The 114,451-nt window shown below is 71.0% G+C and carries 94 protein-coding genes, 2 tRNA genes and 1 pseudogene (2 of these 97 running past the window's edge); 38 read left to right on the forward strand and 59 right to left on the reverse strand.

Translation table 11 applies throughout. From position 1 onward, the window contains the following. Positions 1-152, reverse strand: partial view of a 16S rRNA (cytidine(1402)-2'-O)-methyltransferase gene (rsmI, locus tag ACH4VO_RS20990; protein ID WP_360987153.1) — the 5' portion only. 745 nt of this gene lie to the left of the window's left edge; 152 of the gene's 897 nt are visible here — the first part of the coding sequence; the start codon lies at positions 150-152; its stop codon lies off the left edge, out of view. 53 nt (positions 153-205) lie between these two features. Here rsmI and ACH4VO_RS20995 point away from each other — a divergent pair, with 53 nt between their 5' ends. Then, positions 206-1,972, forward strand: a complete 1,767-nt coding sequence (locus ACH4VO_RS20995) for a phospholipid carrier-dependent glycosyltransferase (RefSeq protein WP_360987151.1) — start codon at positions 206-208, stop codon at positions 1,970-1,972. Positions 1,973-2,136: 164 nt separating this feature from the next. Beyond that, positions 2,137-3,780, forward strand: coding sequence for a penicillin-binding transpeptidase domain-containing protein (locus ACH4VO_RS21000; protein ID WP_360987149.1), 1,644 nt, complete (start codon positions 2,137-2,139; stop codon positions 3,778-3,780). A 238-nt stretch (positions 3,781-4,018) separates the two neighbouring features. Here ACH4VO_RS21000 and ACH4VO_RS21005 read toward each other — a convergent pair whose 3' ends face one another. The 5 genes from ACH4VO_RS21005 to ACH4VO_RS21025 all read right to left on the reverse strand — a co-directional run bounded on the left by ACH4VO_RS21005 (position 4,019) and on the right by ACH4VO_RS21025 (position 8,648). Beyond that, entirely contained in the window at positions 4,019-4,825 is an 807-nt protein-coding gene (locus tag ACH4VO_RS21005; protein ID WP_360987147.1) for an SDR family NAD(P)-dependent oxidoreductase, read from the reverse strand. Continuing rightward, a complete protein-coding gene (locus tag ACH4VO_RS21010) occupies positions 4,822-5,982 on the reverse strand; it encodes a serine hydrolase domain-containing protein (RefSeq protein WP_360987145.1) in 1,161 nt (386 codons plus the stop codon). Before ACH4VO_RS21010 ends, ACH4VO_RS21005 begins: the two co-directional genes overlap by 4 nt. Before the next feature lie 77 nt (positions 5,983-6,059). Then, a complete protein-coding gene (locus ACH4VO_RS21015) occupies positions 6,060-6,830 on the reverse strand; it encodes an ABC transporter ATP-binding protein (RefSeq protein ID WP_360987143.1) in 771 nt (256 codons plus the stop codon). Next, positions 6,827-7,588: a cobalt ECF transporter T component CbiQ gene (gene cbiQ / locus ACH4VO_RS21020; RefSeq protein WP_360987141.1), complete on the reverse strand. Its 762-nt coding sequence runs from the start codon at positions 7,586-7,588 to the stop codon at positions 6,827-6,829. Before cbiQ ends, ACH4VO_RS21015 begins: the two co-directional genes overlap by 4 nt. Before the next feature lies 1 nt (position 7,589). Continuing rightward, entirely contained in the window at positions 7,590-8,648 is a 1,059-nt protein-coding gene (locus tag ACH4VO_RS21025; RefSeq protein ID WP_360987139.1) for an energy-coupling factor ABC transporter permease, read from the reverse strand. A gap of 201 nt (positions 8,649-8,849) precedes the next feature. Between ACH4VO_RS21025 and ACH4VO_RS21030 the strand changes: the two genes are divergently transcribed. Beyond that, positions 8,850-9,233, forward strand: coding sequence for an SsgA family sporulation/cell division regulator (locus tag ACH4VO_RS21030; RefSeq protein WP_360987137.1), 384 nt, complete (start codon positions 8,850-8,852; stop codon positions 9,231-9,233). Positions 9,234-9,315: 82 nt separating this feature from the next. Here the strand turns inward: ACH4VO_RS21030 and ACH4VO_RS21035 are convergent, their stop codons facing one another. The 3 genes from ACH4VO_RS21035 to ACH4VO_RS21045 all read right to left on the reverse strand — a co-directional run bounded on the left by ACH4VO_RS21035 (position 9,316) and on the right by ACH4VO_RS21045 (position 13,927). Next, positions 9,316-10,362 carry an IS30 family transposase gene (locus ACH4VO_RS21035; protein ID WP_360987384.1) on the reverse strand — a complete coding sequence of 349 codons (1,047 nt, stop codon included), beginning with the start codon at positions 10,360-10,362 and terminating at the stop codon, positions 9,316-9,318. Between the two features lie 668 nt (positions 10,363-11,030). Beyond that, on the reverse strand, positions 11,031-13,241 hold the full coding sequence (locus ACH4VO_RS21040; protein ID WP_360987135.1) for an MMPL family transporter: 2,211 nt from the start codon (positions 13,239-13,241) through the stop codon (positions 11,031-11,033). 113 nt (positions 13,242-13,354) lie between these two features. Then, positions 13,355-13,927: a TetR/AcrR family transcriptional regulator gene (locus ACH4VO_RS21045; protein ID WP_360987133.1), complete on the reverse strand. Its 573-nt coding sequence runs from the start codon at positions 13,925-13,927 to the stop codon at positions 13,355-13,357. Positions 13,928-14,106: 179 nt separating this feature from the next. Here ACH4VO_RS21045 and ACH4VO_RS21050 point away from each other — a divergent pair, with 179 nt between their 5' ends. Beyond that, complete coding sequence (locus ACH4VO_RS21050; protein WP_360987131.1) at positions 14,107-17,472, forward strand: S41 family peptidase; 3,366 nt, start codon at positions 14,107-14,109, stop codon at positions 17,470-17,472. Positions 17,473-17,979: 507 nt separating this feature from the next. Here ACH4VO_RS21050 and ACH4VO_RS21055 read toward each other — a convergent pair. The 4 genes from ACH4VO_RS21055 to ACH4VO_RS21070 all read right to left on the reverse strand — a co-directional run bounded on the left by ACH4VO_RS21055 (position 17,980) and on the right by ACH4VO_RS21070 (position 21,630). Then, the gene (locus ACH4VO_RS21055; RefSeq protein ID WP_360987129.1) at positions 17,980-18,204 is read right to left on the reverse strand and encodes a hypothetical protein; all 225 of its coding nucleotides are present in this window, start codon (positions 18,202-18,204) and stop codon (positions 17,980-17,982) included. An 86-nt stretch (positions 18,205-18,290) separates the two neighbouring features. Further along, positions 18,291-19,175: an SDR family oxidoreductase gene (locus ACH4VO_RS21060; RefSeq protein ID WP_360987127.1), complete on the reverse strand. Its 885-nt coding sequence runs from the start codon at positions 19,173-19,175 to the stop codon at positions 18,291-18,293. Then, on the reverse strand, positions 19,172-20,113 hold the full coding sequence (locus tag ACH4VO_RS21065) for an alpha/beta hydrolase (RefSeq protein ID WP_360987125.1): 942 nt from the start codon (positions 20,111-20,113) through the stop codon (positions 19,172-19,174). The genes ACH4VO_RS21060 and ACH4VO_RS21065 overlap by 4 nt, the downstream gene beginning before the upstream one ends. Continuing rightward, complete coding sequence (locus ACH4VO_RS21070) at positions 20,110-21,630, reverse strand: NAD(P)/FAD-dependent oxidoreductase (protein WP_360987123.1); 1,521 nt, start codon at positions 21,628-21,630, stop codon at positions 20,110-20,112. The genes ACH4VO_RS21065 and ACH4VO_RS21070 overlap by 4 nt, the downstream gene beginning before the upstream one ends. Before the next feature lie 169 nt (positions 21,631-21,799). On the opposite strand from ACH4VO_RS21070, the gene ACH4VO_RS21075 reads away from it, so the two are divergent. Further along, entirely contained in the window at positions 21,800-22,537 is a 738-nt protein-coding gene (locus tag ACH4VO_RS21075) for a MerR family transcriptional regulator (RefSeq protein ID WP_360987382.1), read from the forward strand. 83 nt (positions 22,538-22,620) lie between these two features. On the opposite strand, the gene ACH4VO_RS21080 is transcribed toward ACH4VO_RS21075, so the two are convergent. After that, positions 22,621-23,436 (reverse strand): exodeoxyribonuclease III, encoded by an 816-nt coding sequence (locus ACH4VO_RS21080; protein ID WP_360987121.1) that lies wholly within the window; start codon positions 23,434-23,436, stop codon positions 22,621-22,623. Between the two features lie 50 nt (positions 23,437-23,486). Here ACH4VO_RS21080 and ACH4VO_RS21085 point away from each other — a divergent pair, with 50 nt between their 5' ends. After that, on the forward strand, positions 23,487-23,963 hold the full coding sequence (locus tag ACH4VO_RS21085; protein ID WP_360987119.1) for a GNAT family N-acetyltransferase: 477 nt from the start codon (positions 23,487-23,489) through the stop codon (positions 23,961-23,963). Positions 23,964-24,004: 41 nt separating this feature from the next. Here the strand turns inward: ACH4VO_RS21085 and ACH4VO_RS21090 are convergent, their stop codons facing one another. Together ACH4VO_RS21090 and ACH4VO_RS21095 are read right to left on the reverse strand one after the other, a co-directional pair. Next, the gene (locus ACH4VO_RS21090) at positions 24,005-24,790 is read right to left on the reverse strand and encodes an SAM-dependent methyltransferase (protein WP_360987117.1); all 786 of its coding nucleotides are present in this window, start codon (positions 24,788-24,790) and stop codon (positions 24,005-24,007) included. 654 nt (positions 24,791-25,444) lie between these two features. Beyond that, positions 25,445-28,279, reverse strand: a complete 2,835-nt coding sequence (locus ACH4VO_RS21095; RefSeq protein ID WP_360987115.1) for a TIR domain-containing protein — start codon at positions 28,277-28,279, stop codon at positions 25,445-25,447. 789 nt (positions 28,280-29,068) lie between these two features. Between ACH4VO_RS21095 and ACH4VO_RS21100 the strand changes: the two genes are divergently transcribed. The 3 genes from ACH4VO_RS21100 to ACH4VO_RS21110 all read left to right on the forward strand — a co-directional run bounded on the left by ACH4VO_RS21100 (position 29,069) and on the right by ACH4VO_RS21110 (position 31,405). Continuing rightward, on the forward strand, positions 29,069-29,776 hold the full coding sequence (locus tag ACH4VO_RS21100; RefSeq protein ID WP_360987113.1) for a YwqG family protein: 708 nt from the start codon (positions 29,069-29,071) through the stop codon (positions 29,774-29,776). A gap of 26 nt (positions 29,777-29,802) precedes the next feature. Beyond that, on the forward strand, positions 29,803-31,011 hold the full coding sequence (locus ACH4VO_RS21105; RefSeq protein ID WP_360987111.1) for a hypothetical protein: 1,209 nt from the start codon (positions 29,803-29,805) through the stop codon (positions 31,009-31,011). Between the two features lie 157 nt (positions 31,012-31,168). Further along, positions 31,169-31,405 carry a hypothetical protein gene (locus tag ACH4VO_RS21110; protein WP_360987109.1) on the forward strand — a complete coding sequence of 79 codons (237 nt, stop codon included), beginning with the start codon at positions 31,169-31,171 and terminating at the stop codon, positions 31,403-31,405. A 234-nt stretch (positions 31,406-31,639) separates the two neighbouring features. On the opposite strand, the gene ACH4VO_RS21115 is transcribed toward ACH4VO_RS21110, so the two are convergent. The 7 genes from ACH4VO_RS21115 to galU all read right to left on the reverse strand — a co-directional run bounded on the left by ACH4VO_RS21115 (position 31,640) and on the right by galU (position 37,071). Beyond that, a tRNA-Ala gene (locus ACH4VO_RS21115) sits at positions 31,640-31,713 on the reverse strand. Between the two features lie 86 nt (positions 31,714-31,799). Further along, the gene (glpR, locus tag ACH4VO_RS21120) at positions 31,800-32,948 is read right to left on the reverse strand and encodes a gephyrin-like molybdotransferase receptor GlpR (protein ID WP_360987107.1); all 1,149 of its coding nucleotides are present in this window, start codon (positions 32,946-32,948) and stop codon (positions 31,800-31,802) included. A gap of 123 nt (positions 32,949-33,071) precedes the next feature. Then, complete coding sequence (locus ACH4VO_RS21125; RefSeq protein ID WP_360987105.1) at positions 33,072-33,692, reverse strand: GNAT family protein; 621 nt, start codon at positions 33,690-33,692, stop codon at positions 33,072-33,074. A gap of 17 nt (positions 33,693-33,709) precedes the next feature. Further along, positions 33,710-34,234, reverse strand: a complete 525-nt coding sequence (locus tag ACH4VO_RS21130; protein WP_360987103.1) for a MogA/MoaB family molybdenum cofactor biosynthesis protein — start codon at positions 34,232-34,234, stop codon at positions 33,710-33,712. After that, positions 34,231-34,731, reverse strand: a complete 501-nt coding sequence (gene moaC, locus ACH4VO_RS21135) for a cyclic pyranopterin monophosphate synthase MoaC (RefSeq protein WP_360987101.1) — start codon at positions 34,729-34,731, stop codon at positions 34,231-34,233. Before moaC ends, ACH4VO_RS21130 begins: the two co-directional genes overlap by 4 nt. A 122-nt stretch (positions 34,732-34,853) precedes the next feature. Beyond that, positions 34,854-36,164 carry a gephyrin-like molybdotransferase Glp gene (gene glp / locus ACH4VO_RS21140; RefSeq protein WP_360987099.1) on the reverse strand — a complete coding sequence of 437 codons (1,311 nt, stop codon included), beginning with the start codon at positions 36,162-36,164 and terminating at the stop codon, positions 34,854-34,856. 4 nt (positions 36,165-36,168) lie between these two features. Beyond that, a complete protein-coding gene (gene galU / locus ACH4VO_RS21145) occupies positions 36,169-37,071 on the reverse strand; it encodes a UTP--glucose-1-phosphate uridylyltransferase GalU (protein WP_360987097.1) in 903 nt (300 codons plus the stop codon). A gap of 105 nt (positions 37,072-37,176) precedes the next feature. On the opposite strand from galU, the gene ACH4VO_RS21150 reads away from it, so the two are divergent. Next, positions 37,177-37,758 carry a 5-formyltetrahydrofolate cyclo-ligase gene (locus tag ACH4VO_RS21150; protein ID WP_360987094.1) on the forward strand — a complete coding sequence of 194 codons (582 nt, stop codon included), beginning with the start codon at positions 37,177-37,179 and terminating at the stop codon, positions 37,756-37,758. A 24-nt stretch (positions 37,759-37,782) separates the two neighbouring features. On the opposite strand, the gene ACH4VO_RS21155 is transcribed toward ACH4VO_RS21150, so the two are convergent. Further along, positions 37,783-40,533, reverse strand: a complete 2,751-nt coding sequence (locus ACH4VO_RS21155) for a penicillin acylase family protein (protein WP_360987091.1) — start codon at positions 40,531-40,533, stop codon at positions 37,783-37,785. A 275-nt stretch (positions 40,534-40,808) separates the two neighbouring features. Between ACH4VO_RS21155 and ACH4VO_RS21160 the strand changes: the two genes are divergently transcribed. From ACH4VO_RS21160 to ACH4VO_RS21180, 5 genes are all read left to right on the forward strand, one after another. Further along, positions 40,809-42,461, forward strand: a complete 1,653-nt coding sequence (locus tag ACH4VO_RS21160; RefSeq protein WP_360987088.1) for a potassium/proton antiporter — start codon at positions 40,809-40,811, stop codon at positions 42,459-42,461. A 308-nt stretch (positions 42,462-42,769) separates the two neighbouring features. Beyond that, positions 42,770-44,050: an MFS transporter gene (locus ACH4VO_RS21165; protein WP_360987380.1), complete on the forward strand. Its 1,281-nt coding sequence runs from the start codon at positions 42,770-42,772 to the stop codon at positions 44,048-44,050. 66 nt (positions 44,051-44,116) lie between these two features. Next, positions 44,117-44,455: an FmdB family zinc ribbon protein gene (locus ACH4VO_RS21170; protein ID WP_360987085.1), complete on the forward strand. Its 339-nt coding sequence runs from the start codon at positions 44,117-44,119 to the stop codon at positions 44,453-44,455. A gap of 149 nt (positions 44,456-44,604) precedes the next feature. Next, entirely contained in the window at positions 44,605-45,453 is an 849-nt protein-coding gene (locus ACH4VO_RS21175; RefSeq protein WP_360987082.1) for an S-methyl-5'-thioadenosine phosphorylase, read from the forward strand. 352 nt (positions 45,454-45,805) lie between these two features. Beyond that, complete coding sequence (locus ACH4VO_RS21180; protein WP_360987079.1) at positions 45,806-46,411, forward strand: RcpC/CpaB family pilus assembly protein; 606 nt, start codon at positions 45,806-45,808, stop codon at positions 46,409-46,411. Positions 46,412-46,444: 33 nt separating this feature from the next. Here the strand turns inward: ACH4VO_RS21180 and ACH4VO_RS21185 are convergent, their stop codons facing one another. Genes ACH4VO_RS21185 through ACH4VO_RS21210 form a run of 6 tightly spaced genes read right to left on the reverse strand, consistent with a single transcriptional unit; the run spans position 46,445 to position 51,886 of the window. Then, positions 46,445-46,663: a hypothetical protein gene (locus ACH4VO_RS21185; protein WP_360987076.1), complete on the reverse strand. Its 219-nt coding sequence runs from the start codon at positions 46,661-46,663 to the stop codon at positions 46,445-46,447. Positions 46,664-46,704: 41 nt separating this feature from the next. Further along, on the reverse strand, positions 46,705-47,109 hold the full coding sequence (locus ACH4VO_RS21190) for a hypothetical protein (RefSeq protein WP_360987073.1): 405 nt from the start codon (positions 47,107-47,109) through the stop codon (positions 46,705-46,707). After that, complete coding sequence (locus ACH4VO_RS21195; RefSeq protein ID WP_360987070.1) at positions 47,106-47,798, reverse strand: Rieske (2Fe-2S) protein; 693 nt, start codon at positions 47,796-47,798, stop codon at positions 47,106-47,108. The genes ACH4VO_RS21190 and ACH4VO_RS21195 overlap by 4 nt, the downstream gene beginning before the upstream one ends. Continuing rightward, entirely contained in the window at positions 47,795-48,397 is a 603-nt protein-coding gene (locus ACH4VO_RS21200) for a 4Fe-4S dicluster domain-containing protein (RefSeq protein WP_360987067.1), read from the reverse strand. Before ACH4VO_RS21200 ends, ACH4VO_RS21195 begins: the two co-directional genes overlap by 4 nt. A gap of 7 nt (positions 48,398-48,404) precedes the next feature. Beyond that, entirely contained in the window at positions 48,405-50,729 is a 2,325-nt protein-coding gene (locus ACH4VO_RS21205; protein ID WP_360987064.1) for a molybdopterin oxidoreductase family protein, read from the reverse strand. Next, positions 50,726-51,886 (reverse strand): MFS transporter, encoded by a 1,161-nt coding sequence (locus ACH4VO_RS21210; protein WP_360987061.1) that lies wholly within the window; start codon positions 51,884-51,886, stop codon positions 50,726-50,728. Before ACH4VO_RS21210 ends, ACH4VO_RS21205 begins: the two co-directional genes overlap by 4 nt. Positions 51,887-52,156: 270 nt before the next feature. Here ACH4VO_RS21210 and ACH4VO_RS21215 point away from each other — a divergent pair, with 270 nt between their 5' ends. Next, positions 52,157-53,251 carry a P1 family peptidase gene (locus tag ACH4VO_RS21215; protein WP_360987058.1) on the forward strand — a complete coding sequence of 365 codons (1,095 nt, stop codon included), beginning with the start codon at positions 52,157-52,159 and terminating at the stop codon, positions 53,249-53,251. A gap of 121 nt (positions 53,252-53,372) precedes the next feature. Beyond that, positions 53,373-54,119, forward strand: a complete 747-nt coding sequence (locus ACH4VO_RS21220; RefSeq protein WP_360987055.1) for a DUF6227 family protein — start codon at positions 53,373-53,375, stop codon at positions 54,117-54,119. Between the two features lie 120 nt (positions 54,120-54,239). On the opposite strand, the gene ACH4VO_RS21225 is transcribed toward ACH4VO_RS21220, so the two are convergent. Next, complete coding sequence (locus tag ACH4VO_RS21225; RefSeq protein WP_398441148.1) at positions 54,240-55,805, reverse strand: MFS transporter; 1,566 nt, start codon at positions 55,803-55,805, stop codon at positions 54,240-54,242. Positions 55,806-55,866: 61 nt separating this feature from the next. Between ACH4VO_RS21225 and ACH4VO_RS21230 the strand changes: the two genes are divergently transcribed. Beyond that, positions 55,867-56,886: a YafY family protein gene (locus ACH4VO_RS21230; protein WP_360987052.1), complete on the forward strand. Its 1,020-nt coding sequence runs from the start codon at positions 55,867-55,869 to the stop codon at positions 56,884-56,886. Positions 56,887-57,001: 115 nt separating this feature from the next. Here the strand turns inward: ACH4VO_RS21230 and ACH4VO_RS21235 are convergent, their stop codons facing one another. Both ACH4VO_RS21235 and ACH4VO_RS21240 read right to left on the reverse strand, forming a co-directional pair. Then, on the reverse strand, positions 57,002-58,003 hold the full coding sequence (locus ACH4VO_RS21235) for a sigma-70 family RNA polymerase sigma factor (protein ID WP_360987049.1): 1,002 nt from the start codon (positions 58,001-58,003) through the stop codon (positions 57,002-57,004). A gap of 667 nt (positions 58,004-58,670) precedes the next feature. Further along, positions 58,671-59,453 carry a class III extradiol ring-cleavage dioxygenase gene (locus ACH4VO_RS21240; RefSeq protein ID WP_360987046.1) on the reverse strand — a complete coding sequence of 261 codons (783 nt, stop codon included), beginning with the start codon at positions 59,451-59,453 and terminating at the stop codon, positions 58,671-58,673. A gap of 168 nt (positions 59,454-59,621) precedes the next feature. Here ACH4VO_RS21240 and ACH4VO_RS21245 point away from each other — a divergent pair, with 168 nt between their 5' ends. Beyond that, positions 59,622-60,134, forward strand: a complete 513-nt coding sequence (locus ACH4VO_RS21245; protein WP_360987043.1) for a MarR family transcriptional regulator — start codon at positions 59,622-59,624, stop codon at positions 60,132-60,134. A 102-nt stretch (positions 60,135-60,236) separates the two neighbouring features. On the opposite strand, the gene ACH4VO_RS21250 is transcribed toward ACH4VO_RS21245, so the two are convergent. Further along, positions 60,237-61,769 (reverse strand): MFS transporter, encoded by a 1,533-nt coding sequence (locus tag ACH4VO_RS21250; RefSeq protein ID WP_360987040.1) that lies wholly within the window; start codon positions 61,767-61,769, stop codon positions 60,237-60,239. A gap of 338 nt (positions 61,770-62,107) precedes the next feature. Further along, on the reverse strand, positions 62,108-62,770 hold the full coding sequence (locus ACH4VO_RS21255) for a TetR/AcrR family transcriptional regulator (protein WP_360987037.1): 663 nt from the start codon (positions 62,768-62,770) through the stop codon (positions 62,108-62,110). A 266-nt stretch (positions 62,771-63,036) separates the two neighbouring features. On the opposite strand from ACH4VO_RS21255, the gene ACH4VO_RS21260 reads away from it, so the two are divergent. Next, on the forward strand, positions 63,037-64,314 hold the full coding sequence (locus ACH4VO_RS21260) for a M6 family metalloprotease domain-containing protein (protein ID WP_360987034.1): 1,278 nt from the start codon (positions 63,037-63,039) through the stop codon (positions 64,312-64,314). Between the two features lie 126 nt (positions 64,315-64,440). Here the strand turns inward: ACH4VO_RS21260 and ACH4VO_RS21265 are convergent, their stop codons facing one another. Further along, positions 64,441-66,165 carry a class I adenylate-forming enzyme family protein gene (locus ACH4VO_RS21265; RefSeq protein WP_360987376.1) on the reverse strand — a complete coding sequence of 575 codons (1,725 nt, stop codon included), beginning with the start codon at positions 66,163-66,165 and terminating at the stop codon, positions 64,441-64,443. 409 nt (positions 66,166-66,574) lie between these two features. Here ACH4VO_RS21265 and ACH4VO_RS21270 point away from each other — a divergent pair, with 409 nt between their 5' ends. Next, positions 66,575-67,018, forward strand: coding sequence for a helix-turn-helix domain-containing protein (locus tag ACH4VO_RS21270; protein WP_360987031.1), 444 nt, complete (start codon positions 66,575-66,577; stop codon positions 67,016-67,018). Between the two features lie 145 nt (positions 67,019-67,163). Here the strand turns inward: ACH4VO_RS21270 and ACH4VO_RS21275 are convergent, their stop codons facing one another. Then, complete coding sequence (locus ACH4VO_RS21275; RefSeq protein ID WP_398441189.1) at positions 67,164-68,030, reverse strand: aldo/keto reductase family oxidoreductase; 867 nt, start codon at positions 68,028-68,030, stop codon at positions 67,164-67,166. Between the two features lie 388 nt (positions 68,031-68,418). On the opposite strand from ACH4VO_RS21275, the gene ACH4VO_RS21280 reads away from it, so the two are divergent. Beyond that, positions 68,419-68,491: transfer RNA gene (locus ACH4VO_RS21280), tRNA-Arg, on the forward strand. 305 nt (positions 68,492-68,796) lie between these two features. Here ACH4VO_RS21280 and ACH4VO_RS21285 read toward each other — a convergent pair. Then, a complete protein-coding gene (locus ACH4VO_RS21285) occupies positions 68,797-69,213 on the reverse strand; it encodes an ester cyclase (RefSeq protein ID WP_360987025.1) in 417 nt (138 codons plus the stop codon). A gap of 134 nt (positions 69,214-69,347) precedes the next feature. After that, positions 69,348-70,139 (reverse strand): MBL fold metallo-hydrolase, encoded by a 792-nt coding sequence (locus ACH4VO_RS21290; protein ID WP_360987022.1) that lies wholly within the window; start codon positions 70,137-70,139, stop codon positions 69,348-69,350. Between the two features lie 93 nt (positions 70,140-70,232). On the opposite strand from ACH4VO_RS21290, the gene ACH4VO_RS21295 reads away from it, so the two are divergent. After that, a complete protein-coding gene (locus tag ACH4VO_RS21295) occupies positions 70,233-70,841 on the forward strand; it encodes an ABATE domain-containing protein (protein ID WP_360987019.1) in 609 nt (202 codons plus the stop codon). Positions 70,842-71,037: 196 nt separating this feature from the next. Here ACH4VO_RS21295 and ACH4VO_RS21300 read toward each other — a convergent pair. Beyond that, positions 71,038-71,850, reverse strand: a pseudogene (locus tag ACH4VO_RS21300) (IS5 family transposase). A gap of 208 nt (positions 71,851-72,058) precedes the next feature. Between ACH4VO_RS21300 and ACH4VO_RS21305 the strand changes: the two are divergent. The 5 genes from ACH4VO_RS21305 (at position 72,059) to ACH4VO_RS21325 (ending at position 77,518) form a co-directional block, all read left to right on the forward strand. Further along, positions 72,059-73,417, forward strand: a complete 1,359-nt coding sequence (locus ACH4VO_RS21305) for a cation:proton antiporter (protein WP_360987016.1) — start codon at positions 72,059-72,061, stop codon at positions 73,415-73,417. Positions 73,418-74,176: 759 nt separating this feature from the next. After that, positions 74,177-74,707, forward strand: a complete 531-nt coding sequence (locus ACH4VO_RS21310; RefSeq protein WP_360987013.1) for a toxin-antitoxin system HicB family antitoxin — start codon at positions 74,177-74,179, stop codon at positions 74,705-74,707. 84 nt (positions 74,708-74,791) lie between these two features. Then, positions 74,792-75,634: a DUF4097 family beta strand repeat-containing protein gene (locus tag ACH4VO_RS21315; RefSeq protein ID WP_360987010.1), complete on the forward strand. Its 843-nt coding sequence runs from the start codon at positions 74,792-74,794 to the stop codon at positions 75,632-75,634. Between the two features lie 94 nt (positions 75,635-75,728). Next, a complete protein-coding gene (locus ACH4VO_RS21320) occupies positions 75,729-76,730 on the forward strand; it encodes an ATP-binding cassette domain-containing protein (RefSeq protein WP_398441155.1) in 1,002 nt (333 codons plus the stop codon). Further along, positions 76,727-77,518: an ABC transporter permease gene (locus tag ACH4VO_RS21325; protein WP_360987007.1), complete on the forward strand. Its 792-nt coding sequence runs from the start codon at positions 76,727-76,729 to the stop codon at positions 77,516-77,518. Before ACH4VO_RS21320 ends, ACH4VO_RS21325 begins: the two co-directional genes overlap by 4 nt. 374 nt (positions 77,519-77,892) lie before the next feature. On the opposite strand, the gene ACH4VO_RS21330 is transcribed toward ACH4VO_RS21325, so the two are convergent. Both ACH4VO_RS21330 and ACH4VO_RS21335 read right to left on the reverse strand, forming a co-directional pair. Beyond that, positions 77,893-79,683, reverse strand: a complete 1,791-nt coding sequence (locus ACH4VO_RS21330) for an MFS transporter (protein WP_398441190.1) — start codon at positions 79,681-79,683, stop codon at positions 77,893-77,895. A 358-nt stretch (positions 79,684-80,041) separates the two neighbouring features. Continuing rightward, positions 80,042-83,002, reverse strand: a complete 2,961-nt coding sequence (locus ACH4VO_RS21335; protein WP_360987001.1) for a hypothetical protein — start codon at positions 83,000-83,002, stop codon at positions 80,042-80,044. A gap of 164 nt (positions 83,003-83,166) precedes the next feature. Here ACH4VO_RS21335 and ACH4VO_RS21340 point away from each other — a divergent pair, with 164 nt between their 5' ends. The 4 genes from ACH4VO_RS21340 (at position 83,167) to ACH4VO_RS21355 (ending at position 87,638) form a co-directional block, all read left to right on the forward strand. Continuing rightward, positions 83,167-83,886, forward strand: coding sequence for a GPP34 family phosphoprotein (locus tag ACH4VO_RS21340; protein WP_069174481.1), 720 nt, complete (start codon positions 83,167-83,169; stop codon positions 83,884-83,886). Positions 83,887-84,103: 217 nt separating this feature from the next. Next, entirely contained in the window at positions 84,104-84,961 is an 858-nt protein-coding gene (locus ACH4VO_RS21345) for a helix-turn-helix transcriptional regulator (RefSeq protein WP_360986997.1), read from the forward strand. Between the two features lie 377 nt (positions 84,962-85,338). Then, on the forward strand, positions 85,339-85,545 hold the full coding sequence (locus tag ACH4VO_RS21350; RefSeq protein ID WP_360986994.1) for a DUF397 domain-containing protein: 207 nt from the start codon (positions 85,339-85,341) through the stop codon (positions 85,543-85,545). A 512-nt stretch (positions 85,546-86,057) separates the two neighbouring features. Further along, a complete protein-coding gene (locus ACH4VO_RS21355; RefSeq protein ID WP_360986991.1) occupies positions 86,058-87,638 on the forward strand; it encodes a sodium:solute symporter family protein in 1,581 nt (526 codons plus the stop codon). A 362-nt stretch (positions 87,639-88,000) separates the two neighbouring features. Here the strand turns inward: ACH4VO_RS21355 and ACH4VO_RS21360 are convergent, their stop codons facing one another. The 3 genes from ACH4VO_RS21360 to ACH4VO_RS21370 form a co-directional block, all read right to left on the reverse strand. Beyond that, the gene (locus ACH4VO_RS21360; RefSeq protein WP_360986988.1) at positions 88,001-89,125 is read right to left on the reverse strand and encodes an ADP-ribosylglycohydrolase family protein; all 1,125 of its coding nucleotides are present in this window, start codon (positions 89,123-89,125) and stop codon (positions 88,001-88,003) included. Between the two features lie 268 nt (positions 89,126-89,393). Beyond that, positions 89,394-89,867: a carboxymuconolactone decarboxylase family protein gene (locus ACH4VO_RS21365; protein ID WP_360986985.1), complete on the reverse strand. Its 474-nt coding sequence runs from the start codon at positions 89,865-89,867 to the stop codon at positions 89,394-89,396. 318 nt (positions 89,868-90,185) lie between these two features. Beyond that, complete coding sequence (locus ACH4VO_RS21370) at positions 90,186-92,768, reverse strand: bifunctional FO biosynthesis protein CofGH (protein ID WP_360986982.1); 2,583 nt, start codon at positions 92,766-92,768, stop codon at positions 90,186-90,188. Between the two features lie 119 nt (positions 92,769-92,887). Between ACH4VO_RS21370 and ACH4VO_RS21375 the strand changes: the two genes are divergently transcribed. Then, entirely contained in the window at positions 92,888-93,556 is a 669-nt protein-coding gene (locus tag ACH4VO_RS21375) for an HAD family hydrolase (protein WP_360987372.1), read from the forward strand. 75 nt (positions 93,557-93,631) lie between these two features. Here the strand turns inward: ACH4VO_RS21375 and ACH4VO_RS21380 are convergent, their stop codons facing one another. From ACH4VO_RS21380 to ACH4VO_RS21400, 5 genes are all read right to left on the reverse strand, one after another. After that, entirely contained in the window at positions 93,632-95,116 is a 1,485-nt protein-coding gene (locus ACH4VO_RS21380) for a penicillin-binding protein 2 (protein ID WP_360986979.1), read from the reverse strand. 134 nt (positions 95,117-95,250) lie between these two features. Continuing rightward, the gene (locus ACH4VO_RS21385) at positions 95,251-96,096 is read right to left on the reverse strand and encodes an LLM class F420-dependent oxidoreductase (RefSeq protein WP_360986976.1); all 846 of its coding nucleotides are present in this window, start codon (positions 96,094-96,096) and stop codon (positions 95,251-95,253) included. A 100-nt stretch (positions 96,097-96,196) separates the two neighbouring features. After that, positions 96,197-97,765: an APC family permease gene (locus ACH4VO_RS21390; protein WP_360986973.1), complete on the reverse strand. Its 1,569-nt coding sequence runs from the start codon at positions 97,763-97,765 to the stop codon at positions 96,197-96,199. Positions 97,766-98,049: 284 nt separating this feature from the next. Beyond that, entirely contained in the window at positions 98,050-99,960 is a 1,911-nt protein-coding gene (locus ACH4VO_RS21395) for an AMP-dependent synthetase/ligase (protein WP_360986970.1), read from the reverse strand. A gap of 256 nt (positions 99,961-100,216) precedes the next feature. Then, a complete protein-coding gene (locus ACH4VO_RS21400; protein ID WP_360986967.1) occupies positions 100,217-101,494 on the reverse strand; it encodes an acetyl-CoA C-acetyltransferase in 1,278 nt (425 codons plus the stop codon). A gap of 75 nt (positions 101,495-101,569) precedes the next feature. Between ACH4VO_RS21400 and ACH4VO_RS21405 the strand changes: the two genes are divergently transcribed. After that, a complete protein-coding gene (locus ACH4VO_RS21405; protein ID WP_360986964.1) occupies positions 101,570-102,889 on the forward strand; it encodes a 3-oxoacyl-ACP reductase in 1,320 nt (439 codons plus the stop codon). A gap of 4 nt (positions 102,890-102,893) precedes the next feature. Next, positions 102,894-103,847: a MaoC/PaaZ C-terminal domain-containing protein gene (locus tag ACH4VO_RS21410; RefSeq protein ID WP_360986961.1), complete on the forward strand. Its 954-nt coding sequence runs from the start codon at positions 102,894-102,896 to the stop codon at positions 103,845-103,847. Between the two features lie 20 nt (positions 103,848-103,867). Here ACH4VO_RS21410 and ACH4VO_RS21415 read toward each other — a convergent pair whose 3' ends face one another. Beyond that, entirely contained in the window at positions 103,868-104,488 is a 621-nt protein-coding gene (locus ACH4VO_RS21415; RefSeq protein ID WP_360987370.1) for a TetR/AcrR family transcriptional regulator, read from the reverse strand. A gap of 240 nt (positions 104,489-104,728) precedes the next feature. Between ACH4VO_RS21415 and ACH4VO_RS21420 the strand changes: the two genes are divergently transcribed. Then, the gene (locus ACH4VO_RS21420; RefSeq protein ID WP_360986958.1) at positions 104,729-105,937 is read left to right on the forward strand and encodes an alpha/beta hydrolase; all 1,209 of its coding nucleotides are present in this window, start codon (positions 104,729-104,731) and stop codon (positions 105,935-105,937) included. 119 nt (positions 105,938-106,056) lie between these two features. On the opposite strand, the gene ACH4VO_RS21425 is transcribed toward ACH4VO_RS21420, so the two are convergent. The 5 genes from ACH4VO_RS21425 to ACH4VO_RS21445 form a co-directional block, all read right to left on the reverse strand. Further along, on the reverse strand, positions 106,057-107,412 hold the full coding sequence (locus tag ACH4VO_RS21425) for a dicarboxylate/amino acid:cation symporter (protein WP_360986955.1): 1,356 nt from the start codon (positions 107,410-107,412) through the stop codon (positions 106,057-106,059). Between the two features lie 405 nt (positions 107,413-107,817). Further along, complete coding sequence (locus ACH4VO_RS21430) at positions 107,818-108,114, reverse strand: DUF4229 domain-containing protein (RefSeq protein WP_360986952.1); 297 nt, start codon at positions 108,112-108,114, stop codon at positions 107,818-107,820. An 85-nt stretch (positions 108,115-108,199) separates the two neighbouring features. Further along, positions 108,200-108,766 (reverse strand): GNAT family N-acetyltransferase, encoded by a 567-nt coding sequence (locus ACH4VO_RS21435; RefSeq protein ID WP_360986949.1) that lies wholly within the window; start codon positions 108,764-108,766, stop codon positions 108,200-108,202. Positions 108,767-108,892: 126 nt separating this feature from the next. Next, positions 108,893-110,056, reverse strand: coding sequence for an aminofutalosine synthase MqnE (gene mqnE, locus ACH4VO_RS21440; protein WP_360986946.1), 1,164 nt, complete (start codon positions 110,054-110,056; stop codon positions 108,893-108,895). Between the two features lie 83 nt (positions 110,057-110,139). Next, complete coding sequence (locus ACH4VO_RS21445) at positions 110,140-110,598, reverse strand: Lrp/AsnC family transcriptional regulator (RefSeq protein ID WP_360986943.1); 459 nt, start codon at positions 110,596-110,598, stop codon at positions 110,140-110,142. A 122-nt stretch (positions 110,599-110,720) separates the two neighbouring features. On the opposite strand from ACH4VO_RS21445, the gene ACH4VO_RS21450 reads away from it, so the two are divergent. Next, positions 110,721-110,873 (forward strand): hypothetical protein, encoded by a 153-nt coding sequence (locus ACH4VO_RS21450; protein WP_360987411.1) that lies wholly within the window; start codon positions 110,721-110,723, stop codon positions 110,871-110,873. Positions 110,874-110,883: 10 nt separating this feature from the next. On the opposite strand, the gene ACH4VO_RS21455 is transcribed toward ACH4VO_RS21450, so the two are convergent. Next, on the reverse strand, positions 110,884-111,549 hold the full coding sequence (locus ACH4VO_RS21455; RefSeq protein WP_360987368.1) for a UbiX family flavin prenyltransferase: 666 nt from the start codon (positions 111,547-111,549) through the stop codon (positions 110,884-110,886). 113 nt (positions 111,550-111,662) lie between these two features. Here ACH4VO_RS21455 and ACH4VO_RS21460 point away from each other — a divergent pair, with 113 nt between their 5' ends. Next, the gene (locus tag ACH4VO_RS21460) at positions 111,663-112,268 is read left to right on the forward strand and encodes a rhomboid family intramembrane serine protease (protein WP_360986940.1); all 606 of its coding nucleotides are present in this window, start codon (positions 111,663-111,665) and stop codon (positions 112,266-112,268) included. Positions 112,269-112,300: 32 nt separating this feature from the next. On the opposite strand, the gene mqnP is transcribed toward ACH4VO_RS21460, so the two are convergent. Together mqnP and ACH4VO_RS21470 are read right to left on the reverse strand one after the other, a co-directional pair. Continuing rightward, positions 112,301-113,209 carry a menaquinone biosynthesis prenyltransferase MqnP gene (gene mqnP / locus ACH4VO_RS21465; protein WP_360986937.1) on the reverse strand — a complete coding sequence of 303 codons (909 nt, stop codon included), beginning with the start codon at positions 113,207-113,209 and terminating at the stop codon, positions 112,301-112,303. After that, positions 113,206-114,451, reverse strand: the 3' portion of a protein-coding gene (locus ACH4VO_RS21470; protein WP_360986934.1) for a menaquinone biosynthesis decarboxylase. 212 nt of this gene lie beyond the right edge of the window; only the last 1,246 of its 1,458 coding nucleotides appear in the window; its start codon lies off the right edge, out of view — the gene reads right to left on this strand; it ends in the stop codon at positions 113,206-113,208. Before ACH4VO_RS21470 ends, mqnP begins: the two co-directional genes overlap by 4 nt.

A 114,451-nucleotide genomic window follows, 5' to 3' on the forward strand; every position in this document is an offset into this window, starting at 1 on the left:
TGGGTGAGCCGGCGCAGCCGCCGGGTGTCCTCGGCCGCGACGACGTCGGCCGTCTCCAGCTCGGCGGCGAGGCGCGGCGGGGCGTCCGCCACGTCGCCGATGGGGGTCCCTGCGAGTACGAGCGTTCCAGTCGTTCCAGTCACATCGCCCATCCTCCCAGCCCGGGCGGCGCCCTTCGCACAGAAGCGTTCCCTACGATGGCGCGGTGACGAGTACTGCGCCCGAGGCCCAGCAGGGCAACGACGCCGGGGATCACACCGGCGACCAGCCGCCTTCCTGGCAGCAGCGGCTGCGCCGCTTCGGCCATTCCCCACGGCCGGAGACGGGGCTGCGCGAGCGCCTGGATCCGCCGTACACCCGCCCGGGACGCCAGTTCTGGGAGGTGCTCGCCGTGCCGCCGGCCCTCGCGCAGCACGTGGTGCGCTGGTCCGCCTGGGGCGGGCCGCTCCTGGTGGCGCTGGTCGCCGGTGTGCTGCGCTTCTGGAACCTGGGCAGCCCGAAGGCGGTGATATTCGACGAGACGTACTACGCCAAGGACGCCTGGGCGCTGATCAACCAGGGGTACGAGGGTTCCTGGCCCAAGGACGTCGACAGGCTGATCCTCAAGGACCCGTCCGCGGTGGACGTCCCGGTGGACCCGGGTTACGTCGTCCATCCGCCGGTCGGCAAGTGGGTCATCGGGCTCGGCGAGCAGCTCTTCGGGTTCACCCCGTTCGGCTGGCGCTTCATGGTGGCGCTGCTGGGCACGGTCTCCGTGCTGATGCTGTGCCGGATCGGCCGGCGGCTCTTCCGCTCGACGTTCCTCGGCTGCCTGGCGGGCACGCTGCTGGCCGTGGACGGGCTGCACTTCGTGATGAGCCGCACCGCCCTGCTCGACCTGGTGCTCATGTTCTTCGTCCTGGCCGCCTTCGGCTGCCTGCTCATCGACCGGGACCGTTCCCGCCGCAGGCTTGCCGCCGCGCTGCCGGTCGACGAGGAGGGTGTGCTGCGCCCCGACGCGTACGTCGCCGAGGAGCTCCGCCTGGGGCTGCGCCCCTGGCGGATCGCCGCGGGCCTGATGCTCGGCCTGGCCTTCGCGACGAAGTGGAACGGGCTGTACATCCTGGCGGCGTTCGGCGTGATGTCGGTGCTCTGGGACGTGGGCGCGCGGCGTACGGCGGGGGCGGTGCGGCCCTACCGCGCCGTGGTGCTGCGGGACCTGCTGCCCGCCTTCGTCTCGACGGTGCCGGTCGCGATCGGCACGTACCTCGTCTCGTGGACCGGCTGGATCGTCACGGGCAAGGGCTACTACCGCACCTGGGCGGCCACCGAGGGCAAGGGCGGCAGCTGGACCTGGCTGCCCGACTGGCTGCGCAGCCTGTGGCACTACGAGAACCAGGTGTACGAGTTCCACGTCGGCCTGACCTCCGGGCACACCTACCAGTCGAATCCGTGGAGCTGGATCGTGCTGGGCCGCCCCGTCTCGTACTTCTACGAGGAGAAGGCGGGCTGCACCACGTCGGTGACCGGAAAGTGCGCGCGTGAGGTGCTGGCCATCGGTACCCCGCTGCTGTGGTGGGCTGGGTGCGTGGCGCTGCTGTACGTGCTGTGGCGCTGGTTCTTCCGACGCGACTGGCGGGCGGGCGCAATCGCCTGCGGTGTCGCGGCGGGCTGGGTGCCGTGGTTCTTCTACCAGGAGCGGACGATCTTCCTCTTCTACGCGGTCGTGTTCGTGCCGTTCCTGTGCCTGGCGGTGACGATGATGATCGGCGCCCTGCTGGGCCCCGCGGCCGGTGCGGGCACCCGGCTCCGCGTGGGTCTGGGTACGGCCGACCCCACGGGCGAGCGCAGACGCACCCTGGGGGCGATCGCGGCGGGGGTGCTGGTGCTGCTGATCGTCTGGAACTTCGTGTACTTCTGGCCGCTCTACACGGGGACCTCCCTCCCGGAGAACTCCTGGCGCGACCGGATGTGGCTGGACAGCTGGGTATGACCCGGGAGGGGGAGGAAAGCGCTCTCACGGCGCGCGTTCCGTTCCGGTAACGAACGTTTCACCGGTCTCTGCCGTCCCGTACAGTCCCCCAGGAATCCCCTTGGCCTACACACGTACACACACGTACCGAAACAGGTTCAAGGGGCTACGGGGAGGGGTGTCCGATGCGAAGCGGAACGAAGATCGCCGTGGTCGGCGGTGTGTTCGTGCTCGCGGCCGGGGGGATCGGTTACGGCGCGTACAGCGTGGTCGGGGGCGGTGGGAGCGGCGGTGCCGGTACGGGCACCCAGGCGGCCTCCACCGAGGTACGGACCGGGCCGCCCACCGGCAAGGAGATCGAGGAGACCGCGAAGGGCTTCCTCACGGCATGGGCGTCCGGCGACGCGACGGCCGCCGCCCTGCTCACGAACAACGAGGCCGCCGCCGAGCCGCTGCTGACCGGCTACACCGAAGAGGCCCACGTCACCGAGGCGGTGATCACCCCGGGCCCCGCGGTCGGCGCGAAGGTGCCGTTCACGGTGAAGGCGACCGTGTCGTACGAGGGAAGGACGAAACCCTGGTCGTACGCCTCCGAACTGACCGTGGTGCGCGGCCTGACCACCGGCAAGGCGCTCGTCGACTGGCAGCCCGCGGTGGTCCACCCGCGGCTGACCGAGGGCGCGACGCTGAGGACCGGTGAGTCCTCGACGGCGGCGATCGAGGCCGTCGACCGCCACGGCACGGTGCTCGACAAGGAGACGTACCCCTCGCTGGGCCCGGTCCTGGACACCCTGCGCAAGAAGTACGGCGACAGCGCCGGCGGCTCCCCCGGCGTCGAGACCTGGATCGAGCCCGCCGACGAGCAGCTCGCCGGCACCACGCTGCTGACGCTCGCCGAGGGGAAGCCCGGCACGCTGCGGACGACGCTCGACGCGAAGGTCCAGGCCGCGGCCGAGAAGGCGGTCGAACGGTTCGGGGAGTCCTCCGTGGTGGCGATCCAGCCGTCGACGGGGGCGATACAGGCGATCGCCAACAACCGGGCGGACGCCTACGACGCGGCCATGCTGGGCCGGCTGGCCCCCGGTTCCACGATGAAGATCGTGACGGCCGCGATGATCATCCAGAACGGTCTCGGATCCATGAGCGGGACGGTGGAGTGCCCGTCCACCGTGTCGTGGGAAGGCGTGACCTTCCACAACCTCAAGGACTTCTCCCTCGCCGGGGGCACGCTGCGGGAAGCGTTCGCCCGGTCCTGCAACACCGCGTTCATCAAGCCGGTCAAGCCTCTCGGCGACCGGGCCGGTACCGCACTCGGCCAGGAGGCCCGCGACTACTTCGGCCTCGGGCAGACCTGGGAGACCGGCATACCGTCCTTCGACGGCAGCGTCCCGGAGTCGTCGGGGGCCGAGACCGCCGCCTCGTACATCGGCCAGGGGAAGATCCTCATGAGCCCGCTGAACATGGCGTCGGTCACCGCGACCGCGAAGAACGGTGCCTTCAAGCAGCCCCACATCGTCGCCCGCGACCTGGACGACCGGCCGTTCGCCACCGCCCGGCCCCTTCCCGCCGGCACGGCGCAGCAACTGCGCGAGATGATGCGCTACACCGCGACGGCCGCGAGCGGCACCGGCACCCCCGCCATGGCCACGGTCGGCGGCGACAAGGGCGCCAAGACGGGCTCCGCCGAGGTCGACGGCCAGTCCACCTCCAACAGCTGGTTCACCGGCTTCAGCAACGACCTCGCGGCAGCGGCCGTCGTCCAGTCCGGCGGACACGGCGGCGACGCGGCCGGCCCGGTGGTCGCCCAGGTCCTGCGCGCCGGCCCTTGAGCGGCGTCCTGCGGCCTACGGCGCGCACCCCCGGGATGACCGGGGAGTGCGCGCCCGGCCGTTGAACAGCGTGCGGCGCGTGAGCGCCTGCGACGCCCACCCCGGTTCGCCGGAGCCTGCGCCGGCCCGGCAACCGAGGCCGGGGGCGCTCCTCGTCCGTCCCGGATCTGCTTCGTCCCGGGGGCGCCCCTGGGACACGCGGGGACGGCACCGCGCCCGCCGGGCGGCCCCGGGCCCGCTACCGGGTCCCGTCCTCGCCGTCGCCCCGCATCGCGTCGCGGAAACCGTTGTGGGAGCCGAGCAGTCCGCCGTCCACCCGCAGGGTCGTGCCGGTGATCCAGGCGGCGTCCCGCGACGCGAGGAAGGCGACGGCCGCCGCGATGTCGTCGGGTTCGCCGATCCGCCCGAGCGGGTAGAGGGCGCTCGCGCGCTCCAGGTCGGCGTCGCGGCCCGCCCACGCGTCCGTGCGGATGGTGCCGGGGGCGACCAGGTTGACGCGGACGCCGCGCGGACCGGCGTGACCGGCGAGCGTACGGGTCAGGCTGGCGAGGCCCGCCTTGGCGGCGCTGTAGGCGTGTCCGCCGAAGTCCTGTTCGCCGTTGACCGAGCCGATGTTGACGATCGCGCCCCGGCCGGAGGCCACCAGGTGCCCAAGCGCGGCGCGGGAGCAGCGGTAGGGGCCGCTCAGGGTGATGTCGAGGGTGTGGGCCCAGGGCTCGTCCGCCTCGTCCTCGAAGAGGGCGGCGTCCTCGTGGTTGGCGTACGCGTTGTTGACGAGGACGTCGAGCCGCCCGAAGGCGGCGACGGCGTGGGCCACCGCCGCCTCGGCCGAAGCCCGGTCGCCGACGTCGCAGCGCAGGGACGCGGCCGTCCCGCCCTGGTCCCGTATCTCCTCGGCGGTGCGGTCGGCGCGGGCCGCGTCCAGGTCCGTGACGAGGACGGCCGCGCCCTCGGCGGCCAGCCTGCGGGCGGTGGCGGCGCCGATGCCCCGGCCCGCGCCGGTGAGGAGTGCGGCGTGTCCGTGGAAGCGTGCAGGAGGTGTCATAGCGCCGACCGTACTGCCCTGACCAGGGCCTGGGCACGGGGGTCTGCGGTGACTCCCTTCTGCAGACCGTTCGTCACATAGCCGAGGGCGACGCCCGATTCGGGATCGGCGAAGCCCAGCGAGCCGCCACGGCCCGGGTGGCCGAAGGACCCGGCGGCCAGGAGCGGGGCGGCCGGGCCGTGCAGCATGTAACCGAGGCCGAAACGGGTGGAGACGACCAGGACCCGGTCCGGTCCCGCGGACTCCTCGGTGCGGGCCAGGGTGAGGGTGGCGGGGGCGAACAGCCGGTGGCCGTCGACCTCGCCGATCATGGCCGCGTAGCAGCGGGCGAGACCGCGTGCCGTGGCGACCCCGTTGGACGCGGGGAGTTCGGCCGCGCGGTAGGCGGGGTCGTTCTCGTCGGGGAAGGGGTCGATCGCCCCGAAGGCGCGGCGGGTGAGCGAGGCGGGGTCGCGGTAGGCCTCGACGACGGACCGCTTGGGGCGCATGCGCAGCGTGCCACCGGTTTCGGCCGGCGGGGGTTCGACGGGGCCGATCCGCCCGATCCGGTGCGCCTCGTCCGCCGGGAGTCCGAACCAGAAGTCCAGGCCGAGCGGGCGGGCGATCTCCTCGGCGACCCAGCGGCCGATGGTGCGCCCGGTGACCCTGCGCACCAGCTCGCCGATGAGCCAGCTGAAGGTCTGGGCGTGGTAGCCGTGGTCGGTTCCGGGCTCCCAGCCGGGCCGCTGGGCGGCGACCGCCTGCGGCCCGGTGACGCCGTCCACCGCCTCACCGGGCGTCAGCGTCCGGTCCGGCGCGGCCAGTCCGGCACGGTGGGCGAGGAGGTGGCGTACGAGGACACGCTCCTTGCCGTTGGCCTTGAACTCCGGCCAGTACGTGCCGACCGGCGCGTCCAGGTCCACCTGCCCGCGCTGGTACAGCAGCAGGAGCACGGCGGCGGCGACGCCCTTGCCGGCCGAGCGGACGACCTGGACGGTGTCGACGGCCCACGGTTCGCTGCCGTCGACGTCCCTCGTGCCGGCCCACAGGTCCACGACCTTGCGGCCGTGACGGTAGACGGCCACGGCCGCGCCCCGTTCCCCGCGCTGTTCGAAGTTACGGACGAAGGCGTCCCGTACCGCCTCGAACCCCGGTGTCACCGTTCCCCGTACATCCACGCCTGCTCCCGCGCTCCCGCTCATCCCCCCATGGTGCATCGCGCCGCGGGCCGGGCGGGTGGCGGGTCACCCTCTGTTCACGGACGCGGGACGGCCACGGACCGGGGGTCGAAGCCGAAGGGCAGTTCCAGCCGGTGCGCGCGCATCAGTTCCTCGTCGCACAGGAGGTCCTGCGTACGGTCGTCGGCGGCGATCACCCCGTCGCTGAGGATGACGGCGCGCGGGCAGAGTTCGAGGGCGTACGGCAGGTCGTGGGTGACCATCAGCACGGTGACGTCCAAGGACCGCAGGATGTCGGCGAGTTCGCGGCGGGAGGCCGGGTCCAGGTTGGAGGAGGGCTCGTCCAGGACGAGGATCTCCGGCCGCATGGCGAGGACGGTGGCGACGGCGACCCTGCGGCGCTGGCCGAAGGAGAGGTGGTGCGGCGGCCGGGCCGCGAACTCCTCCATGCCGACCTGCCGGAGGGCGTCGGTGACCCGCTCCTCCAGTTCGGCGCCGCGCAGTCCGGCCGACGCGGGCCCGAAGGCGACGTCCTCGCGGACGGTCGGCATGAAGAGCTGGTCGTCGGGGTCCTGGAAGACGATGCCGACCCGTCGGCGGATCTCGGCCAGGTCGCGCTTCCCGACGGGCAGCCCGGCGACCCGGACGGTGCCGGCTCCCGCGTCGAGGATGCCGTTGAGGTGGAGGACGAGGGTGGTCTTGCCCGCGCCGTTGGGCCCGAGGAGCGCGACGCGTTCGCCGCGGGCCACGGTCAGGTCGACGCCGAAGAGGGCCTGGTGGCCGTCCGGGTAGGCGTAGGCGAGGCCGCTGACCTCGAGGGACGGCACGGGGGCGGAGGGCAGGCTCATACGGTCCATCCCAGCAGACACACGGCGAGGGCCGTCAGGGGGAGTGCGCAGGCGTACGCCCACTGGGTGCGGGAGGCGGTCATCTCGTCGATCACGGGCATGGCGCCCGTGTAGCCGCGGCTGACCATCGCGAGGTGGACGCGTTCGCCGCGCTCGTAGGAGCGGATGAACAGGGCGCCCGCCGTCTTGGCGAGTACGCCCCAGTGCCGTACCCCGCTCGCCTCGAAACCGCGGGAGCGGCGGGCGATCGACATCCGGCGCAGCTCGTCGGCGATCACGTCCCCGTACCGGATCATGAAGGAGGCGATCTGGACGAGCAGCGGCGGCATCCGGAGCCGCTGGAGGCCGAGCAGCAGGGAGCGCAGTTCGGTGGTGGAGGCCAGGATCACGGACGCGGCGACGCCGAGGGTGCCCTTGGCGAGGACGTTCCAGGCGCCCCAGAGGCCCGGGACGCTGACGGACACGCCGAGCAGTTCCGTCTGCTCCCCCGGCACCACGAACGGCATGAGGAGTGCGAAGGCGACGAAGGGCACCTCGATGACCAGCCGCTTGAGCAGGAAGCCGGCGGAGATCCGGGCGGCGGCGGCGACGGCGGCGAGCAGCAGCGCGTACAGCGCGAAGGCCCAGACGGCCTCGCGCGGGGTCGAGACGACCACCAGGACGAAGCAGAGGACGGCGGCGAGCTTGCAGTGCGGGGGAAGCGCGTGGACCGGCGAGTGCCCGTGCCGGTAGAGCTTGTGCGCGTGGCCGGCGCCCATGTCAGACCGACTCCGTGGTGCGGGTGACGGGGGCCTGCGGCGCAGGGCGCCTGCGGACGGCCCAGAAGATGCCGCTGCCGACGACGACGGTGGCGCCGACACCGATCACTCCGGCGAGTCCGCCGGACAGGCGCGCGTCGTCCACGTCCTTGACGCCGTAGTCGGCGAGCGGGGAGCCGGCCGCGCCGTGCTCCCGGGCCTTCTCGTCGATGCCCTTGTCGGCCGCGACCTTCTCCAGGCCGTCGGGGCTCGCGGAGGCGTAGAAGGAGACGAAACCGGCCAGGAGCAGCGCGGCGGCCAGGCCGGCCGCCCAGACCTTGCGGGTGGAGCGCGGGGCGGCGGCGGGGGCGGCGGCCGCAGGGGCCGGGGCGTCGACGAGTTCGCCGTCGACGCGCAGCTTCAGCGGGACGGCGAGCCCCCGGGCCCCGTGGACGAGGTCGGGCCGGACGGCGAGGACCGCGCCGACGGTCAGCGCGGTGATCGCGGCCTCCCCCAGGCCGATCAGGACGTGGACGCCGACCATGGCGGTGAGGACCTTGCCCACGGGGACGTCGGTGGTGCCGCCCACGGCGTAGATCAGGGTGAAGGCGGCGGCGGCGGCCGGTACGGAGACCAGCGCGGCCACGAAGGCGGCCGCGGTCGTCGAACGGCGGGTGCGGGGCAGGACGCCGGTCAGCCCCCGGAAGAGGGCGTACGCGACGACGGTGGTGACGACGCCCATGACGGTGATGTTCACGCCGAGCGCGGTGAGGCCGCCGTCGGCGAAGAGGATGCCCTGCATGAGGAGGACGACCGCCAGGCAGAGCACGCCGGTGCAGGGGCCGACCAGGATCGCCGCCAGCGCCCCGCCCAGCAGGTGCCCGCTCGTACCGGCGGCGACCGGGAAGTTCAGCATCTGGACGGCGAAGATGAACGCGGCGACGAGCCCCGCCAGCGGGGCGGTGCGCTCTCCTCCCAGTTCGCGCCGGGCACCGCGCAGGCTGACCGCTACCGCGCCGGCGGCGACGACCCCCGCGACGGCGGAGACGGGTGCGTTGATGAAACCGTCGGGTACATGCATGGAGTGGCTCCGCTTTTCGGGTTCCGGGCGATGCTGCGGGCGGGGTCGGGAACCGCTCAATGATAGGACCCAGTTGCAAACAGCTCGCAAGAGCGCAGGAGACCCAGGTAGCGCACCCTCGGATTACGTAGCTCTCGATATGCCTCATTACGAACATATGGGACATTTATGAGAGAGATTTCCCCACAGGAGGAGCCGGCCATGTCCCTCTCGACCCACGAACACGTCCGAGCCCGGCTCATCACGGACGGCCCCGAGCCCCGCAAGATCCCCGTGGACCTGCGCTGCGACCCGGACGACCCGCGGACCGTCCACCTCCGGCTTCCCGACGGCACCGACCGGCCGGTCGGCCGTGACCTCCTGGAACGCGGACTGCGCGCCCCCGTCACGCGCGGCGACATACGCATCTGGCCGTGCGGCCGGGCGCAGCTGATCCTCGAACTGCACGCGGCGGACGGCGTCACCGTGCTGCAGTTCGACGTCGCCCCGCTGATCCGCTTCCTGGCACGCACGCGGCCCGAGAGCCCCGCCCGGGACGCGTCAACGCCACGCCCGTCCGCCTCGGTCACCGGCCCCGTCACGTGACGTAGTGCCCCGCACCCGCCGGCGTACGTGGAAGGCCCCCGTGCCGCTTGGGTTCAAGGGGTCGTCGCAACACCGCCTGGTTCTAGGTGGTGAGTAGATCACGTAGGCGCTCGGCTGGGGTATCCCAGCCGAGCGTCTTGCGTGGGCGGCCGTTGAGTTCCTGGGCGACGTGTTCAAGGTCTTCGGGACTGTGGACGCTCAGGTCGGTGCCCTTGGGGAAGTACTGCCGCAGCAGCCCGTTCGTGTTCTCGTTCGAGCCGCGCTGCCAGGGCGAGGCGGGGTCGCAGAAGTAGACGGGCATGCCGGTGGCCATGCTGAACTGCTTGTGGCGTGCCATCTCGCTGCCCTGGTCCCAGGTGAGCGAGCCGCGCAGGTGGGCGGGCAGGGTCTGGATCGTGGCGACGAGACCGTCGCGGACGGTCTCGGCATCGTGGGCTCCGCCCGGCAGGTGGACCAGCATGGTGTAGCGGGTGCTGCGTTCGACCAGGGTGGCGATCGCGGAGCGCCCGCCTGCGCCGATGATCAGGTCGCCTTCCCAGTGGCCGGGCACGGCCCGGTCCTCTACGTCGGCGGGGCGGTCGCTGATCATCACCATCGGGTCGGTGAACCGTGGGGTACGCCGCTGTGGGTCGCGGCGTGGCTTGCGGCGGGTCCGGCCGGAGCGGACGGCTGCCTGCACTTCCCGTTTCAGGCCGCCGCGGGCCTGAAACGGGAAGTGCAGCGCCTGGTAGATCGTTTCCACGCTCACCCGCATGCTCTCGTCGTTGGGATACTCCGTAGTCAGAGCGTGGCAGATCTGCTCCGGTGACCACCTCCTGCGCAGTTGGTCCTGGACGAAGCGGCGCAGCCGTCCCTCGCGCAGCAGCTTGCGCTCCTTGGGCCGGGGCCTGCGCGCGGCGGCGGCGCGGTGGGCGGCGTAGGGCTGGTAGCCCTCGCGGCCCGCGTTCGCGTCGATCTCCCGCTTGACCGTGCTCGCCGAACGCCCCAGGGCCCGTCCGATCGCCCTCAGCGACTGACCCGCCGCGCGGAGGTCGCGGATCTTCTCGCGCTCGGCGAGCGTCAGAAACCGCGGGTGAAGCTGCTTCTCCAGGGCCGTCAGGCCCACCGGTGCCGTGGTCACGCCGCCCATCGTGACGGTCCCGGTGGCGTAGTCGACACGGCGCCCGTCGGCATAGGTGCGCGTGGTGCGGCTCTTCTTGACGCCCCAGTCCCAGTCCTTGGCCGTGCGCTCGTTCACGCCGACCTGCCGGGCCGCTGCCCGGCGGACGACACCGGCGGCCCGAAGCCGCTCGTACTCGTCCCGCCCGGGATGCCGGCGCGACAGACGCACCGAACTCCGCCCGGCCTTCCGGGCCCAGCCGAAGGCGGTGTTCCGGTTCACCCCCAGCTCCCGGGCCACCACGGTCACGTTCCCCACAACATCCAGCCGGGCAAGGAAACGCTCCCTCAGCCTCGCAACGCCATCGCGTCCAACGACCACGGTCCTCGCAACTCCCACAGATCGCGGGTGTTGCGAGGACCGTTAGAACCCAAGCCGCGCACGGGGGCCTTCCACCTCCCGGCCGTCCCGCCGCTCCCGGCGGGCACGCGACGACAGCTACGGCGCCTCACCGCGGTGCCGGAACGTCCGTACACATCCCGTACGCGAACGTCCCTCCGCCGTGCGACGCACCGCGCCCGGCGCCGCGCGCCGATCCACCGGGAGCAGGGGGACAGCCTTCCGGCCCCCCGTCCCCCCAGGCGACCGGCGCCCCGGGGCCGCGTCCCGCTCGGACGCGGCCCCGGGGTCCGTACGGCTCAGACGCGGACCGTCTCGCGCGGGCCCTCGTCGGCAGCCGGGCCGGTGAGTTCCTTGCGCAGCCCCTCGCCCTCCACGTCGACGTCGGGCAGCAGGCGGTCCAGCCGGCGCGGCAGCCACCAGGCGCGCTTGCCCAGCAGGGCGAGCACCGCCGGCACGATGGCCATGCGCACCACGAAGGCGTCGAACAGGACGGCGACGGCCAGCGAGAAGCCGATCATCTTGATCATCGACTCGCTGGAGCCGATGAAGCCGGCGAAGACCGCCATCATGATCACCGCCGCGGCGGTGACCACCCGGGCCCCGTGCCGGAATCCGGTGACGATGGCCTGACCGGGCGTCTCCCCGTGGACGTACGCCTCACGCATCCGGGTGACCAGGAAGACCTCGTAGTCCATGGCGAGGCCGAAGACCACGCCGACCATGAAGATCGGCATCATGCTCATGATCGGGCCCGTCTGCTCGACCCCGAAGAGGGAGGCGAGCCAGCCCCACTGGAAGACCGCGACGACGGCGCCCAGAGCCGCGACGACCGAGAGCAGGAAGCCGAGGGCCGCCTTCAGGGGCACCAGCAGCGAACGGAAGACCACCATCAGCAGCAGGAAGGCCAGCCCCACGACGAGCGCCAGGTAGGGCAGCAGCGCGTCGTTCATCTTCTGCGAGAAGTCGATGTTCATCGCCGTGGCACCGGTGACCAGCACCTCGGCGCCCGTCTCGTCCTTGATGCCGGCGCCCGCGTCACGGATCGAGTGGACGACCTGCTCCGTTGCGGTGGAGCTGGGCCGGTCCTTCGGGATGACCGTGATGGTCGCGGCGTCACCCGCCTTGTTGAAGGTGGCGGGGGTGACGGCCGCCACGTGCGCGATGCCCTCGATCTCCTGGGAGACCTGGCTGACCGCGGTCCTGCCGTCCGAGCTGTTCCTGGTGTCCACGACGACCAGCAGGGGGCCGTTGAAGCCGGGGCCGAAGCCGTCGGAGAGCAGGTCGTAGGCCTGGCGCTGCGTCGTGCTCCTCGGCTGGGAGCCGTCGTCCGGCAGACCCATCTCGAGCGAGGCGGCCGGCAGGGCGATGGTGCCGAGGCCGATGACTCCGGCGAGCAGGACCCACACGGGCCTGCGCAGCACGAACCGCGCCCAGCGGGTGCCCATGTTCGGCTTCGCCTCGGGCCGGTTCTCCGCCTCGGCCGCCTTGCGGGCCGCGCGCCCCATGATCCGCTTGCCCGCGAAGCCCAGCAGTGCCGGGACGAGGGTGAGGGCGATGAGGACGGCGATCACGACCGTACCCGCGGCGGCGAAGCCCATCTTCGACAGCATCGGGATGTTGACGACGGCGAGGCCGACCAGCGCGATGACGACGGTCAGGCCGGCGAAGACGACCGCGGAGCCCGCGGTCCCGACGGCCCGCCCGGCGGCTTCCTCCCGCTCCCGGCCCTCGGCCAGTTCGGCGCGGTAGCGGGAGACGATGAAGAGCGCGTAGTCGATGCCGACCGCCAGGCCGATCATCATGGCGAGCGTGGAGGTGGTGGACCCCAGGTCGAACACGTTCGCCAGCGCCGTGATCAGCGAGACCCCGATGCCGACGCCGATGAGCGCGGTGAGCAGGGGCAGCCCCGCGGCGATCAGCGATCCGAAGGTGATGACCAGCACCACCGCGGCCATGGCGACTCCGATGATCTCGGTGGCCCCGGTCTCCGGCATCACCTGGAGCGCGTCACCACCGATCTCCACGGTCATCCCGCTGCTCCGCGCGGACTCCCCCGCGTGCTCCAGGGAGTCCCGCGTCCCGTCCGTCAGCTCCATGGAACTGGCGTCGTAGGAGACGGAGATGTACGCCGTCGAACCGTCCTTGCTGACGGCGTTCGCCGTGTACGGGTCGGCGACCGAGGCGATCTGGTCCGAACCGGACTTCAGCTCGCCGACGATCTCCTCGACCTCGGCCTTGTTGCCCGCGTCGGTCACCTTCTCGCCCTCGGGGGCCTTGAAGACGACCCGGGCGGTCGCGCCGTCGGCGCTGCCTCCGGGGAAGCGCTGTTCCAGCAGGTCGAAGGCCCGCTGAGCCTCGGTGCCGGGGATCGAGAAGGAACTGGAGGTGGCGGTGGACGCGGAGGCGGCACCGAACCCGGCGAGCGCCAGCAGTGCGACCCAGACGAGGGCGACATAGCGGCGGCGCCGGAAGGCGAGCCGCCCCAGCTTGTAGAGGAATGTGGCCACGGAGGGGTACTCCCGGTCAGGTCGTTGAGTGGAAAAGGGCGTGAGGAACCAGCCCGACGACGAGAGCGGCGTGTCAGGTGGGGCGTCGGGGAGAGGTCTGCGGAGTGCGGGCGTCAGACGCCGAGGGCGGGGAACACCACGGCTTCGACGTAGTCGACGAGGAACGCCTGGTCGACGGGGCGTTGCTCGACCAGTTCGCGGGCGGCGAGGGCGCCGATCATCATGTGCGGTACGTAGGCGAGCGCGGGATTGTCCGGACGCACCTCACCCCGGTCCACGGCCCGCTGGAGCAGCGCCTGCAGGCCGTTCATCTCCGGCTCGACGAGCAGCTCGCGCAGAGCCTGGAAAAGATCGGGGTTGTCGTGGACGGCATGGGTCAGACCCCGCATCAGCGCGGAGTTCTTCTCCATCTGGCAGTCGTCGGTACGCAGGAGCACGGCCTGGACGTCGCCGCGCAGCGAACCGGTGTCGATCTCGGCAAGGTGGACCGGCTTGTTGTTCCGGAGCGCCCTGACGACCAGCTCGGCCTTGCTCCCCCACTGGCGGTAGAGGGTCGCCTTGCTGGAGCGGGTGCGGGCGGCGACGGCGTCCATGGTGAGGGCTTCGTAGCCGACCTCGCCCAGCAGATCGAGCACGGCGGCGTACAGCTCACCCTCCCGTTCGGGCGTGAGCCGGCTGCGTGCCATGGGTCGACCTCCTCTTTCCGTCGCGCCTGCGGATCGTACGCCAGCCGGTGATCAACCATGCGAACGAAACTGTTTCGTACACTTCGAACCTACTCCCTTCCCTGAGCGAAACCAAACCGTTTCGCTGTGTCCTGCACCACAAGTTGCCCCAGGCCCTTCGCGCGGAAAGCATGGGGAATGTGAGTGACGACGTCGCGTATCTCCGCTTCCCGCACCTCCACCAGGATCTGCTCTGCTTCGCGGCCGAGGACGACCTCTGGGTCTCCCCCCTCGCCCCGGCGGGACAGCGGCCCGGCCGGGCGTGGCGGGTGACCGTCGACCGGACCAGGGTCAGCCATCCGCGCTTCTCGCCCGACGGCAGCCGTATCGCCTACACGACCTGGCGCACGCTCGACCCCGAGATCCACCTGGCCCCTGTCGACGGGGGACCCGCCCGCAGACTCACGTACTGGGGTTCGACCGACGCCCGGGTCTGCGGCTGGAGCCCCGACCCCGGCGACACCTCCCAGATCCTCGCCGTGTCCTCGCACAACCAGCCGTTCTCCTACTTCTCGTGGGCCTACAGCGTCCCCACCGACGGCGGCCCCGGTGGCAAGCTCCCCTGGGGCCCCGTCTCCGACATCGCCGTCGCCGACATCGACGGGGAGCGGCGCACCCTGCTGCTCACCGGCAAGCCGCCGCACGAGCCGGCGGCCTGGAAGCGCTACCGGGGCGGGGCGACCGGGCGGCTCTGGCTGCACGGCGAGCGGCTGCTCCCGGACATCGGCGGGCACCTGGACGCGCCGATGTTCGTCGGCCGCCGCATCGCCTTCCTCTCGGACCACGAGGGGGTCGGCAATCTGTACTCGTGCCGGACGGACGGCAGCGACCTGCGCCGCCACACCGACCACGACGCGTTCTACGCCCGGCACGCCTCCAGCGACGGGAGCCGGGTCGTCTACCAGTGCGCGGGGGACCTCTGGCTGGTCGACGACCTGGAGTCGCCGGACGCCGGACCGCGGAAGCTGGAGGTCCGGCTCGGCGGGCCGCGGGCGGGGCGGCGTACGTACCAGGTTCCGGCCGCGAGCCACGTCGACTCGCTCTCCGTGGACGAGACGGGCCGGGCGAGCGCCGTCTCGGTGCGGGGCAGCCTGTACTGGCTCACGCACCGGGACGGCCCCGCCCGCACGATCCACGACTCCCCGGGGGTGCGGGTCCGGCTGCCGGAGATGCTCGGCAGCAGCGGCCGGATCGCGTACGTCACCGACGCGGACGGCGACGACGCCGTCGAGATCGCCTACCTCCCCCGGGCCAGCGGTGAACGCCGGCCGCGCCGGCTGGCCTCCGGACGCCTGGGCCGGGTCCACGAGATGATCTCGGACCCGCAGGGCGAGCGGCTGGCCATCGCCTCGAACGACGGCCGTCTCCTGCTGCTCGACACGGCGGAGGGAGAAGAGGAGGAGGAAGCGGCGGCGGCACTCCTGGACGGGACCGCCGAACCGGTCGACGCCCAGCCACCCCGCACGGCCTCGGAGTGCGAGGTCACCGAGCTCGTCCGCTCCACCAACGGCCCGGTCCGGGACCTGGCGTTCTCCCCCGACGGCGCCTGGCTGACCTGGTCGCACCCGGGCGTCGGCCGGTCGCTCCGGCAGATCAAGCTGGCCAGGATCACCGGGCCCGACGCCCCGGTGACCGTGGACGTGACCAACGGCCGCTTCGAGGACGAGAACCCCGTCTTCACGGGTGACGGCCGCTATCTCGCCTTCCTCTCCTGGCGCGGCTTCGACCCGGTGTACGACGTCCACACCGGCGACCTCTCCTTCCCGCTCGGCTGCCGTCCGTACCTGGTCCCGCTCTCCTCCGCGACCCCGTCCCCCTTCGCCCTGCTCCCGGACGGCCGTCCGGCGGCAGGCGGGCTCGACCCGGTGGACGTCGCCGAGGGCGCGCCCCCCGAGGGCACCACGGTCACCGTGGAGTTCGAGGGCCTGGAGAGCCGGGTGACGCCCTTCCCGGTCTCCGCGTCGAAGTACTCGGCACTGCACCCGGTCAGCGGCGGCGGGCTGGTCTGGCTGCGCTGGCCGATCTCCGGCGCCCTGGGCGAGACGTTCGCCAACCCCGCGGACATGTCGGGCCGGCCCACCCTGGAGCACTTCAACGTCTCCAAGGCCCGCAGGACCGAACTCGTCGGCCACCTCGACTGGTTCGCTGTCAGCGGGGACGGATCGCGGCTGGTCGTCATGGACAACGGCGAACTGCGGGCCGCCCCGTCCGACGAGCCCGGCGACGGCGACTCCACCGTCTTCCTCGATCTGCGCCGCATCCTGCACGACGTCGACCCGGCGGCCGAGTGGCGGCAGGCGTACGGGGAGGCAGGGCGCATCATCCGCTCCTACTTCTGGGAGCCTGACATGTGCGGCATCGACTGGGACGGCGTACTGGAGCAGTACCGGCCGCTCGTCGAACGCGTCGCCACACCCGACGAGTTCGCCGACCTGCTGCGCGAGGTCCTGGGCGAACTGGGCACCTCCCACGCGTACGTCTCCCCCGCCCGCCGCAACGAGGGGCCCCCGCACTACCAGCGGGCGATCGGCCTGCTGGGCGCCAACCTCGTATGCCGGGACGGCGACTGGACGGTGCGGCGCATCCTGCCGGGCGACTCCTCGGACTCCAAGGCCCGTTCCCCGCTCGCCGGCACGGGCATCCGGGAGGGCTCGGTCCTCACCCATGTCGACGGCCGGCCGGTCGACCCGGTGGCAGGCCCCTACCCGCTGCTGACGGCGGCCGGCGGCACCACGGTCGAGCTCACCTTCCGACCCACGGGGGGCGAGTGCGGAGGCCGCTCACGCCGTGTCGCGATCGTCCCCCTGGTCGACGAACGCCCCCTGCGCTATCAGGACTGGGTGGCCAAACGCCGTGAGATCGTCAGGGAGTTGAGCGACGGCGCGTGCGGGTACCTGCACATCCCCGACATGGGTGGCTCCGGATGGGCGCAGTTCAACCGCGACCTGCGGCTGGAGGTGTCGCGCCCCGCGCTGATCGTGGACGTACGCGGCAACGCCGGGGGCCACATCAGCGAGCTGGTCATCGAGAAGCTCACCCGCACGATCCTCGGCTGGGACCTGACCCGCAACGCCCAAGCGGTGTCGTACGCGTCCAACGCGCCCCGGGGCCCGGTGGTGGCCCTGGCCGACGAAGCCACGTCCTCCGACGGCGACATGATCACCGCCGCCTTCCGGCTGCTGAAACTGGGTCCGGTGGTGGGACAGCGCACCTGGGGCGGGGTGGTCGGCATGACCGGCCGCCACCGCCTCGTCGACGGCACGGTGATCACGGTGCCGATGAACGCGGCCTGGTTCGACACGTACGGCTGGTCCGTCGAGAACCACGGCGTGGAACCGGACCTGGAGGCGCTGCGCACCCCCCTGGACTGGGCGGAGGGCCGCCACGCCGTCCTGGACGACGCGGTCCGCCTCGCCCTGGACCTCCTCACCGCCCACCCGGCGGCGACACCCCCCACCTACGCCACGGCCCCGACCCTGCGAAGGCCCACGCTCCCCCCGAGGTGACGCGGCGGGGCGGCTCCCGACCACCCGGCACTCCAACTCCGCCCCGCCCGGCGCCCGAGGGCCGGAGGCCCGCGCCTGCACACGCGCCCTTGGAGCCCGGCAGTCGCTTCCGTCCCGCCCGCTCGAAGGCCGGCCACCCTCCCACCTCACCCCACGCACAAAAGCAGTCCCATCCAGCCCGTCCAGCCGTCCGGCGCGCTTGAAGACCGGGCGCCTCCCGCCGCCCCGCCCCGCCCCGCCCACAAGGGGCCGTCCCATCCAGCCCGTCCGGCGCTTGAGGACCGGGGGCCCGGGGGCGGAGCCCACGGTTCGGGAAGGGGCGGGTAGGGGAACAGGCCCCGCGCAGCGGCCCGACCCCACCCCGGCACCCGGCACCCCGGCCCGCACCACCCCCCGCGGCCCCCCGGACCACCCCGCACGAGAAGGGGTGCACCCGACAGAAGCCGGATGCACCCCTCGGACACCGCAGACGCACCACCGCGTCTCACGCCGCCCGCTCCCGCCACGTCAGCGGTCGAAACGCTCACGCGTCCGGTCGGCCGCGTCCTGCGCGTCGTCCTGCATCCCGGACGCACGGCCCGAAGCCTTGTCGGCGGCCCGGCCGGCAGCGCCGGAGGAGGGGGTGGAGGAGGAACGCTCCTGCGCCCCCTCGCCCTTGCCGCCCTGCTTCTTCTGCTTGGCCTGGTCGGCGAGCTGCTGCGCCTTGTCCTTGAACTGGTCTGCGATGCCCATGCTGTTCACTCCTGTGTGGGTGCGTGGGGGCGGCCCCGTAAGGACCTCGCTCAGACTTACACACCCGGACATCCGACGCATTTCGATCAATGGTGCTGAGCCCGCGCCTCCCGGTCCGCCTTGCCTCCGGCCCCGACGAGTCCCTTGCTCACACCACCGAGCCGCGGCCCGAACCGCCTCATCTCCCGCTGCCCGACGGACCCGATCACCATCGGCAGGTATCCCCGTATCGACTGCATCCCCCGCAGCCACCACTGGGCGTACACATGCGCGGACCGCCGTTCGATCCCGGCCACGATACGGTCCACCGCCGGTCCCAGCGGGTACGTACGGTTCGTCGGCCACGGCAGCCGCTGCCTCAACTCCCGCATGACGTCGTCCGCGTCGGCACCGCGCACCATGTCGGTGTCGGTCCACGACAGGTAGCCGACCCCGACCTTCACCCCCCGGTAGCCGACCTCGGCCCGCAGGCTGTGCGCGAACGCCTCCACGCCCGACTTGGACGCGCAGTACGCACTCATCATCGGCGCGGGGGTCATCGCGGCCAGCGACGCTATCTGGAGGAAGTAGCCGCGGCTCTCCATGAGTACGGGCAGGAACGCACGCCCCGTGACCGCCCCACCGATCAGGTTCACCTCGATGACCCGCCGCCACGCCTCCGGATCGGAGTCCACGAGCGGGCCGCCCGCGGCGACACCGGCGTTGGCGACCACGATGTCGATCTTCCCGAAGCGCTCCTTCACCTCGCGGGCGACCTCCGCCATGGCCACGTGGTCGGTGACGTCCGCGAACCAGTGGCCGCTCTCCCCGTGCAGCCGCTCCGCGACCTTCTTCAGTTCGTCCGGTTCCAGCCCCACCAGCGCGAGCTTCGCACCCCGCGCGGAGAGCTTGCGCGCCAGCAGCTCGCCCACACCGCGCGCCGCGCCCGTGACGACGACGACCTGTCCGTCCAGACTCCGCCTGCCGCTCATGCGACCTCCTTCTCGCTCACGGCCTGTGCCGCACTGTCCACAGTGACGTACCGGGCGGCGAGTTCCCGTAGTTTCGCCGTGACCACCTCGGGCGCCTCGACCGGTGTCATGTGACCCGCACCCGCCAGCTCCGTGAGCCCGAGGCTCTGCGGCAGCGCCGCCTCGATGGTCCGCGCGTGCACGGGCGGCGTCAGCCGGTCCTCCGTGCCCGCGATCACCGCGGTCGGGAGCCGCAGCTCCTGTATGCCCGCCTCGACGTCGAGCTCGGCGAGCACGTGCCCCCAGGCGACGCGCGCCCCGCGGGGACACGCGTGGACGATCCTGGCACAGGCGTCGACCCGCTCCGGGGCCGAAGCACGTCCCATCGTCGCGTACTTGAGGATCGCCTTCGAGACGCCCGTGACCGGCCCCAGCGGGGCCCGGGCCCCGAGGACCGCCCGGGTCATCCGGGTACGGAAGGCGCCGGCCCGTATCGGCAGCACCAGCGACTCGGCGGTCAGCCGGGAGCTCCCGGTGCTGCACAGCAGCACAGCCGCCCCGTGCTCACGCACGGCGTCCCGCCCGGCGGCCGCCATCAGCGTCATCCCGCCCATGGAGTGCCCGGCGAGCACGGCCTTGCGCCCGGGTGCGAGCGTGGCCCCGAGCACCGCTTCCAGGTCGTCGGCCAGCGCGTCCGTGCTGTATCCGCCCGGGCCCGCCTCCGGCGAACGGCCGTGCCCCCGCTGGTCGTAGGCGACGACCCGGTGGTCGGCCGCCAGGTCCCGTATCTGGTCCGCCCAGAACCGGGTGCTGCAGGTCCAGCCGTGCGCCAGGACCACGGCCGGGGCGTCCTCGGGTCCGTGCAGTTCTACGTGGAGGCGCGCGCCGTCCGCGGAGATGACGGTCAGTTCCCGTACGGGTACGGGCGGGGCTTCCGCCCGGTGCGGCAGCCGGCTCATCGCGCGGCCTCCTCGGTGAGGGCCGGCGCCCGGCCGCCGGGGACAGGGGGCCGGATCACCTCGTACTCCCCGAGGTCGACCGTCCGCGTGGCCCGGCGGAACTCGGCCGTCGTGCCGGGCCAGACGGTGGTGTTGCGCCCGGCCGCGTCCAGGTACCAGCTGGTGCAGCCGCCCGTGTTCCACACGGTCCGCTTCATCCGCTCCTGGACCCGCCGGTTCCACACGCCGACGGCCGAGGCCCGCGCCCCCAGCGCGGCACGCCCGCCCAGCACGTTCAGCTGGCGCAGGTAGTCGGCCATGTAGTTCAGCTGCGACTCGATCATGAGAATCATGGAGGAGTTCCCGAGCCCCGTGTTGGGACCGATGATGGTCATCCAGTTCGGGAAGCCGGCCGCCGTCGCTCCGCGCAGCGCCTGCATGCCGTCCTTCCAGGACTCGGCGAGCGTGATGCCCTCCGCACCCACGACCCGTTCCGCGATCGGCATGTCCGTCACATGGAATCCGGTACCGAGGATGATCACGTCGGCCTCGGTCTCCGTACCGTCCGCGGCGACCACCGTGGAGCCCCGCACCTCGGACAGGCCGGAGGCGACGACGTCCACGTTGGGCTGCGCGAGCGCCGGGTAGTAGGCGCTGGAGAGCAGGATGCGCTTGCAGCCGATGCGGTAGGAGGGGGTCAGCTTGGCCCGTAGCTCCGGGTCCTTGATCGCGCGGGCCATGTTCGCCTTGGCTATCGACTCGACCAGGCCCAGCTGGTCCGGGTGCTTGGTGAACGCGCCCACCTGCAGCTCACGGATGCCCCAGAGCAGTCCGCGGCGGGCCGTCCCGGTGAACGGGAGCGCGCGGTGCAGCCATTTCTCGGCCCCGCTGATGGCACGGTCCATGCGTGGCATCACCCACGGCGGTGTCCGCTGGAACAGCGTGAGCCTGCCTGCCCGGCGCTGCACCTCCGGCACGATCTGGATGGCGGAGGCGCCCGTGCCGACGACGGCGACCCGCTTGCCGCGCAGGTCGTAGTCGTGGTCCCACCGGGCGGAGTGGAAGACCTTGCCGGGGAAGTCGGCGAGCCCGGGGATGTCAGGCAGTTTCGGATCGGAGAGCGGGCCGGTCGCGGAGACGACGACATCGGCGAGGACCGTCGTGCCGTTCGTGCACTCGATCACCCAGTGCAGCTCGTCGTTGTCCCAGCGCATGACGGTGACGTCGTGGCCGAGCCTGAGGTGCGGGCGCAGTCCGAAGGTGTCGGCCACGTTCTCCAGGTAGGCACGGATGTGCTCCTGCCCGGAGAAGGTGCGGGGCCAGTCGGGGTTGGGGGCGAACGAGAACGAGTACAGGTGGGACGGTACGTCGCAGGCGCAGCCCGGATAGCTGTTGTCGCGCCAGGTGCCACCGACGGACCCGGCCCGTTCCAGGACCAGGAAGTCGGTGATCCCCTCGCGGCGCAGCCGGACCGCGGCGCCGAGGCCCCCGAATCCGGATCCGATCACCGCCACTCGTACGTGCTCGTGCTGGGACATGCTGCCGCCTCCCCGCGGTACATCACACGACTCTGCCAGCAATCGCTGGCATGGTTGGGAGGGTAGAGCAGCTCCGTACTGATGGGTAGGGGGCCGGTCAAAGAAAGTTACCGGCGGTACACCATAGAGTGCGGGTGTGGCTGACGGACACGAGCACCGCGAATACCGCATGGAGGAGCTGGCCCGGGAGGCCGGGATATCCGTGCGCACCCTGCGCTTCTACCGGGAGCGCGGGCTGATCCAGCCACCCCGCCGCGAGGGCCGCATCGCCTGGTACGACGACCACCACCTGGCCCGGCTGCGCACCATCACGGGCCTGCTGGAACGCGGGCACACCCTGAACGGCATCGCCGACCTCGCCACGACCTTCGACAGCGGCCGGGACGTCGCCGAGGTGCTGGGCCTGGGCGAACCGAGCGAAGAGGTACCGGTCCGGCTGACGCCCGAGCAACTCGCCGACTACTTCGGCGACCAGGCCACGGCGGAGAACCTCGCCGCCGCCCTGGACCTGGGCTACCTCGGCACCGACGGCGACGAGATCGTCCACATCAGCCGCCGCCTGCTGGAGGTCTCGGCCGAACTCGTACGGGAAGGGGTGCCGCTCTCCGCGGTGCTCTCCTCCGGCCGGCTGGTCCGCGAGCACGCCGACGCCCTGGCCGATCTCTTCGTCAGCACCCTGAGCGCCTACACCGCGAGCACGGCCGACGGCCAACTGCGGACGCTGGCGCACGCGGTGCTGGACGCGGAACTGTCCATGGCCCTGGACCGGCGGCTCCGCGCGGAGGAGCAGGAACCGGACCGGCGCACGCGGGACCGGCACCCGCAGGGACCCGAGCCGCGGGGCCAGCACCCGCAGGGACCCGAGCCGCGGGAGCACGGATCCGGCCGCTCGGGGCACCGCCCGTAGAAGCACCGCCCGTAGAAAGCACCGCCCGGGCCAGCCTGTCCGCCGGAGCCACACCTCGGGCAGCCCCCGGCAGATGCGGCGCCCTACCGCTCGTAGGTCACCGTCACGGGCGCGTGGTCGCTCCACCGCTCACCGTGGGTGGCGGCGCGCTCCACCCAGGCCTTCACCGCGCGGGCCGCCAGCCCGGCCGTCGCCACGTGGTAGTCGATGCGCCAGCCCGAGTCGTTGTCGAAGGCCCTCCCTCGGTAGGACCACCAGGAGTACGGGCCCTCCTGATCGGGGTGGAGCGCGCGGACCACGTCCACGTAGGCCGCCTCGTCGAACACCCGGGTGAGCCACTGCCGCTCCTCGGGCAGGAAGCCGGAACTCCTCCTGTTGGCCTTCCAGTTCTTGAGGTCGGCCTCGGCGTGGGCGATGTTCCAGTCACCGCACACCACCACCTCCCGTCCCTCGGCGGCGGCCCGCGCCTTCAGGCCCAGCAGGTAGGGGAGGAAGGCCGCCATGAAGCGCTCCTTCTCCTCCTGGCGTTCCGTGCCGACCTCACCGGAGGGCAGGTACAGGCTGGCGACCGTCACCCCGGGGAGATCGACCTCCGCGTAGCGTCCGCTCGCGTCGAACTCCTCGCTCCCGACGACGCCGAACCCGCCGAACCCGATCTGCACGCGCTCCGGCGCGTGCCGCGTATAGAGGGACACCCCCGCACGCCCCTTGGCCGAGGCCGGGGCGTGCACCGCGTGCCAGCCGTCGGGGTTCCGCACCTCTTCGGGGAGCTGATGCGGTTCGGCGCGGACCTCCTGGAGGCAGACGACGTCCGCGTCGGTCTGCGCCAGCCACTCGACGAAGCCCTTCTTCGCGGCGGCACGGAGCCCATTCACGTTTACGGTGGTAACGGTCAGCATTACGGCACAGTACCGACACCTACCGACTGCATACCTGTACTATGTCACGCATGATTATTCAACCTCGGCCGTTCGACCACCCAGACGCCGTGAAACTCAACGACCAGGTGCAGCTCGAATACGCCGAGCGCTACGGGGACGAGGGCGATGTCACACCCCTCGACGCCGCCATGTTCGACCCGCCTCGCGGACTGTATCTGCTCGCCTACGACGAGCAGGGCAGCCCCGTGGCCACCGGGGGCTGGCGCAGTCAGGAGCGGAACGCCGAGGGCTACTCCGACGGCGACGCCGAGATAAAGCGCATGTTCGTGATCCCGGAGGGCCGTGGGCGCGGCCTGGCCCGCCGCATCCTCGCCGCCCTGGAGGCGGACGCCCGAGCGGCCGGCCGCACCCGCATGGTCCTGGAGACGGGCGACCAGCAGCCCGAGGCGATCGCGCTGTACACCTCCAGCGGCTACACGCTCTGCTCGAAGTTCGGCCACTACCGCGAGTACCCGAGCAGCATCTGCATGGCCAAGCCGCTGTAGGGCCGGCGCCTGCCCTTCGGGGCCCTGTTGCGGGAACCCCCTTACGGAACGCGCGCCACATCCACGTAGAACCCGCTCCGCTCGTACACCGGCGCAGGCTCCTCGCGGTACCACTCGGTTGCCGTCACCAGCCCGGGACTGATGAGCTCCAGGCCCTCGAAGAACGGCTCGATCTCCGCGCGCGTACGCATGCGGAGCCCTATCCGGCCCTTCCGGTAAGCGGTCTCCGTCTCCTGCTTCAGTTCCGGGTGCTGATCGGCAGTCCCGTGCGACAGCACGACATAGCTGCCCGAGGGCAGCGCATCGACCAGCACGCGGGTGATGCCGTACGGGTCCTGCTCGTCGGGCAGGAAGTGCATCAGGGCGATGAGGGACAGGGCGACGGGCCTCGCGAAGTCCAGCAGCTCCGCCGCGCGTTCGAGGATCGTCTCCGGCTGCCGCACATCCGCGTGGATGTAGTCGGTCGCACCCTCGGGACGGCTCACCAGCAGCGCTTCGGCGTGGCGCAGCACGATCGGATCGTTGTCCGCGTAGACGACCCGGGCCTGTGGCAGGACGGCCTGCGCGACCTGATGGAGGTTCGGCGAGGTGGGGATGCCGGTTCCGATGTCCAGAAACTGATCCACGCCCTGACGGGCCAGCCAGGCGGACGCCCGGTGCATGAACGCCCGGTTCCGCGCTGCGTTGCCCCGCGCCTCTGCGGGCAGTCTCTCCCCGACCTCCTGGTCGACCGGGTAGTTGTCCTTGCCGCCGAGCAGCCAGTCGTAGACGCGCGCCGGGTGCGGCGTGCTGGTGTCGATACGGGAGCTGGGTCTACCGGCTGTCACAGAACCCTCCATACGAGGCCACGAACAGATGAACTCGGCACCGACCTGCGCACGCCTCAACAGCGTTCACGGGAAGGGTGGATGAGCGAGGACGGCCCAGATTACCGGGTGGTCGCCCCGGTGGGTTCCGAGCCAGGGCCGACACGGACGGGGACAGGGACGGGGACGGGGACGGGGACGGGGACGGGGACGGGCTGAGGGGGTGTGCGGAAGCCGCCTGCCGGACAGTCGTACCGCACGGTCCCTTGCGGGGAGCGGCCTGATAGGGAGCGCTGATCCGGACCTGCCCACCGTGCCGTGGCACCGTCAAGACCGCTAACGCTCCGCACGCACACCCGTGAGCCGGCCGGTACGCCTCGCGATCTACCCGAGATCCCCTTCCCAGTGCAGGAGTACGACACCGGACAACTCCGCGACCGACGTGACGACGAGCAGATCGACCGGCCCGGCGCTGCGGGGGTCAACCGTGTGCGACGAGGCGCTGCTGGACCTCCTTCGCGCGCCGGCAGACGCCCTCCGGAAGCGGTGGTCCGAACATGCCACCACCTGCCCTCCCACGTGGGGGGAAATCCTTACGGCCGTGGCGGCCCGGCCCCGCGGGCACCTGCCACCGATCCGGTGCGCGTCGTCGGGTCAGCCCCTGCGGGACCTCCCTCATCCGGGGCACGGCGCGTCCACATCCAGACCGCCCAGGTACCGGTCGTACTCCTCCTGCGGGAGCGCGCCGGACGCCAGATCGCAGAGGGCCCTCTGCCAGGCCGCCACGTCCAGGGTGCGGCGCACCAGGCCGCCCTCCATGTCGAACGTGGTCACGGTGCCGTCCTCGCCGGCCAGCAGACGTGCGGCCGTGGTGTCCTGGCCGGACTCCTGACCGGGAAGCGTCCAGGAGCCCCGGGACTCGACGGTGGCCGCGTCCCAGAACTGCAGGCCCCGCTCCGTGGCTGAACCGGTGGGCTGGACGAGGAGGGACGTGTCGCTGCTGAAGGCCAGATCCGTCATGCCGCTCGACGCGGTCGTGCCGCGCACGAACTTCCCCGTGTCCACGTCGAGCACGGAGATGAGGCCGTCGAAGTTGATCACTGCGGCTCTCTCGCCCTTCGCGCTGACCACGACCTGGTGCCCGTACATGGTCCATACGGGTTCGATGGAGACCTTGCGCACCCGGCGGTAGTTATTCTCGGCAGTCCACTTCCATACCGTCAGTTCGGCGTTCTGGACGAGTGCCAGGGTCGTGCGGTCCGGGCTGGTGGAGATGGCCATGTCGATGTCCTCGCGGGCGAACGGTACGGACTGGACGACCTGCCACGACCGGGTGTCGACCACCTGCACCGCTTCGTCGGTCGTTCCGACCACGTGGTGGCCGTCCGGCAGGAAGGTCACGGGCGTAAAGGCGTCTTCGAGTGTCGCCTGCCGGCCTGTCCGGCTTCCGTCGCGTAGAGCCCAGAGCGACACCGCGCCCTCCTGCGCCACCACGGCGCGGGTGCCGTCCGGGGAGGCGATTACAGTGTCCTGGCGCAAGGACCGTCTGACGAGTCGGAGGGGCAGACGCCCGAGCTCCCGGACTCCCCTGTCGGTGACGGACCACACCTGTGTTCCGGATCCGGTGGTGCGGGAGGCCGTGCGATCGTCCGGGGCAAGCTCCGCGGGCTTGACGTGCGGCTCGTTCCGGAGCGGGACGCCCACCCGGAGGCTGGTGGTGGAGAAGAGGGAGACGGCGCCGTCCCCCGAACCGGCGGCCACCCACTGTCCGTCCGCGGAGGCGGAGACGCTCGACACCGGCCAGGTGAAGGAGCCGAGGACACGTGTACGGCGCAGCGCACCGTCGTACACGCCCACCACCCCGCCCGCGGCGGCGTACGCCTTTTCGCCCTGTGCGCCGGGCACCACCATCGGCCCGATGTCCCGCTCGTCGGTGCGGGCCAGCCGCCGGCCCCCGACCAGGTCCCAGAGTTGGCGCTTCTCACCGATGTACGCCCTCGATCCGTCGGCCGACAGCGTGACCTCTGTTCTCTCCCCCACGGGGAAGCCGGGAATCTTCCGCCAGGGGCTCCAGGAGGAACCGACCCGCCGGAAGTCGCGGACCGCGCCCGCCCGGGAGTCGAGGGCGAGGAGGCGGCCCGCATCGTCGAAACCGAGGGCGAGACTGTCGGTACCGCCGGTCTCCCTGCTCAGCAGGCGACCGGTCCTCGCATTCCAGACGGCCACGTGGAAGCGGTATTCCGGCTCGTCGGGCGTGTAGAACGCGGCGGCGACCATGTGTCCGTCGCCGGAGAACGAGAACGCCCAGAGGTGCTTGAACGCACCGGCGAGTTCCTCCCCCTTTCCGGCCACGATGGTCCGGACCCGTGTGCGACGGGCCACGTCCCAGATGTCGATCCGGTTGTAGGGCCCCTCCACCGCCAGCGACTGCCCGTCCGCGCTGAACTGCATCCAGCCGCCGTCCTGCGGCCAGCTCCCTCCTTCCAGGTTCGGGAGCGCCTTGCCGGCACCGATGTCGTAGAGATGGATGTGCGTTCCCTCGCCGGACGCGTCGGGATCGAAGTCCGAGTAGTACGCCAGTACGCTCCCGTCCCGGCTGACCGCGACGTTGGTCGCGTTGACGTGCGCCACCCCGTGGAAGTTGGCCACCTTCTCGTTTCCGGCCTGGAGATGCCGGGTCACGCTGCCGTTGGCCGCGACGGCCTGGGCCAGCGCCTGCGCCGACTCGCCCGTGGGCTGGACCTGCTGGGCGTACAGCGCGAACTGCGCGGCCTTGCGCGGATCCCTGGCGACCGTGTCGAGTGCACGGGCCGCCAGCGCCTGCGAGGCGGAGGTACGGGCCCGGGCGAGCGCCTCTCCGCGCTTCTGCCAGGCGTAGACACCGGCTCCCCCGGCCAGCAGTGACAACACCGCGAGGGCGGCCACGAAGTTCCGGAGGATGCGGACGGCGCGGCGTTGCAGACGCAGGTCCTCACTGTCCAGAGCGTCCTTCACCAGGCCGTGCAGAGGCGCGGCGAGGCTGGCCACCCTGTCGCGGAACGGGCTGCCGGGCGCCATGGAGCGGTCGTCGGCGTCGCGGAACGGCCGGAGGTCCACCCACAGCGGTTCGGTGGTGAAGGCGCCGCGCAGCACCGGCGGAAGGGCGTTGGTCCGGCCCCAGTCGAAGTCACCCGCGACGGGATCCCAGACGACGGTGCCCTCGCTGACCGCGATGAGGAAGTTCTCCATGCCGTGGTTGGTGCGCCAGTACTCGATCTCCTCGCGGACCCACCGCGACTCCGCGGCCTCGGGGGAGGCCAGGCAGATGAAGTAGCGGGATCCGGCCAGCGCCGCCTTGATCGACCCGCCCAGGTCATGGCTCGCGGCAAGGCTGGTGGTATCCCGGAAGACCTTCGCCCCGGGGCGGTGCAGCCACGGCGTGCGCAGGATGCCCTGCAGCCCTTTCTGGAGGGCTTCCGCCAGCGGCACGTCTCTTTGGTGGCTGTAGGAAATGAAGGCGTCGCGTTCCAAGATCGTTCCCCCGATGTCCTGACACGGATTGACCGGCGCAACCGAACCACATGCGTGCGAACTCTATGACCGTGCAAAAAGCCGAGGGTGAGTTTGCGACACAGATCGAACCAGCGCGCGAGGGAGTCGAAGGCGCGGTGACGTTCGGTGCGGTGTGTCCCACAGCACGGCAAGCACACGCAGAACCGGCATTCGACGCCGACCACGGACTCAACGGCCGCGCGCGACCGTCGGCACAGACCCGAGACCCCGAACCGCACGAGAACCCTGTCGGGGAGCAAGGGGCAGACAACTCCGCCCCGTCGCCCGAACCGTGGGAGCAGCGGCGTCGGCGAAGCAGGCTCACGTCGACAGCCATCAGCGCACCGCAGGGCCATTCCAGTCCTGCGTCCGCTTCGCCATGCGCGCACATACGCAGCCGGCCCCGCCCACCGCGCCCACGGCGCCGAACCGGGCTTCCCAGGCTGCGGGCATCGGGGATCGACGCCGCTGCTGAACAGCAGTAAGGGCTCTGACCTGGCTGTTCAGATGGATCTCCGGGGTTTGGTGTGCCCGCCGCTCGGAAGTCCGCGGCCACGGTCTGAGAGACCGCCGAGGTCTGTGTCGGTGGTCCCGTGCATGATCGGGTACATGACGTGTGGTTCCCGAGATGCCCTGCGCTCTCTCGCTCTGCAACACCTGTCGCCCGAGGTTGCCGCGAAGTGGCTCGGTCTGCTGCGCCCTGGTGTGCGTCTGGACGCCGCGGCCGGCTCTGACGATGGTGTCGGTCGGCTCGGGGGCCTCCCGTCCTTGCCAGCCACTGTCGAGTGGCCGGTGTGGGGTGGGCACGGGCCACTCTCCTTCATTGCCTCGATCGACTGCGCGCGCCTGCCGGCGGCTGCGCTGGACATCGATCTACCCGCGGCGGGGACGCTGCTGTTCTTCTACTTCGACGGGCAGTTGGACGACGGCGACGCTCTCGTTCTTGCTGAGGACCGGGAGAGCTGGGCGGGCGCCCGCGTGCTCCATGCGGCGGCTGACGAGGAGGTGGCGGAGCGTGGGGCGCCTGCCGGGCTCAAGCCGTATCCGGTGGTGCCGCTGACGGCTCGGGTGGAGATGACGGCGACCGAGCCCTGGCATCCGTCCGTCCGGGCCGCCTTCGCCCCAGGCGCCCCGCTAGGGAACCGTTACGACCACCCCGTCTGCTCGCAGGAGTTCCTCGACGCGCTGTGGGAGTTCGATGATGAGGTGGGGCATCAGATCGGCGGCCACGCTCACTTCGTTCAGAACCCTGTGGAGATCGAGATCGCGGAGGCGGTCCTGGACGGCCAGGTGTCTTGGGACGACCCTCGGCTGTCCGAGGAGTCGAGCAACTGGATTCTGCTGGCCCAGTTCGGCAGCGAGGACGCCGCGGACATGATGTGGGGCGATGCCGGAGCCCTGTACTGGCTGATCCGCCCGGAAGATCTGGCCGAGCAGCGCTTCGACCGGGTGATGTTCACCTGGCAGTGCAGCTGATGACGGCGACACCTCCCGCCTGGGGAGTGCAGTACACGCTGAGCCTGCCGAGCGAGGACGGTGCCCGCGCCGCCGCGGCCGAGCTGTCCGGGATGGGACACCGTCTGACGGCAGTGCGCGTCCACGATCACTTCCGGTTCGTTCCGTCGAGCTTCTGGTACGGCCGGCCGTCGATGGACCCGGAGCTGGAGGGGTGGTGGCAGGTCTTCTCTCTGGCCGTCTACAGCGGGTACGAGCGCATGGCTCTCGAGCCGTTCCTCCGGAGTGAGCGGACTCGGATGGCCTGTGTGGCCCGTGCCCACGGCGGTTTCCAGCAGGGGTGCATGGAGGGGCATGCCGCCACTGCCGAGAGAGTTTTCCAACGGGACGGCCTGGTCCATGAGCAGGCCGGCGCCGACGTCGCCCTTCCGAGTCCTCTGCCCAAGGATCCCGTGCGACCTCCGGCCGGTCCGCCGTGGAAGTGCAGTGAGGTCGGTGAGCCCGCAGCGGTGGTCCAGGCCGTGGTGGCGGTCGCAGAGCGCATGTACGGCAGCGCGGGGGATGCTCCGGATGCCGTGGGGTGGCTGCTCGAGGAGGAGTTCGCGTTCGGCGAGCCCTATGGGTCGACGGGTGAGTTCCTCGGTGATCTCGTGGATGCCGTGGCCCACCAAGGCACCTGCACCGACACCACCGTCGAGGCTGTCCCGTTCCTCATGGAGCTGGTCTGCGATGACAATGTCGCGTCCGGCAACCGGTTGGTTCTGCTCGGCGACCTGTTGCGGCTTGCTGCTTCGGGGTCGGCTGCAGAGGTCTTCCTTGCCGATCGCATCACCGCGCTCGGGTGTGTCTGGGAGGAGTCTGCAGCCGAATACCTGACACGGCGGGCCATCGGCAGCGAGCTGCCGAGGCTACTGTCCCGCTGGGAAGACGAGAGTGATGCCGCCCGATTCGCTATCAGCGCCCTAGCGGCGCTCTGTGGCACTCGTGACCAGCGCGTCCTCTCAGGGCTGGCCGCTCTCCCGGCTCCAGCAGGCAGCTCCCGCGCCGATGTCGTGTCGCTCGTGGCAGCCCTGCTCAGTGATGACCGGGAAGGTTTGGTATCTGCCCTGAACCGGCTGGGCTCTTGGCAGCCTCGCGTTGCGGAGAAGGCAGCCGGCCCGAGCGTGGGACCTCGGACTCTCGGACTGGGTATCCTTCCGGACCTCATCCTCGAAGACGTGGCGTCAGGAATCGCAGCAGAGCGTGATCTGCCGTAACTGTTGACGACGTGGAGTATGACGACTGGCATCGCCGACAGGCAGTCAGGGGCGCCAGACGTCAGGCTCATGCTCCGCCAGCCTCGCCTGGGACCGGATCTACAAGCCGATCCGTTCCCACAACGAGGGCCTCGACCGCCGCCTCGGGGGCACCTACATGGACATCGGCAACCCGATGCGCCGCCGAGCACCCGGCCAGGTGGCCCAGACGATCCTGATCGCGATCAGGGTGGGCATCGGAAACCTGGACATCCTGGAAACCTGGCTCTACGAGCGTACCGGCAGCCGACTCTCCGACGCCGGCTTCGAGTCCCTTCCGGCTGCCCCGGGTCGCGACCTGTCTTCCGCCCCCGCACCACTCGACACGGGGCGGCATCAGCCGGCCAACCTCTGATCGGGCAGCGTCACAGCCGCACATCACGATCACCAGCCCCGGGCGACCGGGGACAGTTCACATGCCCGGCGGCGGCCAGGTACCCGCCGAGCAACCCGCCAGACCCGATACGCCGCCCTCCACCACCCCGGGCAAGCATCGAACGCCCCCCGGAACGACGAAGATCCCGCCCGATCTTGCGATCGGACGGGATCTCGTCACCATTCCTGAGCTAACTCAAGAACAGTCGTGCGGTGGACCTGTGGGGATTTGAACCCCAGACCCCCTCGATGCGAACGAGGTGCGCTACCAGACTGCGCCACAGGCCCTTGCGACGAGTGAAACTCTAGCATCCTCATCGGCGTGCTCGGAAATCCGTATCCCGCAGGTCAGCCGAGTCGGGCTCGCCGACGTGTCACTCGTTGGCCGCGCGCGGCCGGTCCTCTTCGTCGTACTGGTCGAAGAGCGGGGTGCGGCCGCGTTCGCGCGTGCGCCGGGGCGGGTTGACGCGCCGGCGCGGCGCCGGGTCGGGGTCGGGGACGGCTTGGTGCGAGGTGCCCGTCTGGGTGGGCTCGGCCGTGCTGGAGCGGGCCGCGCTCCACGTCTCCGGGTCGCCGACCTCCACCCCACCCGTGGCGCGCGGGGCGACGGGGGCGGTGACGTAGGTCGGCAGCGGGACCGGGACCGGCTCCCAGCTGTCACCCTGCGCCGGGCCGCGCTCGCGCTGCTGGTCGACCCACTCGGCGTGGTCCGTCTGCTCGACCAGGGCACGGCGGCCGGCCTCCTGCGGGGAGACCGTGGGAGTGGGGGCCGGCGCTTCGGGCTCCTCGTCGGGCTCGGCGGGAGCCGTCGCCGCGGACGGGTGCCTGCGCGGGCGGTTGTCGCGGAGCCGCTGCGCGGCGTCCTCGGCCCGGCGCCGGTCCATGGTGAACACGAAACGACGCCGTTCCTGCGACCGCAGGTGGACGATGTACGCGCTCAGCAGCACGGCAGGCACGGCGGGCGCCCACAGGAAGCGCAGCCCGCCGACCGCCGCGACGACGGCGCCCAGCGTGAACGCCAGGAAGAGGACGGTGGTCGTGCGCCGCCGGCGCGCCAGGACCTGGGAGCGCCGGGCGCGGCGCTCACGCTCCGCCTCCGCCCCGGGCACCCGTGGGCGCCGGGCAGGCGCCCGGCGCTCGGACCCCGCCGACGGACGCTCCCCGCCCGCACGCTCGTGCGCAGGGTCGTGCAACCGGGCTTCCGTATGCGCCGGAGGCGCGGCGAATGCCCGGACGTCCACGGAGTCCCATCGGTCCGTGTCGGCATCCGGGTCCACGTCGGCGGCCGCCTCCTCTGCCCCGCGCTCCTGCAACTCCCTGGCGTATCGGCGCTCCATGGCCGCCCGTCCGGACAGCAGCCGGATGGCGGTACTGAAGCGTTCCGTCGGACGGGCCTCATTGAGCTCGTCCTGCCTGCGGAGCCACATCGGCACCAGATAGGCAGCCCAGGCCCCGACGATGACTGCGTAGATGAGGCCGCTGCTACTCACGCTCACACCGTAGAGGGGTTTGCACGGCAGCATCCGCCAATTGGCCCGGTGTGTCGCACGATCCGGCTGATATCACGGACTTTTTTTGTGATTGTTCGGATCAGCACGTGACACGAGTAGGTCGCTTAACGTCAGACGGCGATCAAAATCGAACGTCTATCTTATTTCGCCGGGTGGCTGGGACGTGCCCGGCCGCACCCTGCGCCAACGCCGCAGAAGTCCGTCCGGCACTTCCTCCGCGGTGAGGGCGTAGATCAGGTGGTCGCGCCACGCACCGTCGATGTGCAGATAGCGCGGGCGGAGTCCTTCCTCGCGGAATCCGAGTTTCTCCACCACCCTCCGGCTCGGGCCGTTCTCGGGCCGAATGCACACCTCGATCCGGTGCAGCCCGACCGTGCGGAAACAGTGGTCGACGGCGAGCGCCACCGCCGTGGGAACTACCCCGCGGCCTGCCACGCCCCGGTCGACCCAGTACCCGATGTGACCGGAGCACATCGAACCCCAGGTGATCCCGGCGACCGTCAACTGTCCGACGAGGCGCCCCTCGTACTCGATGGCGAAGGGCAGCATCCGGCCGGCGTTCGCCTCGGCGCGCAGGTGCCTGACCATCTGACGGTAGGTGGGACGCTGGACCACCGGACCGCCGGGGGCGGGTGGCGGGACGGTCGCCTCCCAGGGGCGGAGCCAGTCGCGGTTGCGCCGGTTGACCTCACGCCAGGCGCGCTGGTCCCGCAGCTTTATCGGGCGGAGCGTGACGTCGCCGTCCGTCAGGATCACCGGCCAGGTCGGGACGTTCAGCTCGGGCTCCCGGGTCGGGGGTGGTCGCCGCCGCGGAGCTGGTCGACGGCGTGCACCAGGAGCCTGCTCAGTACGGCGAGACCGTCGCGTACGCCGCCGGTGGAGCCGGGCAGGTTCACGAGGAGGGTGCTGCCCGCGACACCCGCGAGGCCCCGGGAGAGTGCCGCGGTGGGCACCTTGTCCCGGCCCTCGGCGCGGATCGCCTCGGCGATGCCCGGGATCTCCCGGTCCAGGACGCGGCGCGTGGCCTCGGGGGTGCGGTCCGTGGGCGAGATGCCCGTACCGCCGGTGGTGACGATCAGGTCGAACCCGGCGGCCACGCCCGCCCGCAGCGCCGCCTCCACGGGGTCTCCGTCGGGGACGACCTGCGGACCGTCGACCGCGAACCCGAGTGCGGTGAGCGCCTCGGCGATGACCGGGCCTCCCCGGTCCGCGTAGACGCCGGCCGACGCGCGGTTCGAGGCGGTCACCACGAGGGCGCGGTACCCGCCCGGCGCAGGTGAACTGCCGGGCGCGCTCACGCGTCCGCCCCTTCCGGCGCCGGACGGCGGTAGTCCCCGGACACGCCGCCCGACTTCGCCTCGACCCGGACGTCCGTGATGACAGCGCCCTTGTCGACGGCCTTGACCATGTCGATCACCGTGAGCGCGGCGACCGAGACGGCGGTCAGGGCCTCCATCTCGACACCGGTACGGTCCGTGGTCTTCACGGTGGCCAGGATCTCCACCGCGTCGTCGGCGACGCTCAGGTCGACCTTCACGCCCGACACGGCGAGCGGATGGCAGAGCGGGATCAGCTCCGGGGTCCGCTTGGCCCCCATGATCCCGGCGATTCGCGCGGTGGCCAGGGCGTCGCCCTTGGGGACACCCTCGCCCCTGAGGAGCTCGACGACACGCGGCGACACCAGGACCCGGCCGCTCGCCCGGGCGACGCGTGCCGTGACGTCCTTGTCCGACACGTCGACCATGCGGGCCGCGCCCGCCTCGTCGATGTGCGTCAGTCTGTTCTGCGTACTCAACTCACTCCGCCTAGCGGTAGGGCGCCGATGCCCGCTCGGCCCGCACACGGGGTGGGCCGGGGGCCCGGGGGCTTCCCCCGGTAAGGCACAGCGCCAGATACCGTACCGCCACGAGGCGGAAGTCAGCGGAGGAGGATCACCTCGGTCTCCGTGCCGGGCTCGGCGGAGGTGGTGTCCTCGGGCAGCACGATCAGCGCGTCCGCCTGCGCGAGGGCGGCGATGAGGTGCGACCCGGCGCCGCCCACCGGGGTGACGGTGCCCGCCTCCGCGTCGTACGTGCCCCGCAGGAACTGCCGTTTACCGGCCGGCGAGGTCAGCGCCTTGTCGACGCTCAGCTTCGCCCGGACCGTCGGCCGGTGCGCATCCTGGAGACCCATCAGGACCCGGATGGCCGGCCGTACGAAGAGTTCGAAGGAGACGTAGGAGGAGACCGGATTGCCCGGCAGGGCCAGCAGCGGCGTGTGATCGGGGCCGATCGACCCGAAGCCCTGCGGCTTGCCCGGCTGCATGGCGAGCTTCCGGAACTCGATGCCGCTGCCCGGCTCGGCCTCGTCGTCGACGTAGGACAGGGCCTCCTTGACCACGTCGTACGCGCCGACGCTCACGCCCCCGGTCGTGACGATGATGTCGGCGCGGATCAGCTGGTCCTCGATCGTGGCGCGCAGCGTGGCCGCGTCGTCGGCGACGGCCGGGACCCGGTAGGCGATGGCCCCGGCGTCACGGGCGGCGGCCGTCAGCGCGAAGCTGTTGGAGTCGTAGATCCGGCCGCCGGTCAGCTCCTCGCCCGGCTGCGCCAGCTCGCTGCCGGTCGAGACGACGACGACCCTCGGACGGGGCCGCACCTTCACCGTGGAGCGCCCGATGGCGGCGAGCAGGCCGATCTGCGCCGGTCCGACGACAGCGCCCGCGCGGAGGGCCAGGTCCCCGGGCCGGACGTCGCTGCCCCGCTCCCGGACATGGGCGCGGGCCTCGACGGAACGGTGGACGCGGACCTCGCCTCCCGCGCCCTCCGGCGCTTCGCTGTGGGCCCGCATCGCGGCCGCCGGGCCACCGCCCGTTCCGCCGTCCGTCCACTCGACCGGGACGACCGCCTCGGCACCCGCGGGCAGCGGTGCACCGGTCATGATGCGGGCCGCCTCGCCGGGGCCGACGGACCGGCCGTCAGCCAGTCCCCCGTCGCCCGCCGCCACGTCACCGATGACGGTGAGGACGGCGGGGAACTCCTCGTCGGCGCCCTCCACATCCGAGACCCGGACGGCGTATCCGTCCATCGAGCTGTTGTCGAAGGGCGGCAGGGCGACCTCCGCCACGACGTCCTCGACGAGGACGCAGCCCTGGGCGTCGGGCAGTTGCAGCTCGATCGGCTCGAGTGGCCTCACCGCTGCGAGGATGTCGTCCAGGTGCTCGTCAACCGACCAGATCGTGCCGCTCAAGCTGTTACAACTCCTCGGTGACGTAACTGCGCAGCCAGGTCCGGAAGTCCGGTCCCAGGTCTTCACGTTCGCACGCGAGTCTGACAATGGCACGCAGATAGTCGCCGCGGTCCCCGGTGTCGTAGCGGCGGCCCTTGAAGACGACACCGTGCACGGGGCCGCCGATCTCCTCGTTCTCGGCCAGCAGTTGCAGCGCGTCGGTGAGCTGGATCTCGCCGCCCCGGCCGGGCTCGGTCCGGCGCAGTATGTCGAAGATCGCGGGATCCAGGACGTAGCGGCCGATGATGGCGAGGTTGCTGGGCGCGTCGGCCGGGTCGGGCTTCTCCACCAGCCCCGTGACCCGTACGACGTCGCCGTCCGTCGTGGCGTCGGTGGCCGCGCAGCCGTAGAGGTGGATCTGCGACGGCTCGACCTCCATGAGCGCGATGACGCTGCCGCCCTCGCGCTCCTGGACGTCGACCATCCGTGCGAGCAGCGGGTCGCGCGGGTCGATCAGGTCGTCACCGAGGAGCACGGCGAAGGGCTGGTCCCCCACGTGCGGTGCCGCGCAGAGGACGGCGTGGCCCAGACCACGCGGGTCGCCCTGACGGACGTAGTGCATGGTGGCCAGGTCGCTCGACTCCTGCACCTTGGAGAGACGCTCGTCGTCCCCCTTGCGGGTCAGCGCCGACTCCAGCTCGTAGTTCCGGTCGAAGTGGTCCTCCAGGGGACGCTTGTTGCGACCGGTGATCATCAGCACGTCGGACAGGCCTGCTGTGACCGCCTCTTCGACGACATACTGGATGGCGGGCTTGTCGACGACCGGCAGCATCTCCTTGGGAGTGGCCTTGGTGGCCGGCAGGAACCGGGTGCCAAGACCTGCAGCTGGGATGACAGCTTTGCTGATCCTGGGGCGCGACTGAGTCATGCGTGAACTCTAACCGGTCCGCATGGGCGGAAGATGAGCATCCGGTTAACTTCGTCCTCATATAGGCCACTACGCGCGGTAGGTGAGAACCCGTTGAACGATGACATGTCCAGAAAGGCGCTGCTGCGGCGCGAACTACTGGCCGGTCGACGCCTCCTGGCTTCCCAGGACATCACGGATGCGGCGGAACTCCTCGCCGCATCCGCCACGGCCCTCCCCGAGCTCGCCGCCGCCCGGACGGTGGCGGCGTACGTCTCCGTGGGGCGCGAGCCGGGGACGCACGCGCTCCTGGACGCCCTGCACACCCGGGGCGTTCGGGTGCTGCTGCCGGTACTGCTGGCGGACAACGACCTGGACTGGGGCGTGTACCGGGGAGCGGACCACCTCATACCCGCGGGGCGGGGCCTGGTGGAGCCGGACGGCGCCCGGCTGGGGCCGGACGCGGTCCTCGACGCGGACGTGGTCCTGCTGCCCGGACTCTCAGTGGACCGGCGCGGCATGCGGCTCGGCCGCGGCGGGGGCAGCTACGACCGGGTGCTGGCCAGGCTGGCGACGGCCGGCGCCCATCCGGCCCTGGTCGTTCTCCTGTACGACGACGAGGTGGTCGCGCGGGTCCCCGAGGAGCCGCACGACCACCCCGTGGACGCCGTGATCACGCCGGTCCGCGTGGTGCGCTTCACGCGCTGACGTCGGACTCCGGCCTGCCGGGCGTCAGGACGGTTTCTTCAGTGTCAGGGTGTCGACCGTGGACTGCCCCACCGCGTTGGTCCCGAAGGACCAGTCGAGGAGTTCGCCGTCGACCCACTTGTCGGTCTGATCCGTGTAGTGCGCGCTGAAGGCGTGCCCGGAGGCCCCGGTGAGGTTGATCCAGCGGGACTTGTCCCAGTCCCCCACGTTGACGACCATCCGCATCGACGGGACCCAGATGACGTCGTAGCCGCCCGCCGCGTTCCAGCCGGTCGCGTTGACCGCGGCCTCGCCGCCGCCGAGGTGCCAGGGTCCGCGGTTGAGAGCCCGCTGCAGGAGGTCGGGGCCCTCGGTACCGAGGGTCTGGTTGCGCAGGGTCAGCTGGTGCAGCCGGCCCCAGCTCCAGGTGCTGATGTCCTTGCCGAGCTCGGCGGTCAGCTCCCAGCGGGCGTCCTCCATGGCGCGGCCGAAGAGTTCGTCACGGTTGTCGATCGACTCCTCACGCCCCTTGGCCGGGACTTTCCACCACGCGTTGTCCGTGTCGTCGAGGATGCTGTCGACCACCTCGTACCAGCGGTCGCCACCGTCCGGCTGTGCCGTGTCCGGGTCGCGCTGACCGCACTCCCGTACGAGCTTGTGCTGCTCGTCCACCGGTCCGGTGCCGGCGGCGGGCCGCACGTAGAGGCAGTCGCCCTTGGCGCGCATCTCCTTGGGGAGCTTGTTGCCGAAGGCGAGCTTGAGGATGTTGCGCCAGACGCCGTTGAAGTACGCGGCTGCGGCCGAGTCGGGCTCCTGGGTGTAGTCCCAGCCCTCCAGGAGCTTCTGCGCCTCACGGACGCTCTTGTCGGAGACCCCGATCTTCAGCAGCTTGGGCACCAGTTCGGCGGCGATCGCGCTGTGGTTGTCCATCTGCAGCTGCTGCATGTCGTCGGTCGAGATCTTGCCGCCGCCCTTGGTCTTCGACTCGATGAGGTCGTTGATCCGCTGGCTCCGGGTGCCGTAGCCCCAGTCCTTGGTCAGCAGCGGGCCGTAGTTCTCCTCGTCGATGACGGCCTGGTTGGCGGTGACGATGTAGCCGCGCTCCGGGTCGTACTCGTAGGGCAGCTCGTCGAACGGGACCGGGTCCTTCTTCCAGCCGTAGTCGGAGGTCCAGCCGGGGCTCGGCAGGGTTCCGTCGCCCTTGAGGCGGACCGGGATCTTCCCCGGGGCCTGGTAGCCGATGTGGCCCTCGGTGTCCGCGTAGACGAGGTTCTGCGAGGGCACCTCGAAGTGCTCGGCCGCCGCCCGGAAGGTCTTGAAGTCCTTGGCACGGTTGAGCTCGAAGACCGCGTCCATCGACTTGCCGGGCTCCAGCGCGGTCCACTTCAGCGCGACCGCGTAGCCGTCCGCGCGGTCGGGTGCCAAGTTGGTGACGGGGGCCTTCTTGCCGACCTTCTTCAGCTCGTCGCTGCGGTCGGAGACCAGCGGACCGTTGTTGGTCTCGCGGACGGTGATCTTGCGGCTCTCGCCGCCCGCGACCTTGATGGTCTCCTCGCGGGTGACGAAGGGCTCGGTCTTGCCGTCGTACTGGTAACCGTCGGCCGAGACCTTCTCCAGGAAGAGGTCGGTGACGTCGGCGCCGAGGTTGGTGAAGCCCCAGGCGATGTCCTGGTTGTGGCCGATGATCACACCGGGCATCCCGGAGAACGTGTAACCGGCCGTGTCGTACCGGCAGGTGTCCGAGAGCTGACGGCAGTGCAGCCCCATCTGGTACCAGAGCGAGGGCAGCTGCGGCGCCAGGTGCGGGTCGTTGGCGAGCAGCGGCTTGCCCGTGGTCGTGTAGTCGCCGGAGACGACCCAGGAGTTCGAGCCGATGCCGTTGCCGTTGGGGCCCAGCAGCGCGGGGATCTCGTCGAGGGTGTCGGAGAGCGCGGAGAGCTGGGTGGTCACGCCGTCGGCCGCCCCCTGGACGGTCCCGGACCCGACGCCGTCCGAGGGCTCGGTGTCCTGGCCGAACTTCCCGGTGGCGACGTCGACCGCACCCTTCTCGACGATCGGCTTGTTCTTCTTGTACGGGTAGTCCGGGTACAGGTCCTCGATCTGCTTCTCGCTGAGCCTGCTGGTCATCAGCGAGCGGTCGATCTCGTCCTGCATGTTGCCGCGCAGGTCCCAGGCCATCGCCTTGAGCCAGGCGACCGAGTCGACCGGGGTCCACTCGGCGGGCTTGTAGTCGTTGGTCAGGCCGAGCGCCGCGTACTCGACGGAGATGTCCTTGCCGTCCTTGCCGTCGAGGTACGCGTTCACTCCCTCCGCGTAAGCCTGGAGGTTCTTCCTGGTGTCCTCGTCCAGAACCTCGTCGTACTCCTTCTGCGCGACCTGACGCCAGCCCAGCGTCCGCAGGAAGGCGTCGGTCTCCACCTGGCCGGAGCCGAACATCTCGGAGAGCCGGCCCGACGTCATGTGACGGCGGACGTCCATCTCCCAGAAGCGGTCCTGGGCCTGGACGAAGCCCTGGGCCCGGAAGAGGTCGCTGTCGGAGTCGGCGTAGATCTGCGGGATCCCGTAGTCGTCGCGTCTGACGTCGACGTTGCCGGTGAGGCCCTTGACCTCGATCGACCCGGTGGTCTGCGGATACGAGGCCCGCACCGTGGATACGGACCAGAAGGCGCCGTACCCGATACCCGCGACGAGCGCCAGCACCAGGACGATCACGAGCAGGCGGGCGCGTCGCCCCTTCTTCCTGCCGGACTTCTTCGCATCGGAAGGGCCGGAAGGGGCGGTTGTGTTGGCGGGCATCGCTGTCCTTCGAGGGGCAGGGTGGTCCTGGGAGTGCAGGAGCAACCATAGGCGCCCCGCCACAGCCACTCGGACGCGGTACGGGGATGCCTCCATTTGCGTAGCACTCGTACGCACACTCGAAGCGTCAAGAAAACGTTAAAGATTAGGTAAGGTAACGAAGTACTGGCCGCCGGAGGCCGATCCGGAAGGCGTACGCAGGGAAGGAACGGACCCTGACTGTCCACGCGCTCAACGAACTTCTGCTCGTCTGCTCACTCGTCCTGCTGGTGGCCGTGGCGGCCGTCCGCATCTCGTCCCGCAGCGGGCTCCCCAGCCTGCTCCTGTACCTCGGCATCGGTATCGCCATGGGGCAGGACGGCTTCTTCGACGTCAAGTTCGACAATGCCGAGCTGACCCAGGTGATCGGTTACGGCGCCCTGGTCGTGATCCTCGCCGAGGGCGGCCTGGGCACGAAGTGGAAAGAGGTCAGGCCCGCCCTCCCGGCGGCGGCCGTCCTCTCGACCGTCGGCGTGGGCATCAGCGTGGGCGTCACCGCGAGCGCGGCGCACTATCTCGTCGGCCTGGAGTGGCGGCAGGCCCTGATCATCGGCGCCGTCGTCTCGTCCACCGACGCGGCAGCCGTCTTCTCCGTCCTGCGCAAGGTCCCCCTCCCGTCCCGGATCACGGGCGTGCTGGAGGCGGAGTCCGGGTTCAACGACGCCCCCGTGGTCATCCTGGTGGTCGCGTTCTCCACGGTCGGCCCCGTGGAGCACTGGTACGTGCTCGTGGGCGAGATAGCCCTGGAGCTGGCCATCGGCACGGCCATCGGTCTCGCCGTCGGCTGGCTCGGCTCCTTCGGGCTGCGCCATGTCGCCCTGCCCGCGTCCGGGCTCTACCCGATCGCCGTCATGGCCATCGCGGTGTCCGCGTACGCGGCGGGCGCCATGGCCCACGGCAGTGGATTCCTCGCCGTGTACCTGGCCGCGATGATCCTCGGCAACTCCAAACTGCCGCACTGGCCGGCCACCCGGGGCTTCGCGGACGGGCTCGGCTGGCTGGCCCAGATCGGCATGTTCGTCCTGCTCGGTCTGCTGGTCACCCCGCACGACCTCGTCGACGACTTCTGGCCCGCCGTCGTCGTGGGACTGGTGCTGACCGCCGTGGCACGGCCGCTGTCGGTCTTCCTCAGCCTGGTGCCCTTCGGACTGCCACGGCGGGAGAAGGCCCTGATGTCCTGGGCGGGGCTGCGCGGGGCCGTCCCCATCGTCCTGGCGACCATTCCCATGGTGTCCGGGATCGAGGGAAGCACCCGGGTCTTCAACATCGTCTTCGTGCTCGTCATCGTCTACACGCTGATCCAGGGGCCCACCCTGCCCTGGCTGGCGAAGGCCCTGAAGATCGCCGACGATCCCTCCGAGACCGCCGACCTCGGCATAGAGTCGGCGCCCCTGGAACGGCTGCGCGGGCACCTGCTGTCCGTCGCGGTTCCCGGGACGTCGAAGATGCACGGCGTGGAGGTCGGTGAACTGCGGCTCCCGGCCGGGGCCGCCGTCACCCTCGTCGTCCGGGACGGCAAGAGCTTCGTCCCCGCCCCTTCCACCGTGCTGCGACGCGGGGACGAACTCCTGGTCGTCGCCACCGACCCGGTCCGCGACGCCGCCGAGGCGCGCCTGCGGGCGGTCGGCCGCGGAGGCAAGCTGGCCGGCTGGCTCGGGACCGGCGGGGCCGCCCAGCAGGGGAACGGCTCCCTGGACCTGCCGCACGTCGTGAAGCGGGCCAGGAAACTGGGCAAGGGCGGAGCGGACCGCCGCGGCCGCCGGCCCGCATCGGAGCGCTCGCCAGGCAGCGGTGTCCCGGTCGGCGGGCCGGGCAGCGCGTCGGGCGGGCCGAGCCGGGCCACGGACGATTCAGGCACCACAGCGGACGACACGAAGGCCCATCACTGAGCGCCGGTGGACAGAGGTGGCGACGGGGCCCTCGTGCACCATCACAGGCACGCAGGGCGCCCGGTCTGTAACATGAAGGACTGCTAACCCCTGATCCACCCGATTCAATCTGATCGACCAACTCTGCCTGACGCAGAGCTGGCGCGACCGTATGGCGGTCGTGGCGTCCTTTCGCCTCTGGAGCGAGCGCCCGGCATCTACCGCAGTCCCGCGCGAAGAGGACAGCTCTCGGCAGTTCCCGCAGGCCTCGCACCCCGGTGCCGGCCCCAGCAGGGAACACGGCCACCAGGCGGCAGAAAGGCATGGCCGTGGCGTCCACGGTCTCCGACCGCCCCGGTTACGGGCAGTTGCTGCGCACCCCGGGTGCGTGGACCTTCCTTCTCCCGGGCTTCGCCGCCCGGCAGCCCTTCGCGATGCTGACCATCGGCATCGTGCTCCTCGTGCAGCACACCACCGGCTCGTACGGCAGTGCGGGCGCCGTGGCCGCCGTCTCCGGCGTCTCGATGGCCCTGTTCGCCCCGCAGACCGGCAGGCTCGCCGACCGGTTCGGCCAGCGCGCGGTACTGCTGCCGGGCGTCCTGGTGCACGCCGTCTCCGTCGGCGCGCTGACGGCGCTCGCCCTGGCGCACGTGCCCCTGTGGGCGCTGTTCCTGGCGGCCGTGCCCACGGGGGCCTCCATTCCGCAGATCGGGCCGATGGTCCGCGCACGCTGGGCGGCCCGGCTGGGCGCCGCTCCGGGGCGCCCGGCCTCCCCTCTGATGGCCACGGCCGCCGCCTTCGAGTCCGTGACGGACGAGTTCACCTTCGTCATCGGCCCCGTACTCGCCACCGCGCTGTGCACCGGAGTGCACCCGGCGGCCGGACTGATCGCCGAGGCGGGGCTGACGCTCGTCGGCGGCGTCCTGTTCGCCGCCCGGCGCTCCACCGAGCCGGCCGTCCGGGGCACGGTGGCCACCGCCGGGCCGCACCGCTCGGCGCTCTCCGTACCGGGCGTCCGCGTCCTCGCGGTCACCTTCCTGGGCATCGGCGCCGTCTTCGGGGGCATGCAGGTCTCCTTGACCGCGTTCTCCGAGGAGATCGGCCGCCCGGGCGTGAACGGCGTGCTGTACGGCGTCTTCGCGGCGGGCAACATGCTGGCCGGGATCGCCTGTGGCGCCATCGCCTGGAAGAGCAGCCCGCGCCGCCGGCTGATCGTCGGCTACGTGGCCCTGACCCTGACGGCGTCCGGGCTCTGGGCGGTGCACTCCGTGCCGCTCCTGGCCGGACTGGGGCTGCTGGTCGGCCTCTGCATCGCTCCGGCGCTGATCAGCGGCTACACGCTGGTCGAGGCCCTGGTTCCGGCGTCCGTCCGGACCGAGGCCTTCACCTGGCTGACGGGCGCGGTGGCGCTCGGCCAGGCGGCCGCCGTCACCGTGGCCGGACAGCTCGCGGACGCCCACGGGGCGAGCACCGGTTTCCTGGTCCCCCTGGCCGGGACCGCGCTGGCCCTGGCGACCCTTCTCGCCCTGCGCTCACGGCTGGCACCGCAGTCGCAGGGACGGACGGTGGCGCGTGGGATCGGTCACCGCGAGCCGGTCACAGTGGACTGATGGCTCGGAATACGTCAGTATGGAGCGTCGTTAGCACTCATTGAGTGAGAGTGCCAGGAGGAGCAAGTGCCGACCTATCAGTACCAGTGCACCGAGTGCGGCGAGGGCCTCGAGGCGGTGCAGAAGTTCACCGATGATGCCCTGACCGTGTGCCCGAACTGCGAGGGACGCCTCAAGAAGGTGTTCTCGGCGGTCGGCATCGTCTTCAAGGGTTCCGGTTTCTACCGGAACGACAGCCGCGGCTCGTCGTCGAGCAGCACACCGGCGACCCCGAAGGCGTCCGGTTCGTCCACCACGCCGTCCTCGTCGGGGTCGGAATCGAAGCCTGCGGCTTCGGCTTCCACCTCGTCCACGACGTCTTCGTCGTCCTCGGCCTCGTCGACGAGCAGTACGTCGGCCGCCTGAGACCGCATACCTCACACGCTTCACCGGGACCCCGCCGATCCGCTCGGCGGGGTCCCGGGCGTGCCGCAGCCCGGCTGCCCGGACCGGGCTGGCGGCCGGGGTCCTGCTCGCCCGCCGGGCGGTGTCCACCACCCGGTTAGTGTGACCGCATGGCGAACGCAGAAGCAGCTGCAGCGGAAATCGGTGTCATCGGCGGATCGGGTTTCTACTCCTTCCTGGAGGACGTGACCGAGATCCAGGTGGAGACCCCTTACGGGCCGCCGAGCGACTCCCTCTTCCTGGGCGAACTCGCGGGACGCCGGGTGGCCTTCCTCCCCCGTCACGGGCGCGGCCATCATCTGCCGCCCCACCGGATCAACTACCGCGCCAACCTCTGGGCTCTGCGTTCCGTCGGCGTACGCCAGGTGCTGGGCCCGTGCGCCGTCGGCGGCCTGCGTCCGGAGTACGGACCGGGCACCCTGCTCGTACCGGACCAGTTGGTGGACCGCACGAAGGCCCGCGTCCAGACGTACTACGACGGTGAGACGCGGAGTGACGGAGTCCAGCCGAACGTGGTGCACCTCGGATTCGGCGACCCGTACTGCCCCGTGGGGCGCAAGGCCTCCCTCGCGGCGGCACGCGGACGCGGCTGGGAGCCGGTGGACGGCGGAACGCTGGTCGTGGTCGAAGGGCCCCGCTTCTCGACCCGCGCGGAGTCACGCTGGCACGCGGCCATGGGGTGGTCGGTCGTCGGGATGACGGGACATCCGGAAGCCGTGCTCGCCCGAGAACTGAGCATGTGCTACACGACGCTGACCCTGGTCACGGACCTCGACGCGGGGGCCGAGGCGGGCGAGGGCGTCAACCACGGGGACGTGCTGAAGGTGTTCGCGGCCAACGTGGACCGGCTGCGATCGGTGCTGTTCGACGCCGTGGCCGCGCTGCCCTCCGGGGAGGTCCGCGACTGCGTGTGCGCCCACGGACTGGCCGGGATCGATACGGGGATCGAACTCCCCTGATGCGGGGGCGGGCTCGGGGGCACGTCCGGGGGCGCCGCCCGGTGGACGCGCCACCGAGTCGTACGGGCAGCCGGGGCGGGTCGAGTCGGCCTGCACGGACCAGTCCGTGCTGGGGCGACTCGTGCGGGCCGGGACGTGCGGGGGCGGCTCGTGGTGTGCGGAGTCGTGACAGCTGTGGGCGGGTCCGCCGGGGCGGCTCGTGTGCGGGGCGGCTCGTGTGCGGGCGAACTCGTTCGGGTGGCCGAGTTGTCCACAACGCGTCTGCTGTGCACAGGCTCCAGCGCGACCCCCTCCGTCGGGGCAGAGTGACGGAGTCCGTTGTGCACGCCTCTCACGGCTGGTGGTGTTGGCCATGTTCCCGTCGGTGCCCGAAACACGTCCCGCGCCTCCCGCGCCCTGCGGGATCCCGTCCTTCCCACCCCTGCGGGTGCGCGGGGGCGGTTCCGGACGGCTGCGCCGCACGCTGCGGGGACACCGCCGCGCGATGGCGGCCGGTTTCGCCCTGTCCTCCGCGGTGCTCGCCGTGTCGGGTCTCGGTGGTTCCGGCCCGGGCGGTGTGGATCCGGCAGGCGCCGAGGGGAGAGCCGACGTCCCGGGCGACGTACGGCCGGGCCCGAAGCCGGACCGGCGGCCCGTCCGGCTGGTGTCCGCGCCCGTACGGATCGCCGACGCGGCCACGGTCGGGCTGCTGCGGCCGGGAGACCGGGTCGACGTGATCGCCGCGCAGGAGGACGGGACCGGCACGAAGGCGCGGCTGGTGGCGAAGGACGTACGGGTCACGGACGTGCCGGGTGGTCCGGACGGTCCGGGAGCGGACCGAGCCGCAGCATTCGGCGGCGTGGCGGACCAGGGAAGCGGTGCTCTGGTGGTCCTGGCCGTGGGACGCGACACGGCGGCGGCGCTGGCGGGCGCGGGTGCGTCGGGAAGGCTCGCCGTGGCGGTGTCCCGTGCCCGGTAGCCCCGTGGTGCACCGACCGGGCCCGATCAGACATCAGAAGTGGTGCGGCGGCTTCTCGTCGAGGAAGCGTGCCAGGTCGGCCGCGCCGCCGCCGGCCGGAGCCCGCTCGCCCCACCCCTGGTCCGTATCGTCCGCGGACTGCCGGTCCAGCGGATCGTCGAAGATCAGAGCCGGCCTCGGCTCCCGTGGCTGCTGCTCCTGCGGCTGCGACGGCTTCGATTCTCGCGGTCCGGGGGCGGGGGCGGTACTCATGCCTCCAGAGTACGGCGGCGTCCACGCGGGCAAAGCCGTGCTCAGCGATCCTTGGGATCGAGCGCCCACAGTCCCAGCACGACGAGGAACGAGAGGCAGAGGAAGCCCGCGCCCCACCAGGCCGTATCCGTGTTGCCCTCCATCCAGACGTCCACGACCACCGTCAGTCCCCACAACTGACCGACGACGACACTCAGGGCGAGCACCAGCCGTGCTGTCAGCTTCGAGGAGCGCTCGGGCTCCTGCTCGCCGCCCGCACCGGGGCCGGGACCGGTATGGCGCACCCGTGGATCGCCGTAACCACTGGTGGGGCGGATCTGGGGATACCGCTCATGGAGGGGGCGGTTCAGCTCGGCGCGTTCGCTGCCCGGGTGGTAGTCCGGAAACGGCCGCCCGGGGGGGCCGGCAGGCCGTGGCGGCTCGACGGGCTCCAACGGTTCGGTCATGCCCGCCCCTCAGGTGCCGAGGCGCCGGACGGGCCGGCGGGTGGCGCCTCCACGCCCCCGCCGGTGCCGGGACAGCCGATCCGGGCGGCGAGGTCCGGGCGGTCCTTCCCGATCTGGCGGCACAGGCCCTGCTCGACGCTCTCCCCGGAACGGGTGGTGCCCACGGCCCAGATGCTGCCGTCGTCCAGCTCGGCCAGCACCACCTTGGGCAGTCCGCGCGGCGGCGGACCCGCGGTGACCTCGCCGGTACGGGCGTCGAAGACACCTTCGTGGCACGGGCAGTACAGCTCACCCTCCGTACCGCGGTCTTTTCGCCAGAGGACGGCGCAGGCCAGGTGGGTGCAGACGGCGGAGTAGCCGACGAGGGTGCCGTCGTCCATGCGGACGGCGACCGCCCGGTCCTCGTCCCCCGGGTAGCGGAAGGCGAGCGATTCGCCGGGGAGCAGCCGTGCGGCGATCTGCTGCGGCGCCGGCGCCTTGCCGCCCGCCTCGTCCCCGTGCCGGTGGAGGATTCCGGCGGCCACGCCCAGGCCGCCCAGCGCGAGGCCGCCGGAGACGGTGGTGACGATCCGGAGGTAGTCGCGCCGGGTGGTCAGCGAATCCGCGGCGATCCTGTCGTTCAGTGCCTCACGGGGGTCGCCGGTGGCGTCCCGTCCGCTGCCCGGCTGCTCCTGCTCGGCGACGCTCACCGGCGGACGTCCTTCCCGTTGATCTCCACGACGGGAAGACCGCCGGGCACCGGCCACTGGACGCGCTCCGCGGGCACGACCATGGCCACACCGGTGCGGACCTCGCTCTCCCCGAAGACGAAGGTGTCGGCCACCTGCACCCCGGGGCGCTCCGCCTGGAGTTCCTCGACGGTGCCGTAGAAGAGGGCGCCGGTCGGGCAGACGGTGGCGCACATCGGAGCGAGCCCGTACGCGGTGCGGTCGTAGCAGAGATTGCACTTCATCTGCAGCTTCGCCTGGAGGTCGATCTTCGGGACGCCGAAAGGGCAGGCGTTGACACAGTTGGCGCAGCCGATGCAGCGGGTGGTGTCGGCCTCCTGCACGACGCCATCGGCGGTCACCAGGATCGCGTCGGCGGGGCACACCTCGGCACAGGGGGCCACCGGGTCCTCGCAGTGCATGCAGACGGTGGGAAGGGAGGCGACGGAGGCGCCCTCGTCGGTGTAGTCGAGGTGGATCATCGACCTGCCCCGGTGCGAGTCGCACTCCCGGCAGGCGGAGACACAGGCCTGGCAGCCGATGCAGCGCCCCGGGTCGATGAACATCGTTCTTCCCATCATCCGGGCATCAGCCCCTCTCCGCGGTGCCGCGGCCCTGCGGGGCCGTGGGCGGCAACGGGTCGGTACGGGAGACCTGGGTCTCGGGGTAGGCGACGTGGCCGGGCGCGACCGGGGGCGCGGGGACCTCGTCGATCGCTCCGGCGTGCTCGACGCGGCAGGCGCAGACCTTGTACTCGGGGATCTTCGAGCGAGGATCGAGTGCGTCGATGGTGAGCGCGTTCGCCGCCGTGGGCACGGGCCAGTGGTAGGGGACGAACACGGTGTCAGGGCGGATCGCCTCGGTCACCAGGGCCGGGAAGACCGCGCTGCCACGCCGGGTGACGACCCGGACGGGTTCACCGTTGCGGAAGCCGTGGGAGGGGTGGACCTCCGCCCACGGGCGCGGGGTCTGCTCGACGAGGCCGCCCAGCCGTCGCGTCTGGTTGCCGGAGAGGAAGTGGGCGACGGTGCGTCCGGTGGTCAGCGTCATCGGGTGTTCGTCGTCGTACGGGTCGGCCGGCGGATGCCACTCGACGACCTGCATATGGATCTTGCCGTCGGCATGGTAGGTCGTGCCGTCCTCGAACAGCCGGGGCGTGCCGGGGTGGTCGGTGGAAGGGCACGGCCAGGAGATGCCGCCGGTCTCCTCCAGTCGTTCGTAGGTGATGCCCGAATAGTCGATGATCGTGCCGGCGGACGCCCGGCGCAGTTCGTCGAAGACGTCGCGGGTCCGGTCGAAGGCGAATCTGTCGCCCTCGCCGAGGCGCCGGGCCAGCTCGCACATCACCCAGGTGTCGGTCCGTACCCCGGGGGGCGGCTCCTGTGCCTTGTTGTGCTTGACGACGCGGGCCTCGGCGTTGGCCATCACCCCCTCGTCCTCGGCCCAGACGGTCACGGGGAAGACGACGTGCGCGTTGGCCGCGGTCTCGGAGAGGAAGAAGTCGAACTGGGCGTGGAATTCGGTGGCGTCGTACCCCTCCTTGACCACGGCGTAGTTGGGGAGGGAGACGAAGGGGTTGTTGCAGATGCCGATCAGGCCGCGGATCTCCCCGCGCCGCATCTGCCACACCATCTCCATCATCGAGGTCCCGGCGGCCGGGAGTTCGGACTCCTCGATGCCCCAGATCTCGCAGACCTGCCGGCGGTGTTCCTCGTCGAGGATCGAGCGTCCGCCGGGGAGCAGGTCGGCCTTCTGCCCGTGCTCGCGGCCCCCTTGGCCGTTGCCCTGCCCCGTAAGGGTGCCGTATCCGGCGCCGGGCTTGCCGATGTGGCCGGTGGCGGTGCAGAGGTTGATCACGGAGAGGCAGTTCTCCACACCCTGGGTGTGGTGCTCGATGCCCCGGGCGTGGAAGGCCATGGCCTTGGGCGCGCGGGCGAAGGCACGGGCGACCTGGACGACCTGCTCCGAGGGGATCCCGCAGATCTCGGCGGCGCGGGACGGTGGGTACTGGGCGACGTTGGCCTTGACCTCCTGCCAGCCGGTCGCGTGGGCCGCGAGGTAGGCCTCGTCGGTGAGGCCCTCCTCGATCACCACGTGCAGCACCGCGTTGAAGAAGGCCGAATCGGTGCCCGGCTTGAGCGCGACATGGATGTCGGCGGTGCGCGCGACCGCCGTCTCGCGCGGGTCGACCACGATCAGGGTGGCTCCGCGGTCCCGGGCCCCCCAGACGTACTGGGTCAGCACGGGGAAGCACTCGCCCACGTTGGCCCCGGCGAGCAGCAGGCAGTCGGTGAGCAGGATGTCGGAGAAGGGATTGCCGGCCCGGTCGATGTTGAAGGCCAGCTTGTTGGCGCCCGCGGCGCTGACCATGCAGAGCCGGCCGTTGTAGTCCACGTGCCGGGTCCTGAGTGCCACCCGGGCGAACTTGCCGACGAGGTAGGCCTTTTCGGTGAAGAGACTGGCGCCGCCGATGACGCCGAAGGCGTCCCTCCCGTGGGACAGCTGGATGCGCTTGATCTCGGAGACCGTGAAGTCGAGTGCCTCGTCCCAGGAGACCTCCTGCAGTTCCTCGTCGCGGGAGCGGCGCATGAGGGGGGCGGTGAGCCGGTCGGGGTGGTTGACCTGCTGGTAGGCGTGGATGCCCTTGGGACAGAGCCGCATGCGGTTGATGTCGTGGTTGCGGGGTTCGACACCGAAGACCTTGCCGCCCCGGTCGACTCGCAGGTACATGCCGCACTGGACGCCGCAGAAGCAGCAGTGGGTGGGTACCAGCGTCTCGCCGTGCTGGTCGGCATGCCACTTGTCGGCCGGGATCCCGCCCGCGTCACGGAACCCCTGGGAACCCGGAGGCGCGATCGTGGGGTCGAGGGAGACGACCGCAGGACGATCGGCTTCGTGTGGATCTGCCGTCACTTGTAACCCTTCTTCACCTGGGTGAGGTACGCGTTGCCCCGCAGCACCCGCTTGCAGCGCGGGCAGTATTCGGTCCATCGGTCGAAGCCCAGTTCCAGGTCGCGCATGGTGCCGCGCAGGTTCTCCAGGTACGCACCGGTGTCGATGGGCTCCTCACAGCGCCGGCAGGCGAAGACCTCGTCGTCCTGCTGCGACGTGTACTTGAAGAGCTGCATGCCGACGGCCGCCGGCCGCTGCACGATGTGGAAGAACTTTCCGAACGGGATGTAGATGAGGGTGAAGACCACCGACGCCATGTGGAGGATCGCCAGGAACCCGTAGCCGCCGCCCTTCAGGAAAATCGACGAGAAGGTGAGCAGCAGGCCGGTCACGGAGATGATGATCAGTGCCAGCAGCGGAACCATGTCATAGGCGAAGCGCTGTCCGGTCATGGCACCGCGGTCCTTCATCCGGCGCCACAGGAAGTAGGCGGCACCGGGGATGACCAGCACGGCGGCGATGTCCAGGCCGTGGAACATCAGCCAGCCGAGGAAGTTCAGCGAGTCGAACCCGAGGATCTTGAAGCCCCAGACGCGCATCTCGTAGCCCGGCCCCGCGCCGGTGCCCGACGTGAAGGTGAACCAGCCCCAGATGAGGGGGAAGGTGATGAGCGCGGCGAGGACGCAGCCCCAGAAGATCAGTTGGTGGGCCGCCCAGCGGGCGTGCGACCGGGCTCCGAGGAACTTCTGGAAGCCGAGATAGGTGGCGATCATCCTCGGCAGGGCAGTGGGGGCCCGGCGGAAGTTCTCGGCGGAGAAGAAGCTGCGCCAGCCGTTGACGAAGAGCCGCCGGGCGCCGGGGGCGGACACCCAGACCGTGTAGCGGTAGGCGACGCCGAAGGCGAGGAAGACGCTGGCCACGGCGTACGGGAGGAGGGCGGAGTCGAAGGTGCGGAGCATCCGGCTGCCGAAGACGATCGCGAGGACCAGCAGGGCGGAGACGACTGTGCCCGCCAGGGCCGCTCTGCCGTTGACGGAGCGCGGAAGTGCTTCCCACGCCCTCGCGACGGCGGCGGAGCCACGGCTGGGCTGCCGGAGATCCGGTCCCCCGGGAGGGTCGGTGTGCGCGCCGGGGTCGGACCGTTCGGCTTCGGCGGGCGCTTCTGGTGGCTCGGTCACTCCGCCACCGTAGGTCCGAATAGGGCGTCTGATCCGGTTTTGAGCCCTGGGAGGGTGAGCGCGTCGTCGCATATGCGGCCAGGGCGCGCCGGGCACCACGGGACCCAGCCCCAGCGGCTCCCGGGTAACCGATGCCGCCTCGTTCCGGCGTCGTAGTGGCTACTCGGCCGGCAGTCTCCCGGTCCCGGCGCGGTCCGCTGTACGTTCGCCTGGGGGACGGCACGGGCCACCCACGGTCTGCCGGACCGCCGTACACCAGGAGGTGCCCGCATGCCCGGAACCCGCACGCCCGAAGACGAACCCCCCTCAGGGCCGCTGGACGCACTGACGGATGTGGCCGGCATCCGCGTGGGCCATGCCCGGGTGCCCGGCAACCGGAGCCTGAGCGGAACCACCGTCGTCCTCGCACCCGTGGGTGGCGCCGCAGCAGCCGTCGATGTCCGGGGTGGCGGACCCGGCACCAGGGAGACGGACGCCCTTGATCCGCGCAACCTCGTGCAGCGCGTCGACGCGGTCGTCCTCACCGGCGGCAGCGCCTACGGGCTGGACGCCGCTTCCGGCGTGATGGCCTGGCTGGAGGAGCAGGGCCGCGGCGTGGCCGTCGGCCCCGGCCCCGGCCAGGTGGTCCCGGTCGTGCCGGCGGCCTGCCTCTTCGACCTCGGCCGGGGCGGTGAGTGGCGGGCCCGCCCGGACTCCTCGACCGGCCGCGCGGCGGTGGAGGCCGCCGCCGCGTCCGAGCCCGGCTCGCCGGTCGCCGAAGGCTCGGTGGGCGCCGGCACGGGCGCCGTCGCCGGGGAACTCAAGGGCGGAGTGGGCACGGCGAGCGTACGGCTGCGGTCCGGGACCACGGTCGCCGCGCTGGCCGTCGTGAACGCGGCCGGCTCCGTCCTCGACCCGCGGACCGGGATCCTGTACGGCGAGTACGGGACCGCCGAGACGCCGGTCCGGCCCGCACCCGCGACGCACGAGGCGGCCCGCAGGCACCTGGCGGATATCCGGCGGAGGCGCGGCGCGGGACCCTTCAACACCACGATCGCCGTCGTCGCCACCGACGCCGTCCTCACGCGCGCCCAGGCGCAGAAGCTCGCGGGCACGGCGCACGACGGTCTGGCGCGCGCCGTCCGGCCGGTACATCTGCTGACCGACGGCGACACGGTCTTCACCCTGGCCACCGGCCGGCTGCCGTTGCCGCCAGAGCCCACCGCCGCGCTGAACGGCATTCTGGCCGCCGGAGCGGACGCGCTGGCCCGGGCCGTCGTGAAGGCCGTCAGGGCGGCCCGGGGAGTAGACGGCCCCGGCGGCGCCTTCCCCTCGTACAGCGACCTCTACGGCACCCCGGACGACGATCACCGTGGGGCGTCCTGAGGAGCCCGGAACTTTTCACCCGGGCGGTACGTTTTTCGCGAACCCCGGTCACGATGTCCGACCCAGGGACTACGTTATGCACGCATCGAGTAACGCGCGGCGACGGCCTGGAGACAGCACCTTGAGCGATCCGTACGAGACAACCGAGCAGCACCTCGAGCGACTCCTGCGATGCGCCCTCAACTCCTTCGATCTGTCCGACACCACCATGGAGCGGCTGGGGACGGCACTGACGCACAGCAGTTCGCTGCACTCCTCCCATCACAGCTCCGCGCTCCACCGCGAGACGTACCGGCACACGTTCCTGCTGGCCGACGGTTCCGCCCTGACCCTGTGGGAGCTGGTGCACGGCAGCGGCCGGGACGCCGACGCGCCCCGCCGCCACGAGCTGTACGACATCGAGGGCGACGCCCAGATCGCCGCCGCCCGGCTGGCCGGCGGTTTCCTGGAGACCCGGGCCCTCGCCGACGACGCCTCGCAGACGGACCTGGAGCCCCTCACGCTGCTGACCGCCTTTCCCCCGGCCCCGCTGCCCCGCATGTACGCCCAGGACAAGTCCGCGGACCACGCCCGCCGGGTCCTGCGCCGGGCGGAGAACAGCGACAGGCCGGGGGCCGAGACGGCACGGCTGCTGCGGGCCGCCTTCGCCCACCACATCACCCAGGTCTTCGGGCGCCAGTGCCGTATCGGCGGCCGGGACGCGGGATTCACGCTCTACGAGCACGCTTTCCTCCTCCTGGACGGCAGCGAGACGAGCCTGTGGGAGGTCGAGCACACAGCGACGCCCGACGGCCGCCACATGTGCGAGGTGTACGGCGACGAGCAGGCCGCCCGCCGGGCCATGGAGAACCGCACCCGAATCTGCTGACCGCCCCAGGCGCCCGCAGGCGAACCGTCCGGCCCGCAGCGTCCCGGAACCTCGGGACACTGCGGGCCGGACGGTGAGCAGGCACAGCCGGGCGCCGTAACGGCCGCGCCCGGCGCCTGGTCAGCCCGTCGGCGAAAGCTCCTTCGAGGTCGTCCCGGCCGTTTCCGGAGCAGCGTCGTCCTCGCCGCCCTCCAGGTGCGTCCGGGGCCTGGCCGGCAGGGCGAACATGACGAGGAAGATCACTGCGAGCACCCCGGCCACCCACCACAGCGACCGCTGGAACGCGTCCACGAACGCCGGACCCGCAGCCTCCGGCGGAAGGTTGTCGCTGACGGAACCGAAGAAGACGACGGACACAAGGCCGAGCCCCAGCGCCGTGCCCATCTGCTGGACGGTGTTGATGAGCCCCGACGCCGACCCGGCGTGCTGCTTCGGCACGTCCGAGAGCACCGCGTCCGTCAGCGGAGCCACGATCAGTCCCATGCCCACGCCCATGACGACCAGCGGCGGAGCCATCTGCCACGGAGTGATCTCCAGTCCGTGACGTCCGGCTTCCTCGATGTAGAGCAGCAGCCCGGCGATCATCAGCAGCGCGCCCGCCTGCAGCACCTTGCGGCCGAAACGGGGCACCAGCTTCTGTACGGAGACACCGGCGGCGCACGACACCGCGACCGAGAACGGGATCCCCGTCGATCCGGCTCTCAGGGCGCTCCAGCCGAGGCCCATCTGCAGGTAGAGCGTCCAGACCAGGAAGAAGATGCCGAGCGCGACCCCGAAGGTCAACTGCACCGCGGTGCCCGCCGCGAAGCTCTTCACCTGGAACAGTGACAGTTCGATGAGCGGCGAGCCGTCCCGCAGCGCCTTGCGTCGCTCGAACGCGACCAGAGCGGCGAACACAAGGAGGCCGGCGGCCATCGACACGTATCCCCACAGCGGCCAGCCCAGCTCGCGTCCCCGGGTCAGCGGGTAGAGCAGCATGAGGAGGCCGAGGGTCACCAGTGCCACCCCGACGAGGTCCAGCCGGAGGGCCTTCGGCGCCTTGGACTCGCTGATGAACGCGCGCCCGAGCAGCAGCCCGGCGATGCCGACCGGCAAGTTGATCAGGAAGATCGGCCGCCACTCGAGACCGAAGAGGTTCCACTCGGTGAGCAGTGCGCCCAGCAGCGGCCCGGACACCGCGCCGAGCCCCACGATCGCGCCGAAGAGCCCGAAGACCTTGCCGCGCTCGTGCGCCGGGAAGGTCGCATGGACGATCGACAGCACCTGCGGCACCATCAGCGCGGCCATGCCGCCCTGCAGGATGCGCGAGGCGACCAGCATCTCCGGGTTCACGGCGAAGCCGCAGAGGGCGGAGGCGATCGTGAAGCCGCCGATGCCGATCAGGAAGAGCCGCTTGCGGCCGTAGATGTCACCGAGCCGACCGCCCGTGATCAGACCGGCCGCGAAGGCCAACGCGTATCCGGCGGTGATCCACTGGATCGACGTGAACGAGGCGCCGGTGTCCCGCCTGATGCTCGGGATGGCGATGTTGACGATGGTGACGTCGACCAGGTCCATGAAGGCCGCGGTCATCACGATCGCGAGCGCCAGCCAGCGGCGCCGGTCCGCCGGGCCCTGCGGGGCAGCCGTCCCTGGTGAAGGCATGTGGGCGGCTGCCGTGGCCGGCGGAGATTCGGAAGAAGTCATGGGGAGAAGCTAGAGGCCCAACAGGTCAGATAATGACCTAATGGACGGGCATTCTTGAGCCATGACCGATACCCCGGCACGGCTGCTGAATCTGCTGTCGCTCCTCCAGACACCGCGCGAGTGGCCGGGCAGCGAACTCGCCGAACGGCTCGACGTCACCCCCCGTACCATCCGCCGCGACATCGGCCGGCTCCGCGACCTGGGCTATCCCGTCGAGGCCACGCGTGGTTCGATCGGCGGCTACCGCCTGGTCGCGGGCAGCGCCATGCCGCCGCTCCTCCTGGACGACGAGGAGGCGGTGGCCATCGCCGTGGGCCTGCGGGCCGGGGCCGGTCACGCCATCGAGGGCGTCGACGAGGCGTCCGTACGGGCGCTGGCCAAGCTGGAGCAGGTCCTTCCGTCCCGGTTGCGCCGCCGGGTCTCGACCCTCCAGAACGCCACCGTGCCGCTCACCCGCGGGGACGGCGCGACCATAGACCCCCGTACGCTCACGGCGATCGCCTCGGCGGTCACCGGCCGGGAACGGCTCCGCTTCGCCTACCGCTCGGGGGACGGCACCGCCTCCAGGCGGCAGACCGAGCCGTACCGGCTGGTGAGCACGGGAAGCCGCTGGTATCTCGTGGCGTACGACATGGACCGCGAGGACTGGCGCACCTTCAGGGTGGACCGGGTGAGCGAGCCGTTCGCCACGGGGTCACGCTTCACCCCGCGTGAGCTGCCGTCCGAGAGCGGGGACGCGGCGGAGTTCTTCGCCCGGTCGATGTCACGCGCACAGCCCGAAGTTCACCTCGACGTGACGTTCCGGGCCCCAGCGGGCTTCGTGACCGCACGGCTGCCCTCGATCCTCGGGGCGGTGGAACCCACGGGCGAGCAGAGCTGCCGGCTGCGCACGGTCTCCTCCGACTCGCTGGAGTGGGTGGCGCTGCGGCTGGCCCTGGTGGACTGCGATTTCGAGGTACACGGTCCGGCGCAGCTGGTGGAGCACCTGAGGGGCCTGGGCGCCCGCCTGACCCGCGCCGCCTCCTCCCGGTCCGGGTCGGCGACCGCCCCGCCTGCCACGACCGGAGCCGCGCGGAAATGAATGAGCCCCGGCGCCGGGGGGGGGTGGACGCCGGGACTCAGCTCAGGGGACCGGAAGGAGACCGGTCGTCGGGCCGGTGCGAACCGGCTACATGGGGAGATTACGGGTTATCGGCTCACGCCGCAGCGTCAAAGCCCGTGTCGTGAGCCATTCGTTTCAATTCGAGCAGAGCGTGCTTCTCGATCTGACGGATCCGCTCCCGGGTCAGACCGTGCTGCTTGCCCACCTCGGTGAGGGTCCGCTCGCGCCCGTCCTCGATGCCGTAGCGCATGCGGATGATGGAGGCGGTCCGGTTGTCGAGCTTGCCGATCAGGTCCTCGAGCTCCTCGCTGCGCAGCAGCGTCATCACGGACTGCTCGGGAGATACGGCGGAGGTGTCCTCCAGCAGATCACCGAACTGCGTGTCGCCGTCGTCGTCCACCGACATGTTCAGGCTGACGGGGTCACGTGCCCAGTCCAGGACGTTGCCGACGCGCTCCGCATTGGAGTCGAGCTCGGCGGCGATCTCCGCGTGCTCCGGGTCGCGCCCGTGCTCACGGTTGAACTCGCGCTGCACGCGCCGGATCCGGCCCAGCTCCTCCACCAGGTGGACGGGGAGCCGGATGGTGCGGGACTGGTCGGCGATGGAACGGGTGATGGCCTGCCGGATCCACCACGTCGCGTACGTGGAGAACTTGAACCCCTTGGCGTAGTCGAACTTCTCGACCGCGCGCACCAGGCCGGCGTTGCCCTCCTGGATCAGGTCGAGCAGCGGCAGCCCCGCTCTCGGATAGCGCCGGGCCACGGCAACGACGAGTCGGAGGTTGGAACGGATGAACACGTCCTTCGCGCGCTCGCTCTCGGCGACCAGCGCCTCCAACTCCTCACGCGTCGCGCCACCGGCCTCGCTCTCCACCTCACCGTGGAGGATCTGCTGGGCGTAGACACCCGCCTCGATCGTCTGCGACAGCTCGACCTCCTTGGCGGCGTCGAGCAGCGGTGTGCGGGCGATCTCGTCCAGGTACATGCCGACCAGGTCGCGGTCGGCGATCTCCCCGCTACCGGCGCGAACACTGCTGGCCCGGTCGGTCCCGCCGGTAGCGGCGGACGAACGACGGGCGACGGCACGGGTTGCCATGCGTGCTCCCTTGCTGAGTAGGTTGCGACACCCTCCCGGGTGCCCTGCATCCGATGGAAACAACGACTGGAATCCGGACAGAATTCCCACGGCGGCCGGTCACTTTCGAGATCATGCAGTACCCTGTCCGCCCCAGCAGGAGGACAGATGGCGCAGATACCCACAGAAGCGCAGGTCAGGCCGGGACCGGAGGCCGCTCCGGAGGCGCTGACGGGCATCCACGACCATGACGTCCGTGAGACAGCGCTCACATTCGACACGACCGCGTTCACGGCCCGGGAGCGCCTGCCCCGGTTGCGTTCCCACCCACCAGCAAGACGGTGCGCATCGCCTTCCGGTTGCCCGGAGCGCCTAGCGCCCGCGATCGCCTGCCATGCCACCAGCGGCCCCTACCGCCCCAAGGCGGCACACAGCACACCGGCGGAGGTGAGCGTCTACCGCACAGCCGGTGTGACCGGTCCCGGCGGCGGCACACTTCTCCGCACCGGGCCCTTCGGGGCGCCGGCCGGCGAGGACGTCCACCGCGCCTACGCCGCGATCGTGCAGCCGAACGAGGCGTCGGCCCGGCTGCACGACGCCTTCGGCTTCCGCCACGTCGGTACGTACAGGGAAGTGGGCCGCGCATCCGGCCGGTACCGGGACGTCGCCCGGTACGCGAAGCCGATGCTCAGCCGAACTGGACCGAACGCTTGGCCAGGCCCATCCAGAAGCCCTCGATGACGCTGCGCCCCTGCCCGAGCTCGCCCTCGGCCGCGCCCAGCGTCACGAAGAGCGGTGCGAAGTGCTCGGTACGGGGGTGGGCCAGCCGGCCGGCGGGCGAGGTGTGCTCGAAGTCCAGCAGGGAGTCGATGTCCTGCGCCTGCAGGGCCCGGTTCCCCCAGTCGTCGAACTCCGCCGACCAGCCGGGAGTACCGCCGCCTGCGTGGCGCAGCGCGGCCAGGTTGTGCGTGAAGAAGCCGCTGCCGACGATCAGCACGCCCTCGTCACGGAGCGGAGCGAGCTTGCGCCCGATGTCCATCAGCTTCTGCGGGTCGAGCGTCGGCATGGAGATCTGGAGAACCGGGATGTCGGCGGCCGGGAACATCTCGACCAGGGGGACGTACGCCCCGTGGTCGAGGCCGCGGTCCGGAATGTCCTGGACCGGGGTACCGGCGCCACGCAGGAGCTTACGGACGTCCTCCGCGAGCTTCGGGGCACCCGGGGCGGCGTACCGCACCTGGTAGTAGTGCTCCGGGAAGCCCCAGAAGTCGTACACGAGCGGCACGGGCTCGGTGGCGCCGAGGGCGAGCGGGGCCTCCTCCCAGTGCGCGGAGACCATCAGGATCGCCTTGGGGCGGGGCAGGCCGGCGGACCAGGCGGCGAGCTCGGCCGGCCAGACCGGGTCGTCGGCCAGGGGCGGGGCCCCGTGGGAGAGGTAGAGGGCGGGCATGCGCTCGGTGGCGGCGGTCATGGCACTCCCATTCCTCTGCCGATCGAGGTAAGTGCTCTCCACAGGCGCACCGGCAGGGGCGCGTGTCGTAAGCACCGGGATGCGACAGATCATCTCTTTGAACCTTCAAGTTCCTACTACCGGAGACCTTAGCCCTATCTAGTTCAACTTTCAAGAAAAGGTCGTACAGTGGAGTCCATGACCACGGCACCCACCGGTGAGACGCGATGGCTCACCGACGAAGAGCAGAGCGTCTGGCGGTCGTACCTGCACGCCACGACCCTCATGGAGGATCACCTCGACCGTCAGTTGCAGCGCGACGCCGGCATGCCGCACATCTACTACGGGCTCCTCGTCCAGCTCTCCCGGGCTCCCCGGCACCAGAAGCGGATGACCGCGCTCGCCATGGACGCCAAGATCACCCGGTCGCGGCTCTCCCACGCCGTCGCCCGGCTGGAGAAGAACGGCTGGGTCCGGCGCGAGGACTGCCCCTCCGACAAGCGCGGCCAGAACGCGGTCCTCACCGACGAGGGCTTCGAGATGCTCGCGCGGTCGGCGCCGGGGCACGTCGAGGCGGTCCGCCAGGCGATGTTCTCCCGGCTCACCCCGGAACAGGTGCGCAGCCTCGGCGAGATCATGCAGGTCATCGCTACCGGACTGCAGCCGGAGGGCACGGACGCGGATCTGCCCTGGCTCCGCTGAGCGGAACCAGGGCAGATCACCGACGGTCGGGCTTCACACCTTTCGCCCGCGGTCAGGCTTCGCGGCCGTCACCGCGGTCAGGCTTCATCCGCTCGTCAGTGCTCAGTGCGCGACGACCGGGATCATGAACTCGTCCTCGAGGCCGTCCGCGAGGTCCCCGGAGCCGTCGGACCGGCCGGCCGCTCCGCTTCCCGGACGCCCGGTGTTGATCAGCGTCGCCGCGATCACCGAGGCGGCGACGAGGATGCCGACCGCCCACCAGATGGCACTGGCGAAGCCGCTGACCATGGCCTGGAGCTGGAGCAGCTTCGGGTCTGTGGCGCCGGCTGCGTGGTCGGCGATGTAGGCGGTGGTGGCACCGGCGGCGATGGTGTTGAGAAGAGCCGTACCGATGGCGCCACCGACCTGCTGCGAGGTGTTCACCATCGCGGAGGCCACACCCGCGTCACGCGGTTCGATGCCGTGCGTGGCCAGCGACATGGCCGGCATGAACGCCGTGCCCATACCCAGACCCAGCAGCAGCTGTCCCGGCAGGATGACGCTCGCGTACGAGGTGTCGACCTCCAGCTGGGTCAGCAGCAGCATCCCGATCGCGGCCACCAGGAAACCGGGGCCCATCAGCAGCCGCGGCGGAACGCGGGTCATCAGCCGGGCGCCGATCTGGGTGGACCCGGTGATCATTCCCGCGATCATCGGGAGGAAGGCGAAGCCGGTCTTGACCGGCGAGTAACCCTTGGCGACCTGCAGGTAGTACGTCAGGAAGAGGAAGAGCCCGAACATCGCGATGATGGCGAGGCCCAGCGACAGGTACACGCCTCCACGATTGCGCTCGGTCAGGACGCGCAGGGGCAGCAGCGGCGAGGACACGCGCGACTCGGTCACCACGAAGGCCGCGAGCAGTACGGCGGCGGCGATGAACATGCCGACGGTCAGCGAGTCGGACCAGCCGGCCGATTCGGCGCGGGTGAAACCGTAGACCAGCGCGACCAGGCCGAGGGTGGAGAGAGCGACGCCGGGCACGTCGAGCGGCGAGCGGTTGCGGCCACCGGCCGGCTCACGGATGACGAAGTAGGCGCCTGCGGCCGCGACGATGGCGAACGGGATGTTGACGAAGAACGTCCAGCGCCAGTTCAGGTACTCGGTGAGGAAGCCGCCCAGGATCAGGCCGACCGCGCCACCGCCACCGGCGATGGCCCCGTAGATACCGAAGGCCTTGGCGCGCTCCTTGGCGTCGGTGAACATCACCGCGAGCAGCGACAGGGCCGCCGGGGCGAGCAGTGCGCCGAAGGCGCCCTGCAGAGCCCGGGAGCCGAACATCATCGCCTCGCCCTGCGCGGCGCCACCGAGCGCGGAGGCCGCCGCGAAGCCGAGCAGGCCGACCACGAAGGTGCGCTTACGGCCCCAGAGGTCGGCGATGCGTCCGCCGAAGAGCAGGAGTCCGCCGAACGCGAGCGCGTAGGCGGTGATGACCCACTGCTTGTTCCCCTCGGAGATACCGAGGTCCGTCTGGGCCGACGGCAGGGCGATGTTCACGATGGTCGCGTCGAGCACGACCATCAGCTGAGCGAGGGCTATGAAGGCCAGTGCTTTCCAGCGACTGGGGTCCGGAAGCCGGGTGTCGGCTGTTTTCGACATGGAAGTAGCCACCTAAGGGCGCGCGTGGGCGTGAAGGGCCGCGAGGAGTCGGGAGGAATTCGAGAGGTCGAGGTGATCGAGTAGACCGAGGGGCGAGGGATCTGGTGCGAGAAGCGGGAGCCGGTGAGGAACGGGGGAGGTCGGGAGGTCGCGAGTTCGGCTTCGTCGGCGGCGAGCCGCGCACCGGACGTCAGGACGGACGCACCGGTACCAAGCCGTCGCGGCGCAGGGCGCAGGAACTCACGACAGGACCTGCCGGTCAGGTAGGTGCCTGTTGCCAGGTCGGGGCCGCAGGCCGCTCAGGTCGGTGATCTGTCGGGTATCCGGTGCCACGGGTGTCAGTGCCCGCGGCGCAGAACCTCCAATGTCGCCGCCGATCCGGGCAGCGTGGAGCGGGCCGGGGTTTCCAGGCCGTCCAGGAAGAGCTGCAGATGACGGTGGGTGAACCGGTCGATGTCCGGGCAGGCGATGCCGGGCAACGGCCGGGTGAGCTGGGAAAGGGCGACGAGTACGTCACCGACGGCGATGTCGGTACGCAGACGCCCTGCGGACATGGCGCGCTCCACGAGCCCTTCGACGGCCTCTTCGAGGCGTCGGCGCTCGGCGAGCAGTTCGGGATGGTCCTTGTCGAAGCCGCCCGACAGCATCGGGCACAGGGCGCCGATCCGCTCGTCGGCCGCGGCGTGCACGAAGCGGCTGAGAGCGGCGAAGGGATCGGCCTCCGCGGCGACGGCCTCTTCCGCGCGTTCCGTGGTGCGAGAGGTCACCGCGAGGACGACCTCGTGGGTCAGGGCGGTCCTGTCGGGAAAGTTCCGGTAGAGCGTGGCATTGCCGACTCCCGCCCGGCGGGCGACCTCGTCGAGCGGCACGTCCGGGCCGAACTCGACGAACATCTCGCGGGCAGCCGTCACGATGCGCTCGCGGTTGCGCAGCGCGTCGGCCCGCGGACGGGACGTACGGCGGTGCGCGGCACAGGCGACGGTGTCGGCGACGGTCTCCACGACTGCGACCTTTCGTTACTGAGTGCGGACGGCCCCTCGGCCGGTACAACCGGGGATCGTTTCCCCGTTTCACGAGGACACAGGTGCAAACGGGGAAAGGATCCCCGGTTATTTCCCACCTCATTGTGACCCGAGTCACACATTCTCCGGGAGAGAACCCCTCCATCGGGCGCACCCAGCGAGCGGAGGTCCACCGTCCGGCACAGGCTGATCGCCAGAGAGCAGCCGGGGCCGGCCGGTTGCCGCGGCCCCGAAGGCGATGCCCTATGCAGACACCCCGCCGCCGGATACGCAGATGCCGTCGCCCCCTCGCACTCGCCGGCGCGACGGCCCTGGTCGTGGCGACCATGGCCTCGGCCAGCTCCACACTGCACATCCCTGGCCGCGCCGCCGCCGGCCCCGTGGCCGCGCCTCAGGGAACCGGCCTCGGCCCGTGCCGGATACCCGCGACCATGGGTGTGCAGATGTCGGAGGGCATGCCGACACCACCCGGGTACGCGCGTTCGACCGGTCGGCTCACAGCCCTCAACCTGATGATCGACTTCCCGGACGCCCAGGCGACGGAACCGGCTGCGGACCGGCTCGCCGAATTCTTTCCCCAGACCGCCGAATGGTTCCGCACCAGTTCCTACGGCCGTCTCACCTACGAGCCCCAGGCACCCCTGAAGGACTGGCTGCGGATGCCACTGCCGTTCTCCGAGTACGGGATAGAACGCGGCTCCCCGTACGAACCGGGCTACCGCAAGCTCGTCAAGGACCTCGTGCGGGTGGCCGACCCGAAGGTCGACTTCTCCGCATACGACCTGGTCAACGTACTGGTCACCCCGAACGCCGGCCCGTCGGCTCTGGACACGGTGCTCTCGGTGACCTTCTCCGGCAACGACGACGCCCCCTTCGCCGACGGGGTGCCGCTCTCCAACACGTCCTTCATCTACAGCCGCCAGGACGACGGGTCGGGGTCGTACGCGGAGACCGGCTACCGGGTCCTGCCCCACGAGAACGGCCACGTCTTCGGGCTGCCGGACCTCTACACGCTCGAGGGCGGCGGCTCCGTGGGCCACTGGGACATCATGTCCGAGGACTGGGGGGCCAACAACGACCTTCTGGGCTGGCACAAGTGGAAGCTCGGCTGGCTCGACAACGACCAGGTCAGCTGCGCCGCCACGCCCGGCACCAGTGAACACACGATCGGGCCGCTGGCCACCGCGGGGGGACCGAAACTGGCCTTCGTTCCGCTGAGCGCCCAGTCCGGCTACGCGATCGAGGTGCGGACCGCAGCGGGCAACGACGACGCGATCTGCCGGCCCGGAGTCCTCATATACAAGGTGAGCAGCGACGTCGACACCGGCCAGGGACCGATATCCGTCGCGGACAGCACCGAGGACAGCGGCGGCTGCACCCGGCTGCCCAACGTCCACGCGGAACTCTCCGACGCCCCCTTCGAACCGGGCGAAACGTTCACCGACCGGTCCAGCGGTATACGTATATCCGTGCTGTCGAAGGACGCGGACGGAAACTACCGGGTCCGGATCACCCGGCCGTGAGCGCTGTCCACCCCGCCCCGGCGCCTGTCGCCCCGCTCCACCCGGCCCCGCCCCGCCCGGCACTTTCCCCGGTCGCGTCTTCCCCGGGCCGTGTTCCGCCCGCCCTCCAGTTGGGGAGGCGGCTCGTCACCTCTCCGTGCCCTCGTCCCGTAGATGCTCCCGCAACGTGCCGCCCAACATGCGTTTGAGGACCTTCCCCGTCGGGTTCCGTGGCAACGGCTCGTGAGTCAGCAGCACGTGTACGGGAACCTTGAACGCGGCCAGCGTCCTCCCCACGTGCGCCTGCAGTGCTCCCGCCGTGACCTCGGCCTCCGGGCGTAGCCTCACGACCGCCGCGACCTCCTCGCCCAGTACCGGATGCGGAACGCCGAGCACCGCCGCGTCCTCGACGTCCGGGTGACCGTGCAGGGCGGCCTCGACCTCCATGCAATAGACGTTCTCGCCGCCCCTGATCACCACATCCTTGATCCGGTCCACCACGGCTACCCGCCCGTCCCGGACCACGGCGAGGTCCCCCGTGCGGAACCACCCTGCGACGAACGCCGCCGCTGTCGCCGCCTCGTCACGCCAGTACCCGCGCACCAGGGACTGGCCTCGCAGCCACAGCTCTCCGACCTCCCCCTCCGGAAGCGGCTCCCCCTCCGCTCCGGCGATCCGCACCTCCGTGACGGGCGTGGGAGTACCGACACACTCCGGGTGGGCCCGGTACGCGGCACCGAAGTTGGCCAGGACCCCGCCGCTGGTCTCCGTCAGGCCGTAACCGGTGCGCGGCTCGATCCGCTCACCGTGCCCGGCGGTGAGCTGGGCGACAAGACGCGGGGGAGCCGCCGCCCCGCCTGTGCTCAGCATCCGCAGACTCTCCAACCCGTCCCCCGCCCGGTCGGCCGAGGCAAGCAACTGAAGCGCGGTGGCCGGCACACCGGCGTAGTGCGTGACCCGGTGCTCACGAATCAGCCGCACGGCCTGGTCGGCGTCCCATTCCCGCATCAGGACAAGAGTGCCTCCCGCCGCCATGGCCCCGTAGAGGCTGGTGAACGCCGCGGCGTGGAAGAAAGGGAAGGTCATCAGCGTGACCGGGGCCGGCCCTTGGCCGGGGACGACGCCACGGCCGAGCGCGGAGACCGCCGCCTGGAACCGGGGGTTCAGGGCTGCGCCCGTCTGTGCGAGCTGAGTGGCCACGGCTCCCTTGGGCCGCCCCGTAGTGCCGGAGGTGTAGATGATCGTGGCATCGTCCTCCGGGCGGACCTCGACCTCGGGGGGCGCTCCCAGCGGATCGGGTTCCGGGAAGTCCGCGTACCGCTCAGTCTCGGCGGGAAGGCCGCCCCCCACCCCCTTGGCTGCCTCGTCCCCGGTTCGCTCCGCACTGCCTGCAGCGTCTTCGAAGACAACGAAGCGTGCCCGGGCATGCACCCCCCACGCCTTCACCTTCGGCATCTGCTCCCCGTCGACCAGAAGGACCCGCGGCCCACAGTCCTCGAGAGCGAAGCTGCACTCGGCCTCCGTCCACCAGGTGTTGAACGGAACGGCGACCAGGCCGGCCAACTGGGCCGCCCAGAAGGCGATCTGCCACTCGGGGCGGTTACGCATCGCCACGACCGCCCGGTCCCCCGGCCGTAGCCCGTACTCCTCGGTGAATCGACGCGCCAGCGCGGAGGCGGCGGCGAAGAACTCCCCGTACGAGCAGACGCGTTCTCCCGCGATGAGGAACGGCTGGTCCCCGAACGCCCAGGTCGCCTCCACGAACTCGCGGAGCGTCCGAGGGCCGTTCGCGTACACCAGCGGACCGTGGTCGGCGCGGACGACGGCGAACGGAGCACCCGGCGCGGTCAGCAGCGCCTCGATATCGGCCATGCCGGCCGGATCGGCGGCGGAGGCCGGAAGGGAGGAGGAGGAGGACGAAAAGGAACGGTCGGGGTCGGGGTCGGTGTGGGGCACGAGCGACCTCTCCAAACGCTGGCTCAGCAACCCGGCGACGCTATGCCCGAGCCCGGCGGCGGTCAAGAACGGGGGTCCCCGGCCGACGCTCCGGCCGCCCGATCCTTCCGGCTCCTCCGGCTCTTCCTGCTCCTCCGGCTCGTGGATCCGAATCAGCACTGGGCGCCGCGCCGGCCAAGCCGCCGTCCCCGGCAATCCCCGGCACCCGCAGCGCCGTAGACTTGGTATCCAACAGTGGCATGCACCACTACTGACACGTAGCTTCCCAAAAGGGAGTAGCTACTGGAGAGTGCGCGCGAGCGCTCACAGGCGGGAGGAGCGGCAGATGGCGACGATGACGGCTGCACAGCAGAGAGCACAGGCCCGGGCGGAGTACGACGCCTTCGTGGCGGCCTGCCCCAGCCGCAAGCTGCTCGACCGACTCTCCAACAAGTGGGTCACCCTGGTCCTGGCCGCGCTCGGCAGTGACAGTGCGCACCAGCCGGGTACCGACTGCGCCGGTGAGCCGCGGGCGATGCGTTACTCGGAGCTGGCCCGCCTGCTGGCCGGCGTCAGCCAGAAGATGCTCACCCAGACCCTGCGCTCCCTCGAGCGTGACGGCCTTGTGGCCCGCACCGTGGTGCCGACCGTGCCCGTCACCGTGTCCTACGAGCTGACCGGTCTGGGCTTGTCGCTGTACGAGACGATGCGCGGCCTCAAAGCCTGGGCCGAGGTGCATATGGACGATGTGTTCGCCAACCGGGCGGCCTACGACACCCGCGTCATCTGAGGGACTCACGCCGAGCACGGCTGCCGCACCGTCCTGCGGTGTCCGGGTGTCTGCGGTGTCCGAGGTGTCTGCGGTGTCTGCGGTATCCGCTGTGTCCTTCCGGAGAGGGTCCGCCGCCCCCTTCCCGAAGCCCGGTACGCCGCTGTCAGCGGCCGATCTTGTCCAGCTCGGCGAGATCTTCCTCGGAGAGCGAGAGGCCGCCGCCCGCGACGTTCTCGCGCAGGTGCGCGACCGACGACGTGCCCGGGATCAGCAGGATGTTGGGCGACCGCTGCAGCAGCCAGGCCAGGGCGACGGACATCGGTGTAGTCCGCAGCCGGAAGGCGACGGCCGTGAGGGCCGAGGACTGGAGCGGGGTGAAACCGCCGAGCGGGAAGAACGGCACGTAGGCGATGCCCTGCTCGGCGAGCTCGTCGATCAGGGCATCGTCCTGGCGATGGGCGAGGTTGTACATGTTCTGCACACACACGATCGGCGCGATCGAGCGTGCCTCGGCGACCTGCTCCGCGGTTGCGTTACTCACGCCGAGGTGCCGGATCAGACCCTGCTGCTGGAGTTCGACGAGCGTGCCGAACGCCTCGGCAACCGAGCCGGGCTGCGGACCCTGAGCGTCACCGAGCCGCAGGTTGACCAGGTCCAGTCTCTCCAGCCCGAGGTTCTCCAGGTTGTGGTCGACAGCCCGGCGCAGGTCATCAGGCGTACGGGCCGGGGGCCAGCCTCCCTGCGCGTCCCGGTGGGCGCCGACCTTGGTCACGATGTGCAGCGAGTCGGGGTACGGGTGCAGAGCCTCGCGGATCAGCTGGTTGGTGATGTGCGGCCCGTACGCATCGGCGGTGTCGATATGGGTGATGCCGAGGGCGACAGCCTCACGCAGGACGGCGAGTGCGCCTTCCTGGTCAGCGGGCGGGCCCATCACCCAGGGGCCGGCGAGCTGCATGGCACCGTAGCCGAACCGAGTGACGGTCAGATCGCCCAGGGCCCAGGTACCACCGGGAAGCGAGGGAGTGGACATGGTCATTGCTGTGCCTTTCGCGGTGGAACCAGGAAGAGGAGAGAGGCGCCTGACAGCGCCTCCCACCATCATGAGCAGGAAGGTCTCTCACAGGAAGAAGGCACCTCGGAGTGCGTAAGGCACCCGTGCCCAGCCGAACAACCCACTCACCGGAGCGCCCCACGCGATTGCCAACTGAAGCCCCCGGCACGTCACCCACTTACGGGAGGGATGCTCCGGTACCACCGGCAGAACCCAGGCACCGTCCCCCGCCGCACCCAGCACGCCACCCGCTACACTGGCGGCGGCGAGCAGACCCTCACCGGTCGATCGTCAAACTGTCCATGACATGTCGAAGAGTGGTCGGTCGTACACTCTGGGTTCAGACACGTTTGTCGACAGATCCCGCGCCTTCGTAGCTCAGGGGATAGAGCACCGCTCTCCTAAAGCGGGTGTCGCAGGTTCGAATCCTGCCGGGGGCACAGCGCGTTACCGCTCCGAGCTGGGGTTTCTTCCCCAGGGAGGGGTCTTACTCGGCCTCGGACTTCTCGTCCGGGGCCGTTTGCGTGAGCGATGCGTGAGCGGCTGGGGAATCGTCATCCCCAATCCGCCCCGATGGATCAGCATCGTTCGGCACGGAGTCGTCGGCCTCGCCGGGCTGGCACCCGCCCCAGGCCCGCTGTCCCTGGCGTTGACGCGCGCGCTCACGGAGCAACCGTTTCGCTCCAGGCGCGCGCCGTCGGCGGGTGGAGGGGCGCAGGGCGTGGCCCTGTCGAGGCCCGTGTCGTCAGGCGGCGGAGCCGGCCGTGAGCTGGTCCATGATGTCGGCCTTGTTGTAGTGGGCCCGCTTCTCAATGATCTTCCCGTCCTTGAACGTGAACAGGTTGAACATGGAAAACCGTACGTGCGCTCCGCGTGGGGGGATGTTGTAGTAGTCGCCGCCCTGGTCTCCTTCGACCACGACGTAGGCGCCGACCTTGTCGGCTTCGGCGACGGTGTCGAGGACCGTCAGGCGGTTGCCGGGGAAGGCGTCGAGGTGCTTCTTCTCCGCGTCGATGAACCCTGCGGCGCCGGGCCGGGGGCTGTCGATCTGGGGGTAGAAGACGAAGTCCGGGTGGAACATGCCGGTGAGCGTCTCGTAGTCGCCCTGCTGAAGGGCCTGGTAGAAGCGGTGCACGAGGTCGGCGTTGGGTCCGGTGGACATGCGATCGGGTCCTTCTCTGTCGTTCTGGCGCGGCGCAGGGGACGCCGCGAAGGATCGTGCCGGGGTCGGGGCTCGGCGTGCTGCGGGCCCCGACCCCGGCACGAGCTCCCGGTTCCTCAAGTGGTGGTCCGGGCTCAGGCGCGCTGCGCCCAGTCCTGGTCCAGGCGGTCGGTCAGGCCCGCGGCGGCGAAGGCTGCCTCCAGCTCGTCGCGGCCCTCGGTGAAGTGGGACCAGCTGTCGTGGTGGACGGGGACGACGCGGCGGGCGTCGAGAATCCGGGTGGCTTCGGCGGCCTGGGCGCTGTCCAGGACGACCGGTCGGCCCTCGAAGAGCATGGGGAAGCGGGGGGCGCCGGCGAACATCAGGGCGGTGTCGATCGCGGCGAAGCGCTCAGCGATCTCCCTGACCGCGTCGAGCGAGGCGTTGTCGCCGCTGACGTAGACCGTCGGCAGGCCCTCTCCCGTCAGGACGAAGCCGACGACCTGGCCGGTGAAGGGCTCGATCTCCTCACGAGCGCCGGGGCCGTGGATGGCCGGGACTCCGGTCACCGTGATGGTGCCGCCGCCCGGACGCTCCAGCTCGACCGTCTCCCAGTCGGCCAGGCCCTTGGCCTTCGCCCCGAGGCGCTCGCCGCCGCCGGGGGTGGTGAGGGTGAGGGGGACGTCGGAGAGCAGGGCGCGGCCGGAGGTGTCGAGGTTGTCGGCGTGCTCGTCGTGGGAGAGCAGGACCACGTCGACGGGGCCGACATCGGCGGGCGTAGCGGTGGAGGGGGCGGTCTTGACCAGGGTCGGGCCGCCGGGCGCGGGGTAGTCGCCGGGGCCGTCGAAGGTGGGGTCGGTCAGGAAGCGCAGGCCGCCGTACTCGAACAGGGCGGTCGGGCCGCCGAACGTGCGGACCGGGAACTGGTTGGCGTCGAGCTGGGACATCACATCTCCGTTTCTCACGAATAAAACCTGCGGTTAACGTGATGCCAGGCTAGGCAACCGTCACGGATAAATGCAAGCGCTACCATGAGATGTATGGATGACACCCTGGCCGCTGACCTGGCGCCGACCGCTCTGCCCCGGGCGCCGGGTGCCGACCGGTACCGCTCCCTGGACTTCGCCGACACCGCCGCCACCCTGCCTGCCGGTCAGAGCTACGACCTGCTCGCCGCTCCCGAATCCGCCATGCGCTGGCTCGCAGCTCACGACCTGACCGCCCCTGAGGTGCAGCTGTACGAGTTCTGCGCCCAGCGGATGCGCACCCTGCGCGGACACATCCGCGCCCTGTTCACCGCGCGCGTGGACGGCGCGCCCCCGCCGGAGGAATCCCTGCACGCGGCGAACGAGGCCCTCAGGGCCGTGCCCACCGCCCCCCTCCTCGCCTGGGACGGGGCCCAAGGGCTGCGCCGCATCCAGGCGCACCCCACCGACCAGGCCGTCAACCACGCACTGGCGACCCTCGCCGCCGACGCCGCCGACCTGCTCACCGGGCCCGACGCCGACATCCTCGCCGCCTGCGGCTCCGCCCCCTGTGACCGGTTCCTCCTGCGCACCCACGGCCGGCGCCACTGGTGCTCCACCCGCTGCGGCGACCGTGTCCGTGCCGCCCGCGCCTACGCCCGGCGCAGCGGCGCCTCGGGCTGACGCACCGCCCCAGGGCCCCCTTGCGGGCCACCCGAAACACCTTCAGCAGGCTGCTTCCGGTTGCCAGCCGACAGCCGGGCACTCGATCACTGAAGATCACTACTGTGACTCCGCCGCCGCGCGGGCGGCGAGTCGGTCGAGCAGGTCCAGCCCGACCTGATCCTGGAGCACCTCTTCAAGGACTGCACCGTGCGTATCAACGGGGCCGAGGTCCGTCTCCGCTACTGGCGCGCTCGGCCGCCCACTGGAGCCGACGCAGACATATGAGCCTGCAGCCCAGGCCGAGCAGACCCTGGTGGAAATCGGCCCGTCGTTCGTAGTGGGTGCGGAGTCGTTTGAACTGGTGCAGCCAGGCGAAGGTGCGCTCGACGACCCGACACACCTTGCCCAGTCCGGAACCGTGGGCGACGCCGCGTCGGGCGATCAGCGGCTTGATGCCGCGATTCCACAGCAGACGACGGTACGTGTCGGAGTCGTAGCCCCGGTCCGCGTACAGGCGCCGGGGCTTACGGCGGGGACGTCCGCGCACTCCCCGGATCGACGGAATGGCGTCCAGTAGCGGCAGGAACTGGGTAACGTCATGCCGGTTGCCGCCGGTGAGCGTGAGGCGAGCGGGGTTCCGTGCCGGTCGACGATCAGGTGGTGCTTCGAGCCTGGGCGGGCGCGGTCGACGGGCGAGGGGCCGCCGTGATCCCCCCTTTGAGGGCCCGGACATGAAAGCCGTCCACGGCCCAGTCGTCCAGGTCCGACGAGGCCGCGCGGCGGAGTTCGGTCAGCAGAACGGCGTGCAGGCGTGGCCAGACGCCGACCTCGGTCCAGTCTCGCAGCGGCGCCAGGCCGTCACCCCTGAGCAGCCCACCGTCTCGGCCGGAACAACGCGCCGCGCACCCCCGGTGCGCAGCACGAACAGGATTCCGGCGAGCGCCACACAGTCGGGAACACGCAGCCGTCCGGGATACCGGCGGCGCCGTCCGGGGGCGGGCGTGTGCAACCACGAGGTGCCGCGCATTCCTTGAGGGGGCGGGCAACAGGGGTAGCGGACTCCGTTGTTCGGCGGCGTTCGGGTGGAGCGCGCCCGCTTCGGACGTGCTGGCGACTGGTCCTGCCCATGGCCGTGCCCCACCGCCACCCGGTCGGTCCGTTGTCCCTGAATGTCCGGCAACAGCACCGGTAGCCGGGTTTACGCTGCGTACACGACGATCAGGTGCGAGGACACAGTGAGTGACAGCGCGTGGACAGGGGTGGCCGTGGCCGCCGTGACGGCGGGCTACGCCCTCTTCTCCCGGCGGCTGGCCACCACCGTCGTGTCGGCGCCGATGGTGTTCACCGGTATCGGGGTGGCCATCGGGCCGCTCGGGCTCGACCTGCTCACTCTGGAGCGCGACGCGGGGCCCGTACGCACCCTCGTCGAAGCCGCCCTGACGCTGGTGCTGTTCACGGGCGCGATGTCCGTAGATCGACGGGACCTCCGTCTCGGTAGGTTCCTCCCCAGCCGCCTGCTGGGGATCGGCCTGCCACTGACGATCGGAGCGGGATGGCTCCTGGCATGGCCCCTGCTGCCCGGCCTGTCCGTGTGGGAGATGGCCCTGCTCGGGACCGTTCTCGCGCCGACGGACGCGGCCCTCGGCAAGACGGCGGTCTCCGACTCACGGGTCCCCCCGCTGGTGCGCGGCGGCCTGAATGTGGAATCCGGCCTGAACGACGGTATGGCCCTGCCCTTCTTCGTGCTCTTCCTCGCGGCTCTGCCCGGGACGACGGCCTCGCAGGAAGGAGCCGCCGGAGTCTTCTGGCGCGCGCTCGTGCTCAGCACCGCAGGGGGCCTGGCCGTCGGTGTGCTGGGTGGGTGGCTGTTGCGCCGGTCTCGTGCGAGGGGCTGGATCACTGATGACTGGCGGCAGACGTTCGTCCTGGCCGTGGCCATGGGCGCGTACACGCTGGCCGTCGTCATCGAGGGGAGCGGTTTCATCGCGGCGTGGGTGGCCGGATTCGCCTTCGGCGTCTCCCTGCGGCGGCGCGAACCGGCGGGTGCGCCGGCCGGCCGACCGTCGGACTCACCGGCGGGCGCACCGGGCGTAGCCGACGACTCCGCCGACCTCGCCGGTCGTCTCGCCGAACTTCTCGCGTCCTTGAGCTTCCTGGTCTTCGGTGCCGTCCTGCTCGGGCCGGCCCTGGAAGGCCTCGACTGGCGGATCGTCACCTATGCCGTGCTGAGCCTGACGGTGGTCCGGATGCTGCCTGTCGCCCTCTCCCTGACCAGGAGCGGCCTGGCCCTTCCCACGGTCGCCTACCTCGGGTGGTTCGGTCCGCGGGGACTCGCCTCCGTCGTCTTCGGGCTCCTCCTCGTGGAAGAACACGTCCCGGGTGTGCAGCTCCTCGGCCGGGTGATCGCGGTCACCGTCGCACTCAGCATCCTCCTGCACGGCATGTCAGCTGTGTTCCTCGCGGCGCAGTACGGCGCCTGGTACAGGAAGGCCGCCGAACGGAGACCGCGGCTACGCGAGGGCATGCCCGAGGACGATCGGACCGGACACTCGGGCCCCACCGGAGAGGGCAACGGCGGGCGACGCCGGATGTGAGGAGGGTCGGACGGGTGACGACGGCGCTCGCTGACCCCTCCGGTGTCCGTGTCGGCGTCCATCGGCGTTGCCCCGGCCGCTTCAAGACGCGCACCCGCCCCTTCGCCTGTCGCGGACGCCACGTGTAGGCAGACGGTCCCGCCCGACTCGGTCGGCACCCCGGCCGAATCGGGGTTTTCGGACGACCTCCGACCGCCGGTCCGGGCCACGGGCCGGACGTCGCGGCCGCGTAAGGCCCTCCGCCGCGGACCACGTGCACCACCTGCGAGACGGTGCGCACCACCACCCTCGGCCTCGCCGGCCTGCGCGACCTCACCCCCGTCGGCCGGTCCCGCCTTCGGCATGATCCCGTCCGCGCCGTGCACCGACAGACCAGAGTGACATCGCGGCACCGGTCGCGTCGTCGCACCCCCTGGCCTCGGGATGCCGGGGGCCCGAACTCGATGTCGGCTCACTTCCGGGCGTGACACCCGCATCGCCGTGCGGCACCACCTGGCGCCGAACTGATGCAGAGTGGCACCGCATGGCGCCATATGGCACCACCGCGTATCACCTGGCGACACCACCTGGCGACACGTGGCACCCAAGGGTGCCATCCGGTTCCGCGCGCAGCACACGAGGCCGCAGGCCCGCCCACCTCACCAAGAAACGGCAGACCCTCACCGCATTTCCGCAGGCGAAGCCGCCCCACCAGTACGCACCCACGGAAAGTGCAGCCCAGACTTGCGCATGGCGCCACTGTGGTGCCATTATGGCGTCATGGATCTCACCCCGTATGTCGACACCCTCCGCCGCGAACTCGCGGTGGCCGCCGAAGCCGGCGGTGACGAAGCACGTGAGCTGGCCGAGAGGCTCACCGCTCCCCTGGAGTCGGCGGCGCGGCTGACCCTGCTCAATGTGCTCTCCGCCGCGATGGACGAGGTCACCCGCGAACTCGCCCCGGGCTCGGTCGACGTACGGCTGCGGGGGCTCGACCCCGACTTCGTGGTGACGCCGCCGCCCACCGACGACGGCGCCTCCGCGGAGCCGGCCGCACCCGTCGAAGCGTTCACGACCCCGGCCCCGGCCCCGGCCCCGGCCGACGGTGACGAAGGTGGCACCGCCCGCGTCAACCTTCGCCTGCCGGCCCACCTCAAGGCACGCGCCGAGGAGGCCGCGGCCCGTGAGGGGCTGTCGGTCAACGCGTGGCTGGTGCGCGCCGTGTCGGGGGCGGTCGAGGGCGGCGCCCGGCCGCGTACGACGGAGAAGAGCCAGACCCTCGGACAGAGCTTCACGGGATGGGTGCGCTGACCGCACCCCGCCCCGCCCACCACTTCACCTACGACACGTCCCCGCAGCAGGGACGTCCTGACGAGCCAAGAGGACGGGACAGCCATGCCTTCTTTCGAGACTCCTGACGCGATCTCGGTCACCGCCTACGTGTACGCCGGTTCCATCCAGTTCACCGCGGGCGACCGCTCCGAGACCGTGGTCGAGGTGCGGCCCCGCGATCCGAAGAAGGACATGGACACGCGTGCGGCCGAGCAGACCGAAGTCGCCTACACCCACGGCGTCCTGACCATCAGTACGCCCAAGGCCGGTCTGCTCGGGCGTGGCGGCACCGTCGACGTGACGGTCGAACTGCCCACGGGTTCACGCATCGACACGACCGGGGCCGCGGCCCATGTGATCGGCGAGGGCCGGCTCGGCGAGGTCCGCGTGAAGACGTCGGCCGGTGACGTGCGCCTCGACACGACCGGCCCGCTGCACCTCAAGGCGGCGCACGGCTCCATCACCGTGGACCGGGTCCAGGGCCTGGCCGAGATCACCACCAACACCGGCAACGTGCGCGTCGGCCTCGTCGACGGTCCCGCCGTCCTGAAGAACTCGCACGGCGCCACGACCGTCGGGACCGTGACCGGCGACCTCCGGGTGAGCGGCGCCAACGGCGCCATCGACATCGCGCGGGCCGAATCCTCGGTCGCCGGCACCACGACCAACGGCGGTCTCCGTGTCGCCGAGGTCGTCCGCGGTGACGTCCAGTTGGAGACCTCCAACGGCCCCATCGAGGTCGGTGTCCGCGAGGGCACCGCCGCCTGGCTCGACGTCAGCTCGACCCGCGGGCAGGTACGCAATACGCTCGCCGCTTCCGAGGCCCCGGAGCGGACCGAGAACACCGTGAAGGTCCGCGCGCGGACCAACTGGGGCAACATCAACATCCTCCGCGCCAAGGTCTGAGCGCCCGCCGTCTCCGCACGCTTTCCGCACACCCCCCGCTCCGTATCTCCGGTCGCCGTCTCCGGTCACCTCTGCCTTCGAACAGGAAGCACCCATGCCTTCACCTGTCATGCCCACGTCCAGAAATGTGGGCGGTCGCCCCTCGCCGGCCGCCGTCTCCGCCATCGGTCTGCGCAAGTCCTACGGCGACAGGACCGTCCTCGACGGTATCGACCTGCACATCCCGGCCGGGTCCGTCTTCGCGCTCCTCGGGCCCAACGGCGCAGGCAAGACCACCACCGTGAACATCCTGTCCACCCTCATCGCCGCCGACGGCGGGCAGGCCCAGGTCGCGGGCCACGACCTCGCCGCCGCCCCGCAGGCCGTGCGCGCCGCGATCGGTGTCACCGGCCAGTTCTCCGCGGTCGACGGTCTGATCACCGGCGAGGAGAACATGCTCCTCATGGCCGACCTGCACCACCTCTCCAAGCGCGAGGGACGCCAGGTCGCCGCCGAACTGCTGGAGCGTTTCGACCTCACCCAGGCGGCGAAGAAGCCCGCCTCCACCTACTCGGGCGGCATGAAGCGCCGCCTCGACATCGCGATGACCCTGGTCGGGAACCCGCGGATCATCTTCCTCGACGAACCCACCACCGGCCTCGACCCGCGCTCACGCCACACCATGTGGCAGATCATCCGGGAACTCGTGTCCGACGGCGTCACCGTCTTCCTCACCACCCAGTACCTGGAAGAGGCCGACGAACTCGCCGACCGCATCGCCGTACTCCACAACGGCAGGATCGCCGCCCACGGCACCGCCGAAGAACTCAAGCGGCTCGTTCCGGGCGGGCACGTCGAGCTCCGCTTCACCGACCCCGCCACCTACCGTGACGCAGTCTCCGCACTGCCCGGCGCCTCCTCGAACGACGAGTCCCTCACACTCCAGGTTCCGAGCACCGGCACCCAACGCGATCTGCGGGTCCTGCTGGACCAGTTGGACACCGCGGGCGTCGAAGCCGACGGACTCACCGTCCACACCCCCGACCTCGACGACGTCTTCTTCGCCCTGACCGGCGCCACCCACCTCCCCGCCCAGTCCAAGGAGACGGCACGATGAGCTCACTCCCCCTGGCCGTACGCGACTCCACCACCATGCTGCGGCGCAACCTCCTGCACGCCCGGCGCTACCCGTCCCTCACCCTGAACCTCCTGCTCACCCCCGTCATGCTGCTCCTGCTCTTCGTCTACGTCTTCGGCGACACCATGGCCGCCGGGCTGGGGAACGGCAGTGCCGACCGCTCCGGCTACATCGCCTACATCGTCCCCGGCCTGCTCCTGATGACCGTCGGCAGCACCGTGGTCGGCACCGCGGTCTCCGTCTCCAACGACATGACCGAAGGGATCATCGCCCGCTTCCGCACCATGGCCATCCACCGTGGCTCCGTGATCGTCGGACACGTCGTCGGAAGCGTGCTCCAGTCCGTCATCAGCGTCGTCCTGGTCGGAGCCGTCGCCGTGGCCATCGGCTTCCGCTCCACCGGCGCCACCCCCCTGGAATGGCTCGCGGCGCTCGCGCTCCTCGTCCTCTTCGCGACGGCACTCACCTGGATCGCGGTCGGCATGGGCCTGGTCAGCCCCAACGCCGAAGCCGCCAGCAACAACGCACTGCCCCTGATCCTCCTGCCGCTCCTGTCCAGCGCCTTCGTCCCCATCGACTCGATGCCGGGCTGGTTCCAGCCGGTCGCCGCCTACCAGCCGTTCACACCCGCCATCGAGACCCTGCGCGGCCTGCTGCTCGGCAGCGAGATCGGCCACAACGGATGGCTCGCCGTCATCTGGTGCCTCGGCCTGGCGGTGCTCGGCTACCTCTGGTCCACCGCGAAGTTCGGCAACGACCCGAAGTAGGGCCGGCGACTCGTCCCGTCCCGCTCCAGGGCGGCGTCCTCCGGCACCCCGTCGGCGTACGCCGCCCCGACGGCGTTCCCGGCACGCCTGCCGCCCGGCCGGCAGCAGGTACCCGTCGGTCGGTGCACACCGTCCCTGGGGCCGGTGGTCACACCCGGTGGTCACACCCGGTTCTCAGCAACCCGAAAGCTCCGGCGGGGCGGACCCCCGGTGGCAGGACGACTCAGCCCGCCGACGCGGAAGACCTCGCCGGGAAGCCGGGAGGTCGAACGTGCCACGGACCGCGACAGACGTACGGAGGCGACGGAACCGGCCCTCGGACCCGTCCCGCGCCCTGCCCCGCCCCGCCCGTCGACGCAGCCGCCCAGCCCTCGTCAGCGCAGTTCCTCAGGGCACGGGGTGCCCGGCTGCAACTGGTAAGGCGCCGCTAGCCGGTAGACGCCCGGGCGCGGGGCGAGCAGTTCCGTCCACTCGTCGCCGTCGGGGTCCTCGTCCACCTTGATCAGGCAGCCGTGCTCGTTGGTGAAGTCCTTCGGGGCTTCGGCGTCCTCCTCCGCCCGCTTCTTGGAGGCCTCCGTCTCCTGGGGCCGCTCCACGCTCTTCCCCTCGTCGTCCACGAGGGCGAGCCAACGCGAGTACGGGATCCGGATCAGCACCCTGCCCGCCGACCGCACCCGGATCGTCAGTTCGTCCGCGCCGGCCCGCTCCACGGTCGCCGGCGGGTCGGCGAGCGGCACCGGGTCCAGCACCCGGAAGAGCTTCCAGTTGGCGTCGCTCCAGACGGCCTTCAGGTACGGCTGGCCCTTCTCGACGAGCGCCGCCTCCTGCACCGCCCCGCTGGAGTCCGGCTTCCCGGTCGGCAGCACCACGTAGTGCACGGCCCAGCGGTCCAGCCACTCGCGGTAGTTCACGGCGTTCAGGGTGTCGTCGTAGAAGAGCGGGTTGCGCTTCATGTCGGCCTGCCGGTTCCAGCCACGGGCCAGGTTCACGTACGGCGCGAGGGCCGAGGCCTCCCGGTGGCTGCTCGCGGGCACGACCTCGACCCGGCCCCGCTGCGCCCCGGCCTTCTGGAGCTGGTGGACCAGAGGGGCCAGCTCACGGTTCCAGGACGCGGTGGGGGCGGTGCGCACTATGTCGTCGACGCCCTTGTAGCCGATCCAGAAGTTCAGCCCGGCGAACGCGATGACCAGCGCGTACCAGCGGCGGGTTCGGGGGGCCGTGTACGGCAGCGCGGCCAGCAGGACGACCCCGGCGAACAGCATCGCCATCCGGGAGACGTTCGACCCGATCTGCGAGTCGACGACGTACGTCAGCAGCGTCCCGACCCCGTACACCGCGGCGGCCGTGCGCACGGTGTGCCAGCCCCGGGGCACCAGGAAGAAGATCAGGACGGAGAAGAGCAACGGCATCGACAGGGTCCCGAGCGACATCGGCTGCGTACCCGAGAAGGGGAACAGCCATGCGGACAGGACCACGACCGCGACGGGCGCGAGACCGAGGGCGTACGCCCCGGGGCGTCGTTTGTTCAGGAAGAGCGCCGCGGCGACCACGCCGAGGAAGAGCCCGGCGACCGGACTCCCCAGAGTCGCGAGCCCGGCCAGCGGGGCGGCGACCGCCGCCTTCGCCCACCGCTTGTAGCGCCAGCGGTACGGCCAGCAGAAGACCGCGGCGACGGCCCCCAGGGCGAACATCATGCCGAGGCCGAAGGTCACCCGCCCGGACAGGGCGTTGCAGAGGTACGCGAAGACGCCGGCCAGTGAGCAGGCCAGGGGGTTGCGGACGGCGGGCACCCTGACCAGGATCAGCGCGGTGAGCACGGACGAGGCCGTGCCGACGATCATCATCGTCGTGCGGACGCCGAGCAGCGACATCAGATAGGGCGAGACCACGCTGTACGAGACGGGGTGCATCCCGCCGTACCAGGCGAGGTTGTACGCCGTCCCGGGATGCCGGCCGACGAACTCGGCCCAGGCGTCCTGGGCGGCGATGTCACCGCCGCTGTTGGCGAAGAAGAAGAACCACAGCAGGTGCACGGCCGCCGCCACCGCGGTCGTCACCAGGACGGTGCGGCGCCACGGACGGTGCCGGGCGGTGCGGCGTGTCCCGTCGGTTCCTGTGGCGCCGGGCGGCGGCTTTTCCTCGCTGCCGTCACGGGGCGCCGGCATCCTGCCGGACACGGTCGCGGGAACGATGTTCTCGTTCGCCCGCGTCGGCTCAGCGGTGGTCACTTCGACTCTCCCCGTCCTCGCCCGGGCCCTGCCGAACCGACGATGTGCTGCACGGGCTCACGTACCTCGAAGGGACGCCTGCAGGCGTCCACACGTTGCTTCCGGGACGCTAGCACGCGCTGTTTTCCCCTTCCCCCGCTTCTCCGCCGTCCACGCCGGGTGGCGCCCGGTCCGCGCACGCCTGGGCGGGCCCGACACCCCGGCCGCGCGCCCTTGCGGACGGGACACCCCCGCCGCGCGGCGGGCGCGGCGGGGGTGCTCGGGACGGAGGCGGATACCTGTCCGCCGATCCGCGTCAGCTGATCCGCGTCAGTTTCTCGCCGAAGGTCGGGTCGGAGAGTGCGCTGTCGAGCACCACCGGGACCTTCACCTGGCTGGCGCCCTCCCCGATCGTCATGGTGCCGACGCGGGTGCCGGCGGCAGCCGAGTTCGGGATCGTCCTGCCGTCGTCGGTCAGTTCGAGCTCGACCGTGAGACCCGGCCAGCCGACCGCCTTCACGTCCTCGGCCGCGACCACGTCCGTGGTGTGGCCGAATCCGTCGTCGACGGTACCGACGACCTGCCCCTTCTTCACGATCGTCCGGCTCTCCAGCAGGCCCTGGGTGGCGACCATGACCTCCTTGCTCACCGCGTTGACCGTGTCGATGATCGGCGGCTTGTGCTGCCCCAGCACCGCGCCGACGATCAGCTGGTCGGTGTCGCCGACCATCTTGTGCGCGGCGAAGAGCAGGTTGCCGCCCGCCTTGGTCGTGGTGCCGGTCTTGATGCCGAGGGCGCCGTCGTACGGGACGAGGGTGTTGTAGTTGCGCCACGTCTTCCCGGACGGGTCCGTCCACGAGGACAGCTTGGTGATCTCCATCAGGGCGGGGATCTCCACGAGCTTCTGACCCAGCTTCACCTGGTCCTCGGCCGTGCTGACCGTCGTGGCGTCGAGGCCGGACGGGTCGGTGTACGTGGTGTTCTCCATGCCGAGTTCCTCGGCGGTGTCGTTCATCTTCGCGACGAACGCCTTCTCGGAACCGGCTTCCCAGCGGGCCAGCAACCTCGCGATGTTGTTCGCGGAGGGGATCATGACGGCCGCGATGGCCTCCTGCTCGGTGAGCGTGTCGCCGGCCTTCACCGTGTCGAGCGTCGACTCGCCCACGGAGCTCAGTCCGCCCTCCTGCTCCGCCTTGGCGTCGACCGGGACGTCCGCCCCGTCCTCGCCCTTCTTCATGGGATGGCTCTTCAGTACGAGGTAGGCCGTCATCGCCTTGGCCACACTGCCGATCGGCACGGGCTTCTGCTCACCGAACGAGTCGACCGTGCCGAGGCCCGTGGCCGCCATGTAGCCCTGGCCCTCGTCCGGCCACGGCAGCGTGGGCTTGCCTCCCTCGAAGGCGTACGACGACTTCGCGGTGAGCGAGAGCACGGGTTCCGGGAGTGGCCGGACGGCCTGCGCGATCGCAAAGATGATCAGCAGGAGCAGGACCAGCGGCGTCCAGATCTTGAACCGCCGGACCGCCGTACGGACCGGGGTCTCCGGGGGCGGCGGCGTGTTGGTCAGCTCGGCGAGCAGGTCGAGGGGCGGCTTGGGCGGCATCGGCTGCTGCCTGGTGCGCTCGGCCTCGGTGAGCCCGGCCGCCGGTCCTGCCGGGGCTCCGGGCCCGGCGGTGCGGTCCGGGGCAGCCGTCGGAGCGGCCGGGGGCAAGGCCGCTCCCGGCCTGCGGGGCGCGGAGGCGGGTTTCGCGTCGTCCGAGCGCAGCGGTACGAACGTGCTCGTCCGCCCGGCGGGGGTCTCGGGGCCCGGCTCCGGCTTCTTCGCCGGCGAGGGAGGGAGCTTCAGTGCGGTCGTCGGCTGGTCGACCCGCTCCGGACGCAGTGCCTTGAAGGCGGTCGTCGGCTGATCGATACCGTGGTCGTCCCCGACGGATTCGGCGGATTCCGCGGACCCGGAAGCATCTTCTGCCTCGGGCTTCGCCTTCGTCCCGGGCTTCGCCTGCACCCCGGGCTTCCCCGCAGGCTTTGTCTTCGCCCCGGTACCGGCCTCAGGCTTCGTCTTCGCCCCGGTACCGGCCTCGGTGCTGGTCCTCGCCTCGGCACCGGCCTCGACGGAGGCCTCACCGCGGGTCTTCGGAACCCGGGCGGCGCCGGCCGCCTCCAGACCCTCGGCCTTCACGCCCTCGCTCTTCGCGCCCTCGCTCTTCGCGCCGCCGGTCTTCGCGCCGTCGGTCTTCGCGCCGTCGGTCTTCGCGTCCTCCGCCTCGTCCGTCCGAGCTGCGGAGTCCTCCGCATTCACCCGGTTCCCGTCCTCGTCCGTAGCGGCCGGGGGTGCGGTGGCGTCTTTGCCGTCGTCATCCGCGACCCAGGCGGCTACGGCGGCACGCAGCCGGGCATCGGTGGGCGCGGTCGACGCGCCGGTCCCGGCGCCGATGTGATCCCCGGAGCCGGCCTCGGACGCGGGTCCGGTCCGCGCGTCCGTCGCGGAACCCGGAGCGGTCCGGGCGTCGTCCGACGCGGTCCGGGCGTCGTCCGACGCGGTCCCGGCGTCCGGCTTCCCACCGGACGCGGCCCCTGCCACGGCACGCCCGGGCGCGGAACCCGCCTCCGGCTCGGACTCGGAACCCGCCGCACGCCCCGACTCGGGCCTGGAAGCGGACCCGGGCCCACCGGCCGACGCACCGTCCCCCGGCGCCCTGTCCCCCGCCGGCTCCGCAGAGCTGGATGCGCGCTTCTCCGACGCCGCGACGCGCTCACCGCCGACCTCCTGCTCGCCGGGGTCCGCATCCTCCGCCCCAGAATCGACGTCTGGTGCCCCGGAAGCGGCCGCGGACGACCCGGAAACGTCGTCAGATGCCCCGGAAGCAGCGGCAGGAGCGTCGGAGACGCCCGCCGAAGCCTCGGAGGCAGCCGCGGGCGTCCCGCCCTCCGTGCGGCCCGTGGAGGAGCCCTCACGGGCCTCCACGCCGTCCTCGGGGTCGGCCCCGGAACGCGGGGCACCCTCGGCGTCGCTCTCCCTCGCCGTCCCGCCGGCCGGCGTGTCGCTCGCGGCGTCCGCGAGGTGCGGCGTACGGAAGACCGCCGTCGCCGTATCCGTCGCGGCGCCCGTCGTCCCGCCCGTCGTACTCCTGCTCCCGCTGTCCGCAGCGGCGGCCGGTTCGCGGAACACGGCGAAACGCGGATCGCGTTCCTCAGCCGTCCCCGACGACTTCCGCTGCTCCGACTTGTCGGGGGACTCGCCCGCCACCGATGCCTCCTTCTTGCGCCGCGGGGACATGCCCGCACTGTCCGAACCATCTACCAGTGTCCTGTGTGAACCCTTGGCCGGGCCGCTAGACGAGAACGACATACCTAACGGTTCCCTTACAAAGCACCCAGGCACCCTCGACAGACCAATGTGAGAGGGGTCACCCTGTCACTCATCCACGCGGGGAGGCATGGATGGGCAGGAGCCGCAGAACAATTCCGGAGGAGCTTCTGCTGCTCGCTCTGGACCCGACCACGGGTACCACAGCGCAGCCGCAGTCGCTCGACCTCGGCCTGGCCGGGGCACAGCTAGTGGAGCTGGCTCTGGCAGGACGGATAGCCCCTGACGGGGATCGTATCGCCGTGGTGATGCCACGGCCGACAGGAGATCCGACTCTGGACTCCGCACTGGAACTGCTGCGCCGTCGCGGCAGCCCGGTTCGGGCCGTCCACTGGATCGGCGGGCCCCGACTGGGACTTCGCCAGATCTACCTCGCTCATCTGGAGCGGTGCGGCATGGTGCATGCCGTGGCGGGCCAGATGTGCGGAGTGCTGCCGACGACTCGCTACCAGGCGACGGACACGGCGATCAGCCGGGACATCAGAGCCCGGCTGGACAGTGCGATCCGCACCGGCGTACCGCCGGACCCGCGGACCGCGGCGCTCGCCGCACTGGCCCACGCGGTCGGACTCGGCAAGCACCTGTACCCCGGCAACGAGGGGCGCTCATCGCGCTCCCGGCTCCGGGATCTGATCAGGCACGACCCGATGGGCGGCCTCGTGGCGCATGCCGTGATGGACGTCCAGAACGGTGTGGCCGTCCAGCCGCGCCGTAACCAGCAGACGGCAGGCGTGCCGTTGCAGCCGCAACCTCAGTCGCGTCGCGGCAGCATGGCGCACACCTCCGTCCACTGACCGCGCGCACCCCTGCGCGGAGCACCGCACACCGCCGCACCGACGTCCCCATGACCCGGTTCGGGAGTCGCACCACACGCGGGGCAGCCGGATCCACCGGCTGCCCCGCGCGCGTGCGTGTGGCCGTTTCCCAGCGCACCCGGGGCAAGGGGTGGCAATCTGCTGAGCAGTAGATACGCACAGCTACCAATGCTGCTTAGCCGGAGGTGCCGTTTCCGTGCCGACCAACGTCAATCCCACCGTCCGGCGACGACGGCTGGGCCAGGAACTGCGCCGCCTGCGCGAGATCAAGGGCATGACGGCGGAGGAGGTGGCGGACCGGCTGCTGGTCTCCCAGTCGAAGATCAGCCGCCTGGAGAACGGCCGGCGCTCCATCAGCCAGCGCGACGTCCGCGACCTGTGCGGGGTGTACGAGGTCGCGGACCACCGGGTCGTCGACTCGCTCATGCAGATGGCGAAGGACTCCCGCCAGCAGGGCTGGTGGCACGCCTTCGGGGACATCCCGTACAGCGTCTACATCGGGCTGGAGACGGACGCCGAGTCCCTGCGCGTGTACGAGCCCCAGATGGTGCCGGGTCTGCTGCAGACCCGGCGTTACGCGGAGGCGCTGATCACCGGCGCACTGCCGGAGGCCCCGCCGTCCGAGATCGAGAAGCGCGTCAACGTCCGGGCCCGCCGCCAGGACCGCGTCAACGCACCCGAACACCCTTTGCGGCTGTGGGCCGTCATCGACGAGTCGGCCCTGCGCCGGCTGGTCGGCGGCAAGCAGGTCATGCTGGAACAGCTCGAGCACCTCGTCGAACAGTCGCTGCTGCCCCATGTGACCGTCCAGGTCCTGCCGTTCGAGATGGGCGCCCACCCGGGCATCAACGGCCAGTACGCGATCCTCGAGTTCCCCGACGCCGCGGATTCCAGCGTGGTGTACATCGAGGGCGTCACCAGCGACCTCTACCTGGAGAAGGCGAACGACGTGCAGCGGTACAGCGTCATGTACGAGCACCTCCGTGCGCAGGCGCTGAACGTGGACCAGACCCGCCTCTTCATCGGCGAGATCGCCAAGAGCTACACGCGCTGACACACCCGCCGGGCGGCCCCGGAACACCCCTGCGACAGCAGCCGGGGCAACGCCCGTACAGCAGCGGGGGAAGCGCGCCCCGAACGACAGCCCGCCCGGCCGCCGGACGACCACTCGGCGTCAGCCGGACCGCCGCGGCACCTGCCACCGGAAGCAGCAGCCCGAAAAGGCATGCTTCCATCGGCTTTGCTGTGATGTAAGTGAAGCGGGGGCAGGACGATACACCGTCATCACCTAGCGACGGAAGAGGCGCATGCGATATGCCATCCGGTCGAGTGAACGGCTCCACCACGCTGCGAGGTTGGCGAGTAGCGTCGATCACGCCGACGGGATTGAGGTTGGCGCCGACCCACACACCTCTCTGAACCGGAGTGAACATGGCTATTCTTCAGGGTGCTACGGAAAACTGGACGAAGTCCTCGTACTCCGGTGGCAACGGGGCGTGCGTCGAGGTCAAGTCCCCCGTCACGCAGGCCATCGCCGTACGCGACTCGAAGGCCCCCGAGGGCCCTTCGCTCACCTTCGTGCCCGGGGCGTGGAACGCATTCGTGCGTGATGTGGCAGCGGGTACCGCCACCGTCTGACCCGCGGACACCTGCCGCGTCCGCCGGCCGCCGCGCATCACAGCGGGAGCCCTCTCGACTGGTCCGCCGTCCTGGCCGAGGGGGCTCGGCCCGCCGCAGGACCCAGCGGCAGCGACCGGCGCACCGCTCATCGGAGATCCGGCAGCAAGCCCGGCATCCCGGACTCCCCTTGCTCAGCTCTCCCCCTGTCTCCGACCGCACGGGACCCGCATCCCGTGCGGTCGTTCTGCGTTCTCGGGCGTTTCCTGAGTTGCTTCGAGCTCTGCACAGCCTGACGAAGTGCCCGCTCATCGTGTGGCCGCGGTCACGTGGACGACAACGCCCTTCAAGGTCAAGAAACAGCAAAATCGTTCGCCTTGCTGATCTGCGTTCACATCTCTGACCAAAGAAAACCTTGACCGACGGACCGGACAGGCGGTTCAATCCCCACGTCCCGTTCCCGCGCGGGCCCCGCTGAACGGCCGTACCGACGAAGTGCGTTCCCGTTCACAAGGCGGACCCCTGGAGGGGGCATGAACAGTCTCGACTGGGCCGTGCTCATCGGCTACTTCGGTGTGATGGTCGCGATCGGACTCTGGTCGCACAAGCGCGTGGACAACGTCAGCGACTTCTTCACGGCCGGCGGCAAGATGCCGTGGTGGCTGTCGGGCATCTCGCACCACATGTCCGGTTACAGCGCGGTGATGTTCACCGGCTACGCCGGTATCGCGTATCAGTACGGCGTCACGTCCTTCGTGACCTGGTCGCTGCCCATCGCCATCGGCATCGGCATCGGTGCGAAACTCTTCGCGCCCCGGCTCAACCGGCTGCGCTCGCGGCTGCACGTCGCTTCACCGCTCGAGTACCTGAAGAACCGCTACAACATCCAGACCCAGCAGGCACTGGCCTGGTCCGGACTGCTGCTGAAGATCGTGGACGTCGGCGCCAAGTGGGCGGCCATCGCCACGCTGCTCTCCGTCTTCACGGGCATCACCCTCACCCAGGGCATCTTCATCACCGGCGCCATCACCGCCGTGTACTGCACGGTCGGCGGGCTCTGGGCCGACGCGCTCACGGAGCTGGGGCAGTTCGTCATCCAGCTCTTCGCAGGGCTCGCCATGCTCTTCATCGCGATGGGCAAGCTGGGCGGCTTCAGTTCGCTGTGGACGGTCTGGGACAAACTGCCCGAGGGCCACACGAGCCCGACGGCCGGCCCGTACACGGTGACCTTCCTGCTCGCGTACCTCTTCATCAAGACCTTCGAGTACAACGGCGGCATGTGGAACCAGGCCCAGCGCTACATGGCCACGGACTCCGCACGCTCCGCGACCCGTTCGGCCCGTCTCTCCGCCATTCTGTGGCTGGTCTGGCCGACGGTCCTCTTCTTCCCGATGTGGGTCGCCCCGCTGCTCGTCGAGGCGAAGAAGCCGGACGCCTCGGACAGTTACGCGCTGATGACCGAGCAACTGCTGCCGCACGGTCTGCTGGGCCTGGTCGTCGTCGGCTTCTTCTCGCACACGATGGCCATGTGCTCCTCCGACGCCAACGCCATCTCGGCCGTCTTCACCCGGGACATCGCCCCGGTCTTCTCCAAGGCCGCCCGCACCTGGAGCAACCGCAGCGGTCTGCTGGCCGCACGGCTTTCCACGCTCGCCTTCCTCGGGCTGTCGATGGCGCTGGCGACCCAGATCAACTCACCGACGTTCAAGGACATCATCTCGGTCGTCATCAAGTGGGTGGCCGGCCTGATGGGGCCGATCGCGATCCCGTTCATGCTGGGTCTGCTCCGCAGATTCCGCAGGTCCGGGCCGACGGCGGCGCTCACCAGCTGGGCGGCAGGCCTGCTCGCCTTCTACTTCACCAACTACGAGTTCGACGGTTCGGTGAAGACGGACGTGGCGCTGCAGTACCAGGTGGCGCTGCCGTTGGCGATCTCTCTGGTGCTGTACATCGTGATCGGCTACATCAAGCCGGAGGACACCCCGGAGCGCGACGCGCTCATCGAACAGATCAACTCGGACGACGGCGGACCGGCGGGGGCAGCCACCGCCGCGGTCCCGGCGCAGCAGGCCGGCCCGGAGGGCACGGTGGTTCCCGAGGGGGCCAAGGACTGACCTGCGGGCCGGCCCGGGCTGCGCGCGCGGGTGCGACGCGAGGGCGCAGGCGCGCGGGCGCGGGACAGGACACGTACGGGACACGGACGTGGGGGGGGGCCGCCGGGCCCCCCCCCCCCCCCCCCCCCCCCGCGCGGGGGGGGGCCGGCCCCCGGGGGGGGGGGGGGCGGGGGGGGGGGGGGGCGGGGGGGGGGGGGGGGGGGGGGGGGGGGGGGGGGGCCCGCCCGCGGGGGGGGGGGGGGGGGGGGGGCCCCCGGGGGCCCCCCCCCACGCCCCTCGGCCCCGGTCATGTCCTTCCGCCGCCGTCCAAGTCCGTCCGCAGCCGCGCCCGTTCTGCCCTTGAGTGCCCGGGCCCCGGGCCGTCACCCCCGTGGGTAGCGGGCCAGCCAGCCGGGGGCGACCGCGGTCGGGCTGTGCAGGGCCGGGCCCTGCGTCATCTCCATCGCGAAGTCGTCGGACAGTTCGAGGACGGTGGAACGCCCCTCCAGCTCGGCCAGCCACGCGGGCGGCAGCGCCGTCTCGCCGTGCAGCGCCCCGAGCAGGGTCCCGCAGACGGCCCCGGTGGCCGCGGAGGGCCCCGAGTGGTTCACGGCGAGCCGGAGGCCGTGCCGTACGTCCTCCCCGACCAGGGCGCAGTACAGCCCCACGGCCAGGACCTCCTCGGCGGAGTCCGTGTCGCCGAGTGCCTCGATGAGGGCGGGTCCGGGAATGCCCTGGCGTACGGAGCCGAGGGCCTGCCGCAGCGCGTCGGTGACCTGCTCGTTGCCCGGGCGGTCCGCGAGGAGTGCGAGGGTGTGCTGGACCGAACCGTCCAGGCTCTCGCCGCGGGCGAGCCCGTGCACCAGGAGGGCGAAGGCGCCCGCCGCCAGCTGCGCGGTGGCGTGACCGTGGGTGTGGGCGGCGCATTCGACGGCCAGCTGGAGGACGAGCTGCGGATCCCAGCCGACGAGGAGCCCGAAAGGTGCGGAGCGGGTCAGCGCTGCGGAGTCCCGGGCGGCCGGGTTCTTGGGCACCGCGAGGGTGCCCATCGTGGCGTCGCCGAAGGCGACCAGGCACTCCCGGGTGGGGGCGCGACGGGCGTACAGCCACTCCTCGCAGGCCAGCCAGCCGTTGTCCAGCCGGCGCTCGTCGGGTCCCCAGGCGCTCTGGGTGGCCGCCCACCGCAGATGGGCGCGGTGCACGTCGGTGGGCGGGTGCCAGGCGCCCGTGTCCCGGCGCACCTGGGCCCGTATCAGCCCGTCCACGGTGAACAGGGTGAGCTGGGTGACGGCGGTGACGGACCCGCGCCCGGCGTGGGCGGCGACGAAGTCGGCGACGCCGTCCACACCGTGGGCGGCGCGTATCTCCTCCAGGGTGAGCGCGGAGACGCCCGCCCCGAGCGCGTCACCGATGGCACCGCCGAGCAGGGAGCCCCGTACCCGGCTGCGGAAGTCCTGCTGCTCGGCCCGGCCCCAGACAGCTGTGGATCCCGTGGTCCCTGTGCTCACCGTGCCCCTTCCGTCCGGCCTGCCGTGCGCGACTGCGCAAGCACTGTAATGGAACGGGAAGAGCCGGATCAGGGCCGGAACAGTATGTACGGACTAGCGTGCGAGAGCACTTTTGAACGGCATTCCTCACGGTTTCCGGGATGGCCTTCCGGACTTGTCCGGTAGGGAATGCGCGCATTTCCTCCGCAGGGCGAGGGCCGCGTGAGCGGGAACACGACCACCCGCGCCGGGACCGTGTCCGCGGGCCCGGCGCGGCACGGCGCGGCCGTCAGCCGAACTGGCCGGGCTGGTAGTCGCCGGCGGGCTGCTGCACGATGACGTTCAGGCGGTTGTACGCGTTGATGAGGGCGATGAGGGCCACCAGGGCGGCGAGCTGGTCCTCGTCGTAGTGCTTGGCGGCCTCCGCCCAGGCTTCGTCCGAGACGCCGCCGGCCGCGTCCGCGATGCGGGTGCCCTGCTCCGTGAGCTCGAGCGCGGCGCGTTCCGCGTCCGTGAACACGGTGGCCTCGCGCCAGGCCGCCACGAGGTGGAGGCGCGTCGGGGTCTCGCCGGCGTGGGCGGCGTCCTTGGTGTGCATGTCGGTGCAGAAGCCGCAGCCGTTGATCTGGCTGGCGCGGATCTTCACGAGTTCCTGCGTCGCGGCCGGCAGCGTCGAGCCGCTCACCGTCCTGCCCGCCGCGTTGATGTGCTTCCCGAACGTGGCCGCGATCCGGTTGCCGAAGAGGTTGATACGAGCGTCCATGGTGCACTCCTGTGCAGTCGCCGGTGCTTACACCTCTTCGACGGAACGGGCGCCCCGCGATGTGACATCAGGGAGTGTGACCCGGGTCTCCCCCCACGGTCGCGGGGTCTCCGTGCGGCCCTTCTCCCCGTCCACGGGAGCGTCCCTGACGTGCTTCCCCGGCGCGCCCGTGCGCGTGCGGTGGTCAGGTCGGGGCCGGCGGGGGAAAGGCCGGCCGAGAGAGGAGAGCGGCACCGGTCCGCAGCGGCGAGCGGGCGGTTCAGCACCCGTGAGCTCCCCCACCCGCTCGCCCTGCCCGCCGCCGGCCGGCCCGGTGCTTCAGCCCTCCAGCACCGGGAGCAGCTCCGGAAGGTGCCCGTCCGAGGCCGCCGCGGCCGCGACGCGCTCCTCGGACACCTCGCCGTACAGCGTCGTACGCGGCTTCGCCGGCCGGCCCGCGAGGTCGGCGATGGCGACGAGGTCCTGGACCGAGCGGTAGGAGCCGTACCCGGAGCCCGCCATACGGGAGATGGTCTCCTCCATCAGCGTGCCGCCCAGATCGTTGGCGCCCGAGCGGAGCATCTCCGCGGCACCCTCCGCGCCGAGCTTGACCCAGCTCGTCTGGATGTTGGTGATATGCGGGTGGAGCAGGAGACGGGCCATCGCGGTGACGGCCCGGTTGTCGCGGGCGGTGGGGCCGGGGCGGGCGATGCCGGCCAGGTAGACGGGGGCGTTGGTGTGGATGAAGGGGAGGGTGACGAACTCCGTGAAACCGCCGGTCTCCTGCTGGAGGCGGGCCAGCGTCCGGAGGTGGCCGAGCCAGTGCCGGGGCTGGTCGACATGGCCGTACATCATCGTCGAGGATGACCGCAGGCCCGTCCCGTGCGCCGTCCTGATGACCTCCAGCCAGGTGGCGGTGGGCAGTTTGCCCTTGGTGAGGATCCAGCGGACCTCGTCGTCGAGGATCTCCGCCGCCGTGCCGGGGATGGAGTCGAGACCGGCCTCCTTCGCGGCGGCCAGCCAGTCGCGGACGGACATGCCGGTGCGGGAGGCGCCGTTGACGACCTCCATCGGCGAGAAGGCGTGGACGTGCATCCCGGGGACGCGTTCCTTCACGGCGCGGGCGATGTCGAAGTACGCGGTGCCCGGCAGGTCGGGGTGGATGCCACCCTGCATGCACACCTCGACCGCGCCCACGTCCCAGGCCTGGGCGGCACGGTCGGCGACCTGGTCCAGGGAGAGGGTGTACGCGTCGGCGTCCGTGCGCCGCTGGGCGAAGGCGCAGAAACGGCAGCCGGTGTAGCAGACGTTGGTGAAGTTGATGTTCCTGGTCACGATGTAGGTGACATCGTCCCCGACGACGTCACGGCGCAACGTGTCCGCGATCCGGCACAGCTCGTCCAGCGCGGGACCGTCCGCGTGGAGCAGGGCGAGGGCCTGGTCGTCGGTGAGCTTCGTGGGGTCGTCGGCGGCCTGGCTGAGGGCCTGGCGTACGTCGGCGTCGATGCGGGAGGGGACCATGCCGGGGGCGGCGGCCTCGCGCAGGGCCTCCCAGTCGCCGTACACCTCGTCGAAGTCGTCGCGCCGGTCGCCGGTGCGGCCCTCGGTGTCGACGGTGCGGTGCAGATCGGTCCGGCCGGAGGAGCTGAAGCCCTCGTCGGGCTCCTGCCAGGGCAGCCCGGCGGGGATCACGCCCTCCTTCGCGAGACCGGTCTCCGGGTCGGCGAGCGCCCGTACGTGCGGGAGGAGGCGGGGGTCGAGCCAGGGCTCGCCGCGCTGGATGAACTCCGGGTACACGGTAAGGCGTTCCCGCAGCTCGAAGCCGGAATCGGCGGTCCGCGCGGCCAGTTCCTCGATGTGCGGCCAGGGACGCTCGGGGTTCACATGGTCCGGGGTGAGGGGGGAGACGCCGCCCCAGTCGTCGATGCCCGCGCCGATCAGCAGGGCGTACTCGGCGTCGACGAGGTTGGGCGGGGCCTGGATACGGGCCGAGGGGCCCAGGATGTGACGGGCGACGGCGATCGCGGCGGCCAGCTCCTCCAGCTCGGCGTCCGGCATCCCGCGCATCGCGGTGTCCGGCTTGGCGCGGAAGTTCTGGACGATGACCTCCTGGATGCCGTGATAGGCGCGGGCCGTCTTCCGCAGCTCGAACAGGGAGTCGGCGCGCTCCTCGTACGACTCGCCGATCCCGATGAGGATGCCGGTGGTGAAGGGGACGTTGGACCGCCCGGCGTCCTCCAGCACGCGCAGCCGGACGGCCGGCTCCTTGTCCGGGGACCCGTAGTGGGGGCCGCCCTTCGTGGACCACAGCCGGGTCGCCGTCGTCTCCAGCATCATGCCCATGGACGGAGCCACGGGCTTCAGCCGCTGCAGGTCGGTCCAGGTCAGCACCCCGGGGTTGAGGTGTGGGAGCAGACCCGTCTCCTCCAGCACCCGGATCGCCATGGCCCGCACGTACGCCAGGGTGTCGTCGTACCCCTCGGCCTCCAGCCACGCGCGCGCCTCGGGCCACCGGTCCTCGGGCCGGTCGCCGAGGGTGAACAGCGCCTCCTTGCAGCCCATTTCCGCACCCCTGCGGGCGATGTCGAGGACCTCGTCGGGGGACAGGAACATCCCGTGCCCGGCGCTTCTGAGCTTCCCGGGGACGGTGACGAAGGTGCAGTAGTGGCAGGTGTCGCGGCAGAGCCGGGTCAGGGGGATGAAGACCTTGCGGGAGTACGTGATCACTCCCGGCCGGCCCGCGGCGTCGAGTCCCGCGTCCCGCACCCGGGCCGCGGAGGCGGCGAGATCCGTCAGGTCGTCACCGCGCGCCTGGAGCAGGACGGCGGCCTCGGTCACATCGAGTGCGACTCCGTCGCGAGCCCGTTTGAGGGCCCGCCGCATGGAGTTGGTGGTCGGGCGTCCGCGCTGAGGATCGGTCATGAACCGAGCATACGAGCGCGTTCCCCCTCCCGGACCAGGCACCTCTTCCTGCCACGGCCGGCCGAACCCCTGGCGCCTCGGGCGTTATGCGCTGTTTGCACCGTAGGCTCGGATAGGTGATGGAAACGATCGTCTTCGACATCGGCGAGACCCTCGTGCGCGACGACCGCCACTGGGCGTCCTGGGCCGACTGGCTCGGAGTCCCGCCGCACACCGTGAGCGCCCTGGTGGGCGCGGCGGTGACCCAGGGCCGGGACGCCACCGACGCACTGGCCATCCTGCGCCCCGGTATGGACGCGACCGAGGCCTGCCACGCCCGCGCGGTGGCCGGCCGGGGCGAGTATCTGGACGAGACGGACCTCTATCCGGACGTCCGCCCGGCACTGGCGGAGCTGCGCGCACGCGGCCTGCGTGTCGTCGTGGCGGGTGACCGCAGCCGCCGCGCCGGGGAGTTGCTGCGGGCGCTGGACCTGCCCGCGGATCTGGTGGTCACCTCCGAGGAGTGGGGCGTGACCAAACCGGACCCGGAGTTCTTCGCCCGGGTGCTGGACGTCGCGGACGCTCCCCCGCACGCCACCCTGTACGTCGGCGACCACCCGGCCGACGACCTGTTCCCCGCCAAGTCGTCGGGGCTGCGGGCGGCCCACCTCCGCCGCGGCCCGTACGGTCACTGGTGGGCCGGCCACGCGGACGTCACGGAGACCGCGGACTGGCTGATCGACTCCCTCACGGACCTGCCCGCCCTGCTCGCCCGTCCCACCGAAAGCTCCCCGGCCATCGTGAGGTGACGGACGGAACGCGGGCGTCACGCCCGGTTCCCGCGCCCCCCGCCTGCCCACGACAGGCCCGAAACAGGACCGCAGCTACTTACTGAGGACCGCCTGCATGACCTTCTTCGCGATCGGACCGCCCAGGCCGCCGCCGGAGATGTCCGAGCGGGAGATGTCCATCGCCGTCGGGTCGATGAACACGGCGACCGCCACCGACTGGCCGTCCGCCTTCTTCCCGTACGAGACGAACCAGCCGTACGGGACTTCCTTGCTCACGTCGTTGCCGCGCTGGGCCGTGCCCGTCTTGCCGCCCACCGTCACGCCGTCGATCAGGGCGCGCTGCGCGCTGCCCTCCTTGGCGGTGAACTCCATCATCTCCTGGACCTTCCTGGCCGTCTCCTGGGAGACCGCCTGGCTCTTGAGCTGCGGCTCGTTCTTCTCCAGGGTGGACAGGTCCGGGCCGCGCAGCTCGTCGACGACGTACGGCTGCATGAGCTTGCCGTCGTTCGCGAGGGCCGCCGTGACCATGGCCATCTGCATCGGGGTGCTCGTGAGGCTGCCCTGGCCCATGCCGGTGAGGGCGGTGCCGGGCTTGTCCAGCTGACCGGGGTAGAGGCTCTTCGTGGCGAGCATGTCACCGAAGGCGTCGGAGTAGACGTCCGCGTTGAAGCCGAACTTCTCGGCCGTCTCGCGCATCCCCTCGTCGCCCACCTTGAGCGCGGCGTCCAGGAAGACGTTGTTGCAGGAGTACTGCATGGCCGTCTTCATCGACGCCTTGCTGCAGGTCGCGTCGCCCGCCTCGCTGCTGATCCGGCTGCTGGACAGCGGCAGGGGGTAGGGGGAGACCGCGTCGGTCCGGGCGTCGACGTCCGTGACGACGCCGTGCTCCAGGGCGGCGGCAGCGGTGAGGATCTTGAAGGTGGAGCCGGGCGGGAAGGTCTCGCGCAGCGGGCGGTTGGCCAGCGGCTTGCCCTTGTCGTCGACCAGCGCCTGGAACCTGTCGCCCTCCTTGAAGGAGTTACCGGCGAAGACCGAGGGGTCGTACGAGGGGGTCGAGACCAGAGCGAGGACCTTGCCGGTCGCGGGGTCGAGGGCGACGACCGCACCTCGGGCGCCGAGGTCGGTCAGGCCCTTGTAGGCCGCCTCCTGGGCCTTCGGGTCGATGGTCGTGATCACATCGCCGGCGCGCCGCTCCTCACCGGTGAGGATGTCCTTGGCGTGGCGGAAGGCGAAGCGCTCGTCCTGGCCGCTGAGGATGCTGTCGTACGTCTTCTCCAGGAGGGACATGCCCTGCGCCTGGGAGGCGTAGCCGGTGACCGGGGCGTACATCGCGCCCTGCTTGAACGTGCGCTGGTACTTGAAGTCGGTCCCCTCGACCGCCTTCGAGCCGGTGATCGCCTTGCCGCCGACGATGATGTCGCCGCGCGGGGTGGCGAACTGGGTGATCTTGACCCGCCGGTTGTGCTCGTGGGTCGCGAGCTCCTGGCTCTTGGCGTACTGGAGCCAGTTGGCCCGTACCAGCAGGGCCAGCATCAGCAGCCCACAGAAGACGGCTATGTGCCGCAACGGCCTGTTCATCGTGCTCCCGCTCCCAGGCAGCCGGGCACACACGCACACGGGCCGCACCATCGATGTCCGGAGGTGATGGTGCGATTTTAGCGCCGGCGCCGACGACGGATGATCACACCCGTCCGGTCACCGGCGCGGGTCCCTCACAGATACGCCGCGTACGCGTCCAGCGCCCGCAGCACCTCAGCCTCGGGCGCCGGGGGCAGTTGGAGGACGACTTCCGCGATGCCCAGGCCGGCGTAGTGCGCGAGCTTGCCCGGGCTGGGCACGACGGCGTACGGCACCACTTGGAGGTGTTCGGGGTCCCGGCCGGCCGCCTCCCAGGCAGTACGCAGCCGTGGCACGGATTCCGCGAGCCCGCGCCCGCCGATGGGCAGCCAGCCGTCGGCGTCCTGGGCGATCTGCTCGAACAGCTTGGGGCCCGCCGCACCGCCGACGAGGGTGCGCGGGCCGTTCACCGGCCCGCGCGGTTTCCGTACCGGCTTCGGGTGGGCGTGGCTCGCCCGTACGGACCCGAACTCGCCCTCGTACGCCGTCGGTTCCTCCGCCCACAGGGCCCGCATCAGGGCCAGCCGCTCGCGGACGAGCGCCCGCCGGGTCGGCCAGTGGACGCCGTGGTCCGCTGCCTCCTCCACGTTCCAGCCCAGGCCGACGCCGAGCGTGAAACGGCCGCCCGAGAGGTGGTCGAGCGTGGCGGCCTGCTTCGCCAGGTCGATGGGGTCGTGCTGGGCGACCAGCGTGATGCCGGTGCCGAGCTCCAGCCGTTCGGTGACCGCCGCGGCCTGCCCCAGGGCGACGAAGGGGTCGAGGGTGCGGCCGTACTCCGCCGGCAGCTCGCCGCCCGCCGGGTAGGGGGTCTCCCGGCTCACCGGGATGTGGGTGTGCTCGGGCAGGTACAGCCCGGCGAACCCACGCTGTTCCAGCTCGCGCGCGAGCCGTACCGGCGTGATCGTCCCGTCGGTGAGGAAGATCGTTGTGGCGATCCGCATGGAAGGCACCTCCGTCGTCGTCCGTGGCGGTCCCAACGTATGCCGTGCGGCGGCCGGATCGGAGCCTCCTACCGGTAATTCGGCGCCCGCGGTGGGTGATTCAGTCCTGTACGACCAGGGCGGGGGTCTCCTTCGTGAGCACCTCGCCGCGGAAGAACGCCGGGCTGCGGCGCCGCATCCCCACCATCAGCACCATCCCGAGCAGGAGGAGCCCGACACCGATCACGAAGACGGAGCCGACGCCGAGGACGGAGGAGCCGGAGCCGTAGGCCGGGTCCCACATGTCGTACAGGGTCTTGCCGAAGACGGCGGTGAGCAGGATGCCACCGACGACGGGGAAGAGGCCCTTGAAGACGAGGTCGCGGGCGGAGCGGGTCAGGTCGGCGCGGAAGTACCAGGCGCAGGCGAAGGCCGTCAGCGCGTAGTAGAAGCAGATCATCAGGCCGAGGGCGTAGATCGTGTCGACCAGGACGTGCTCGCTGACGAGGGTCATCACCGTGTAGAAGACACCCGTCGCGACCCCGGCCACGACGGTGGCCCTGCCCGGCGTCCGGAAGCGCGGGTGGACGCGGGCGTACGAGGCGGGGAGGGCTTCGTAGGCGGCCATCGCCAGCACCGTGCGCGCCACCGGGATGAAGGTGGTCTGCAGACTCGCGGCGGCCGAGGCCAGCACCGCCAGGAAGAGCAGCACGCCGAGGCCGGGGCCCATGACCGGACCCGCGAGGGCGGCGAAGACGTTGTCGGAGGTGTCCGGGTTGGCGAGGCCGAGCCCGGAGTCTTCGGAGCCGACGGCCATCTGGGCGGCGATGCCCGTGGCGAGGTAGGAGCCGACCAGGACGACCATCGCGATGAGCGCGGCGCGGCCCGGGGTCTTCTCGCTGCCGGTGGTCTCCTCGTTGGCGGTGAGACAGGCGTCCCAGCCCCAGAACATGAAGATCGAGAGGGAGAGGCCGGCCGTGAAGGCGGCGAAGGACTGGACCGCGAACGGATTCAGCCAGGACCAGGAGAAGTCCACCGACGTGGCGGCGAAGTCACCGCTGCCCGCCTTCCGCACGGCCATCACCACGAACACGGCGAGGACGACGAGCTGCAGGCCGACCAGGGCGTACTGGACGCCCTTCGTGGCCGTCATCCCCCGGTAGCTGATCGCCGTCGCCACCGCGATGAGCACGAGGCAGGTCAGGATGTGCACGGCCTTGTCGTCGTCCAGGGCGGCGACCTCGCCGCTGCCCGATATCTCACCGGCCAGCAGCCAGAAGTAGGAGGTGGCGACACCCGCCAGGTTCGACAGGACGATGATCGTCGCGATGACCAGGCCCCAGCCGCACATCCAGCCCAGGCGCGGCCCGAAGGCCTTCACCGTCCAGGTGAACGAGGTGCCGCAGTCCGGCATGACCTTGTTGAGCTCCCGGTAGGCGAAGGCGACCAGCAGCATGGGGAGGAATCCGGCCAGGAACACGGCGGGCATCTGGACCCCTACCTCGCCGGCGGTGGAGCCGAGCGTGGAGGTCAGGCAGTACACGGGGGCCACGGTGGAGACGCCGATGACGGCGCTGCCCATCAGGCCGACGGAGTTACCGCCGAGGCCCTTCCCGCGCACGCCGCCGTCGGCCGGGGCGCTTCCCCTTACCGTGTCTCCGGCCTGTGGCCGGGCGTCCAGCTGTGTCATGGAGAGGACGTTATGCGCTGCGATATCCACATCCGGAGGGTGAGACTCCCCTGTCTCACCCTTGAGTTGGAAAGCCTGAGTAGCCCTCCGCGCCACTTATCGAAGGTCAATAGCGGCTAACGCCTGTCAATTGACAGCTCGCACCCTCGAAGGGCGCCGTACGGTAATCGCACCCCTGTCCGCTTTGACCCTATTCAAAATTTTCCGGCGCTACTTTTCGGCCACCTTCCGGTCCCCTCCGGTTGGTTCCGGATCGCTCCTCCCCGCATCGGCTTCCTCCCGTTTCATCCCCGGTACAGAGCCTCGATCTCCGCCGCGAAGTCCCGGGTGATCGCGTCCCGCTTCAGCTTGAGGGAGGGGGTGAGATGCCCGCTCTCCTCGGTGAAGTCCTTCGGCAGGACGGTGAACGTACGGATGGACTCGGCGCGCGACACCAGCCGGTTGGCCTCGTCGACCGCGCGCTGGAGCGCCGCGCGCAGTTCCTCGTCACGGACGAGCTCGGACAGCGGGACGCCTTCCTTCTTCCGCATCCTGCGCCAGTGCGCCAGCCCGTCCGGCTCCAGGGTGATCAGGGCGCTCACGAACGGGCGGTTGTCGCCGACCACGAGGCACTGGCTCACCAGCGGGTGCGCCCGCAGCCAGTCCTCCAGGGGCGCCGGGACGACGTTCTTGCCGCCGGAGGTGATGAGGACGTCCTTCTTCCGGCCGGTGATCGTGAGGTAGCCCTCCTCGTCGAGCGCACCCAGGTCGCCGGTCGCGAACCAGCCGTCGTCCAGGTCCGGGACGGCCTCGCTCCGCGCGGTGTCCCAGTAGCCCTGGAAGACCTGGCCGCCCCTGAGCAGGACCTCCCCGTCGTCGGCGATCCGCACGGCGGTACCGGGCAGCGGCCAGCCCACCGTGCCCAGCCGGGGCTTGAGCGGCGGGGTGACCGTGGCGGCGGCGGTGGTCTCCGTGAGGCCGTAACCCTCGAAGATCTGGATGCCCGCTCCCGCGTAGAAGGCGGCGAGCCGCCGCCCCAGCGGGGAGCCGCCGCAGATCGCGTACCGGACGTGCCCGCCCAGCGCTGCCCGTATGCGCCGGTAGACCAGCGGATCGTAGAGGGCGCGGGCAGCGCGCAGCCCGAGGCCGGGGCCGGGGCCCGTGCCGTGTTCGGCGGCCTCGACCGCCTCGCCGTACCGCTCCGCGATGCGGGCAGCGCGGTCGAAGGAGGGGGCGCGGCCCATCTTCTCGGCGGTGGCCCGTCCCGTGTTGTAGACCTTCTCCAGCACGTACGGGATGGCCAGCAGGAACGAGGGCCTGAATCCCGCCAGGTCCGCCAGCAGGTCCTCGGTCCTGATGGAGGGGGCGTGCCCGAGCCGGACCCGGGCCCGCATGCAGCCGATGGCGACCATCCGGCCGAAGACGTGCGAGAGGGGCAGGAACAGCAGGGTGGAGGCGGGGTGCTTGGACACCGACCTGAAGACCGGGTGGAGCAGCTCGATGGCGTTGTCGACCTCGGCGAAGAAGTTGCCGTGGGTCAGTACGCAGCCCTTGGGGCGGCCCGTGGTGCCCGAGGTGTAGATGAGGGTGGCGGGGGTGTCCGGCCCCAGGGTGGCGCGGCGGGCGGCGACGACGGCGTCGGGGATGTTCCTGCCCAGCTTCTTCAGCCGGCCGATGACACCCGTGTCGAACTGCCAGAGGTGGGTGAGGGCGCCGAGCTGCTGACGCTCATGACTGACCATCCGCCCCTGCTCCGTGCCCTCCACCACGCAGGCGGCGGCTCCGGAGTCCTGGAGTATCCAGCGGGTCTGGAAGGCGGACGAGGTGGGATAGACGGGCACGGTGACGAGCCCGGCCGCCCAGGAGGCGAAGTCGAGCAGCGTCCACTCGTAGGTCGTACGGGCCATGATCGCGATCCGGTCGCCGGCCTGGAGGCCTTCCGCGACGAGGCCCTTGGCGACGGCCAGGACCTCCGCGGCGAAGTCGGCGGCGCTGACGTCCTGCCAGCTGCCGTCGGCCTGCTTGCGGCTCAGGACGGCCTCGGACGGGGCCTCGCGTGCGTTGTCGAAAGGAATCTCGGCGAGCGAACCACTCCGTACGGTCGGCGCGAACAGGGGCACGGACACTTCCCGTACGGTGCCGTCCGCCCCTCTGATCCTGGCCGGCTCGACAAGGACGGGAACGCTGGGTACGGCGGCAGAGGCGGGCGTGGACACGAGCGGCTCCTCGACATCGGGGCGGACGCCGGTCCCGTCCCTGGGTCCGGCGCCGGTGCGGCTGCTGGGTGCGCGGGGTCGTGCACGGGCTTCGTGCTTGCGGGCCCGCGGGCTGCGGGCTGCGGGCTGCGGGCTGCGGGCTGCGCTTCGTACGTGGGCGGAGTCGTGCGGCGGGTGTCCGGTGATCAGGGGCCGTCAGGGCAGTCAGGGCCGTCAGGGCTGTTCCCGGCCGGCCCGGATCCTCTCCACCCCTCCCTCACGGGCGTTCCAGGATGGCCGTGACCCCCTGGCCGCCCGCCGCGCAGATGGAGATCAGGCCACGGCCCGGTCCGCCGCGTTCGGCGAGGAGCTCGGCCAGGGTCGCCACGATCCGGGCGCCGGTCGCGGCGAACGGGTGGCCGGTGGCGAGGGACGAGCCCGCCACGTTCAGCTTCGCCCTGTCGACGGGTGCCAGGCCCTGCTTCTCCCAGGCCGCCAGCGTGGCGAGGACCTGGGACGCGAAGGCCTCATGGATCTCGAAGAGGTCGAAGTCCGCCATCGTGAGACCGGCCCGCTCCAGCAGACGCGGTACGGCGTACGCGGGCGCCATCAGCAGCCCGTCGTCACCGTCCACGTGGTCCACGGCGCCCGTCTCGTGGAGTGAGAGGTACGCCAGCGGCTCCAGGCCGCGCTCCGCCGCCCACTCCTCGCTCGACAGGAGCACGGTGGCCGCCCCGTCGGTGAGCGGGGTCGAATTGCCCGCGGTCATCGTCGCGTCGGGGTGAGCGGTGCCGAACACCGGCTTCAGCGTGGCGAGTTTCTCGGGCGTGGAGCCGGGTCGCAGGTTCTGGTCGCGCTCCAGGCCGAGGTACGGCACGACGAGGTCGTCCAGGAAGCCGCGTTCGTACGCCGCCGCGAGCCGCTGGTGGCTGGTGGCCGCCAGCAGGTCCTGCTCCGCACGGCCGATGCCCCACTTCCGGGCGGTGACCGCGGCGTGCTCGCCCATCGAAAGGCCGGTCCGCGGCTCGGAGTTGCGGGGGATGTCCGGGACCAGATGGCGGGGGCGCACGGCCGCCAGCGCCTTGATCCGGCCGGCCGCCGACGTCGCCCGGCGGGCCTCCAGCAGAATCCTGCGCAACTGGTCGTTCACGCCCAGGGGAGCGTCGCTCGTCGTGTCCGCACCACCCGCGACCGCCGAGTCGACGGCGCCCAGCGCGATCTTGTTCGCCGCCGCGACGACGGCCTGCAGACCCGTTCCGCAGGCCTGCTGGACGTCGTAGGCCGGGGTGCGCGGATCCAGGGACGAACCCAGGACGGTCTCGCGGGCCAGGTTGAAGTCCCGGCTGTGCTTGAGGACCGCTCCGGCCACGAACTCGCCCACCCGCTGCCCGCGCAGGCCGAAGCGCTCGGCCAGCCCGTCCAGCGCGGCCGTGAGCATGTCCTGGTTGGAGGCCCGGGCGTACGGGCCGTCGGAGCGGGCGAAGGGAATGCGGGTGCCACCGATGACCGCGACCCGGCGCGGCTGCGGAAGTGCGAGGGGAATCAACTCGACCAACTCATCTCGACCAGATCCTGACCCTTGAGTAACCTTACTCCGGAGTCAATCTACGACCAGCAGGGAGTCCGGACAATGGCCGACCGCTATCTCCGCTTCACCGGCACAGCGCCCGGCCGCTTCCTGAGCCGGGGGCTCGGACTGCCGCAACCCGCCCCGCTCCGCCGGTGGACGGTGGCGACGCCCATGCTGGAGGGGCCGTTGCTGCACCTCACGGCCGGTACGACGGCCCACCCGGGGACGCTCGGCCCGGTGCTCGCCGCGACCGGCCTGGAGGTCACCGGACAGGCGGGGCGCCCGGCAGCCGTCGTCCTGGACGCGACCGGAATCACCACCGTCGCCGGGCTCGGCGACGTGCACGCCGCCCTCCACCCCGTCGTGCGGTCCCTGGCCCCCGGCGGACGCGTCGTCGTCCTCGGCACCCCGCCGTCCGCCGACGACCACCATCAGGCGGCGGCCCAGCAGGCCCTCGAAGGGTTCGTGCGCTCGCTGGGCAAGGAGATCGGCAGGGGCTCCACCGCCCAGTTGCTCCGCATCGCCCCGGGGGCCGCCGCCTCGGCCGAATCCACGCTCCGCTTCCTGCTGTCCCCCCGCTCCGCGTACGTCAGCGGCCAGGTCGTCGAACTCACCGCCGCCGCACCGGACCCCGTCCCCGACTGGGCCGCGCCGCTGGCCGGCCGTACGGCGCTGGTCACCGGGGCCTCGCGGGGCATCGGTGCCGCCGTCGCCTCCGTGCTGGCCAGGGACGGCGCCCGGGTCATCTGCCTGGACGTGCCCCAGGCCCGGGAGGACCTCGCCCGTACCGCCGACCGCCTCGGCGCGAGCGCGCTGGAGCTCGACGTCACCGCACCCGACGCCGCCGCCCTGATCGCCGCGGCCGCTCCGGACGGTCTCGACATCCTCGTCCACAACGCGGGCATCACCCGGGACCGCAGGCTCGCCAACATGCCGGCCGACCGCTGGGCCTCGGTCATGGAGGTCAACCTGGACAGCGTCCTGCGCATCACGGACACCCTCCTGGAAACGGGTACCGTCCGGCAGGGCGGACGCGTGGTCGCCACCGCGTCCATCGCCGGGATCGCGGGCAACACCGGCCAGACCAACTACGCCGCCAGCAAGGCGGGCATCATCGGCCTCGTCCGCTCCCTGGCCCCGCGAGCCGCCGCCGCCCACGGTGTCACCGTCAACGCGGTCGCGCCCGGCTTCATCGAGACGAAGATGACGGCTGCCGTCCCGCTCCTCATCCGCGAGGCGGGCCGCAGGATGAACTCCCTGTCCCAGGGCGGACTTCCGGTCGACGTGGCCGAGACCACCGCATGGTTCGCCCAGCCCGCCTCCAGCGCCGTGAACGGCCAGGTCGTACGGGTCTGCGGCCAGAGTCTGCTGGGGGCGTGACACCATGCCGGGCCTGACCGTGTCCCTCGTACGCGGGGCCGTGACCTCACCGTTCAAGGCGGCGGGACGCTCCGGCGCCGCGCTTCCCCCGGCCCGGGCGGTCCTCCCGGCCGCGCGGATCGTCCCCCGCCGCCTCGCCTCGTACCGCAGGATCTGCGGATTCACCGCACCGGACGTGCTGCCGCTCACCTACCCGCACGTCCTGGGCTTCCCCCTGGCCATGCGGGTCATGACGGGCCGGGCCTTCCCGCTGCCGGTTTTGGGGCTCGTACACACCTGGATCGAGATCACCGGACACCGGGCGCTCCGCCCGGCGGACGCTCCGGAACTCACCGTGTACGCAGAGGCGTTGACACCCCATCGACGGGGCACCGAGGTCACGATGGTGACGCAGGCGCGGCTGGCCGGCGAGCTCGTCTGGGAGTCGCGCAGCGGTTATCTTTCCCGGCACTCCACCAAGAAGGCGCCCGCCACGGCCGCCCCGCAAACTCCCGCACCGTCCTCGCCCGCGGCCGGCGGACCGGACGCGGACGCGCCTGCGCATGCGCATGCGGATGCGGCCGTCCAGGCCGGGGGTCCAGCCACCGATCCGGCCATCGAATCCCCCACCGCTCCGGCCCGCGACGCGCTGCCGGCCGTCGCCGAGTGGAGGGTGCCCGGCGACCTCGGACGGCGGTACGGCGCCGTGTCGGGCGACCGCAACCCCATCCACCTCCATCCGCTGACAGCGCGGCTGTTCGGTTTCCCCCGGCACATCGCGCACGGCATGTGGACCGTCGCCCGCTGCCTGGCCGAGGCCGAGGCGTCCGGGCCCGGCCGGATCCGTACCGTACGCGCCGACTTCAGGGCGCCCGTCCTGCTGCCGGCGACCGTGACGTACGCCGCCACCGGCCCCGCCTTCGAGGTGCGCGGCTCCGGGCGCGTCCACCTGACGGGCCGGGTGACGCATGAGGGCTGACCGCCCCCCGCCCCGTGTGGTCAGTCCGCCCGGGGCTGCCAGCCGCGGCCGTGCATGAGGTTCTCCAGGCCCGCCCAGGAGAAGTTCATCAGGGTGGCCGCGGCCTCCTTGGCCGAGACGCCCGGCGTGACGTTCGCCCACCCCGCGAGCGCCTCCGCGGCCCCGACGAGCGCCTGCGCGAGCCCGGCGACGTCCCGGTCGGGCAGGGCCGGATCGTGGTGCGACTCACGCGCCGCCGCCCCGATCAGACCCGTCACGAACGCAACGACCTCCTCACGCAGCGCACTGACCTCACTGACGAACGGCTCCCCCTGCGCGCGCGCCTGCTGATGCAGCACCGCCCAGCCGTCGGGGTTCTCCGCCGTGTGCGTGAAGAACCCGCGCAGCCCGGACCACAGTTGCCGGTCGGCCGGCAGTCCCGGCTCCACCGCGGCCCGCACGGCTTCCATCAGCGCCTTCGCCTCTCGGCGGATGCAGGCGGTGAAGAGTTCTTCCTTGGAATTCAGGTACAGATAGACCAGCGGCTTGGACACTCCGGCCAGCTCCGCGATCTCGTCCATCGAGGCGGCGCGGTAGCCGCGCTGCCCGAAGGTCCGCACCGCGGCGTCCATCATCTGCTGCTCCCGCACCGCGCGTGGCATGCGTTTGCTCTTCACTGCACTCACGTCGGACTGTCCTCCCGCCCCCGCTGCGCTCCTTCTCGGTAAGAGTACGGGGCGGCCCTGTCCGCCGCCGTACGGAAGGGAGGTGGCCCGGCCACGATGGGCGGTAGTTGATCCATCCCCAGGACGAGCGAAAAGGCGGCCGTGCACCTCGAGGGCCACAGACGGTCACCCGTGAGCACGATGTGCGCTCCGCCTCCACCGCCTAGCGTGCGGCTCATGACGATCGGACACAGAAGACGAACGGCCGTCGCCACCCTCGCCGCAGGCCTGCTCCTGGCCACGCCCGCGACCGCGGCTCACGCCTTACCCGCCACCGCTCCCGCCACGAGCGCGAACAGCACCACCGCGCCCACGCTCGAACTGCCCCGCCCGACCGGCCCGTACGCCGTCGGCACCGACGTACTGCACCTCACCGACCGCGCCCGCACCGACCCGTGGGTGCCCGACGCCGGGCACCGCGAAGTGATGGTGTCCGTCCACTACCCGGCCCGCCCGGGCGGGACGGGGGCCTCCACGCCGTACATCAGCACGAAGGAAGCCGAGGCCCTGCTGTGGGGGCTCGGGCTGGACGACGACGCGCCGGCCGAGCTCAGCTCCATCGCCACCCACGCCCGCACGGGCGCGACAGCCGCCCGCGGCCGGTTCCCCCTGCTGCTGCTCTCCCCCGGTTTCGGCAACCCCCGGGCCACCCTGACGTCCCTTGCCGAGGACCTGGCGAGCCGCGGCTACGTCGTGGCGAGCATCGATCACGCCTATGAGTCCTCGGGGACGGCGTTCCCCGGCGGGCGGATCCTCCGTTGCGCGGCCTGTGACGCGGTCGAAGCGGCACCGGACGAGGCGGCGAAACAGGAGGTGGCGAAAGCCGTCTCCACCGGACGGGCCGCCGACCTCTCCTTCGTACTCGACAGGCTGACCGGGTCCCGTCCCGCCTGGGGGAACGCTCGCATGATCGACCGGCGACGGGTCGCCGCCGCGGGCCATTCCATCGGCGGTAGCGCCGCGGTCTCCACGATGCTCACCGATCCCCGCATCGACGCGGGGATCAACATGGACGGCACCTTCTTCGACCCGATTCCCCGCTCGGGCACCGGTGACCGCCCGTTCCTGATGCTCGGCACCGAAGCGGACCATCCCGCCGGCGGCAAGGACGTCTCCTGGGAGCAGAGCTGGAATCGGCTGGACGGCTGGAAGCGCTGGCTGACCGTCAGGGGATCCCACCACTCCTCCTTCACGGACATCCCCGTCTTCGCCGAACGCATCGGTCTGCCGATCGACCCCGCGGCCACACTCTCCCCCGAGCGCTCGACGGGGATCACCCGCGACTACGTCGCCGCCTTCCTCGACCTGCACCTGAAGAACCGGCCACAGCCCCTGCTCGACGGCCCGTCACCGGACAATCCCGAGGTCGTCTTCCAGCACCACTGACGGCTCCGGCGCACGGGAGCGCCCCCGGCCTCGTACGGCCGGGAGCGCTCCCGGTATGCGACGCGGGTTCCGCCAGGACCTCTCGTCCGGATCATGCTGGGCTGATCCGGACGAAAGACCTAGGCGGCGACGGGCACGCCCGAGGACTTCGCGTCCTCGACCCCGGCCTCGTCCACCGGGGAGGCGGACGCCGAGTTGTACGCGTCGCGGTCGAGGATGTTCTCCCGTGCCGCCACAAGCAACGGGCATACAACTTGTCCCGCTACGTTCGTGGCGGTGCGCATCATGTCCAGGATCGGGTCGATGGCGAGCAGCAGACCGACACCCTCCAGCGGGAGGCCCAGGGTCGACAGGGTGAGGGTCAGCATGACCGTGGCGCCGGTGAGACCGGCGGTGGCCGCCGACCCGATCACCGAGACGAACGCGATCAGGATGTAGTCACCGATGCCCAGCTGGACGTCGAAGATCTGCGCGATGAAGATCGCGGCCAGCGCCGGGTAGATCGCGGCGCAGCCGTCCATCTTCGTGGTGGCGCCGAACGGGACGGCGAAGGAGGCGTACTCCTTCGGAACGCCGAGACGCTCCGTGACCTGCTGGGTGACCGGCATGGTGCCGACCGAGGAACGGGAGACGAAGGCCAGCTGGATCGCGGGCCAGGCACCCTTGAAGAACTGCAGCGGGCTGACCTTGGCGACCGTGGCCAGGAGCAGCGGGTAGACACCGAACAGCACCAGGGCGCAGCCGATGTAGACGTCGGCGGTGAACGTCGCGTACTTGCCGATCAGGTCCCAGCCGTAGTCGGCGATGGCGTAACCGATGAGGCCGACGGTGCCGAGGGGGGCGAGGCGGATGACCCACCACAGGGCCTTCTGGAGGAGCTCCAGGACCGCCTCGCTGAGGGTGAGGATGGGCTTGGCCTTCTCACCGAGCTGGAGCGCGGCGATACCGGCGACGGCGGCCATGAAGACGATCTGCAGGACGTTCAGCTCGGTGAACGGGGTGATGACGTCCGTCGGGATGATGCCCGTGATGAAGTCGAGCCAGGAGCCCGCGTTCTCGGGCTTGGCGCCGTCCTTGGGGGTGAGGCCGGTGCCGGAGCCGGGGTTGGTGATCAGGCCGATCGCGAGGCCGATGGCGACCGCGATCAACGAGGTGATCATGAACCAGAGCAGGGTGCGGGAGGCCAGCCTGGCGGCGTTGTTGACCTTGCGCAGGTTGGTGATCGACACCATGATCGCGAAGAACACGAGCGGCGCGACGGCCAGCTTCAGCAGCTGGACGAAGATGTGGCCGACCTTGTCGAGCGTGGTGTAGAGCCAGCCGATGTCCTGGCTGCGGGCGAGCCAGCCGAGCAGGACACCGAGGACGAGGCCGGCGACGATCTGGGCCCAGAAGGGGACGCGGGGTATACGGAAGCCGGAGCCGGACGGCTTGCCGGCGCCGGTCGCGGCGGGGGGCGCGGAATTCGCGGACACGGACACACTCCTGAGGAGGCGCGGCGGGACGTACGAGAACGGACGTACGGCCGTGCGGTCGAACGGGGACGGGAGTGCGGCGCCCGCTTGATGAGCGGCGCCGCTGCATGATGCCGGTTCAGACGTTGCGGCAACAGACCGCGGACATACAGCGGCAGAGATCGACATGCAGGCGCGCCACGAGCGGTGGGCTCATGGCGGAGCGGGGGCGCGCTGCAGCGTTCACGTCGAATACGTTAACACTTGAACTTTGGGAACCTCAAAGCTCCGCTTTGGTCGCCGCCGTCTCCGCCTTCGCGCGACCGGCCCCGTACACGCCGGAACCCCGGTACGGGAGCGGCTGCTCCGGTACCGGGGTCCGGTCCGTACTGCGTAGTGGTGTGAGGAAGCTTACGCGGCGCCTACCTACGGAGTGACGCCGTCCTCGCGCGTGCGGTTGGCCTCGAGCCGGGCCTTGGTGCGGTCGACCGTGGAGATCAGCTGCGCGGACATCTCGTCGCGCTGCTTGCGCAGCAGCACGTAGCTGAGCGGCGCGGAGAGCAGCAGACCCAGCAGGACGATCCAGACCGCGTTGGAGCCGCCGATCCCGGAGGGCAGCAGGCCGAAGTGGACCGCGACACCGGCGATGAAGAAGCACCCGACGAAAATCAGCACACGCAGCGCGGTGTACCGGATCGTTGCGCTGGGCTTGGCAGCGGACACGGCTGGCCTTCTCTCTACGTCCGACGTTCCTGCGGTCGTGCAGTCTGCGATCCTGCCCGACCAGTGAAGCATGCCCCGAATTCGATCAGTTCGCAGGGTTGCTTCCACGGCGTGCTGCGGCCTCTTCGCGGAAGAGCGGGAGCAGCATGATGATGTCGTCGCGGTAGTCGTCCTCGGCCACCCGGATGGCGTCCGGGACCCGGCCGACCTCCTTGTACCCGCAGGAGGCGTAGAAGCGGTCGGCGCCGGTGCCTCCGCGGCAGGTGAGCCGGACGGCCTCGATGCCGTCGGCCGCGCGGGCCGCGTCGGCCACGGCCGCCATCAGTTCGCGGCCGTAGCCCTTGCCCTGGTGGCGCGGGTGGACCATCACGGTGTAGACGCCGATCCAGTGGCGCATCAGCCGGTGGGTGTTGCGCGTGAGGAACGCGGTGGCGGCCGCCGTGCCGTCCTCGTCACGGCCGACGACCAGGGTGGTGCGCCCCTCGGCCATGCCGCACAGATGCCTGACCAGCTCCGGCCGCACCTCTTCCGGAGTGACGGGCGGCACGAAGCCGACCGCCCCGCCGGCGTTGCTGACATCGGCCCAGAGCGCGGTGATGCCGTCCCGCAGTGCCCGGTCGATCGCGGGATCCACTTCGAAGGTAAGCGCCATAGGGAGAGGTTAGCCATTACTCCCACTGGTGCTCGAACCTGTCCGCCACGCGAGAAAGCCCCGGCCCGGGGACGGCGGGCCGGGGCTTTCGTTCGGCGCGGGACGTCCCGCGCGGGGCGGGGCGTGTCAGACGCGCATCGGCTGCGGCGACTCGCGCCGGTCCGCGTCCGGGCCGGGGTACTCACGGAGGATCTCGTACCGGGTGTTGCGCTCGACGGGGCGGAAGCCCGCGTCCCGGATCAGCTCCAGGAGGTCCTCACGGCCGAGCTTGTTCGGCGTGCCGTAGTCGTCCGCGTCATGCGTGATCTTGTACTCGACGACCGACCCGTCCATGTCGTCCGCGCCGTGCTGGAGGGCGAGCTGCGCGGTCTGCACCCCGTGCATCACCCAGAAGACCTTGACGTGCGGGACGTTGTCGAACAGCAGCCGGGAGACCGCGAAGGTCTTCAGCGCCTCCGCGCCGGTCGCCATCGACGTGCGCGCCTGGAGCGTGTTGCGGACCTTGCCGTCCTTCATGTCCACGAAGTCGTGCTGGTAGCGCAGCGGGATGAAGACCTGGAAGCCGCCGGTCTCGTCCTGCATCTCCCGCAGCCGCAGCACGTGGTCGACGCGGTGCCGGGGCTCCTCGATGTGCCCGTACAGCATCGTCGCCGGGGTCTTGAGACCCTTCTCGTGCGCGAGGCGGTGGATGCGCGACCAGTCCTCCCAGTGGGTGTTGTGGTCGACGATGTGCTGGCGGACCTCCCAGTCGAAGATCTCCGCGCCGCCGCCGGTGAGCGACTCCAGACCGGCCTCGATCAGCTCGTCGAGGATCTCGGACGCCGAGAGCCCCGAGATCGTCTCGAAGTGGTGGATCTCCGTCGCGGTGAACGCCTTGAGCGCCACCTCGGGAAGGGCCTCCTTCAGCGCGCTGAGCGAGCGGGGGTAGTAGCGCCAGGGAAGGGTGGGGTGGAGGCCGTTGACGATGTGCAACTCGGTGAGGTTCTCGCCCTGCATCGCCTTGGCGAGGCGGACGGCCTCCTCGATGCGCATCGTGTACGCGTCCTTCTCGCCCGGCTTGCGCTGGAACGAGCAGTAGGCGCAGGACGCCGTGCACACGTTGGTCATGTTGAGGTGGCGGTTGACGTTGAAGTGGACGACGTCGCCGTTCTTCCTCGTCCGCACCTCGTGCGCCAGACCGCCGAGCCACGCCAGGTCGTCGGACTCGTAGAGCGCGATCCCGTCCTCGCGGGTCAGCCGCTCGCCGACCCGGACCTTCTCCTCCAGCTCGCGCTTGAGTCCCGCGTCCACCAGTGGCCTCCCATACCTCTACGTAACAGACTCCGGCCCACCGTACTCCTCCGCCTCCGCGCCGGAGGCACCAGCGTCCGGCGTCAGGTCTGCTCGCCCGGGAGTTCCCCGACCCGGTTCTCCCACTTGGTCGACAGCACGATCGTGGTGCGGGTCCGTGAGACGCCCTTCGTCCCGCTCAGCCTGCGGATCGTCCTCTCCAGGCCGTCCACGTCACCGACCCGCACCTTGAGCATGTAGGAGTCGTCGCCCGCGATGAACCAGCAGTCCTCGATCTCGGCGAGGTCCTTCAGCCGGTGCGCGACGTCCTCGTGGTCGGCCGCGTCGGAGAGGGAGATACCGATCAGCGCGGTGACCCCCAGCCCGAGCGACGCGGAGTCGACGGTGGCGCGGTAGCCGGTGATGACACCGGCGGTTTCCAGCCGGTTGATGCGGTCGGTGACGCTGGGGCCGGAGAGCCCGACGAGCCGCCCCAGCTCGGCGTACGAGGCTCTGCCGTTCTCTCTGAGGGCCTGGATGAGCTGCCTGTCCACCGCGTCCATATGACTGAAACCTTCCATTGTTCAGCAGTACCGCGAGTTTACGTGTAGAATCTAAGGCGCAACAGGGTCCAGACCCTGCGAATCTTTCAGATCATCCAAGAAACGCTTTCGAATCTTCAGGAGTGAACAACACCGTGTACTCGATCGAGATGGCCTACGCCCGAATGCGCGAGCTGCAGGACCTGGCCAACCGCTCGCGTGCCCATGAGCCCGCCGCCGCCCACCGCGTCGACCGGACCCGGACCCGCGCCCGCCGCGCGGCCAAGAAGCGCTGACCCCACCGGTTCAGTCGCGGGAGCCGCCACCGAGCTCCCCCTCCCACCGGCGGTACAGCTGGTGCGGCACCCCTGCCGCGTCCAGCACCCGCCCGGCGACGAAGTCCACCAGGTCCTGGATGTGCGTCGCCCCCGCGTAGAACGCCGGAGAGGCGGGCAGCACCACGGCGCCCGCCTCGTCGAGCGCCACCATCTGCTTCAGCGTCGAGCCGCTCAGCGGTGTCTCGCGGACGGCGACGACCAGCTTCCGCCGCTCCTTGAGCGTCACGCTCGCGGCCCTCTGCAGCAGGTCCTTGGAGAGTCCGAGCGCCACCCCGGCCACACAGGCCGTGGACGCCGGGACGATCAGCATCCCCTTGGCCAGGTACGACCCCGAGGACGGCCCGGCCGCCAGATCGCCGGCCGCCCAGTGCCGTACGTCACGGATGTCCGGCCGGAAGGTGTCCGGCTTCCCGTCCGCGCCCCGGGCCAGCCAGCTCCCCAGGTCCTCCCGCCAGTGGGCGTCGCGGAACGGGATACCCGTCTCGTCCAGCAGGGTGAGTCGAGAGGCCCGGCTCACCACCAGGTCCACGCTCTCCCCCGCGGCCAGCAGCCCTCGCAGGACGGAGGCCGCGAAGGGGGTACCCGAAGCGCCCGACACCCCGACAATCCAAGGCCTGCGCTGCTGCTGACTCACTGAAGTCCCGGATTTCACACGCCCGAGCCTATCCGTCATCGGGCTCCAGGAACCGAGGCAGGGGTTCCGTACGTTGCAACGGGCAGGAGAACAGCCATCAGCAGGGGGTGACCATGCCGGAGACACGCACCGGGGCCACCGCACGCGCCGTCACGGCCGGAGCGGTGATGCTCGCCTGGGTCACGCTGCTGTGGGTGCTGGAAGGCGTGGACACGCTGACCGGCCACTCCCTGGACAGCCACGGCATCAGCCCGCGCGAGCCGGCCGAGCTGGCCGACATAGTGCCCTCCGCGTTCCTGCACGACGGCTGGGAGCACGTCGCCTCCAACAGCGTCCCGCTGCTGGTCCTCGGCTTCATAGCCGCGCTGGCGGGGATAGGCAGACTGGCCGCCGTGGTGCTCGTGATCGTCGTGACCAGCGGCCTCGGCGTCTGGCTGACCGCCCCGCCGAACACGATCACGCTGGGCGCGTCCGGTGTCGTCTTCGGGCTCTTCGGCTACCTGCTGGTCCGGGGCTTCGTCGACCGGCGCCCGCTCGACATCGTGGTCGGCGTGGTCATCGCCGCGGTCTACGGCTCGCTGCTCTGGGGCGTGCTGCCGACCGACTCCGGCATCAGCTGGCAGGGCCACCTCTTCGGGCTCATCGGCGGGGTCGCGTCCGCGTTCGTCTTCCGCCGCCCCCGCCGCACCCGGCGGCCTGAGGGGTACCTCACGGTGTGAGCCCCCCGCCGCCGCTCAGCGGGTGGTGGCCGTCACGGGGTGAGGCCGCGCACCAGCAGGTCCAGGAGCGCGCAGGCGAACAGGGCGATGCCGATGAAGCCGTTGACCGTGAAGAACGCCCGGTTCAGCCGGGACAGATCGTGGGGCCGCACGACCCGGTGCTCGTACACGAAGGCCACGGCGACGATCACCATGCCGACCCAGTAGAAGAGCCCCGCACCCGTCGCCAGGCCGAACCAGACCAGCAGACCGGTCGTCACCCCGTGGCACACCCGGGCGCCCCAGAGCGCGGCCGGGATCCCGAAGCGGGCGGGGAAGGAGAGCACCCCGTGCGCCCGGTCGGCCTGCACGTCCTGGCAGGCGAAGATCAGGTCGAAGCCGCCGATCCAGATGCCGACGGCCAGCCCCAGGATCACCGCCTCCCACGACCAGCTCCCCGTCACCGCCAGCCAGGCGCCGACCGGCCCCATGGCCTGGGCGAGACCGAGGATGGCGTGGGGAAAGTTCGTGAACCGCTTGCCGTACGGGTAGACGACCATGGGTACGACGGCGACCGGGGCGAGCGCCAGGCACAGCGGGTTGAGCAGGGCAGCCGCTCCGAGGAAGACGACGACGGCGACGACCGCACCCGTCCACGCCGATCTCACCGTGACCGCGCCGGTCACCAGCTCGCGTCCCGCGGTCCGCGGGTTACGGGCGTCGATCTCCCGGTCGATGATCCGGTTGGCGGCCATGGCGAAGGTCCGCAGGCCGACCATCGCCACGGTCACAAGCAGCAGCGTGCCCCAGTGGATGTCCTTGTCCAGCAGGAACATCGCGGTGAGCGCGGCGATGTACGCGAAGGGCAGGGCGAAGACCGAGTGCTCGATCATCACCAGCCGCAGGAACGCCCGCGGCCGGCTGCGTGGCTGCGGCACGGCGGCGGAAGCGGATGCGCTCACAGTCCGTACTCCTTCCAGCGGCGGTCGACCTTCGCCGCCGTGTCGGGGTCCGACTCGACCATGGCCGGCCAGCCGCCGTCCCGGGTGTACCCCTCCTCGGGCCACTTCCGGGTGGCGTCGATGCCCGCCTTACCTCCCCAGAACTGCTGGTAGGAAGCGTGGTCGAGATGGTCGACCGGACCCTCGACGACCGTGAGGTCGCGGGCGTAGTCGGTGTTGCCGAGCGCACGCCAGGAGACCTCGTGCAGGTCGTGGACGTCGCAGTCGGAGTCCACGACGACGATCAGCTTGGTCAGCGACATCATGTGCGCGCCCCAGACCGCGCTCATCACCTTCTGGGCGTGCTTCGGGTACTTCTTGTCGATCGAGACGATGGCGCAGTTGTGGAAGCCGCCCGACTCCGGCAGGTGGTAGTCCACGATGTCCGGCACGATCACCTTCAGGAGCGGCAGGAAGAACCGCTCGGTGGCCCGCCCCAGCGGTCCGTCCTCGGTCGGGGGCCGGCCCACGACGATCGACTGCAGCAGCGGCCGCCTGCGCATGGTGACGCAGTCGATCTTCAGCGCGGGGAACGGTTCCTGCGGCGTGTAGAAGCCGGTGTGGTCGCCGAAGGGCCCCTCGGGCAGCATCTCGCCCGGCTCCAGCCATCCCTCGATGACGACCTCCGCCTGGGCGGGGACCTGGAGGGGGACGGTCTTGCAGTCGACCATCTCGATCCGCTTGCCCTGGATGAAGCCGGCGAAGAGGTACTCGTCGATGTCCCCGGGCAGCGGCGCCGTCGAGGCGTACGTCACGGCCGGCGGCGCCCCGAACGCGATGGCCACGGGCAGGCGTTCGCCGCGCCTGGCGGCGACCTGGTAGTGGTTGCGGCTGTCCTTGTGGATCTGCCAGTGCATCCCGATGGTGCGTCTGTCGTGGCGCTGGAGCCGGTAGAGCCCCAGGTTGCGCACGCCGGTCTCGGGGTCCTTGGTGTGCGTGAGGCCCAGGTTGAAGAACGAGCCGCCGTCCTCGGGCCAGGTGAAGAGCGCGGGCAGCCGGTCCAGGTCGACGTCGTCGCCGGTGAGGACGACCTCCTGGACGGGGGCGTTCTCGGACTTCACCTTCTTCGGCGGTACGTGGACCATCGAGCCGAGCTTGCCGAAGGCCTCCCGCACCCCCACGAAGCCGTGCGGAAGTTCGGGCTTGAGCAGCCCGCCGATCTTGTCGCTGATGTCCGCGTAGGACTTCAGGCCGAGTGCCTTG

The sequence above is a fragment of the Streptomyces sp. NPDC020780 genome (assembly GCF_044334475.1).
In the GTDB taxonomy this organism is placed as follows: Bacteria; Actinomycetota; Actinomycetes; order Streptomycetales; family Streptomycetaceae; genus Streptomyces.

Excerpts from the sequence above, each read along its gene's own strand:
- ACH4VO_RS21000 (WP_360987149.1), top strand. The coding sequence starts at position 2,137 with ATGCGAAGCGGAACGAAGATCGCCGTGGTCGGCGGTGTGTTCGTGCTC.
- ACH4VO_RS21005 (WP_360987147.1), bottom strand. The coding sequence starts at position 4,825 with ATGACACCTCCTGCACGCTTCCACGGACACGCCGCACTCCTCACCGGC.
- ACH4VO_RS21015 (WP_360987143.1), bottom strand. The coding sequence starts at position 6,830 with ATGAGCCTGCCCTCCGCCCCCGTGCCGTCCCTCGAGGTCAGCGGCCTC.
- cbiQ (WP_360987141.1), bottom strand. The coding sequence starts at position 7,588 with ATGGGCGCCGGCCACGCGCACAAGCTCTACCGGCACGGGCACTCGCCG.
- ACH4VO_RS21025 (WP_360987139.1), bottom strand. The coding sequence starts at position 8,648 with ATGCATGTACCCGACGGTTTCATCAACGCACCCGTCTCCGCCGTCGCG.
- ACH4VO_RS21030 (WP_360987137.1), top strand. The coding sequence starts at position 8,850 with ATGTCCCTCTCGACCCACGAACACGTCCGAGCCCGGCTCATCACGGAC.
- ACH4VO_RS21035 (WP_360987384.1), bottom strand. The coding sequence starts at position 10,362 with ATGGGCGGCGTGACCACGGCACCGGTGGGCCTGACGGCCCTGGAGAAG.
- ACH4VO_RS21045 (WP_360987133.1), bottom strand. The coding sequence starts at position 13,927 with ATGGCACGCAGCCGGCTCACGCCCGAACGGGAGGGTGAGCTGTACGCC.
- ACH4VO_RS21055 (WP_360987129.1), bottom strand. The coding sequence starts at position 18,204 with ATGGGCATCGCAGACCAGTTCAAGGACAAGGCGCAGCAGCTCGCCGAC.
- ACH4VO_RS21060 (WP_360987127.1), bottom strand. The coding sequence starts at position 19,175 with ATGAGCGGCAGGCGGAGTCTGGACGGACAGGTCGTCGTCGTCACGGGC.
- ACH4VO_RS21065 (WP_360987125.1), bottom strand. The coding sequence starts at position 20,113 with ATGAGCCGGCTGCCGCACCGGGCGGAAGCCCCGCCCGTACCCGTACGG.
- ACH4VO_RS21070 (WP_360987123.1), bottom strand. The coding sequence starts at position 21,630 with ATGTCCCAGCACGAGCACGTACGAGTGGCGGTGATCGGATCCGGATTC.
- ACH4VO_RS21075 (WP_360987382.1), top strand. The coding sequence starts at position 21,800 with ATGGAGGAGCTGGCCCGGGAGGCCGGGATATCCGTGCGCACCCTGCGC.
- ACH4VO_RS21080 (WP_360987121.1), bottom strand. The coding sequence starts at position 23,436 with ATGCTGACCGTTACCACCGTAAACGTGAATGGGCTCCGTGCCGCCGCG.
- ACH4VO_RS21085 (WP_360987119.1), top strand. The coding sequence starts at position 23,487 with ATGATTATTCAACCTCGGCCGTTCGACCACCCAGACGCCGTGAAACTC.
- ACH4VO_RS21110 (WP_360987109.1), top strand. The coding sequence starts at position 31,169 with ATGGACATCGGCAACCCGATGCGCCGCCGAGCACCCGGCCAGGTGGCC.
- glpR (WP_360987107.1), bottom strand. The coding sequence starts at position 32,948 with ATGCTGCCGTGCAAACCCCTCTACGGTGTGAGCGTGAGTAGCAGCGGC.
- galU (WP_360987097.1), bottom strand. The coding sequence starts at position 37,071 with ATGACTCAGTCGCGCCCCAGGATCAGCAAAGCTGTCATCCCAGCTGCA.
- ACH4VO_RS21150 (WP_360987094.1), top strand. The coding sequence starts at position 37,177 with ATGTCCAGAAAGGCGCTGCTGCGGCGCGAACTACTGGCCGGTCGACGC.
- ACH4VO_RS21155 (WP_360987091.1), bottom strand. The coding sequence starts at position 40,533 with ATGCCCGCCAACACAACCGCCCCTTCCGGCCCTTCCGATGCGAAGAAG.
- ACH4VO_RS21175 (WP_360987082.1), top strand. The coding sequence starts at position 44,605 with ATGGCGAACGCAGAAGCAGCTGCAGCGGAAATCGGTGTCATCGGCGGA.
- ACH4VO_RS21180 (WP_360987079.1), top strand. The coding sequence starts at position 45,806 with ATGTTCCCGTCGGTGCCCGAAACACGTCCCGCGCCTCCCGCGCCCTGC.
- ACH4VO_RS21185 (WP_360987076.1), bottom strand. The coding sequence starts at position 46,663 with ATGAGTACCGCCCCCGCCCCCGGACCGCGAGAATCGAAGCCGTCGCAG.
- ACH4VO_RS21190 (WP_360987073.1), bottom strand. The coding sequence starts at position 47,109 with ATGACCGAACCGTTGGAGCCCGTCGAGCCGCCACGGCCTGCCGGCCCC.
- ACH4VO_RS21200 (WP_360987067.1), bottom strand. The coding sequence starts at position 48,397 with ATGATGGGAAGAACGATGTTCATCGACCCGGGGCGCTGCATCGGCTGC.
- ACH4VO_RS21215 (WP_360987058.1), top strand. The coding sequence starts at position 52,157 with ATGCCCGGAACCCGCACGCCCGAAGACGAACCCCCCTCAGGGCCGCTG.
- ACH4VO_RS21225 (WP_398441148.1), bottom strand. The coding sequence starts at position 55,805 with ATGACTTCTTCCGAATCTCCGCCGGCCACGGCAGCCGCCCACATGCCT.
- ACH4VO_RS21230 (WP_360987052.1), top strand. The coding sequence starts at position 55,867 with ATGACCGATACCCCGGCACGGCTGCTGAATCTGCTGTCGCTCCTCCAG.
- ACH4VO_RS21235 (WP_360987049.1), bottom strand. The coding sequence starts at position 58,003 with ATGGCAACCCGTGCCGTCGCCCGTCGTTCGTCCGCCGCTACCGGCGGG.
- ACH4VO_RS21240 (WP_360987046.1), bottom strand. The coding sequence starts at position 59,453 with ATGACCGCCGCCACCGAGCGCATGCCCGCCCTCTACCTCTCCCACGGG.
- ACH4VO_RS21250 (WP_360987040.1), bottom strand. The coding sequence starts at position 61,769 with ATGTCGAAAACAGCCGACACCCGGCTTCCGGACCCCAGTCGCTGGAAA.
- ACH4VO_RS21260 (WP_360987034.1), top strand. The coding sequence starts at position 63,037 with ATGCAGACACCCCGCCGCCGGATACGCAGATGCCGTCGCCCCCTCGCA.
- ACH4VO_RS21265 (WP_360987376.1), bottom strand. The coding sequence starts at position 66,165 with ATGGCCGATATCGAGGCGCTGCTGACCGCGCCGGGTGCTCCGTTCGCC.
- ACH4VO_RS21270 (WP_360987031.1), top strand. The coding sequence starts at position 66,575 with ATGGCGACGATGACGGCTGCACAGCAGAGAGCACAGGCCCGGGCGGAG.
- ACH4VO_RS21275 (WP_398441189.1), bottom strand. The coding sequence starts at position 68,030 with ATGTCCACTCCCTCGCTTCCCGGTGGTACCTGGGCCCTGGGCGATCTG.
- ACH4VO_RS21285 (WP_360987025.1), bottom strand. The coding sequence starts at position 69,213 with ATGTCCACCGGACCCAACGCCGACCTCGTGCACCGCTTCTACCAGGCC.
- ACH4VO_RS21290 (WP_360987022.1), bottom strand. The coding sequence starts at position 70,139 with ATGTCCCAGCTCGACGCCAACCAGTTCCCGGTCCGCACGTTCGGCGGC.
- ACH4VO_RS21295 (WP_360987019.1), top strand. The coding sequence starts at position 70,233 with ATGGATGACACCCTGGCCGCTGACCTGGCGCCGACCGCTCTGCCCCGG.
- ACH4VO_RS21310 (WP_360987013.1), top strand. The coding sequence starts at position 74,177 with ATGGATCTCACCCCGTATGTCGACACCCTCCGCCGCGAACTCGCGGTG.
- ACH4VO_RS21315 (WP_360987010.1), top strand. The coding sequence starts at position 74,792 with ATGCCTTCTTTCGAGACTCCTGACGCGATCTCGGTCACCGCCTACGTG.
- ACH4VO_RS21320 (WP_398441155.1), top strand. The coding sequence starts at position 75,729 with ATGCCTTCACCTGTCATGCCCACGTCCAGAAATGTGGGCGGTCGCCCC.
- ACH4VO_RS21325 (WP_360987007.1), top strand. The coding sequence starts at position 76,727 with ATGAGCTCACTCCCCCTGGCCGTACGCGACTCCACCACCATGCTGCGG.
- ACH4VO_RS21330 (WP_398441190.1), bottom strand. The coding sequence starts at position 79,683 with ATGCCGGCGCCCCGTGACGGCAGCGAGGAAAAGCCGCCGCCCGGCGCC.
- ACH4VO_RS21335 (WP_360987001.1), bottom strand. The coding sequence starts at position 83,002 with ATGTCCCCGCGGCGCAAGAAGGAGGCATCGGTGGCGGGCGAGTCCCCC.
- ACH4VO_RS21340 (WP_069174481.1), top strand. The coding sequence starts at position 83,167 with ATGGGCAGGAGCCGCAGAACAATTCCGGAGGAGCTTCTGCTGCTCGCT.
- ACH4VO_RS21350 (WP_360986994.1), top strand. The coding sequence starts at position 85,339 with ATGGCTATTCTTCAGGGTGCTACGGAAAACTGGACGAAGTCCTCGTAC.
- ACH4VO_RS21355 (WP_360986991.1), top strand. The coding sequence starts at position 86,058 with ATGAACAGTCTCGACTGGGCCGTGCTCATCGGCTACTTCGGTGTGATG.
- ACH4VO_RS21365 (WP_360986985.1), bottom strand. The coding sequence starts at position 89,867 with ATGGACGCTCGTATCAACCTCTTCGGCAACCGGATCGCGGCCACGTTC.
- ACH4VO_RS21370 (WP_360986982.1), bottom strand. The coding sequence starts at position 92,768 with ATGACCGATCCTCAGCGCGGACGCCCGACCACCAACTCCATGCGGCGG.
- ACH4VO_RS21375 (WP_360987372.1), top strand. The coding sequence starts at position 92,888 with ATGGAAACGATCGTCTTCGACATCGGCGAGACCCTCGTGCGCGACGAC.
- ACH4VO_RS21380 (WP_360986979.1), bottom strand. The coding sequence starts at position 95,116 with ATGAACAGGCCGTTGCGGCACATAGCCGTCTTCTGTGGGCTGCTGATG.
- ACH4VO_RS21385 (WP_360986976.1), bottom strand. The coding sequence starts at position 96,096 with ATGCGGATCGCCACAACGATCTTCCTCACCGACGGGACGATCACGCCG.
- ACH4VO_RS21390 (WP_360986973.1), bottom strand. The coding sequence starts at position 97,765 with ATGACACAGCTGGACGCCCGGCCACAGGCCGGAGACACGGTAAGGGGA.
- ACH4VO_RS21405 (WP_360986964.1), top strand. The coding sequence starts at position 101,570 with ATGGCCGACCGCTATCTCCGCTTCACCGGCACAGCGCCCGGCCGCTTC.
- ACH4VO_RS21410 (WP_360986961.1), top strand. The coding sequence starts at position 102,894 with ATGCCGGGCCTGACCGTGTCCCTCGTACGCGGGGCCGTGACCTCACCG.
- ACH4VO_RS21415 (WP_360987370.1), bottom strand. The coding sequence starts at position 104,488 with ATGCCACGCGCGGTGCGGGAGCAGCAGATGATGGACGCCGCGGTGCGG.
- ACH4VO_RS21420 (WP_360986958.1), top strand. The coding sequence starts at position 104,729 with ATGACGATCGGACACAGAAGACGAACGGCCGTCGCCACCCTCGCCGCA.
- ACH4VO_RS21435 (WP_360986949.1), bottom strand. The coding sequence starts at position 108,766 with ATGGCGCTTACCTTCGAAGTGGATCCCGCGATCGACCGGGCACTGCGG.
- ACH4VO_RS21445 (WP_360986943.1), bottom strand. The coding sequence starts at position 110,598 with ATGGACGCGGTGGACAGGCAGCTCATCCAGGCCCTCAGAGAGAACGGC.
- ACH4VO_RS21460 (WP_360986940.1), top strand. The coding sequence starts at position 111,663 with ATGCCGGAGACACGCACCGGGGCCACCGCACGCGCCGTCACGGCCGGA.